The following is a 115,343-nucleotide window of genomic DNA, read 5'->3' as shown; positions in this document are numbered from 1 at the left end:
TGCTATTTATCACCCTCCTATGCGGATAATCAAACATTGCCTAGCTGGCTTTACGCATCGGTGTTAGTGACTGCAAAAGTACATATTATTAAAGATGAGCTAAAAAAAGATCTCGTAATGCGAACCCTTACTAGTCATTTTGAGAAAACATTTGAGCCTGAGTGGAAAATTGATGAAGTGCCTGAGCAGCATCGCAATACAATGTATCAACACCTGAGTTTTATAGAGCTTACGCCAATTCACTGGCAAGGTAACTTCAAACTCAGTCAAAATAAATCAGCCGCTATAAGAAATAAAATAAAACAAAGTCTGGTAGATGCCAATAAGGACTCAATAGCGGCCTTGTTTTAGGAATGAAAAAAGGCTCCTCGCAATGCTCAGAGCCTTTGGTTAACTTTGGGAATTAACTCGGTTCATTGATCAGATAAGATCAGTTTAGCGCCACTAACTGTGGCGCAATTGTTTGATAATCTACCGCCATGGCAATACTCAAAGCGGTAATATTAATAATTGAGAACGCAAACACTTGGCGTGCCCAACGGGTGGTGTCTATGTTGTAGCGATACCCTCTAAGTGCCATGAGTAACCACCAAAAACTGGTGATACAGGCAACGGCCATAAAGGCAGCACCGGTATAACCACTAATTGGCAATAACATCACTACTAAGGCATATACTGCAATATAAAGCACAATATGGCGCTTAGCTTTATTAACACCTTGCGCCACGGGTAATACTGGAATATTAGCGGCTTGGTAATCCTTAAAGCGAAAAATAGCAATCGCATATGAATGCGGCATTTGCCACAAACTAAACATCACCAGCAGTATTAATGCGCCTATATCGAACACACCCGTAACGGCGCAATAGCCAACAACAGGTGGAACTGCGCCCGACAGACTACCAATAAAGGTGCCGTAAACAGAGTTGCGTTTCATGTAGAGGCTATAAACCCCTACATAGATAACATAGCCAAAGGCGGCAAAAAATACCGCCGCTTGAGTGGTAAAGGCGATTAATAAGCCAAAGCCAATTAGCCCTAATAACACGCCATGGCTTAAAGCGGCTTTTGCAGACATTTCACCCGTTACAGTCACACGTGAGCGAGTGCGCGCCATGGCAACATCAATGTCTCTATCAATAACATTGTTTATGGCACATCCCGATGCAACAACAAGCGATAAACCAACCAAGGTAACCAACATTAACCATGGGTCTATATCACCGCGGGCGGCGAGTAAAAAACCACCGGCAACGCTGATCAAATTCCCCATAATAATACCTGGCTTAGTAACAGCTAAATAACGACGAAACATCTGAAACCTCTAGTACATCATCATTGCGTTTGATTCATAAATGATCCAAACAGACAGTCCAACCACCATGACGATGATCAACGCGCTAAACAAGAAGGTAAAGGTATTCGCTTTACCTTCATCAGTGGTGAAATTAAGGTGTAAAAAGTATTTTAAATGCACCCAAATTTGCACGATTGCTAGAGTAACGATACTCCAAAGTGTGGTGACCTTTGAAAAGTCGCCCTCCATCACCATCCAAAATGGAATGGCCGTTAAAATCACTGACAATACAAAGCCAATTAGGTATGTTTTAACACTACCGTGTGACTGATCATGATGTTGGCTTTGCATTTTCTCTAAAGCATGTGTTTCGCTATGGCTCATTACATTGCCCCCATTAAATAAACAACGGTAAATACACAAATCCACACAATATCTAAAAAGTGCCAAAATAAGCTTAAGCAACTTAAGCGCGTGACGGTTTGTTTACTTAAACCGCGCTTAATCACCTCAATCATCATTATGCTCATCCAGATAAGGCCTGCAGTTACATGTAAACCATGCAAGCCCACTAATGAGAAAAACGATGTTAAAAAAGCACTTTGCTGTGGGCCATTGCCATGAACAATTAAATGATGAAACTCATAAATTTCCATACCAATAAACACCGCGCCTAAACAAAAAGTGACCGCGAGCCAACCAAGCGTCAGCGCCTTTTTTTGCCCTTGAGCGGCAATCATGGCAAAACCAAAAGTAATACTACTTATAAGTAGCGCCGCAGTTTCTACGGCAACAAAATCAAGCTCAAAAATATCTTTGCCCGATACACCACCTGCAGTGTTCATATAAAGCACTGCGTAGGTTGCAAAAAATGAGGCAAATAAAAGGCAATCGGTCATTAAATAAAGCCAAAAACCAAAGATTGTATCGCCAGAGGTATCGTGATGTTCATGCGTATGACTTACGCTATGAGGCTCTAAATTTACATGGCCTTGAGTTGCAGATAACGTACTCATGCGCTTACCTCCTTCGTATTACTGGCAATATGCGCGCCTTCAATTTGTAATATTTCATCGTTTTGCACGTAGTAATCTACATCACTGGTGTAAGCACGGTTAATAAACAGCGCAATCGCGCCAATAAAACCAAGCCCTGCTAGCCACCAAATATGCCAGATCATGGCAAAACAAAACGCCGTTAAACTCGCAGCAATAAGCACACCCGAAGCGGTATTTTTTGGCATATGAATTGGGCTATAGCTAGATTTACCTTGATAAGCTAGGCCTTTTTCTTTCATATCAGTCCATGTATCAATATCATCAACATGCGGGATTTCAGCAAAGTTATAGTATTGCGGTGGTGATGACGTTGACCATTCAAGGGTGTGACCGTTCCAAGGATCGCCAGTGGTATCATCAAGCGCTTCGCGGTTTTTAAAGCTCACATAAAGCTGAATAACTTGGCAAATAATACCGAACATAATAATCACGGCGCCCACTGCAGCAATATAAAGCCAGATATTCCAATCAGGATTATTAGAGTGGTTTAAGCGACGCGTCATGCCTAAAAAGCCGAGTACGTACAATGGCATAAAGGCTACGAAGAAACCGATTAACCAACACCAAAATGACGCTTTACCCCAACGCTCATCAAGTTTAAAGCCCATTGCTTTTGGAAACCAAAAAACAAATCCGGCTAAGTAGCCAAATACTGCGCCACCAATGATGGTGTTATGGAAATGAGCGATTAAAAATAAGCTGTTATGCAATACATAATCGGCACCAGGGATTGCCAGTAATACCCCCGTCATACCACCAATACTAAAGGTAACCATAAAACCAAGCGTCCAAAGTACCGGTACAGTAATGCGCAAACGGCCACGGTAAATAGTAAACAACCAACTAAATAACTTAACCCCAGTAGGCACAGCTATGACCATGGTCATCACCCCAAAGAAGGCATTTACATTGGCGCTTGAGCCCATAGTAAAGAAGTGGTGTAACCATACAATAAAGCCAAGAATAGAAATGGCACCGCTGGCATATACCATCGATTTATAACCAAATAAACGTTTACCAGTGAAGGTCGACACTATTTCAGAAAAAATACCAAAAGCTGGTAATACTAAAATGTATACCTCTGGGTGACCCCATGCCCAAAACAGGTTGATATACATCATGGCGTTTCCGCCTGCTTCATTAGTGAAGAAGTGAAAATCTAAATAACGGTCTAGCGTTAGCATGGCCAGCACTGCGGTTAAAATTGGAAATGATGCCGCAATTAAGATATTTGCCCATGTACATGCCCATGTGAAAATTGGCATTTTCATCAGTGTCATACCAGGGGCACGCATTTTAAATACTGTCACTAGGAAGTTAACAGCGGTTAATAGCGTACCGAGCCCCGATATTTGCAAGGCCCAAATATAATAATCGACCCCCACCCCAGGGCTAAAGGTCAACTCCGACAGCGGTGGATAAGCAACCCAGCCTGTTTTAGCAAATTCACCAAATATAAGTGATAAATTTATTAAAATTGCGCCACTGGCAGTAAACCAAAAACTTAAATTATTTAAAAATGGAAAAGCCACATCGCGAGCACCAATTTGCAGTGGTACAACAATATTCATTAAACCAATCATAAATGGCATTGCCATAAAGATGATCATAATAACGCCATGGGCGGTGAATATTTGGTCGTAATGTTCTGGCGGCAGGTAACCTGGTGCACCACTGGTAGCAAGCGCTAACTGCGCACGCATCATAATGGCATCAGAAAAACCACGAAACAGCATGATTAGCGCTAATAAAATGTACATGACGCCTAAGCGTTTATGATCAACCGAGGTGATCCAGTCGCGCCAAAGCACACCCCATTTTTTATATTTTGTTATTAGTCCGGCTATAATAAGCCCGACAATAGCAATCACCGCCATGGTAACCATGATAATAGGTTCATGAAACGGAATTGCATCTATAGATAATTTACCTAAAAACGACATGATTATTCCTCGCCCTGGCCGTGTGATGATGGCATTGAATGATTACCCATTGCCTGATGCTCATTACTCATCTGCTGATGTTTACCCATCGAGTGATGTTTTTTGTTCATATCGCCATGCGCCTGCATGTATTTCATCACTATGGTATGAAATAAACCGTCATCAACCTTGCCATAATAAGCGACGGGATTGTTTTCACTCGCTTTGGCAAGCTCAACATAATTGGCATGAGTAAGGCTATTAGCGTTGGTTTTAACCTGCTCAACCCACTGGCTAAAGTCAGCTTTTGTTGGTGTTGCGATGGCATTAAATTTCATACCAGTAAAACCGGCGCCACTGTAATTAGCCGAAAAGCCTTTAAACGTGCCTGGCTCATTAGCGATTAAATGCAGCTTAGTTTCCATGCCCGCCATTGAGTAAATTTGACTACCTAACTGGGGAATGAAAAACGAGTTCATGGTACTTTCTGAGGTGATTTTGTATTCAACCGGAACATTAGCAGGAAATACCAATTCGTTTACCGTAGCAATACCTTGCTCAGGGTAAATAAATAACCACTTCCAATTAAGTGACACCACTTCAACAGTTAAGTGTTCACCTTTACCCTCTATCGGTTTATAAGGGTCAAGCTCTTGAGTTGACTGCCAGGTGATCACACCTAAAATAACAACAATAACAATAGGAACCGCCCATACAACAGCCTCAATCTTATTAGAGTGAGCCCATTTTGGTGCGTAAATTTCATGGTTTTGTGTGTCTCTGTATTTCCAAGCAAAATATAAAGTCATCACAATAACGGGGATCACAACTAACAACATAAGCACAGTGGCGATGATGATCAGATTTTTCTCATCAATACCTATCTGCCCTTTTGGGTCGAGTACCCCGCCATTACAGCCTGATAAAATCAGCGCCATACTAGCTAAAGCAATATTAAAAAGGTTACGAATTAACAAGGGACTATCCTAAAACCTAAAGAGTTTTTATTAGCTGCCAAAAATATTTAGCAACGATATTTGATAAAAACCCAAGTTAATTAAGATTGAATTACAAATAATGCAGAGCGAATGCAAGCATGAAGTATTGACTACTGGCTTAATAAAAAACACCTAGCAGAACCAACCCAGCTTTTTTAAACACATTAATATAACGCAATAAAAATTAACTTGGGTGAGGTGTGGTTGGCTGAGAGTGTGTAAAAACACTAAGCTACAATGAAAGTAATCGTTATTTACAGCAAGAATAAATAATTAGATACCACAGGTGTAACCTATACCCATAAAAATTAATGGGTAAACAGACAACCTGTAAAGCTAGGTGGAGCACGACAACCATGTGCAGCTTGCACGGGTTGATGAACTTTAGCCTCGCTAAAAGCAAAGGCTGCTTTACGGAGGATTATTCCAGCACGACGCGCTGGAAACATGTGGAACAATAGCCAACAAAGGCCAATAAGTAACTGACACGATAAGATAGGATGAGCTAAGAATTCAGCAATAGTCAGTAATAATGGCTCTATAAAAAAGCCATCACTCACCAATGCTTCAAGCCTAAAGGCATCCTCAATAGCGCCACTAAGCAACATAACGGCATTAAAAACTAATAATGTTATAGCCACACTCACGCCTCTTTTCGCTTTATTAAAGCGCTCATGCAACACTGACTTACCTAAGGTAAGCAAAGCGCTGGTATGAAACAAAGAAAATGAGTTCAAAAACATTAACCTATTAAAATGACTAATAACAAAATTTGGCATACACCGTGGCAACAAAAACAGGTTGCAGCCGTAAAGCCTTATACAGTGACATGAAATACAGTCTCAACGCATTAGCACTATTTGGCTAAGCTAGTTTTGATCCGCATCAATAGAACTTTCAAAACTTACTGAAAGTTCGGGCATGAGTATAACAAAGAGAGTTTTCTGTTCAAGATAAAAACACGATTATTTTATCAGCTGGTGATTTATTTATGGCGATATAAATAAAAAACCTCCCGTAGTGAGCTACGAGAGGTTTTTTGTTTAAACAGAAATAAATCTATTTAAAGAATTTGGTTTTCTTTCCATACTTGCTCTTTGGCTAGACGCTTTTTGCGTTTATCACATGGATCATCGCAATCACACGCTTTATCAATACCTACAGAGCCTAGGCCTCCGCAGCTACTCGCCATCGATTTTCTTTGAACTATCATGCCTATCGCCATCGCAGCGACAATTAAAATAAGTAAGCCAAAGGTTAGAAAAAAAAGTGACATTGCTTAGCCCCTATTGTTCAGCAATAAAATGAGCTCAAATAGCGTATTTGAGCTCCGTATATTATATACCCTCATGCTAAGGATATAAACCTAAAGACTATAAATAAGGCTTAAACGCAGGACTTGAATAAGTGACTAAACCATCAGGCGATTTAGCAATTAAATACACTGGTAAATCATGCTGCTGCGCATAACGTTGTGCTTTTTCCATTCCCATAACCGTTAAAGCAGTCGCTAAACCGTCGGCCGTCATAGCGCTAGGGTGTAAAACTGTAACAGAAACTAAGTCATGCTTAATTGGCATCCCTGTCATAGGATCAATAAGGTGAGTATAGGTTTCGCCATCCATTGTATAAAAGATTCGATAATCACCTGAGGTGGCAATACCGTTATTGCCTGGTGCAAGTACACGGTGTACTTTTCGCTCACCTGGGTTTGCATCAGGTTGTTCAATTGCTATTCGCCATGCTTGATTGTCTGGTTTTGTACCAGCAATACGTAACTCCCCGCCAATCTCAACCATGTAATCTGTAATGCCTTTGCTTTGTAATAGCTCAGCCACTTTATCAATACCATATCCTTTTGCTGTAGCTGAAAACGACAACTCTAAATCAGCCATCGTTTTTGCTAAGCCTTGCTCGTTAAGGACCAACTTATCTATACCAATGTTATTGATCATATTTGCCAGAGCTTCATTCGTTGGGCGCTTTGTTGGTTTTTTATCTGGGCCAAACCCCCATAAATCTATCAACGGCCCCATAGTCACATCTAGGGTCTTAGTTGAATTACCTATACGCATAGATTCACTAATAACTGCCCTGAAGTCATCACTGATTGGCATTACTTCGTTGGCATCTAAACGGTTAAAGGTGTTTATTTCAGAATCTTCGATATAGGTCGACATAGACTGGTTGATATCAACTAAAACCGCATCGATTTCTGCTTGTACTGCTTGAGGGTCAACTTGCTCAGCGTAAAACTTAATGTGGTAAGTTGTACCCATCGTTTTACCTTCTAAGTAGGTTTCCTCTGGGACTGATTTTCCACATCCAGATAATAGTAAAGTCAGCGTGATTATAAATAAGGCGATTATGCCCTGGGGAGTATTTACTTTGTTCATAACAACCCTACTTAATAGGTTAAAAATTAATATAAAAAAGCCTCGTCACATAAAATGCGACGAGGCTGGTATTTTAACTAAATTTAATCAGTTTGGGTATTAGCCACCGAAATCATCTAGTAAGATGTTTTCTTCTTCAACACCTAAGTCTTTAAGCATAGTGATAACAGCCGCATTCATCATTGGAGGACCACACATGTAGAACTCACAATCTTCAGGCGCTTCGTGATCTTTAAGATAGTTCTCAAATAACACGTTATGGATAAAGCCTGTGTAGCCTTCCCAGTTATCTTCTGGTTGCGGATCTGAAAGCGCTGTGTGCCAAACGAAGTTTTCGTTTTGCTCAGCTAGGCCGTCAAAATCTTCAACATAGAACATTTCACGTTTAGAACGTGCACCATACCAGAAACTAATTTTACGTTTAGAGTTTAAACGCTTAAGTTGGTCAAAGATATGTGAACGCATTGGTGCCATACCTGCACCACCACCTACGAATACCATTTCAGCGTCTGTGTCTTTAGCGAAGAACTCACCAAATGGACCAGAAATAGTTACTTTATCGCCTTCTTTAAGTGACCAAATGTACGAAGACATTTTACCACATGGTAGGCTTAGGTTTCTTGGCGGCGGCGTAGCGATACGCACGTTAAGCATGATGATGCCTTCTTCTTCTGGATAGTTAGCCATTGAGTAAGCACGAATTGTTTCTTCGTCTACTTTTGACTCCAGATCGAAGAAACCAAAATGGTTCCAATCGCCACGATACTCTTCAGGAATATCGAAATCTGCATATTTAACATGGTGAGCTGGCGCTTCGATCTGGATGTAACCACCCGCACGGAACGGCACTGACTCGCCATCAGGAATTTGTAGCTTAAGTTCTTTAATGAACGTCGCTTTGTTATCGTTAGAGATAACTTCACAATCCCATTTTTTAACACCGAAAATTGACTCTTCAAGTTCAATTTCCATGTCGTTTTTAACATTAACCTGACACGCTAGGCGACAACCTTCACGTGCTTCACCTTTAGAGATGTGGTCAAGTTCAGTTGGCAGAATATCACCGCCGCCTTCTTTAATGTGTACGCGACACTGGCCACAAGAGCCACCGCCACCACATGCAGAAGATACGAAAATACCTGACTCAGATAGTGCACCTAATAGCTTACTACCTGCTGATGTTTTAATGGCTTTGTCTGCATCGCCATTAATGCCGATGATGATATCACCGCTTGCAACTAGCTTAGATTTAGCACCAATGATGATTAAAACTAGTATTACAACGATAGCGATAAAAACACCAACGCCTAAGAAAATATCCATGATTGACCTCGCTATTATTACAGTGAAATACCAGAGAATGACATAAAGCCAAGACCCATCAAGCCAACAGTGATGAAGGTAATACCTAAACCACGTAAACCATCTGGTACGTCTGAATACTTCATTTTCTCACGGATACCTGCAAGTAATGTAATTGCAAGCGCCCAACCCACACCAGCGCCAATACCATAAACAACAGACTCGCCGAAGTTATAGTTACGCTCAACCATGAAGGCTACCGCACCAAAAATTGCACAGTTAACTGTGATTAGTGGTAAGAAAATACCTAATGCGTTGTAAAGCGGTGGGAAGAACTTATCTAATGCCATTTCAAGAATTTGCACTAGTGCTGCAATAACACCAATGAAAGTTAAGAAACGTAAAAAGCTAAGATCTGCTTCTGGGTAACCAAGCCACTCTAGTGAACCTGGTGCTAATACCGCATGGTAAACCAAGTTGTTAACCGGTACTGAAATACCTAATACAACAATAACCGCTACACCTAGGCCAATTGATGTAGTTACTTTTTTAGACACGGCTAAGAAAGTACACATACCTAGGAAGAATGCTAACGCTAAGTTTTCAATAAAAACGGCTTTTACAAATAAACTAATATAATGTTCCACTTATCGCCCCTTACGCTTTAGCTTCTACTTGGTCTTTCTTATAAGTACGAAGTACCCAAATGAATAAACCAATGATGAAGAATGCACTCGGTGGTAAGATCAATAGACCCATAGGTTGGTACCAACCACCATTTTGTACTAATGGAATAATATCAACACCGAATAGTGAACCTTTACCGAATAACTCACGAATAAAGCCAACAGTAAGTAACACTACAGAGTAACCTAAGCCATTACCAATACCATCAAGGAAAGACATTAATGGCGGCGACTTCATTGCATAAGCTTCAGCACGACCCATTACGATACAGTTAGTAATGATTAGACCAACGAATACTGATAACTCTTTTGCCGTAGCGTAAGAGAAAGCTTGTAGTACTTGGTCAACCACGATTACTAATGATGCAATAATCGTCATCTGTACGATGATACGTACTGATGATGGGATATGGTTACGAATAGTCGAGATAAAAAGGCTAGAGAATGCAGTTACCAAGGTCAATGCAATTGACATGATTAATGCATTTTTTAAGCTAGACGTTACCGCTAGCGCAGAACAAATACCAAGTACTTGTAATGCGATTGGGTTGTTAGCGAAAACTGGACCAAATAGGACCGCCTTCATTTCTTTAGTATCAGCCATTAGTTCAATGCTCCTTTACGTACTTTCGCAAGGAAAGGGCCAAAGCCATTTTCGCCAGTCCAAAAATCAACTGCATGGTCAACACCATTAGACGTTAATGTAGCACCTGAAAGACCATCGATCTTATGCTCATCACCGGCTGCAGTCCCTTTAACGATTTGGATTGGTAACTCTTTACCTTCCCACGTTGCAGTCCACTGTGGGTTTTGAATTTCACCACCTAGACCAGGTGTTTCGTTATGTTTGTAGAAAATGATGTCTTTAATAGTTTCACCATCGCTTTCAAGCGAGATAAAACCGTACATTAAACCCCATAAACCATAACCCTGAATAGGAAGGATGATTGCATCAGTAGAGCCATCGTCTTTTTTAGAGATATAAACAGGCGCACGCTTGGTAATACGTTGAATACCGGCGATGTCTTTAATACCATTCTCTTTTAAAGATTTACTTAAATCAGCATCGTATTTGCTTTTTTCAAAGTCAAAATCTTCTACCGGCTCAGCAAACTCACCACTTTGCATATCAACAAAGCGAGTTTCGATTTTAGCATCAAACGTTTCGGCAACGTTATCAACTTTGCCAATACCAGCAGCAGCTAAGATATTGCTTTGAATATCTTTTGCTTTATTTGCTTTTTGCAGAGGGCGTAGTTGTACAGATGTTAGCGATACAATAACTGCACACACTAAACATAATGAGACAACAACAGCTAGCGTTTTGCCAATTGATTCGTTATTACTAGACATTACGTGCCAACCTCCGCTTGATATTAGCTTGCACTACAAAGTGATCGAATAAAGGTGCAAACAAGTTAGCAAATAAGATTGCTAGCATGATGCCCTCTGGGTATGCAGGGTTAACAACACGGATCATGATAACCATAAAGCCAATAAGCACACCGTATGCTAATTTACCTTTATCAGTAAATGCAGCAGATACAGGGTCAGTTGCCATAAAGAACATACCGAATGCAAAACCACCCAATACCATGTGCCAGTACCAAGGCATAGCAAACATCGCATTGGTTTCAGAACCAATGGTGTTCAGTATTGATGAGGTTACTACCATACCTAGGAATACACCTAGCACGATACGCCAAGACGCTATGCGCACGTAGATTAGGAATAAACCACCAATAAGTACAGCTAGTGTAGACGTTTCGCCCATAGAACCTTGAATGAATCCGTAAAACGCATTCCACCAAAGCTCAATATCAGTCGCGTAATTTAACGTACCAGCAAACGCTTGACCAAGCATAGTCGCGCCAGAGAATGAATCTACGGCAGTCCATACTGTGTCACCTGAAATTTGTGCAGGGTATGCGAAGAATAAAAACGCACGACCAGCAAGCGCAGGGTTTAAGAAGTTACGGCCTGTACCACCAAATATTTCTTTTGCGATAACTACACCAAAAGTAATACCTAGCGCAACTTGCCATAAAGGAATCGTTGCAGGCAGAATTAATGCGAACAATACAGAAGTTACGAAGAAACCTTCATTAACTTCATGCTTACGCACAGAAGCAAATAACACTTCCCAGAAACCACCAACAATAAAGGTAGTTGCATAAATAGGTAGGAAGAAACAGGCTCCGTAGAACATTTTCGCCCCCCAGCCTGCATCAACGGTTAATTCACCGCCAAGTAACTGGAATAAACCTACTTGCCAAATATTCGCTAGCTCAAAGCCATTACCAAGTGCAATTGCAGCTTGATGGCCAATATTGAACATACCAAAGAACATGGCAGGGAACGTCGCCATCCACACTAAAATCATCATGCGTTTTAGGTCGATGTTATCACGAACGTGAGTTGAACCTTTATTTACGTAACCTGGCGTGTAAAAAATAGTCGCAGCAGCTTCATACAGCGCGTACCATTTCTCATGCTTACCACCTGGTTCAAAATGTGGTTCGATATCTTCTAAGAAAGTTTTTAAGCCCATTTTAGCCTTCCTTCTCGATCGTAGTTAAGCAATCGCGTAGGGCAGCGCCGTACTCGTATTTGCCAGGACAAACGAAGGTGCATAACGCTAAATCTTCTTCATCTAATTCAAGCGCACCTAATGAAATTGCACTGTCTAAATCACGAGACAATAAGTCACGTAATAAAAGCGTTGGCAAAATATCAAGTGGCATAACACGCTCATAGCTTCCAAGTGGAACCATGGCACGTTTTGAACCGCCCGTAGACGTTGTCATTTTAAATAAACGACTCGGTGTAAGGTGAGACAAGAATGTACGCGTTACAGAGAATTTATCACTACCTGGTGCAATCCAGCCAAACAATTCTTTTTCGCGACCTTCAAGTAATACAGATACTTGAACGTGGTAACGGCCTAAGAATGCATGAACACCAGACGACGTAGCACCTGCAAGTACAGAACCAGAAATAACACGGTTATCACCGTCTTCTAATTCACCTGCTACTAAGTCATCTAATGAAGCACCTAATTGTGTTTTCACTAAACGAGGATTCTTAACACGCGGACCTGCAAGCGAAATCACACGGTCTGTGTAAATTTCACCAGTAAGGAAAAGGTGACCATACGCAATAACGTCTTGGTAACCAATGTGCCAAACTTGCTTACTAGCAGATACTGGGTCAAGGTGATGGATATGTGTGCCAACAAGGCCAGCTGGGTGCACGCCACCAAACTCATGTACTTCTACTTGAGCAATAGGTGAACTAGGAACTTGACTGCCTGCTTGCTTACAAACAAATACTTTGCCATCGGTTAAACGTGACACAACAGCCAAACCTGCTTCAAACGCTTTCGCATTTTCAGCAATAACTACTGCAGGATCTGCAGCAAGTGGATTGGTATCGATAGCTGTCACAAAAATAGAGCTAGGATTTGCATCCAACGCCGCTATTTTACTAAATGGGCGAGCACGAAGTGCTGTCCATTGACCCGATTGAACTAGTACTTCTTTAGCTTTTTCACGGTCTAAGCTGTTAAGCTCAGTTTCCGAGAAAGAACCAAAGGTGATTTGCTCACTGCCGTTTACTTCAATAACAACAGATTGCAGAACACGTTTAGCACCGCGATTAATTTCTTTTACTGTACCAGAAGCTGGTGCAGTAAATAATACGCCTGGGTTCTTTTTATCTTCAAAAAGTACCTGGCCTTTTTTGACTTGGTCATCCACACGAACATGCATGGTTGGACGCATACCGATAAACTCTTCACCTAGCACAGCTACACGTTTGACGGCAGAACCATCATGAATAACTTGCTGAGGTGCGCCCTCTAAGGGTAAATCCAGACCTTTTTTTATATTGATCATACGCACTTGCACTACATTAACGGAAAGAAACTGAAAAATCGTACCAACCACGCCGCTATTTGTATTATTGCAAGCTATAAAATGACTCGCTATAGATACCAAACAAGCAGCGCAGTAAAACTCCTCACATATTGCTTTGATTTTAACATTATTGTGACTGACTATGCGAGTGTATTTATGAAAATTATACGAGAGAAACGTTTATTTAGTTTTGTAATTCATAATTAATAAAATACAAGCTAGACCAAAGTGGTAAATAAACCAACAAATAGCAAAATTTTTTTCAAATCAAGGCTAAAAAACAAAAAAGTCGCACTAGGCGACTTTTTCAAAATTGGATTACTAGCGACAGATTAATCAATCATATTTGCAATTGGCGCAACAGGATTAACATCTTGCTCATAATCAACCGTATCAATGCCAAAACCAAACAGGCGTAAAAACTCATTATGGTAGCCCACGTAATCCGTTAACTCATCAATTGAACTTGTGTCTACACTATCCCAAATAGTTTGAACACGTGCTTGAACGTCATCTTCCAGCTCTTTGTAGTTTTGGAATAAATGTCCGCCCTCATCAAAACGTGGTGAATCACCGTATAGGTTTTCATTAAATAACGCATGAATTTGCTCAATTGTGCCCTCGTAAGTGCCATCAGCCTTCATCACTTTAAATAGTGCCGAAATGTAAAGCGGCATTATTGGGATTGCCGAGCTTGCTTGGGTAACAACCGCATTAAGTGAAGAAACGTAAGCTTCGCCATTTAAATCTTGGGTAGCGGCTTTAATAGCTGCAGTGGCACGGTCTAGATCTTCTTTTGCCTTACCTATGGTTGCATGTCCATATATTGGCCAAGTTAGTTCTTTACCAATGTATGTGTAAGCCGTTGTTTTAAAGTTATCTGCTAGTACATCAGCGTCTTTAAGGGCGTCAATCCACATTTCCCAGTCTTCGCCACCCATTACTTTAATGGTGTTGTCGATATCGTCTTGGTTTGCTGCTTCAACAGTTACTTCATCAATTTCACGCTTTGACGTATTTAAGTTTTTAGTCGTTACCGCATTACCAATTGGCTTAAGTGTTGAAGAAAACACTTCCCCTGTATTTGGATCAGTACGACGAGGTGATGCTAAGCTGTAAATAATACAGTCAACTTTACCTAATTCGGCTTTAATGGTGTCGATTGTTTTTTGTTTGATTTCGTTAGAAAACGCATCACCATTAATATTTTTAGACCATAAGCCTTCAGCTTCAGCGGCTGCTTGAAATGCCGCCGTGTTGTACCAACCCGCAGAGCCTGTTTTACGTTCAGTGCCTTCTTTTTCAAAGAACACACCCAATGTTTTAGCGCCACCACCAAATGCAGCGGTAATGCGAGATGCAAGGCCATAACCTGTAGACGCACCAATAACTAATACATTTTTAGGCGCATTTTTTAATGCTCCTTGCTGCTTAACATAATTAATTTGTTCTTGAACATGCTCTGCACAGCCAACTGGGTGTGCATTGGTGCAGATAAATCCGCGAATTTTAGGCTTAATGACCATTGATCATCCTATATCTTTTACAATAAAAATTAGCGCTAGTTTAAAGGCTAAAACAAAAAAAACTGATCTGATCAGTTACTCACTGCTCAAACCAATCCACTATTACCTGTTATCCAACTTTTGAGCCGCCCATGCAATTAGGTGACTGCGGCGCTTCGCCGTCGTGCTCTGTAAATTCCTCAGGAGTGTAAGTGTGCATAGCAAGCGCATGAATATGATTTGCCAGCTCATCTTTTAAAATTTCATTAATTTCACGATGACGCTGCAATAATCGCTTACCAGCGAATTCTTCACTGACTACAATCACTTTAAAGTGAGATTCAGTCCCCGCACTGTGCATATGGCTTTCGTTAATAACATTTAAATGCTTACACGCAATAGCATTTGCTAGCTTGTCACGTATTTGTTGTTGCATTGACATAAAAACCACCCTCAAAATTCAGTTATATGGTTACTATAACAACTGCGGCTACACCATGGCTAATGCTATTTAACTGAAACTATTATTAATATAGCGAAACGTTAAACTTATCCGCGGGTGTTTAAGTGTTGTTTGTTTTGGTAGCGCATGCTGGTAATTTTGTTGGCTCTGTCCGCTCATTATTAAACAACTACCACTTTGTAATTTAATGTTAGTAATGCTGTTGCTTACTTTGTGTTTAAGTTTAAATAACCGTTCTGCACCAAGCGACACACACGCTATGGTAGGCTCAGGCCCTAGCTCAGCCTCGTCATCGCTATGCCAACCCATACAATCGTGGCCATCCCGATAATAATTAACCAAAATTGAGTTAAATGGTTGCTGTAGGTGATTTTCTAAACGTGTTCGCATGGCAAGTAATACGTCTGGCCAAGGCTCTAAGTCGAGTTTATGCCCAGAATAACCGTACTCAAGATTTTCTTCGCTGATAAAACATTGTAGCCTAGGTATTGGCCCCGTTTTACCAAACACTGTAATGTTTGGCTGTTGCCAATTTAGGTTTTGCTGCAAATAATAAAATAAATCGAGGCTTTTTTGTGCGCTAAGTACCTTACTTTGATAAGAAAAGCCATTTGGTAACAGTTGGGGGTTGGCGTTTGGCGGTTGCATGTTAGAATTTACCTATCATTTGATTACCGATCATTAAACTATTATGACTACGCAAGCTACGCTCGGCGATAACACTTTTACTCTTGAACGCTTTCCTTTGGATCAAAAAAACCGCAGCTTACAAGCGTGGGATTCAGCAGACGAATACCTTATTGACTATGTTAATGAACACTACCCTGATTGTCGCTCGTTACTGATCTTAAACGACAGCTTTGGTGCACTTAGCTGTTACTTTAGCAAGCAACAATTAACAGTTTGTTCAGTAAACGACTCATATATTAGCCATCAGGCGGCTGCTTATAACTTAGCGGAAAACAAAATCGCGACGACGGCGTTTAGCCAGCTTGATAGTTTATCGGCTCTGCCTGAGCAATTAGACCTAGTGTTGGTAAAAGTACCACGCACGTTGGCTTTTTTACAATATCAGCTATCTGAATTAAGCGAGGTGCTCGCGCCAGATACGCCAGTTATTGGTGCTGCAAAAACTAAAGACGTGCATAACTCTACTATTAAAGCATTTGAAAACTTTATTGGTGAGACGAAAACAAGTCTTGCAGTAAAAAAATCACGTTTAATTATTAGCCAAGCTGCTGGCGGTTATAAAGGCGCAGATTTCCCAGTCAGCTGGCCACTTGAAGGCACTGATTTTACAATAAGTAATCATGCCAATGTGTTTTCGCGTGATTCACTTGATATTGGCGCACGTTTCTTTTTCAATTACTTGCCGCAAACAAATAAAGCAAAAAATATTATTGATTTAGGCTGTGGTAATGGCGTGGTTGGCTTAATGACATTAGCGCGCTGTCCTAATGCTCATATTAGCTTTGTTGATGAGTCGTATATGGCGGTTGAATCAGCTCGACTCAACATTGAATTAAACATGGAAGACAAGTTTGAACAATGTACTTTTATAGAGAATGATTGTTTAACTGACTTTGAACGTGAAAGTGCCGATATTGTATTGTGTAATCCGCCATTTCACCAAGCACAAGCGGTTACCGACCACATCGCGTGGCAAATGTTCAAGCAAGCAAAAGACACATTAAAGGAAGGTGGCGAGCTGCGTATTATTGGTAATCGTCATTTAGATTACCACGACAAACTAAACCGTATGTTTGGTAACTGTACTTTATTGGGCTCTAATAAAAAGTTTGTGGTACTCAGCGCAACTAAAAATAGTGGGACGTTATAAATGAAACTCATAAAGATATTATTGAGCTGTTGTACTTTAGTGGTTTTTTCGGGATGTGCGAGCCAGCCTAACCAACTGATCCTCAATCCTGTTTATAAAAGTGGACAAATAAGCTCAATCAATAACAGCTTAAACACCAGCGTGATTGATTTACGTGGTGACAGTGCAACCTTAAAGCTTATTGAATCAAGCAAAACAAAAACCATTGCCAGCACGGGTATTACTGAGTCAGTTAAAAGTGCATTAGACAGTGCGCTTAGTCGCAATGGCGCTAGCATTTCTAATTTAGCGCAATTGCGTTTTGAGTTAGATATTCACGCACTGCAAGCTGTGGTTACAGAAAAGCTAATGAGCCATACCAGTGATGCCAAGATTGAATTTGAAGTACGAGTGATTCGCCCTACCAGTAATTTCAGTAAGCGTTATAGCGGTAATGCTAATTTATCTGGACCACTTGGTCATGATAGGGCAAAAATTGAAGGTCAGCTCAATAAGTTGACTGAGCAGTTAATTACCCGCATTGTATCTGACCCTGAATTAATTGCATTTTTAGAAGGTTAATAATGAAGCAACTTTTTTTAATCTGCGTAAGCTTATTTTTTAGCGTAAATAGTTTAGCGGCTCAAGAAGGCCGCTTTGTGCAAAAAGATAATATTTTCCCTCGAGTAGAAATTGTGACATCGTTGGGCAGTATTGTGGTTGAGCTAGACCGCTCAAGAGCCCCTATTACGGTTAATAACTTTTTGACTTACGTGTCTGATAAAAGCTATCAAGGCAGTGTGTTTCATCGTGTAGAACGCGATGTAGAAAATGATCGTGATTTTGTAATTCAAGGCGGTGGTTATGATAAAGATTACGATGGCCTGCATGAAAACGACCCTATTTTTAATGAAAGCGGTAACGGCTTAACTAACGATATGTATAGCATTGCTATGGCCTATCAAGATCGAGAACCACACTCAGGAACGCGTCAGTTCTTTTTTAACATGGATGACAATGACCATTTAAATCCAGGGCGAGATTGGGGATTTGCAGTGTTTGGCAGTGTTATGGAAGGTTATGAGACGCTCGATAAAATCATGGCTGTAAAAACGGGTTTTAATGACAAAATTGGCTACAACTTTGTCCCTGAAAAACCGGTTGTTATATTAAATATCAAGGTGCTTGAGCAAGTCCCTTTATAACTTTTTATCAGAGCAGCTTTGGCTGCTCTTTCTATGAGCCAATGAGCCCCTATGAATAGCACACTTTCTGTTCGCGAATACTTTTCTTATTTTAAAGATAAACGTTTAATTAATGTTTTTATATTTGGAATGAGCAGTGGTTTTCCGTGGGTGTTAATTGGCTCGGTAATGTCGGCTTGGCTTAAAGATGAAGGTTTGAGTCGCAGCATGATAGGCTTATTTGGCATTGTGTTTGGTGCCTATAGTATCAATTTTTTATGGTCGCCTTTAATAGATCGCACTAAACTGCCCTTTTTGTACAACTGGCTTGGTCAGCGTCGTAGTTGGATCCTGTTTTGCCAAAGCTTTATTTTACTTGGCACGTTACTACTTGCAGGGCTTGATCTAAAAGCAAACCTAGCGATTGCCGCCGCACTTTGCTTGCTGATCGCCATAGCCTCTGCAACGCAAGATATTGCTATAGATGCTTTTCGAATAGACACTCTTAGTGAAAATGAATCTCACAAAGCCACCGCAGCCGCCGCAATGGCTACATCGGGTTGGTGGACAGGTTATGCTTTATTAGGGGCTGTGCCCTTTTACATGGCAGATATGCCAAACATAGACTGGCCACAGGTCTATTATTTTTTATCAGCGATTATGCTGTTATTAATTAGCTGTGTGTTTTGGGCTAAAGAACCAAAATCAAACCGCGAAGCCGTTCATGCCGAGCTAGAACGTGTTTACCTTGAAAAGCTTGCGGCAAGCAAACAAACACCACTAACGAAAATACTCGCATGGCTGGGTGTCACCGTGGTTGACCCATTTAAAACCTTTTTTGCTAAAAATGGGGTTAAAACCGCTTTAGCACTGCTGGCATTTATTTTCTTATTTAAAATTGGTGAAGCATTTTTAGCACGAATGTCGATTGTATTTTATAAAGAAGTGGGCTTTAGTAATACCCAAATAGCAAATTACTCCAAGCTGGGCACGGGTTTAATCACCATTGTATTTGCCTTTTTGGGCAGTATTTTTAACCACAAATATGGCATAGTAAAAGGCTTATTTATTAGTGGCGTAGCCATGGCTGCATCTAACTTAATGTTTTCTTGGATTGCCTTAGCAGGGCCACAAGAACACTTATATGCAATGGCGATTGTAGTTGATGGTTTTACCCAAGCTTGGTCTTTAGTGGCGATGGTTGCTTTTATATCTATGCTGTGTGACAGAGCATTTAGCGCCACCCATTATGCGCTATTAGCATCATTGGGCAATTTAGGACGTACGTTATTATCGAGTTATAGTGGCGTAGTTATCGATGATTGGCTAATGGGGAATTGGTCATTATTTTTTGTTTTAACAGCACTTATGGTTTTACCTTCATTAATATTTTTATATCTAATTAGGCACAAACTATATGCATTAGAGCAAAATTATCATAGTAGGTAACACCTAATGCATCCCTGCATTAGTATTGGCTGTAGACGTTAGATTTAACTTTACGATTACAGCCTAACAGCGTTAGTCAGCTTTAATTAAGCTTAATGCTTCATACGGGTCGACTTCTAATGCATTACAGTAGCGAACAAACTCAATCACATCTAAGCGACGCTCTTGATTTTCAATTTTGCCAATAAAAGAATGTGGCGTACCCAAAATTTGCGCTAGGCTGCGCATTGTGTAGCCTTTTTCATGGCGCTTAGTTTTAAGCCACTTTGTTAACTTTGCATTTTCTTCCGAAGATACGGTTTTACCCATCATATACAACTCCTACTCGTTGTTTAACTGTACATATTACCAAGTGCTCATTGTGATCAACACTATAAACTCACTGCCACTAACTAAGGCGCAGTGTAAACGCTTACAATTCAATCAACAAAAACACTCAAATATGTACTAACTCTTTATTATTGTGAAAAATGAAACCTTGCCCGTTTCATTCTTGGATACATTATATACCATTCACCGTTGATCTGAATGATTAATTGGTAATTCTACGATTAAAGTTTAACAACAAATATTTACTAAGTCTGAATAAGGTTAAATATTTTATAACTTTTTTGTTTCATTTAAATATAAGCTGTTTATTATTAAGGTCTATTGACCCTAGCTTATAGAGATCAAATCATGTTTAGACTACTCTTTTTACTACCTATTATTTTGTGCTTAGGTTGGTACTTTTTTTTACGCCATTATGCTATTCCATTAAAGCAGGGTAAAAAAGGCTTTATCTATATTTTAGCTTTCTCTGCGTTTGTGCTTGGCTTTTTTGTGTTAATGATGCAAATAACAGAGTACAGCCCAACTGAGTTATGATTTTTTAAGCACATAAAAAAACCGCTGATTAAGCGGTTTTTTTGGATAACGATATTTTTATACGCTAAAACTAGCACCACAGCCACACGTTGTTGTGGCATTAGGGTTAGAGACAAAAAAGCGTGCCCCCTCTAATCCTTCGGTGTAGTCAACTTCGCCATCAACTAAATACTGGATACTCATAGGGTCAATGACTAAGGTAACCCCATTTTTAACAATTTCTAAATCGCCAGGATTCGCTTTTTCATCAAAAGTAAAGCCGTATTGAAAACCTGAACACCCACCGCCTGTGACATAAACACGCAGTTTTAGATCTGGGTTTTCTTCTTCGTCGATTAACTGTTTAACACGCACAGCGGCTGCGTCGCTAAACTTAATGGGTAATTCTTCAGACATCTTATAACCCTCAATACCTTAATACTAATGCGCGAGATTATCTAATACCTGAGTATTTTAATCAAGTATAGTTAATCCATGCTTCCACGCCCCAATGATAACATGGCTTGTTTAGCTCACTCTGTGAATAGGTGCAGATTAAATTAAATTTAAATTAATCTGTTGTTAAAAATCTCAAGGACTTCCCTAGACTATTTTGATAAACTTGACGCCTAAAAATGCTACGGGGAAATAAAGCATGTGGCTTGAGCGACTGAGACGTCGATTAGCAAAACCAAAAACATCCGTACAATTATGCTTATTAGGCGTAAGTGCCGGATTAATTGCTGCATTTTTTATTATACTGTTTCGTTTAACCATTTTATTTTTTCAAAGTTTATTTCTAGAAACCCCTGACGATTTTACCACCCTTCCCACTTTAGAACGGGTATTAATGCCTTTAGTTGCAGCGTTATTAATAGCTACATTTGCGGCTTTCACTGGCTTTAAACATTACCGCTTAGGTATTCCTTTTGTAATACACAGAATTAAGCGCCATTACGGGCAAATGCCACTGTATAACACGGTTAATCAGTTTGTTGGTGGTGCACTGGCGCTGATCAGCGGTTTCTCTGTTGGCCGCGAAGGCCCATCAGTTCACATGGGGGCTGCCGGGGCGAGCATATTAGCAAATAAATTACACTTACCTCACAACGCTATGCGTACCCTCAGTGGATGTGGCGTTGCTGCGGGAATTGCTGCGTCGTTCAATACCCCGCTTGCTGCGGTTATTTTTGTAATGGAAGTGGTGCTCAGAGAATACAAAGTGCATATTTTTGTGCCGATAATGCTCGCAGCCGTTACCGGTGCATTAGCCACTCAATTTGTATTTGGTGAAGGCTCAGAACTTGCGCTAATAAGCATTGCCCCCTTAAGTGGGTGGCATTACCCCTATTTAATTTTGTGCGGCATGGGGCTGGGCGCGGTGGCTTATGCTTTTAATCAAAATTTAATGCTGATTATTAAAACCTTTAAACCACTAAGTATGTTTCCTCGTTTAATAATTGCAGGGTGTATTGCCAGCTTAATTGCCTATGCAGTTCCACAAGCTATGGGCTCAGGGATGAGTGCGATAACCATTGCTGTAGAGTCACCTGAAAACATGCAACTACTTACCACTATTTTAATTGCTAAGTTATTAGCCACCTTGTTTGCTATTGGCTTAGGTATTCCTGGTGGGTTAATTGGTCCGGTTATTGGACTTGGCGTTTTAACCGGCACTTTAATGGCATTTTTTGCCCAGTTTATTAGCCCAGGAACTGACATAGCCGGTACTTATGGGGTGCTTGGCATGGCAGGCTTACTAGCTGCCACATTGCACTCTCCCTTAGCGGCACTAACTACCGTGATGGAGCTGACCTCTTCACCGGAAATTATTGTACCGGCGATGATCGTCATTACCACCGCCTACGTTACAGCTTTGCAGGTATTTGGTAACCGCTCTATATTTTTACAGCAATTAGACTTTCAGGGATTACCTTACCACGTATCTCCCGCCACTGAAGCCCTACAAAAAGTAGGGGTGATGGATGATATGGATGAAGACTTTAAACTGCTCTACTCCGATGATAAAGAGCAAATAAAAAACAGTCTAGATGCCATGGACAGCCAAACACCATTAATTGTATTTGATGAAGAAAATGGTTATCGCCTAGCTGAATATGACTTGAGTTTAATGTCTGATCAGGCGGTCAATATAAAGTACATTAGCTTACAAGGTATCAGCAGCCAAGCCACTCTTGCAGATGCCTTTGAAATTTTAAATGATAAACGCAGTGGTGCACTTTATGTGTATAACTTATTAGATAATCAACAAATTATGGGATTACTACGGTGGGATCAAATCCATCATATTCTAACCATACGTAACAGTTTACTTTAACAATAATGAGAACAGTATGAGCGCATTATTAATTTACAAAACCTTGCACGTATTTTTTATGATTGCTTGGTTTGCCGGTATTTTTTACCTACCTCGACTTTTTGTTTATCACGCTATGAGTGAAGAAAAATCGTGTAACTCAATGCTAAAAGTAATGGAACGTCGGCTGCTTTATTTTGTTACCCCCTTTGCTGTGCTTACCGCAGTGTTTGGCGTATTAACTATTGTTGAATACGGCCGCGAATGGTTTCGTTACAGTATGTGGCTGCATTATAAACTAGTGCTGGTAATCATTTTATATATTTATCATGGCTACTGTTTCAAATTATTAGCTGATTTTAAACACGATAGAAATACAAAAAGCGATCGGTTTTACCGAATTTTCAACGAGCTACCTGTTTTAGCGTTACTCGTTATAGTTGCTTTAGCCATTATTAAGCCAAGCTTTTAAATACAGGATTATAAATTACACTGCCAAGTCGCAAACTAAGTTTGTATAATACGCGCGATTGCGTGCTCCTTTATGGATTATCGCGCCTTTTTGAATAACTAGGAATAACCCCATGTTCAGTTTCCAAGGTGAAAATATACTCTCTGTTAATCAACTCGATCGAGACTGTATTGAACGCATATTTGCTGTAGCAAAAAAAATGGAGCCATACGCAAAAAAACAAAAGCGTACCAATGTGCTTGAAGGCGCTATTTTAGCGAATCTATTTTTTGAACCTAGTACGCGTACTCGTGTTAGTTTTGGTACTGCGTTTAACTTACTCGGTGGACTGGTTCGTGAAACCACCGGTATGCAAAGCTCTGCGCTTGCTAAGGGCGAGTCTCTATATGATACCGCACGTGTTATTTCAGCCTATGCTGATGCGGTTGCAATGCGCCATCCAGACTCAGGCTCGGTAGCTGAATTTGCAACAGGTTGCAGCGTACCAGTAATAAATGGTGGCGATGGACCCAATGAGCACCCTACTCAAGCGCTGCTTGATTTATTAACTATTGAGCGAGAGCTTAACCGCTTCGATCAAAATATTGATGGTATGCACATTGCGCTAGTCGGCGATTTAAAATATGGCCGAACCGTTCACTCGCTATCAAAGCTACTATGTCATTACAAAAACATTCGCTTTTCAATGGTTGCCCCTAATGGCTTGCAAATGCCTGACTCAATTTTATCTGTCGTTGAAAATGCAGGACATAAAATTGAACTGGTTGATAAAATGGAAGGTAACTTAGCGGCCGATATTGTTTATCAAACACGTATCCAAGAAGAGCGTTTTCCGTCTCAAGAGGAAGCTAATAAATACCGTGGTGGATTTAGAATTAGCCAGTCTATTTACAATTCCCATTGCAAACCGAACTCGGTGTTAATGCACCCGCTTCCTCGCGATAGCCGTTTAGAGGCAAACGAACTTGATAACGACTTAAATGCTAACGACAATCTAGCAATATTCCGCCAAGTACAAAATGGCGTACTTATTCGTATGGCGCTGTTTGCTTTAACCCTCGGCGTAGAAAACAAAGTCGAGCAGTATGAAGTAGACGTTCCTTGGTTTAGCCGCAAACGCGATAGCTAAGCTTTTAATTTTAAAGTGATAAAACAATAGGATTTTTCATGACAATTAGCCAAGACTTATTTAAACGAGCTCAAGACTCTATTCCTGGTGGCGTAAATTCACCAGTGCGTGCTTTTAATGGTGTAGGTGGTACTCCGCTGTTTATTACTAAAGCACAGGGCGCGTTTACATTTGATGCTGATGGCAACCGTTACATTGATTATGTGGGCTCTTGGGGCCCAATGATTATGGGCCACAATCACCCTGAAATAAAACAAGCAGTGCATGATGCGGTAGAAAATGGTTTAAGCTACGGTGCACCTACCGAAGCTGAAATTTTAATGGCTGAAAAAGTTAAAGAGCTAGTCCCATCTATCGAAAAAGTACGTATGGTAAGCTCAGGTACTGAAGCAACAATGAGTGCAATTCGCTTAGCTCGTGGTTTTACTGGTCGTGACAAAATTTTAAAGTTTGAGGGTTGTTACCACGGCCATGCAGATTCACTGCTAGTAAAAGCCGGCTCTGGTGCATTAACTATGGGTGTACCTAACTCTCCAGGCATTCCTGAAGATTTAGCTAAGCACACCCTTACGGTTTCGTTTAACAATATTGAAGAAGTGAAAGCAATTTTTGCTAAATACGCCGATGAAATCGCGTGTATTATTGTTGAGCCAGTTGCAGGTAACATGAACTGTATCCCACCAGTACCTGGCTTTTTAGAAGGACTGCGTGAAGTCTGTGATCAGTACCAATCTGTGCTTATTTTTGACGAAGTAATGACAGGTTTTCGTGTAGCCCTTGGTGGCGCTCAAGCGTATTACAACATCAAGCCAGACCTAACCTGTTTAGGTAAAGTAATTGGTGGTGGCATGCCAGTTGGCGCATTTGGTGGTAAAACAGAGATTATGGATTACATAGCCCCTGTAGGCCCTGTTTATCAAGCAGGTACACTGTCAGGAAATCCAATTGCGATGGCTGCAGGTTTAAAATCACTTGAGTTACTTAGTGCACCTGGCGTTCACGAAAAACTAGAAGCCATTAGTAAAGCGATTTGTGAAGGCTTTGAAGCCGCAGCTAAAAAAGTAGGTATTGCCTTAACTACTAACTACGCTGGCGGCATGTATGGCTTTTTCTTTAATGATGCAGAAAAAGTAACTACTTACCAACAAGCTACTGAATGTGATTTAGAGCGCTTTAAAAAGTTCTTCCACTTAATGCTTGAAGAAGGTGTTTATTTAGCGCCTTCAGCGTTTGAAGCTGGTTTTGTTTGTGCTGCGCATACAGAGCAAGAAGTTCAGGCAACGATTGAAGCGGCAGAGCGCGCTTTTGCTAAACTATAACGTTTAGCTCATAAGATCGCTTACCCATAAAAAAAGCCCTTTCGGGCTTTTTTTGTTTTTATTACTTAGCGAATACATTGGGGCCTTGGTTTAAACTCACTGGCCCTAAGCGGTAATTGAATCACTTTGCCACACCCTGGTGGTGCTTGCTTCCCGGTTTGCTCGTTTACAAATGCCCACCGAATTGAAGGTGGACGGGTATCGGCAATTGCTTGCGGGTTTAAGGGTTTTAAATAACGAATATAGGTTTCAAGCGCGCCGACACTGCCGGTTAAGCCAGTACTTTTATTATCATCACGACCTAACCATGCAACCGTCACTGTATTTTGATCAAATCCAGCAAACCAGCTGTCGCGTAATTCGTTACTAGTACCTGTTTTACCTGCGAGCTGAATCAACGGAAAATGTAAATTTAAGCGTTTAGCGGTGCCATCTTTAGTTACTCGCTTCATAGCGTATTTGGTCATGTACATGGCATCTTTATCAAAGCGTTGTTCGTTACTCACTTTATGCTTATAAAGTACTTTACCAACAGAGTCGGTTAATGCCGAGATAGACGTCAGCTCCCTGTATTCGCCATCAGCAGCAATAGTGGTATAAAGCTGGGCCACTTCAAAACTCGACATTTCAATAGCCCCTAATAGCAGCGACGGGTATTCATTAATATGGCCTTTAGCACCTAGTCCTCTGAGTGTATTAGCAACTTTATCAACCCCAACATCAAGCCCTAAGTTAACTGCCGGAATATTAATGCTGTGGCTGAATGCTTTATAAAGAGGCACGGCGCCTCGGTATTGATGATCAAAGTTTTCTGGCTGCCATACTTTTCCCTCTTCGTTGGTGACTTGCACGGGTGAATCATCAAGCAATGTCGCTAAATTATAATGAGGAAGCTGCAGTGCACTTAAATACACTGCCGGTTTAACTAATGAGCCAATATTGCGCTTGGTATCAAGCACCCGGTTAAACCCTGAGTAACGCACATCGCGCCCAGACACTAACGCTGATACACCAGCTTTTTCAACATTAACGGAGATCATCGCCGCTTCTAATTCTTTGGTATTTGGACGTCTTTCCAAATAAGGTAAACTGGCCTGAATCGACTCTTCCATTGCTGTTTGCTTTTGCAAATCGAAGTAGGTAAATACGCGCACCCCTGCATCTAATACTTCTTGATCAGGTAGCAGTTGTTTCAACTCGCGATTAACCAACTCTAAGTAACCTGGGTAAGACTTTTGTAAGCTGGCTTTCATTGGCGCAATATCAATGGCGCGCTTTAACGAGGCTCGATACTCTTTAGTGGAAATAAGTTTATTATCGACCATTAAACGCAGCACTAAGTCACGACGTTCCATAGCACGTTCTTTATAACGTCTAGGGTTATAATAAGAAGGGCCTTTAACCATGGCCACCAGCAGGGCAATTTGATCGTACTCAAGTTCATCAACGGGTTTTGCAAAGTAAAACTCAGCCGCTAATCCCATACCATGCACACCTTGGTTATAAGACTGACCTAGGTAGACTTCGTTTAAATAGGCTTCGAGAATCTGATCTTTTGAATAACGATAATCAAGAATAAGCGCAATAAAAGCTTCATTGATTTTACGTACTAATGAACGTTCACGGGTAAGGTAAATATTTTTAGCTAGCTGTTGTGTCAGTGTGCTGCCCCCTTGCACGGTTCTTCCTGCGCGAATATTGGTATATAAAGCCCGTAAAATAGAAAATACCGATACCCCGTGGTGATCATAAAAATCGCGGTCTTCGACCACTAACAAAGCATTCTTAAGCATGTCTGGAAATTTATCTAATGGCACAAATTCGCGGTCTTGTTTTGAGTCATTACCTATACGGGCTATTTGTACAGGCTCTAATCTGGCAGTGTTTAAGCGACGACCGAATTTATCTTTAATACTTGCAACCTTTTCCCCAGAGAAACGTAGTTCAATTACGTGAGCATTTTCTAAACCATCATAAAACTCAAAATCACGACGAAAAATCTTAATACGATTAGCTGTTTTAATATATTGCCCTGTGCGGCTTAAGCGATTAACTGCCGTGTAATTTAAACGTTTAAGCTCCCATAAAACTTCTTGCTCAGATAAAAACTGCCCAGGAAAAAAAGTCATTGAACGCGCATACACTTGGGCTGGAAGTTGCCATTTATTGCCTTCAAATTGGCGGGTGATTTTTGCATCAAGATAAATAAAGTAAAGTGCTACAGCGATGAAAGTCGCCAGACTCAGTTTCCAAAAAATAGAAAACAAAGTTTTTAAAAATGGCCGTTTAGCCGAACTTGCGGTTTTTTTTGCAGCACTTTTTCGCGCTGATGTTTTAGATGACTTAGTAGTGCGCTTAGTCGAGGGTTTACTGGTCGGTGTTTTCTTTTTTTCAGCCATTTAAGTGTAATACATTCCAAAGGTTGATTTAACGCGAGGAGCTTATCACATTACTCTAACACCTGAAAAATTAACCCTTCCTGAAATCAAAAAAGCCCTAACTGAGTAGGGCTTTGATTGAACACACAATACTTTTAATTACTTCTTACTGAAACAAATTCTGGGTAAGCATCAATACCACAATCATGTTGATCCATACCGTTTAGCTCTTCCTCTTCGGTAACACGAATACCCATGGTTTGTTTTAAGACTGCCCAAACAATGAATGAAGCGATAAACACAAAGCCAATGATACATAGTAAACCAATTAACTGTGCCACAAGGTTAGCCTCGGCATTAGTAACCGGCACTAATACCACACCTAATATGCCACAAACACCATGCACAGAGATGGCACCTACAGGGTCGTCAATTTTCACTTTATCAAGTGCCACAATGCTTAGTACAACCAAAGATCCACCTAGTAGGCCATATAAACACGCCATTAATGGTGATGGTGATAATGGATCTGCAGTAATAACCACTAAGCCTGCAAGTGCGCCATTAAGTACCATGGTTAAATCTGCCTTACCCCATAATAACTTACATAAGAACAAGGCTGATATTGCACCCATAGCAGCAGCAGCATTGGTGTTAAGTAGTATTTGACCTACTGCAGTTGCATTTTCTTTATCTGAAATTAATAACTGTGATCCACCGTTAAAGCCAAACCAACCCATCCATAAAATAAATGTACCCAATGTAGCAAGTGGCAAGTTTGAACCTGGAATTGGGTAAATTTCACCATTTTTACCATATTTACCTTTACGTGCACCCAATAGAATTACACCCGCAAGCGCTGCAGCTGCACCGGTTGCATGGACAATGGCAGAACCTGCAAAATCAACAAAGCCTAATTCAGATAGGAAGCCGCCACCCCATGTCCAGTAACCTTCAATTGGGTAAATTAATCCTGTTAGTACTACTGTAAACACTAAGAAAGCCCATAACTTCATACGCTCCGCTACGGCGCCAGATACAATAGACATAGCCGTTGCAACAAATACTACCTGGAAGAAAAAATCAGACTCTAGTGAATGATCGGCGTCTGCCGCTTGACTACCTATTAGGCCACCAAATGAAGGAATTATTCCGCCTTCAACGTTGTCTACATACATAATGTTGTAACCGACCAACAAAAACATAGTACAAGCGATAGAATAAAGTGCGATATTTTTAGTTAGAATTTCTGTGGTATTTTTTGAGCGCACTAAACCTGCTTCTAACATTGCAAAACCAGCTGCCATCCACATAACTAAGATGCCAGAGATTAAAAAGTAAAACGTATCGAGCGAAAACTTCAGCTCTATAATTGTATTTTCCATGTTGCCCCCTTAAATAGCATCATCATCAAGTTCGCCAGTACGAATACGGACAATTTGATCTAAGTCGTAAACAAAAATTTTGCCGTCACCAATTTTGCCCGTTCCAGCAACTTTGGTAATGGTTTCTACAACGCGTTGGCAATTTTCACTACGAGTGGCAATTTCAAGTTTAATTTTAGGTATAAAGTCAACTTGGTACTCTGCACCACGGTATAACTCTGTATGACCTCTTTGACGTCCAAATCCCTTAACGTCAACCACGGTCATTCCTTCGATGCCTAAATCAGCGAGTGCTTCACGCACATCATCTAGTTTGAATGGCTTTATTATTGCACTGATCATTTTCACAAAGGCCCCCTTAGGACACTAGCTTGTTATTGTATTTGCTCTATGCAATCCAACCTTTGTGCCACCTTTAAATTACAAATAAAAACAGAGGGTTATTAAATTAAATAATATAAAAAACAAAAAAGCGCACCATTTAGGTGCGCTTTTTTTAAGCAAAATACAGAATTGGTGCGAGTCGATAAATACGCAAATAATCGTCTTTAACTAACCGTTACACTCTCGCCAAATACACATTGATAATGTATTTAAGATTAAAGTTACTCTGTCGCATCGAAAGACAAAGCCGGTTTTTTAGCATCACTTAGCCATATTGACTCCATAGTTTGCACCACTCGAAAGTGAAACTCTTCATGGGTGAAGGGTTTAGTTAAAAAGTCATTCGCACCTGATTTAATAAATCGTGCAGCAATGCCATAACTATATACATCAGCTAAACCAATAATGGCCAATTGCTCACGGCTTTTAATATTACGAATAGCTCTAATTAATTCAAAACCATTCATACCTGATAAGTTATGGTCAGTGATCACTAAGTTGATAGCCTGATCATGCTCAAGTATATGAAGAGCTTGCGTACTATTATCAACAGTAATGACGTCAAACAATTGTTTTTCGAGCATTTGCTTAACCAAGCTACTGCTCAATAAGGAATTATCTACAACCAGCGCTTTGCGCCCCTGGTTACGCAATAACTGTGCTACAAATTTTATGGCGTAAAGATAAGAGTCGCGATTATCTTTAATGACGTAATCGATAATACCTAATTCCAGCATTTTTAAACGTGTGTGTTCATCTGTTTGCGTTGTCATCACCAACGTAGGGATACCTTGCGACAGTGTAAAGCGAGTTATATCAGTATCGATTTGACCACCAACAGATAAATCAACTAACGCGAGCGAATAACTAGTTTGATTTAGTAACTTTTTACATTGAGTAAGTGACTGAGCGAAATCAACCCGCACATCAAGATAATGAGCAGCAATATGTTTGAGTACCTGTTGTACCCTTATATTATCTTCAACAATTAAAACCCGTTGCATAAACTCCCTTTCATTTACGTTCACCCTTTATGGTAATAAACCTAAAAATAAATCACTCTCAAGCATCCATTTAAAAACAATTAAAGCGACCAACAACCTAAAAAACTTAATTAATAATTAAATTTTTTAATCGCCTTAAACTTACACTATGGCATACACATCAAGTATATTTCGCCTGTTTGCTATGTTGAGATTAATCTTAATTACATAAACTCAACGATTATTATCGGCAGCTAGTCTCAATACTTTTGTTTTTTACTCAAATATCGCTATAACTGCAGTACATAAAATAAAAAGGGTTAGTTATGAAATTTAGTCGAAGTCTATTTTTACCCATTGCCGCAATTGCACTTACATTTACGAGTGCAACGTTTGCCGATAATCAACGCCGTATTGATATCGACAGTAAAGTAGTTACTCAGCACAAAGCAAAAATAAATAACGAACGATTTTCTTATACGGTAGCAACAGGCACACAGCCAGTATGGGATAACAAGGGTGATGCCATTGCAACCCTTCAATACACTTACTACACCCGCGATAAAGTAGATGATAGAACAAAGCGTCCATTACTTATTTCATTTAATGGTGGCCCTGGTTCAGCATCAGTTTGGATGCATTTAGCTTACACCGGCCCTCGTGTTTTAAAAATTGACGACGAAGGCTACCCAATTCAACCTTATGGTGTAAAAGATAACCCTTATTCGGTTTTAGATGTAGCGGATATCGTTTATGTAAATCCTGTAAATACAGGTTATTCACGTGTTGTAGAAGATAAAGACGGTAACCTTTTACCCAAAGATAAACAAAAAGAGCTATTTTTTGGCGTTAATGCCGATATAAAGTACCTCGCAGAATGGCTTAATACTTTTGTATCTCGCAATGAACGTTGGCGCTCTCCAAAGTTTTTAATTGGTGAAAGCTATGGTACTACTCGTGTATCGGGTTTAGCGCATGAGCTGCAAAATAGTCAGTGGATGTACATTAACGGTGTTGTACTCGTATCTCCTACCGATATCGGTATTAAACGCGACGGACCAGTAAAAGCAGCTAATCGCCTACCTTACTTTGCAGCTACTGCATGGTACCACAAAGCATTAAACGCTGATTTACAAGCAAAAGATTTAGACGAGCTATTACCGGAAGTTGAACAGTTTACCGTTAATGAGCTTATTCCTGCGCTTGCAAAAGGCGGCTTTATTGCGCCTGACGAAAAACGTCGTATTATTAAAAAAATGGCTGAATATGCGGGTTTATCTGAAACATTTGTTAGTCAAAACAATTTAGATATTCCAACACAGTTTTTTTGGAAAGAGTTATTGCGTGAACGCGGACAAATGGTTGGTCGACTGGATTCGCGCTATTTAGGCATAGATAAACGCGATGCCGGTGAGTCACCAGATTACTGGGCAGAGCTTACATCATGGCTGCACTCTTTCACTCCTGCAATTAACTATTATCTTCGTGAAGAGCTTAATTACAAAACCGATATCAAATATAACTTATTTGGTAACGTTCACCCATGGGATAGAAGCGGAAATAATACCGGTGAAAATTTACGCTTAGCCATGGCTCAAAACCCTTATTTAAATGTAATGGTTCAGGCGGGCTACTTTGACGGTGCAACCAATTACTTTGATGCCAAATATACTATGTGGCAATTAGATCCAAGTGGTAAAATGCAAGATAGGTTAAGCTTTAAAGGCTACCGCAGTGGCCATATGATGTATCTACGCCACGCAGATTTAGAAAGCTCTAATAACGATTTACGCGAGTTTATAAATCAGTCTTTACCCAAAGACGGTGAATCCGCTAAATACTAATTAGCTTTTACCCACTAAAAAGTGACCTCTTAGGTCACTTTTTTGCTTATAACTGCGGCAATTCGCCATGTGTGCAATCCCCAGTACGAATGACGGTTGACTTCGCTGTGTACTGCTTAGTAGCAAGTGTTTCAGCTAAATTGATTAGCGTCTTAAGGGTGCTTTTTAAAGCGACCCGATTATTTAACCATGTAGGTATCTTGCCGCCTGGTAACGCATACACTTGATAACTAATGTGTAAATTTTCCGCCTGCTGAGTTAGCAACCACGTTGCATTTAAGGTGCTTATTCTTATTACCCCTTTAGTTTTAGGTAAAAAATCTGGGCGCGCGTGAATACTAAGCTGCGTTTGCAACGAACTTACCCTTGTATAGCACGAATAAGTAATCACATCTCTATTGCTAACAGGCCACGGGCTATCAATATAACTGTAAACTAAGTTTTCTGAAGGGCTTAAACTTTTGAGTAACGTGACCTTAGTAATGTTTTCTATCCAGCTAGGGGCTGTATCGGTATCACTAAGTAAAGCAACTAAATCCTCTGCGGTGACATTGTTAACCACCGTTTCAGCTTTCATTTTTAAGGTATCGTCAGTTAAACGCTGAAAATAAACACTTACCCCTTGTTTACTTTCGTAAAGTTGCCAAGATGGCTGTGAACACACATTGGTAGCAAAACACAAAAGTGAAAAAATCATGCACTTTTGCAGCAAAGTCCGGCTACAAAAGTGCTTAGCCATTAAAGCCAATAAGGTTCTGTATCAAATGAGGCGTGTCGACTTTGCTCCATGGCACTGACTAAAAAGTCAGATTTTTGCTCTAACCATAGTTGTATTTTTGCCAATTGAGCATCCTCTTGCCCGCCACATAGCTGTTTTAAATAATCAAGCGTGCTTAACTCATACATCCCATGAGAAATATCCAACCAAGGAAGCCTAAACTCTAATCGCTCATCTTTATTAAACAGTGCCCCTAAACAGTTACCACTGAGTAAACTATTTTCTAATTGAGTGCGGAAGTTTAAGTAATCATTGCCTGCTAAGCTTTGCTCTTTAGGCAGTAAGCGATGTAAGTTTTTCCAATCTTTATCAAATAGGCGGTGAGCAATATCTACGATAGGTTGCTCTGCATTTTGAAGCTCTGCTTGGCTCCAATCTTTACGCCACTGCTTGTTTATTAACCATGTGGTTAAGCTCAGCAATAAACGGTTGTAGCGTGCACTATGAAAAAGCGAAAAAATATCGTCAATGCTCGGCTGTAACTCTTTTAAATCGTTAATAACTTGCGTTAACGCTGGGGCGCTATTTATTTTTTTATAAAAAGCATGGCGCTTAGAGGTATAAGTTTTTAACTGAATTGCATTTTCAACCCATGCTAACTCACTTAATAGCCACTTGAGTTCTGTTCTGAGTTGCTCGGTACTTTCTTTACTAACAATATCGTCAAACAACCAAAAGTTGTGTCTAATTAAACTAATGCCGTCGGTTACACGTTTTAATGTTTTTAAACTTGGCTTATCGAAATAGCATTGCTCGTGTTTTTGCACAAAGCGAATACCAAACCCCATAGCTTCAATAAGGGCTTGCTCTTGAGTGGCTTGCTTATTAAGTTTCACAAAGCCGATTGATTTACTTGGTTGAAGCGGCGTGTCATCCGCAAGGCGGTAGCCTCTTGCTGCTTTTGAATAGAGCCCTAAACGAATGCTGTTTTGGCTCACTAATATATCTGCAAAAGCAAATAGCTCCTCACGACTACCTTCAACCAGCTCGATTTCAAGCTCGCTGATGATTTCTACCTTACCTGACGCAGCAATTTCACCTTTATCTAATACCACTTCAATTTTGGCACCATTTGGGGTTTCTATTAACCACGTACGGCGAATAAAATTAGTACTAAAAATAGGGAATAGATTTTGTGATATGGCATCAATTTGCATACCGTGAGGCCAAATTGATGAATCAAACGCCATTAGATTTGGCCGGTTTGTTTCTATTGGAAGATTGTACTCTGGGCGCTGATGTAAGCCCCCTACCACTTCTCCAGCTAGCTTAATTGTTTGCTCACAGCGCTCGTCTGTACAACGCGTTCTAAAGCCAATATCGAGTGCTCTTAACTCTCTGCTTGGTGTATCATAATAAGCATTTTGCAAACTTTTAGAAGGTTTGTTTGTGACTGTTTTTGCAAATTGAGTAATTAGTGAGGGGATCAGTGGAATGACGTCATCTGATACCAAAAATTTCAGTTCTATCTCAGTATCCATTAGGCTTGCGGATTACCCTTAAAATTAATAAGTGCTCAAAATAAACAAAGCAGCCCTATATTGCAAATTTTTTAGTCATAAACACACAAGCAAAATGCTCTGGTTACAATATCTGTCTTGCTATTAAACTATTAAATCCATACTATCTATATACTTATGCGAAATAAAAAATCACGTTCACAACGGACACTGCTAGATTAACAAGGTAGATAAATGCTAAAACACTGTTTACTATGGCTGCTTTTAACAGCCGCCCCGTTTATGAGCCAAGCAGAGGAAGCTCAATCAACGTCGCCGACTAATGCTAAAACAGCTTATATAATCGATAATTTGTATACTTTCATGCGCTCAGGTGCCAGTAAAGACTATCGTTTACTTGGTTCAATAGATGCAGGTACGCAACTCACTTTATTATCTGATGAACAAAATGGTTTTATAAAAGTTAAAGATGATAAAGATCGTGAAGGCTGGGTAGAAGCTAAATTCATTAGTGAATCAGCTGGTTTAAAACAACAATACCAAGCCCTCAATAATGAAATAAGCACTATGCAAAATAGACTTCGTCAAGCGCAAGTTGAGTTACCTGAGCTGCAAGAGCAAAACGCACAGTTAACCGAACAAAACGCGCAACTATTAGCACAAATTAGTCAGTTACAAGGTGAGCTTTCTCAAGAACAACAGCTAAAACAAGCAACCAGTGCTAAAGAAAAACGCCAGTTACTTACTTACGGTGGAGCCATTGCATTTTTAGGTTTGTTCTTAGGAATTATCTTAACTATCGTGTTATCACGCAGAAAACGCTATGAAGGTTGGGCATAAGCTTAACTTAATACAGCAGGCATAAAAAAAGCATCATATGATGCTTTTTTTATGCCTGCTGTGTTTTTTCTTAAAAGAATATCTACGTTATATATCTAAACGAAGCCCAGGGTCTTGTTTGATTTTTTCTATTACCATGTAAGTGTGGTGTGTGCCCACTCCCGGAATATCAACCAAATCACCTAATACTTCTCTGTATTCATCCATGTTGGAAACGCGAATTTTTAATAAATAGTCATAACCACCCGCTACCATATCACACTCAACAACCTGCTTAATTTTAAGAATGTGTTCACGAAATACTTTAAATACGGCTGTATTTGAAGTAACTAATGATACCTGCACATGGGCCACTAGGCTTTGATTAAGTTTTTCCTCACTTAATTTAGCGAAATACCCCTCAATATAGCCCTCTTGCTCTAAACGTTTAACCCTATCTAAACAGGGACTGGGGCTTAAATTCACCTGCTTTGCGAGGTTAACATTTGAAATTCTACCATTGCGCTGCAAAACGTCTAAAATTGATATATCGATACGATCAAGCAGGCGTAATCTATTCGGATTAGTCATATCAGTATTTTATATGGATAAGTTAATAATATGCCCTGTAAATTATCGTAAAACGGCGAAATTAACCAGCATATTCTGCTGGATTTTAATTAGAATGCACGCTTTACACCAACAACATTTAGCGGTAATTAACAATTATCCTAAGTCTTAACACTCCTGAGGGTTGCTTATGTTATTCAATGGCGATTTAACAACGACTTGTCCGATCAGACAAAAGATCCGTGACTTTTACCGTATTGATGAAAATGCGGTTATTGATCACATTTTACCACTTGCAGAAGTCGGTGTTAAAGCACGAAGCCGTGCATGGGAAAGAGCTCGCCAAATAGTATTAAACATTCGTAAAGACCAAGATGGTCAAAGCGGTGTTGATGCGCTATTAAATGAATTTTCACTATCGAGTGAAGAGGGTGTGGTATTAATGTGTTTAGCCGAAGCATTGCTTCGTGTTCCTGATAAAGCAACTCAAGAAACATTAATACGTGATAAATTAGCAAATGGCGATTGGAGCTCTCACTTAGGCAGTAGTGATTCTTTATTCGTTAATGCTTCGTCTTGGGGATTATTAGTAACCGGTAAAATGGTTAACTATAACGACAAAACGAAAGAGCAACAATTTGGTATGCTCAAAAAAACCATTGGTCGTTTAGGCGAGCCTGTTATTCGTAAGTCTGTGAACTTTGCCATGAAAATTATGGGTAAACAGTTCGTAATGGGCCGCACTATTGACGAGGCCATTGAACGTGCAGCCGATACAGAGAAAAAAGGCTATGTATATTCTTACGATATGCTAGGCGAAGGCGCTCGCACAATGAAAGATGCTAAGCGCTACTTCGACAGCTACATGAATGCAATTCATTCTATTGGTAAAGCAGCAAATGGCCGTGGTCCAATAAAAAGCCCGGGCATTTCTGTAAAGTTATCAGCTATTCATCCGCGTTATGAATTTACTCATAAAGAACGCGTGATGGAAGAAATCGTTCCAAAACTAAAAGAACTTGCACTTGCCGCTAAAAAATACGACATCGGGTTTACTGTTGATGCTGAAGAAGCTGACCGTTTAGATATTTCTCTTGATGTTATTGAAGCGGTATTTAGCGATGAAGACCTTGGCGATTGGCAAGGTTTTGGTTTAGCGGTTCAGGCGTATCAAAAACGCGCTATTTTTGTTATTGAATGGCTAACAGACCTAGCAACCCGTGTGGGTCGTAAAATGATGGTGCGTTTAGTAAAAGGCGCATACTGGGATACCGAAATCAAAACCACGCAACAAGATGGTTTAGACTTCTTCCCGGTATTTACCCGTAAAGCAACCACAGATGTGTCATACAAAGCATGTGCGATTAAAATGCTTGAAGCACGAGATGTGCTTTACCCGCAATTTGCAACACACAACGCCTATACTGCAGCGACTATTTTAGAAGTAGCGAAAGGTGATAACCAAGGTTTTGAATTCCAACGTCTGCACGGTATGGGTGAATCTTTATTTGACCAAATCGTTAATGAAGAAAAAATCCAGTGTCGTGTATACGCACCAGTAGGCCAGCACGAAGACCTACTTGCTTACCTTGTTCGTCGTTTACTAGAAAATGGTGCTAACTCATCTTTTGTAAATGCCATTGTAGATACCACTCAACCGGTTGAAGCATTATTACCAGATCCTGTTGAAACACTGCAAGGATTACGTAATAAGTACAACACGCAAATAAAAATGCCAATTGATTTATACGGCGAAGAACGTGCCAACTCAAAAGGTATGGATTTAACTGATATTAACGTGATCACCCCGTTTAAAGAAAATTTAGACACTTGGTTTGAAGAGCACTTAATTGAAGAAAGCCAAGTACCCGAAGGCGCGCTGGCAGTTAAAAATCCAGCAAACCATAAAGAAATTATTGGCCACGTAAAATTACAAAATAGCGATGAAATGAAAGTGTTGCTAGCCAATGCTGAAACCGCTTTTGAATCATGGTCACAAACACCAGTAAAAGAGCGTGCTAATCTATTGCGTCGCGTTGCTGATATTTTAGAGCGTCATCATGATGAGCTTGTTGCTATCTGTATTAAAGAAGCTGGTAAAGTGGCACAAGATGGTATTGATGAAGTACGCGAAGCGGTTGATTTTTGTCGTTACTACGCAGCCCGTGCTGAAGAGCTTGCTCAAGATGAGCGCTTTGAAGCTCGTGGTGTGATTTTATGTATTAGCCCATGGAACTTCCCACTCGCTATTTTCTTAGGTCAAGTTGCAGCTGCTATCGTTACGGGTAACACAGTAATTGCAAAACCTGCAGAACAGACGAGCTTAATTGCTCTACGCGCTATTGAATTAATGCTTTCTGTTGGTTTACCTGAGCACGTTGTACAGCCTGTGGTTGCTCGCGGTAGCGAAGTAGGTAAAACCATTGTGCCAGATGAGCGCATTCAAGCAGTTATGTTTACAGGTTCAACTGAAACGGGCACACTTATCTCGCAAACATTAGCGGCACGTAACGATATCCAGGTGCCTTTAATTGCAGAAACTGGCGGCCAAAACTGTATGATTGTTGACTCAACAGCGCTTCCTGAACAAGTAGTTGATGATGTGATCAGTTCTGGCTTCCAAAGTGCAGGTCAACGTTGTTCAGCATTACGTGTGCTCTTTATTCAAGAAGATGTTGCCGATGGCATTATCGACATGCTCAAGGGCGCGCTTGCTGAATTACACATTGGCGACCCATCATTACTCTCTACAGACGTAGGCCCTGTAATTGATGAAAAAGCGCTGAAAACACTCAACGACCATGTTGAATACCTAAAGGGTAATGCAACACTTCACTATGAGTGTAAAATTCCTGATAACAGCGAAAACGGTGCGTTTTTCTTTGCCCCACGTTTATACGAAATCAAAGACTTATCGGTATTAAAGCGTGAAGTATTTGGCCCGTGTGTACACGTGATCCGCTTTAAAGCAAGTGAGCTTGATAGTGTTGTCGACCAAATTAACAACACCGGTTACGGCTTAACAATGGGTATTCATTCTCGTATTGAAGAGCGCTGTGAACACTTAGCTAAAATGTCGCGCGCAGGTAATGTTTACGTAAACCGTAATATGATTGGTGCGATTGTTGGCGTGCAACCCTTTGGCGGCCGTGGACTATCAGGTACTGGCCCTAAAGCCGGTGGACCAAACTACCTACAACGCTTAATCAAAGAAAAAGCATCACCAGATAACGTACAAATGACTAACCTAACGCCAGACGAGCTTGATTTACACCACTACAGTGGCGCAAATGAGCAAGTAGAAAAGCTAATGGTTAACTCTATGCGCGATGAAAAAATTTGGCGTGCAACACCACTGAATGACCGTGTTTCTGCGGTGCGTCAGTTATTAGCGAAAGTAGCAACCGTTGAAATTATTGATGACCTTGCAGACGATTTAGCGTTAACACTTGCCGATGCACGTGCTCAGTTAAACCGCTTAGAAAAGCACATGCGTAAATATACAACATTGCCAGGGCCAACGGGTGAATCGAATACACTTCACCTTGAAGCACGCGGCTGTGTAGTATGTTACGCAGATAAGAGCACCTCATTTAACTTTTGGGCACTATCGATTATTACCGCGCTTGCTGCTGGTAACACGGTAATAACAGTAGCATCTGAAATATTTTATGATGAAGCGGTTGCTTTTAGAGATAAGTTTATTGCAACCGGCGTTGCAGAAGGTGTTTTCCAAGTAGCTAAACCAAATCAGTTACAAGCGATATTAGCGCATCCTCACCTAGCCGGAGCGGTAGTTGCTGCACGTTCTTCTCGCTTAGGCTACTTCAGCCAACAGCTTGCACAACGTAAAGGCGCTATACTGCCAGTGATCAGCTCTGAGTATTACGACACGCTAATTAAGCGCTTAATTACTGAAAAAACAATCAGTATAGACACGACGGCATCAGGCGGTAACACCTCCTTGATGACCCTTGTTGAAGATGATGAATAGAAAATAATCATTATTTAATTAAAAAGGCATCAAATTGATGCCTTTTTTATTTCTAAATGTGAATTTATTTGTTACTTTCTCTAATCATACTTGTTAATAAGAGTTCACTTTGAAAACCATTCCAACTTCACAGCTTAAGCCTGGTATGTTTGTACAAAAAGTTGTTAAACAAACTGGTAGCATTAGAATAAAAAACCAAGGCTGGGTTAAAACTCAAAGTGGAATTGATAAATTAATAAAATCAGGAATTTTAGAGGTTGAAATCGACCCTGATAAAATGCTCGCCTCTGAAGAACCTGAAACACAAACAACCTTACCTACTCAGCACGAAGTCAAAAAACGCGATCCTTGGTTAATTACCCACAGTGCTGAGCAAGAAATGAGTAAAGCTAAAAAGCTTTACGATGAAGCAAAAAACCTGCAAACCAAAGCGTTTGGCGATATAGAGTCTGGCCGCACTGTTGATGTTGCGCCTTTTAAAGAACTGGCTAGTGGGTTTATTGACTCCGTATTTAGAAATCAAGATGCGCTGGCGTGCATCACGCAAATGCGCCAAAAAGATGCCTACCTGTTAGAGCACTCGATAAATGTGTCTATTTTGATGAGTATTTTTGCTAAACATCTCGGTATTGAAAAACCGATCATTGAAGAACTGGCCACCGGCGCCCTTTTGCATGATATGGGAAAAATAAAAATCCCTGATGCTATTCTCAACAAACCAGGCCGCTACAGTGACGAAGAATTCAAAGTGATGCAAAATCATGCGCTCTTTAGCAAAGAAATACTAGAAGACGCAGGATTAACGGGAATTGCCGTAGATATTGCTGGTATGCATCACGAGCGCTTAGATGGCAAAGGCTACCCCTTTGGTAAAAAAGGCGATGAAATAAGCCAGTACGTCCGCATGGCGTCTATTGTTGATGTTTATGATGCATTAACTGCTGAACGGGTTTATAAAGCAGGCATGGAGCCAATTAGAGCATTTAAAATTTTAAAGCAAGGCTGCCCAGATAGCTTTGATGGGGTGCTACTTAATAAGTTTATTCAGTGCATTGGTATTCACCCTGTGGGCACACTAGTAAAACTTTCTAGCCAAAAGGTGGGACTCGTTACTCAAAGCAATCCAGCAACACCATTAAAGCCAGTAGTAAAAACGTTTTTTAATGCAAAACATGGGCGTTACACTGAAGTTCAAGACGTTGACTTATCAAATAAAAGAACGCAGGACACGCTTGAGTCAGCAATAAAACCTAAAGAGTATAATATAGATTTAGAAGGCTTTTATAAGCACTCTATCTTTAGTTAGTTGGCCACTATTGTGGCCAATCTTGCAGGGCTTTTAAGCTAAATTCATAACCATCAAAATCAAGTACGCTCTGATCTGGCGCTATTTCTAACACCTTCAACGCACCAATAGACTCCCCTTCATATAGCTCTCTGCCATTGAGCTTTATCCAGCGTTTATCCGCCGCTGAAGAATAAATGTGCGCCTGATATTTAATGCTTGGTAACATACTTTGTAAGCCATCAGGAAGTAGCTCAACAGGCTGTACTCGTGATGAAAGGCGAGAGCCTTGAGTTACTTCATAGTCAGCTGTTGTTTCTGTGCTATTAACGGCTTGCGCAAACGCATTTCTCAGCGTGTCGGGAACCGTATCGAGTTCATCATTTAACTCTGGCTGCGCAGGCACATTTTGGTTAAGTGGCTTACCTAACACCTTGTATTTACTCAACTCATCTGCAGTGATTGTTCTTTTCGCCGGTTGAGTTGGTACACTTTGCGGTTGGCTGCTCGGTGATTGAAAACTAGATGAAGCGTTATTCTGCGTCGAGAAATTTTGCGTTTGCCCTTGAGACGCTTGATTAACGCTCATAGGTAAATATTGTCCTTGTGGCGTCAGCAACATTTGCTGCACACCCGTTGGGGTTTGTACATAAACCAACTGCCCTGCCAGCGGCACAGAATTGTTAGGCACAGCTGTTACAATGGGCACTTGAGGGGTTGTTACTGTTTGAGCAACCGTTCTTTGTACCTCTTCTGCGCTTGTTGGTTTTTCTACAACCCCTGACTCTTTTTGACTAAGGTCATTTTGAACAGGCTCATTTTTAACGGTTACATTTTCTTGTTGCGCCCACTTGCCGACAAAGAAGCCACTGGCCAATATACCCGTTGCCAGTAAACTTCCTGCGAGTAGAAAACTAATTCGACGATAGGTCATCAACTGGCGTTGTTGTTTTAATTGTTGCGCTTGCAAGTCATATTGCTCAGCGCTCATGGTATCGTGCTTTGATTGCTTTAACGCATCTAATAAATAAGACATGAATCACCTAACTAAAAAATAAAAGACAGGCCAATTCCTGCACCAAAAAGCATTAACGCAGCAGCGCTATAAGGCCAAATCGAACCTGCTTTACTCACCTTCTTATTTGTAACAATAAAGTCGATAGGTAAAGATTCACTCGCCGCTTGCTTAACAATATCACTGCCAACAATTTCTTGTTGTTTCGAAAATGCCCCTACTAATGCGCGTTCACATACCAGATTCATTAATCGTGGCACACCGCCTGTGAGCTGATGCACCATTTGCATTGCTTCCATTGAAAATATTTTCTTGTCACAACCTGCAATATGCAGCCGATGTTGAATATAAGCAATGGTTTGCCCTGGTGTTAGTGCTAACAAGTGATATCTGGCAGTAATACGCTGTGCCAGTTGCCTTAACTCATTTCGCTTTAGAAGTACCTGTAACTCAGGCTGCCCTACTAATACTATTTGTAATAACTTTTTATGATCCGTTTCAATATTGGTTAATAAGCGAAGTTGTTCTAGCACATCAGGGGCAAGTAACTGTGCTTCATCAATAATCAAAATAGTATGCCCCCCCGCTTTATTATTAAACTCAAGATGCTTTTTGATGACATCCGTTAGACTTTTCAGCGTTGCATTTTTGGCGTCGTACGTTATTTGTAATTCATCGCAAATACTGGCTAACAGTTCAAGCTCTGATAACGCAGGATTATGGATCATGGCTACTTGGGTATTTTCAGGCAGTCGCTCTAACATACTACGTGTTATTGTGGTTTTACCCGTACCCACTTCACCTGTTAACAGCACAAAGCCGCCGTCTTCACCTAACCCATAGGTAAGGTGTGCTAATGCTTCTTTGTGGCGTTCACTTAAAAATAAGTAGTGGGGATTAGGCGAAATTGAGAATGGCTTTTCTTGTAAACCAAAATAGCTTAAATACACCTTTATAGTCCTTGGTCGTTAATTCACGGCCTATAATGGCAAAAAAATAGCCTGGGTGACAACTACAACCAGGCTTTATTATTAAAATAGTGTAAATAAAAAGGCTAACCGTAAATAAAAGCGCATTTTTAGATTCGCTAATACATTAATTAACTACTTTTCATAACGTACTAGGCGTAAATATACGTTACTTGTTTTAGCATGTAAGCTATTTAAACCACTGGAAAATTGATAAACCCATGCCGAATTTATATTGCTAATACCCGAGGTATTAGACCAATAATTTTGCGACTGCGTTGCTAAAAAAATACCCGCATTAATACTTGGATCGGTACAGCGGTGATCAACTATACTGGCTAACTCTTTAATACTTGGTACTTGCCAGTCGTTATAATCTGCTGTGCTGTCGTTAACTGCGCCTTTAAGTGAAGCTTGCCAATTTAATGGTTGAGTATCACCATCGCAGCTAGTTGTTTCGCTATTATAAACTTGACCATAATTACAGCGCTGCCACATTAGCCCTGTTTTAATATCTGACACAGTGCCATCAATATTAATCACAAATCGGTCGGTATCATCGCTAGTCGCTACCTCTTCATAACACTGCTGCGCTGCAAGTGACTGGCTCAATCCCAAGGCTAATAACATAGAGACTTTAATTAATTTCATAATAATCACCTTAACGATTTCTAACTAAGCGCACGTAAGCGGTATTATCTTTTGGATAGGCTAAATCGTTGCCATCCATCATATCGATAGTGTAAGCCTGAGATAAACTGGCACCATCAACCGCGGTCTGTGAGGTCCAGTAGCGTAAATGCCCGACACTGTTAGTCGATGGTGTATTAGGAAAAAATGCAGTATCTATCAATACATTTTGCCCTTGTTTACCGTAGTCGATTAAACCTAACAGCTCAGTATAAGTGGGTAAACGCCAATTACTGCCGCCACAAAAATCAAGCGCGTTAACCTCATCAATATAGGTTTGTAATCCACAATCAGTATCGCTCGGGCACGTAGTATTAGCACTACCCGTTACATCGCCACTATTGACAGTCCCTTGCCAAATATAGCGGTTTTGTCCATCACGCAGTGAGGTATTTGGTAACACACCGGAATAAGGACTTTTCACTTCCCAAACAAGGCCGGTAGTATTATCGCGAATACAGCTAAAGTTCGACGCATCATCAAGAAGCTCATCGGCAAACTCATTAAGTTTTGTGTAATCAAAAGCCAAATTCCCTTTACCCACTTTACCTAAACGATTGGCAAAACTATCACGCCCAAGATCAGCATCTTGAGCTGGAAACTCATCATTATTACAATTAATACGTTGAGTATTATTATAACACTCACCTACTCCGGTATCGTTTATTAACCCAAGCGCTTTAGGTGTTACATCAATAAATACGGTATCTGTGTCGGTGCGCCCTTTTAAGTCCATAACTTGTACTTCAAAGCTAAGGGTTGCATTTAAATCAATATCAGAGGCAAAAAAGCTGGCAGTACATGACTGTGGTTCAAGAAGAGCTTCGGTATTTCCGGTAAGTTGTTGCCACTTACATTGATAAGTCTGAGTTGCCGCTTCGCTTGCAGTGGCATCTAAAATAACTTTATCGAACTCTTCTACAGTTTGGTCTGCACCCGCATCGGCAATAATCACTTGGGCTGTTTTATTAAGGGTCATATCAAATTGTGATGCAGATACTCCGCCCTCATCATCAGTTACGGTGAGTTGCCATTTTAAGTTGGTGTTATTTTCTAATAATGGATGAGGAAAACTAAGCGTTGGATTGGTATAGCTATCAATTGTTAAATCGGGCCCAGATAATAATTGCCACAAGTAACTACTAATTTCGCCATTTTCATCGGGGTCTGCGGAGGTTAAACCACTAAGGGTTACAGTATCTTTATAAACTGAGGGTAAGTTTGCAGGAGCAACTTGAGTAACAACAGCAAGAGGAAGCTGATTATTAGAGGCAATGAAAACACTCAAGTCGTCATTCACTAAACTACCATCTGGCGTTTGATAGCTTACTCTTAAGACCAATTCACTTTCAGATTTTACATCCGGTGCAGTGATGGTTTGTTCAGCCCCTTCAAGCGGAAACACATCTATAACAGGACCGCTTACACGCTGCCAAGTAAAAGTACCATCTGCAGGAGAGCCTTTTGCAGAAATAGTAAACTCTGATTTTTCTACAACTTGGAGATCGTTACCTGCAAATACTGACGTTTTAATATCACTGTTATCAGCACCGCCTCCCCCTCCACATGCAGCCAAAAGCAAGCATGCCATAAGTGGTATTAACGAAATTGCTTTCATACTAAGCACCTTTGTGTCTTATAATTATCTAATAAGACTGTGAAGCAAAAAAAGTGCCATTATGAGTTATAAATAGCTATCTTGATGAATACGAACAAATAATTTAGTGCCAACTTTACTGTAATCTACTTTATATTCGCGGCCATCTAAGGATTGAATAAACAACAACTGTTTTTCCTCGCTAAATACATCTGGACTTGCGATATAAACCATATCTAAGTAGCGCTCTTTTGCATCACGGCGGTTTTTTGGCAGCTCTTCTTTAAATGGTTCTAGACCATTCGCTGTTACTTTAATTCGAGGATGTTCCTCACCATTAACAATCACTAAATCTAGTTTTCTATCTTTATGAATTATGGTGTTTCGACCACTTTTAATAAAAGATCTGTCTTGGCTCATAGTTATTCCTAATCCCGCAGTGAGTGCTTATATTATTATTCACACTGCGACTTGATAAACTGAGAGGGATCACGCTTCCATTTATTTAAATTTGCGCAAAATTCCCAAATATCACTTTCTATTACACTGGCAGGTAACAGTAAGTCATACCCTGTTAAAAGCTGAAGATGCTTAGCCCTATTAGCAAACATCGCTATAAGCCCATTATAGTCAATTCCTTTTTTTGACCTAAATTTATTATCTTCAACTAACCATTCTGATGGGCAATGCCCATTTTTGCAATTTTTTTGAACAACTTGCATAAATAAGTGCCGCTGTTCTATTAGTAATTTACCCGCAATTCTTGGTGCTAAAGCAGCTAAAAATGTATCTATATCATTTAACTTAATACCAATCGCGTTAAGCTCAAGATGATCGATACCGTTATCAACTTTAGGAATACCGCAATGGTGGAGATTTTCTTGGTGTAAATCCCATTGCCCGTACTTATGTTGATATGTTAATTGCTGCTCAGTTAAAATAATACTATAAAAAGGTTCTTGTGTTTTAAAAAATCCAATTAAAATTGCTGCAATACATAAACTTACTAAAAAAATTTCAATAATACTGATTTCACCTGGACGCAATAAATTAAATAGCATGATGAAGATTAAACCAATGCTACCTACGACCAGTATTTCAATCCCATTTTTAGCGCCTTGCGCTCGGTATTTAAGTGTGTGTTTTTTTATATTAGCCATACTGAAAAAACGCCATATAAAATATAAACATAATAATAGCCCACAATACTAACTTTCTCAGTGTTAAACAGCGTTTGCATGATGTTTTGAAGTTCATCAATTAACTCCTATTATTACTGTTAAATATGCGCAATGACTAAGTATCAGTTATTTTTACGCCTAACGCACAAATTAATGAGATACATAACCGCCTTTTTTTGTCCTGATTTCGTACAATACTTATAATCTATTTTCAGGTATGAAAACAATGCACTCTAAACAATCCGGCAAAGCCCTATTTCCATTTATTATTTCGGTACTAATAATTTTTAGCGTTTATTTATATTTGCCCGCATCACAGGGCGAGCAAGCTGATTACTCGGCAATGACAACACAAGTCTCTGCGCACACTGTCGAGTCGCAAGAAAATGCCATTATGATTGAAGCCATTGGCAGTGCCCGTGCTAATCAGGCTATTTACATTAAAAGCGCACAAAACGATTATGTCACCAGCATTTACTTTGAAGACGGCGACTTGGTCAGCAAAGGACAAAAATTAGTGCAACTGCAAAACCAACAAGAACAATTTGCAGTAAAAGAACTTAGCATTAATTTACAAGAAGAAAAACGCCAATTAGCTAGGCTTACCGAACTTTCTCGCTCACAAGCGACTGCCAAGTCGTTACTTGAAGAACAGCTAGCCCGTGTTGATGCCAGCGAAGCTCAACTTGAAAGTGCCAAAACTAAACTCAATGAAATGGCTATTACCGCGCCTTTTTCTGGGTTACTGGGTAAACGCGAAATATCGGTAGGCGCTTATATTAGTAACAGTACGATAATTACAACCTTAGATGATATCAGTATCATAAAAGTTGATTTTAAAGTGCCTGAAAAGTATTTAGCTCAACTGAAAAATGGAATGACGGTTCGCACTCAAAACGATGCTTACCCTGATCAAACCTTCACCGGTAAAGTAACCCATATAAGCTCACGTATTGATTCAATCACTCGCAGTGTAGAAGTAACAGCTAGTTTTGCTAATAAATCGGGTTTACTTCGCCCTGGTATGCTACTTAAAACTGCACTAGAGCTAAGCAGCAATCAAGCGCTCATGGTGCCTGAAAAAGCAATTATTCCTCTGCAAGATAAACACTATGTTTTTCAAATTGAAGATGGCATAGCTAATCGCATAGAGGTACATATTGCAAGTAGAAATAATGGCTGGGTTGCAATAGACAAGGGGTTAAAGAACGGCGAGCAGATTGTTACCGAGGGAATAATCAAAATCCGCTCTGGTAGCAAAGTAAGCGTTAAGGGGTAACACGTGAAAATTACCGATACTAGCGTCAAACGCCCCGTTTTTGCGATTGTTATTAACTTACTGTTACTCACTTTTGGCTTAGTTGCTTTTAGTATGCTGCCTTTGCGTGAGTATCCAGATATTGAAACACCGATTGTAAATATTAGTACTGAATATACCGGTGCATCTGCTGAAATTATTGAAACAAAAATAACCCAAGTTATCGAAAACCGTATTTCGGGGATTGAGGGTATTAAAAGTATTAACTCATCGAGTCGTAATGGCCGCTCAAACATTACCATTGAGTTTAATATTAACCGCGACATAGACGATGCCTCTAACGATGTACGTGAACGTGTTGCACGGGCATTAGACAGCCTACCAGAGCAAGTACGCCCTCCTGAAGTATCAAAATCAAATAGTGACGAAAGCCCTATCGCGTGGTTTGTACTTAACAGTGAAACCATGGATTCATTGCAGCTTTCTGATTATGCACAGCGTTTTATTGTCGACCGTTTGGCCGTTGTTGATGGTGTATCAAATGTGCGTATTGGGGGAGAGCGAAAGTATGCTATGAAAGTATGGCTTAACCGCCAAGCGATGGCAGCTCGTGGCATTACCTCTAGTGATATAGAGCAAACACTTCGCAGTGAAAATGTAGAGCTTCCGGCGGGTGAAATTGAATCGGTAGACCGTGATTTTACTGTGCGCACTGCACGCAGCTATAAAAACCAACGTGATTTTCAAAACCTTGTCATTAAGCGAGGTGAAGATGGTTATTTAGTACGTCTAGGCGAAGTGGCTGACGTAAAATTAGAAGCCGCCGATGATGAAAGCTTATTTCGCGGAAATGGCCGTAATATGATTGGTATGGGTATTGTTAAACAAGCCAAAGCAAATACCCTTACAGTAGTTGATAACGCCCGCAGTGAACTAGAAAAAATAAAACGTAATTTACCTGAAGGCACTACTATAGAAGACAGTTACGACTCTTCAGTATTTATCAAAGAATCAATTAATGAGGTTTATAAAACTTTAGCAATTTCTATGGGGTTAGTAGTGCTTATTATCTTTATATTTTTAGGTAATATTCGCGCCACACTTATTCCTGCGGTCACCGTACCGGTCGCCTTAGTCGGTAGTTTTATGTTTTTATTAGCAATGGGTTATTCAATTAACTTATTAACTCTACTGGCACTGGTATTAGCAATAGGCTTAGTGGTAGATGATGCCATTGTAATGTTAGAGAATATTCACCGCCGCATAGAGCTTGGGGAGCCGCCTTTGTTAGCAGCTTATCGCGGCGCCCGTGAGGTAGGCTTTGCAATTATAGCCACCACCTTAGTGCTTATATCGGTGTTTGTGCCATTGGTGTTTATGGAAGGACGAATAGGCGCACTATTTACAGAATTTGCAATGGCGGTGAGTGCAGCCGTGTTCTTCTCCAGTATTACTGCATTAACACTCTCTCCGGCATTGTGTTCAAAGGTGTTAAAAGCTTCTGAAAAAGAAAGTAAGTTTAGCCAAGTAATGGATCGCTTTTTTACTAAATTAGAAAATGGATACCGTAACGCTTTAGCGTCAAACATGACTCGTAAATGGGGCTTAATGCTGAGCTTAGTTTTGGCTGGGTTTGTTAGTTATTCACTATTTTTACAAATACCGTCTGAACTTACCCCTAAAGAAGACCGTGGTACCTTTTTTGTACTTATGAATGGCCCTGAAGGCGCTAGCTATGAGAATAATGCCGCTAATATGGCAAAGATAGAAGAGCGCTTAATGCCTTACTCTGAATCTGGCGAACTAAGCCGAGTTTTAGTGCGAGTTCCAGGCTGGGGTGGCAGTGGTGGTGTAGCCATTGTTGGTATGGCGGATTGGGATAAACGCAAACGTTCAACCTGGGAAGTCATGGATGAAATAAGCGGTAAAATGCAAGAGGTCACCGATGTACGTGCTTTTGCAATTATGCGCCGTGGTATTGGCGGTGGTGGTTCATCGCGACCGATAGAGTTTGTTTTACAAGGTAATGATTATGCTCAGCTAGCTGATTGGCGCGATAGAATTATTAAACGTGCAGAGAAAAACCCTGGGTTAGTGCGCATTGATCATGATTATAAAGAAACCTTCCCACAATTTTTAGTCAGTATTGATAAAAATAAAGCCGCTGATTTAGGCGTATCAGTCTCAGATGTGGGACGTACACTTGAAACCATGCTTGGCCAACGCCGTGTAACCACTTTTATTGACCGCGGTGAAGAGTACGATGTAATTTTAAAGGGAACTAAAGAAGACTTTGCAAACCCTACTGATATTTCAAATATTTACCTTAAATCTCGCAGCAATGAATTGGTGCCACTCGACAGCCTTATAAGCTTGAAAGAAGAAGCCACCGCCTCGCGTTTAAACCGCTATAACCGTATGCGTGCAATTACTCTAAGTGCCAACTTAGCTGATGGCTATACGCTAGAACAAGCACTAAACTTTTTAAACAATATTGCCGCAGAAGAAAATGACATTGATGGCGCCATTGATTACAAAGGTGAGTCACAATTGTTTTATGAAGGTGCCTCAGCCATGACCTACGTGTTTGTGCTGGCATTGACCGTAACCTTTTTAGTACTCGCTGCTCAGTTTGAAAGCTTTATGCATCCGCTTGTTATTATGCTCACCGTTCCACTTGGGCTAATGGGTGCTATGTTTGGCCTGTGGAGTATGGGCTTAACACTCAATATATACAGCCAAATTGGTATTGTGATGCTCATCGGGTTAAGCGCTAAAAACGGTATTCTGATTGTTGAATTTACCAATCAGTTACGTGATAAAGGGTTGGAATTTAGTGAAGCTATTTTACAAGCCGCTACCCAGCGTTTACGTCCTATTATAATGACCTCCCTAACCACAGTTATGAGCGCGGTACCTTTGGTACTCGCCTCAGGGCCTGGCTCGGAAAGTAGAATGGTAATTGGTGTGGTGGTATTTACCGGCGTAACGGTTGCCACCATACTGACTCTGTTTGTTGTACCAGCCGCTTATTATGCCTTGGCACGTAACACGCAATCACCAGAGTTTTTACAGCAAAAGCTAGATAAACAAGCAGCTGAAAAACCACTTAAAGAGATCTAAGTCACTCTGAGCGTCGTAATTAGCAGTTACGGCGCTATTTTGGTGCATATAACCATATAATTGAGGAAGTACTTATGAGTTCGACCACACAGGTAGCAACACTCGGCGGCGGCTGTTTTTGGTGTATTGACGCAGCATTTAGGCGTGTTAGAGGGGTACTCAGTGTATGTTCTGGTTACACAGGCGGGCACACTGATAACCCAACCTACAAAGCCATTTGCACAGGCAATAGCGGACATGCCGAAGTGGTTAACGTTGAATTTGATTCAAGTGTAATAAGCTTTGAAACCCTACTCGCAATGTTTTTTACTTTGCATGATGCTACCCAGTTAAACCGCCAAGGTAACGATATAGGCACTCAATACCGCAGCGTTGTGTATTACCATGATCAGCAACAACAATTGCAAACACAGGCCGTTATTGCAGGGCTGCAAACTCATGTTAGCGAGCCTATAGTAACAGAGGTAAGCCCAGCAACCACTTTTTACCCTGCTGAAAGTTTTCACCAAGACTACTACAATGAAAACCCAGAACAAGGCTACTGTAGTATTTTAATTGCACCTAAATTGCACAAGTTTGAAACCGAATTTAGCGAGTTTTTATCTGAGTAAAAACACATTAAAGCTCTAACCAAATAGCCCAGCAATTTGCTGGGCTATTTCTTTTTCGGCAACTAAAAGTGACAATTAAAACTGGTAATTTGCCCCCACAAAGAAAGTTCTTCCTGCGCTGTTATAACCTAATAGCTCACCACTGGCAGCAAACCCTGTTGCCGCAGTAAAATATTCCTTATCAGTAATGTTTTCTATTCGAGCAGCTAACGACAAATTATCGAGCAACTGGTAATTGGCTGCTAAATTAAATACCGTATAGCCAGCGAGTTCAGAATCATAATACGCAATTGATGGACGCGATGAGCGATACTGCATATCTAAACTGGCATCAAAATCGCCCCATGATTTGGCGAGTTGATAATTAAACGATTCTGAAGGTCTGCGTGGTAAATCCGTATTCGTCTTTTCATCTGTAGCGTCTAAAAAGCTAAAATTAACAGAGTGTTCAAAGCCTAACACGGAAAACTCAGCCGACATTTCCAGCCCCTGCATAGATACTTTATCTATGTTAGTTGCAATATATTTACCTGAGTCCGCATCATAATTATTACTAATTAAATTATTGATACGGTTATCGAAAAGAGCAATATCATAACGCCCCCATTGAGTTTCTAGGGTAACACCAAACTCATTGTTTAAGGCTTCCTCAGGCTTAATATTATTATTTGGCAGGTAGTATGGGCTGTTAGTCACAAACGCATTAATTAAAGACGGCGCCCTAAATGCGGTGCCATGATTTAAACGTACCGTTACATACTGATTCGCTTTATATCCAAGTCCAGTACTGTAAGTATTTGCGCGGCCATGGAAGTCATAATCATCGGTTCTGATAACCGCATTTGCTAACCATTGTTCATGACTATAAAACGCGCCTATAAACAATGCGTTATTATCGCGTTTTTCTTCTGATGACGTTGCTGAAGAGTTTGATAAATCCTCAGACAAGTAATTAAAACCACCTGATAAATCAAGCTCTTTCGTTAGGCTATAAAGCCCTCGGTATTCAAACTCAACACGCTCTGTGCTATACACTTGCTGAACATCGGTGCCAGTTTGAGTATTTTCTTCTTGCGATACACTCAATGAAGTACTTTGGGTATATACTTCTGAGGCTTTTTTCCAGCCTAGCTTAGCGGTATAGTTTTCAAAATCGTAGGCATCGTTACCCCATGCGTTATCATACTGCGCTTCACCTTCACTGTACTGAGACTGTAAGCTCAACTCACCTAGTTCAGCCAGTTCATACGCTAAATTAAAGCCAATGTTTTTATTTTTGTAGCCATCATCATCGTGATCTTTGGTATATTCAGCCACAGGATCTTTGCCAGTAACATCAAAACCATCTGTCTCTTCATAGCCTAGATTATAATTAAAGCTAAGCGCCTCTTTTGCAAGCCCACCAGCAAGCTGATAATTACTGTAACTATGACTGCCCAAATTAGCCGAAAGCGTATTATTTGAGGCTTTACGGGTAATGATATTAATTACTCCGGCTACCGCATCAGAGCCATAAATAGCTGCTCTGGCACCTTTAATAACTTCAACACGCTCGATACTATTAACTGGAATATTAGTTAGCGATACACTACCTGAGCTTGCATCGCTCACTCTTACGCCATCAACCAATACTAAGGCATATTTAGCGCTAGCACCGCGAACAAATATATCTGCTTTTTGACCTAATCCGCCGTTACGGACAATATCAATACCAGCTATGGTATTTAATATTGCAGGTAAGTCTCGGTAATTCGCTTTTTCAATATCAGCGCGGTCGATAACTGCCACACTTGCTAATACATCATTTATAGGTTGTTCAAATTTATTTGCAGTAACGGTTATTCTTTCAATGGTTTGTTCTGCAGATGCAGAAAAAGACAGTGCCGCCGAAATAGCCACACCCAATGCAGTTTTATTTATCATGATGTTCCCTATCTCTGCCCACCGCAAAGATGTTAGTAAGTAAGATTACATCAAGGCCGGTCTCCGGACTCAGTTACCATAATAAAATACAGCATAACTTTACCGTTGCGGGGGCAGTGTTGGGATTGACTTCATCAATGAAAACGCACCAACTTCCCGATTATCCTACTAAAAAAATCACACCTTTGAAGTGTTTAGCAAGCACCTTGAAAATAGGCTGCTATTGTTATCTGTTTACTTAAAAATGTCAACGGACGTCTAAACATCTACAATTTGATTTTTGGGGTTCGGGGTTCGGGGTTCGGGGTTCGGGGTTCGGGGTTCGGGGTTCGGGGTTCGGGGTTCGGGGTTCGGGGTTCGGTAATTATCATAGATTCAAAAATAAAAAAGCCAAACAATATAGCGTGTTTGGCTAAATACATGTTGCTTTGAACTAAGCGCCTATAGTGCCTAGCTCGAAACAATAAATTAATCGCGGAAGTTTTTAAACTGAAATGGCTGACCTAAATCGGCAGTGCGTACAACTTGCATAGCAGCTTGTAAGTCATCACGCTTTTTACCCGTTACGCGTACTTCTTCGCCTTGAATAGCCGCTTGCACTTTTACTTTAGAATCTTTAATGGCTTTTACTACTTTTTTAGCCATATCTTTTTCGATACCCTGCTTTAGTGCAACGTTACGAAAAACATTTTTGCCTGCGCGAGAAATATCTTGTAGTTCTAGGCTCGCAACGTCCATTCCACGCTTAGAAACTTTCCCAGCTAAAATATCAAACAACTGCATAACCTGAGCATCTGCTTCAGCTTTTAATTTAATTGTTTTATCGTTTAATTCAATTGAGGCATCGACCCCTCTAAAATCAAATCGTGTCTCTAATTCACGATTGGCATTATCAACCGCGTTTTGTGCTTCGTTCATTTCTACTTCAGATACAATATCAAATGAAGGCATGATGTTCTCCTAACTAGCTAATCTTAATTTTATGCGGCAATTATAACGTTAAAATGATAAACCTTTACATTTTTCTGCATCTTGTTCAGGTGCGATACTAATTTAGTTTGATATACTGAGGCTTCTTTTTTATACGATTTTAGGATTCTTCGTGACGAGGCGTGTTTACCAAGCTATTTTTTTAATTAGTATTGTCGCATTTACCTTCTTATTTGCTAAAGAGGTAAAAGGGGCTGCAAACTTATTTCCGCATGTAGATAAAGTGGCGCATTTTGGTATTTTCTTTTTACTTGCCATTATAATGGATAAAGCCTTTAAACTGCCTTTATATGCACAAATATTGCTGTTAGCCGGCTATGGTGCCGCAATAGAAATTATGCAAGATAGCCTCCCTTACAGACAAGCATCACTGGCCGATTTTGTTGCCGACTTTATTGGTGCGGCGAGCTACTTTTTAGCTAAAGCCCTATTAACACTACGTAAAAAGAAGCGTTATGGCTAACATACTTGTTGTTGGTGATGGTGCTATTGGCTTGTTATTTAGCTATTTCTTAGCGAAACATCACACTGTTAATATTCTTACTAAAAAAGGCACCCTTAACACTCGCTTTTATAGCCGTGGTGATGCCCCTTCAGAAAAAATTAACGCTACTTTCATCTCACAACAGCAATTAGCCCAAGCTCCCGAGTTTGACATTGTTTTATTCACAGTTAAAGCGTTTGCAGTGCAACAAGCCTATGCCCAAGTAAAGCCTTATCTTGGTAATAATACCCATATTGTACTGAGTCATAATGGCATGGGTAATGTTGAACAATTAAATGCACAGTTAACAAAGCAGCAGTCGTTGTACTTTTTAACCACTAGCATGGCTGGGTTCAAATCAAACCCTAATATTGTGCAGCATACCGGAAACGGGCAAAGTGTATTAGGGGGCTGTAATCAACTAGCTATGCAAAATATTCAACAGCTTAGTGTACAATTACACACTATTCCGCAATTAATTGTCAGCAACAATATTGAGCAACTGCGGTTTGAAAAGCTACTGGTTAATATTGCTATAAACCCATTAACCGCTCTGTACAATATAAAAAACGGCCAGTTGCGTGCGCCACAGTTCAATAGCTCAATTATTAATTTATTAACTGAAGCGTGCCACACTGCGACCGCGCTTAAACTTAATATTAAGCTTATTGATGCCCTCGAGCGCGCCTATAAGGTGATGAGTTTAACCGCAGAGAATTACTCATCTATGCATCAAGACGTTTTGCATAATAGGCAAACTGAGATCATGGCAATTTGTGGTTATATTAGTGAACAAGGCAAGCAACATAATATTGCGACCCCGTATAACGACGCTTTACTCGCTGAAATTTTGGCAAAAAAAAGCGCGGAATAAATCCGCGCTTTTAAAATATTTAGCCATTAACGACGATAGACTTTTACAGTGGTAAAGCCTTCTTCGTGAAGAATAAGCGCTTGTAACTGGCTCATTACCCCTTTTTGGCAATATAAGTAATAGTCTTTGCCTTTAGGTAAATCACCAAACTTAGTTGCTAAACGGAAAAACGGTAAATGAATAACTTCAATACCATCAATTTCAAGCGGAGCGGCATCTTCTTCCTCAGGTGAGCGAATATCAACAACAACCGCTCCCTCTGGTAACTCTGTAACTGACTCAGCCTCTTTAAGCTCTTGCTTAGCTTCAACATCGATATCGCGCACATCCATAACACGGGCGTTATCAATAACGGTATCTAATACGTCAAAATCAAACTTCTCTTCTTCTGCTTTAATGACTTCAATTTTGGCTTTAACCGTCGGCTTTTTAGAGATCACACCACAGTATTCAGGCATCGTTTCTGCCATTTCTGCAGTGCCTATTTGGCGCGCTATATTAATGATCTCTTGCTTATCATGTTGGATAAGAGGGCGTAAAATCAGCGTTTCGGTTACACGGTCAATAACACTTAAGTTAGCTAAGGTTTGGCTAGACACCTGACCTATACTTTCACCCGTTACCAAAGCTTGAATATTTAGTTTTTCAGCAACGGCACTACCCGCTCGCATCATCATACGTTTAAGCACAACACCCATTTGGCTGTTCTCAACGTTTTCTAAAATTTCAGCAACAACCGGTTCAAAATCAACAGTAATAAACTTAACTTTATGTGTAGAGCTGTATTGTTTCCATAGATAGTAGCTCGCTTGCTTAACCCCAATTTCATGGGCAGCACCACCTAAGTTAAAGAATAAAAAGTGTGTACGAGCGCCTTTACGGATCATCTGATAACTGGCAACGCCAGAATCAAATCCACCAGACATAAGCGATAATACATCGTCTTGTGTTGGCAGTGGAAAGCCCGCCATTCCTAAATGGGTTTGCGTCACTATGTAGGCTTTTTCGTCTTTAATTTCTAAACGAATTGTTACCTCAGGACGGCTTAGCTTTACTCGAGCTCCTTCAACATGTTGATTAAGCCCGCCACCAACGTAGCGCTCTAATTCAGTTGAAGTAAAATCATGTTGACCTATGCGCTTAGCACGTACACAAAAGGTTTTACCAATAATAGTGTGGCCAACTAACGCAATGGTTTTTTGATAGATGTCATCAAGGGTTTTAAAGTCTGTTTCGGTCACTTCAATAAACTGTACGATGCCAGGAATGCGCTGCAAGCTATCAATAAAATCAAGGCGAGTTTGAGCATCATCTAGTTTTGTAACAACTGAAATATTATCCCAGTTATTACGTACTTGTACTTTTTCGTCAACACGACGCAATACAATTTTAATGTTATTTTCTAACACTTTGGTAAAGCGTTTACGGACTGAACGGCTTTTGATGGCTATTTCAGGGTGAAGTTTGACGATAAATTTAAGCATAGTTCAACTCTTAGACTGCGGGAATTCGCGCACCCAGGCATTGGGCGCGGCGAATTATAGCAAAAAATTTAACGCCTAGGAACTAACCAACTCAACAGGCTTAAGGATTCTGGGGGGCAGCATTTGCTAAAAGTGCGTACTTGTCTCTTAACTGATTAATTTTATTTGCGCTTTTTTCTGTACTGTAAGCCTTAAATAAAGTCAGTACTTTTACAATGCCAGGGTAAATATCTTGTTCAACCAGCACACCACTTAGTCTTCTTGCTTTCATATAGGGTGTCCAAAAGCTAACCGTTAATTTTAGCGTATGAGCAAGTTCAATGGCATCTTGTTCATCAATGGCAATAATTTCACTATCCCGCAAGGCCAAAATGATGTTACGTACCTGCTCAAGTAATTCCTGCTGAAAATCAATGTAACCCTGTTTTAAATGGCTATCGCGAGCAAGAATATCGCCAAGGTTGTCGTAAAAAAAATGATAGCGCCACATTAATTCAAATAGCGAATCTAAATAAGGGCCAAGATGCTCAAAAGCATCGTCGCCTTTATCAACTGGCTTAAAGTGAGTACTTAAATGATCACGATAAAGTGCAAATATATGGCGAATAATGTCTTCTTTATTTTTAAAGTGGTAGTAAAGATTACCCGGACTCATGCCTAAACTCGATGCAATATGATTAGTTGATATTGCTCTTTCACCATGTTCATTAAACAATGAAATACTGGTTTGAATTATTTTATCCTTGGTATTCATATACTCATTACTCAATTTTCGAAAATACGATGCTGCATTAAAACAATCCACTAGTATAAACAAATAGTCAGCGTTAAAACAATCAAGGCATGAAGTTCTTCACAATTTACTTACAAGGCTGCTTTGCACACTAAACACTGCTACACTACGGCTAAAAATAATAACACAGTAAATATTATGAAAGTGACCGCAATCTACCCAGGCACATTTGACCCTCTTACCAACGGCCACACTGATTTAATTCAGCGTGCGGCTAAAATGTTCGATACCGTTATTGTTGCTATTGCTCATAACCCGAGTAAAAAACCGTGTTTTACTTTAGAAGAACGCGTTGATTTAGCAAATGAAATTTTAAGCCATTTAGATAATGTAAAAGTGATTGGCTTTTCAGGACTGCTGGCTGATCTCGCTCGTGACCATAACGCAAATGTATTGATTAGAGGTATAAGAGCGGTTTCTGATTTTGATTATGAATTTCAGCTCGCAAATATGAACCGCCGTTTAAACCCTGATTTAGAAAGTGTATTTTTAACACCTGCTGAGCGTAACACCTTTATATCATCAACGCTCGTAAAAGAAGTTGCACGCCATAACGGGGATGTGAGTGAGTTTGTTGATAGCATAGTAATGAAAGCATTGCAGTCGAGGCTAGGGAAAACCAAGCATTAATAATTTTTTCAGAAAGTAGCGTATAAATGAGACGCTACTTTTAGACTCCTAAAATAAAACGGCCTTTAAATTTCTTCCCTAACCAGAGTATTTTTAATACGTCTTTATTTATGATTAAAACTACCGCCATAACACAATCACTGACAACTTGACCTATTGCATAAAGCGCCCAAAACCACCAGTAATCGGTATTATCCTGCATGCTGACATCGTAATGCATACCTAAAAACATGAGTGCATTAAAGCTAAGCCCTACAATAAGGTAATAAAAAGCAACAGGAATAATTTTGCCCTTAATAAAGTATCCCCAAATAACTAGCAAAACAATAGTCACTATATCAAACATAAACATTTTAAGATGAGGTGTCTCTGTAGTTGGATCAATAAACATGCTTGAAGTGTAAGATAGCATCATAATAAAAGAGAGAAGCAAAAGGTTTTTATTGCGATTGTTTATACTTGTCGATAGGTTATACAAAAAAGAGATTACAAATAACCAAGTTATAAAAATCGACATATAATCAAAAATCGCGACTAACTGCCAAAGAAAATCAGCCATTAATAATAGCCTTATTAATACTAATTTTTACAAGCCAATTTTTAAATTTCACTACTCTCAAAAAGTCTTTATTGATAAAGAAAATGGCTATCATCATAAAATCCATAAGATTAATTCCCAAAGAATAAAATGACCAGAACCACCATGGTGAGCTGTTACTAAAAACAAATACATCCAGATGCATGCCAAAAAATAACAGTGAGTTTATGCTTAGCCCTAATAATAGATAAGAAGATATAATGTTTTTATTTAAGAAGTTACTTACAACCAAAATAGCCAAAATAGTCATTAGATCAAAAAGTAATAGTTGCATGTAAGAAATGTTTTGAATATCAATAAACAAGCTGGAAGAATATGAAACTGACATTATCAGTGACAGCCATAAGGCCTCTTTTTTGGGTTTATTTATACTCGTTACTAATGAGTATAAAAAAGCCATTAAAAAGCCCCACTGAACAAATGCGCCGAGGTAAAGAGATACATATGGGTTGAGCAAAAAATTATCCATTTGAAGGATTATTTCGAATAGCTAAATTAAGTTGCTTTTTTACCTGTCGTTTTTTTAAGATATTTGTATTTATTACCAAAGAAATAATCATTAATACATCAATAAAATTTACTCCTAAAGAGTAAACACTCCAAAGCCACCATTCATCAATATTATCACGTACAAATAGGTCATAATAAATGAAAAATGTTAGCAGACTATTTATTAGTAAGCCTGGGATAATATAATAGCTAGCGAGGGGAGCTTTAAGGCAGAAATTCAATAAAATGAGAATAATAGAAATGGTTATATAATCGAAGAGGATCCAATCTAAATATACATTTTCTAATATCGGAAAAAAATCACTACAAAAGTAAGAGGAAAACATAATAGCGGCTAAGTATGTTAACGACTTGTCTGCCTTATTTATACTCGAAACAAGTGAGTATAAAAACGCCATTAAAAAACCCCATTGAGTGAAGGCACTTACGTAATCAACCATGCTGTAATCGATATACAACTTAGTTACAATCCCTTGCTATTTTTGGTCTTTGAAATGATGGTAGTATTTTCTTTTTGAACTTATGTAATCCCAAGAAATCTCTATCAACAATTAATACAACTATCATAATGAAGTCTACAAGATTAACTGTATATGTATAAGCATCCCACAAAAACCATGGTTCTTTGTTTTTTAATATATAGATATCTAGATACATGCAAAGAAAAAGGATTGAATTTATTGATAGACCAATAATTAAATATATAAAAGATGGGGTTGTTTTCTTTATAATTTTATACATGCATGCGAGAGCGATGATCGTGACAATATCATACATGGCCCAATCAAGATAAATTGAATCTTTCATCGATAGCCACGTATAAAAATAATCAGAAAGGGTATAAGATACCATCATGACAAATGAACTGAGTAAGAGAGTTGTTCCCCTTTTTACATCTAATGAATATACAAATACATTAAAAAAGAAAGTCATTAGAAATCCCCACATCGTAAAAGCAGACAGTGAGAACAACCCAAAAAGCTCAGTTAAAATCATTTAAAACCTTTATAATTATTTAGGTTTCCATGTTGGTATAACAGTACCACCACCTCGCTGTAAATCCGCAGTAGCAGCCGTCATCGCCTCTTTAGAAAAGCTTACTGTATCAGATTGTAGGGTTTTAGGGCTAGCAGTTTGTTCCATTGCAGGCTTTAATTGTTGCGTTTTATTGTATGCTTGCATTTGTACTTGGCTATTAGCTGAAATTTGCATGTAATTAATCCTTTTGAGTATTAAATTTATTATTGGCGCAAATTTAAATCACACCACCTTAAGCAGTACTAAGTAACTGCTGTAACGTACTGCATATGTTAGTTAATTGACTAATGAACACGTTACACAAAAATAAAGCAAACAACATGCCAACCTTAACTTTTCAACGTAAAGATTTAAAAATCATTTTATTTTACTCAAAAAAAAACGCATCGGGGTCACCGTGCGTTTTTTATCCTAGGGATTGCTCAAGCCACGTTTTTACAGGGGATCTCCATGCTATTACTTGGCTTTAACATATATTCCATTGCGACTTCATCACAGTTTTCTTTGCGTAAACATAGCTCGCAATCTTTCATTACTTTTTCAGGTAGGCTCTCTTTATTACAGAAACTAAACCGCTGATTTTCGAAAAAGTCAGGTACACGAGTCAGAACAATGACACGCTTGAGTGCCAACTTTTTGGCTTTCACTAATAAGTGTTCAACCAGTTCTCGTCCCTGCCCCGTTACTGCGCTTTTAGGATCAATGCCTAATGAACGTATTTCAGCTAACCCTGTGTCGTAAATATAAAGTGAAGCACAACCCGATACCTGACCGTCTATCTCGGTTACGGCAAACTCATTAATTGAGTGCACCATATCACTTTTAGCTCGCGGTAAATTTTCGCCGACTGTTGCCCAGTGCTGTACGAGTTTAGCAATTGCTTCTACGTCATCTAAGTTGGCATCACGAACCGTTATTTGCTGTTTTTTTTTCGCGTCTTTCACCGCTTTGCTTACTTGCTCTAATGATGTACCGCCAAGCGCTTGGCGCGCTTTTATACAGGCGTCAATTTCAAGTACCGGATACACGTCATCTTCAAACACGGGGTTTACTGATTTATACTGCTCTAGTGAAAGCTCCTCTAACGTTTTACCTTCACTAATAGCTAATTGCACCAACACCCCAACAATATGATGCCCTTCTCTGAACGGCACTCCTTTAGCGACTAAGTAATCAGCAAGTTCGGTTGCATTCGCGTGGCCACCTTTTGCCGCTGCAAGGGTTTTATCTGCTTTCACTTTTATACCTTTGATACACGCTTGTGCCATATGAATACACGCAAGCCATGTTGGCATGGCATCAAAAATGCCTTCTTTGTCTTCTTGCATGTCTTTATTGTAGGCAAGCGGTAGTGCTTTTAGAGTCATCATCATTGCGCTAAACGCACCAAACACCCGGCCAGTTTTACCGCGAATTAGCTCTAATGCATCTGGGTTTTTTTTCTGTGGCATTAAAGATGAACCCGAGGTCACATTATCGGCCAGTTCAATAAAGCCAGCTTCTCCCGAGTTATAAAAAATCAGGTCTTCAGACATCCGCGATAAGTGGATCATCGAAATAGACGCACAGCTTAATAGTTCAACAACAAAGTCACGATCAGATACACCATCTAAACTATTTTTAGTCGCGCCAGTAAATCCTAGCCCTTGTGCAAGTGCATGGCGATCAATCGGGTATGCAGTGCCCGCAAGTGCACCACTGCCGAGTGGGCAATAATTCATTCGTGCTTGGGCATCTTTTAGTCGGCTTTCATCACGCTCAAGCATTTCTACATAAGCCATACACCAATGACTAAATAACACCGGTTGTGCACGTTGTAAGTGGGTATAACCTGGTAATATTGTGCCAAGCTCACGTTCAGCTAAGCCAATAAACTCTGCTTTAAGTTGCGCAATCGCTTTTAAAATATGATCGGCGGTATCGCGGCACCAGAGTCTAAAGTCGGTAGCAACTTGGTCGTTACGGCTTCGGCCTGTGTGTAACTTTTTAGCTAAGTCACCTACTTTTTCAATTAGTGCAGCTTCAACATGCGAGTGAATATCCTCTGCACCTGAAGTGGCAACAGCGTGTGGATTTGCTTTTACTTCTTCAAATAACTCATAAAGTGCCGATACCAGCTTTTTGTGCTCATCACTAGATAACACATTCACTTGTTCTAGTGCGCCAGCCCATGCAACAGAGCCAATTATATCTTGCTCTGCTAATTGATAATCGAAGGGAAGTGAATCGTTAAACTGTTTAAACGCTTCATCTGGACCCGTAGAAAAACGTCCGCCCCATAATGCCATGAAATTTCTCCAAACCCGATAATAGCCCCTTAATTCCAAGGGGCATAAAAAATTACTTTTTAGCTAATGCTGAAATTCTGCTTGATAGCGAGAATAAACGAATAAAGCCTTCTGCGTGCGATTGGTCATAAACATCGTCTTCACCAAAGGTAGCAAAATCTTCGCTATATAAACTGTTAGGTGATTTTTTCTGAACCGCAGTGACTTGGCCTTTATAAAGCTTAAGTACCACTTCGCCCGTTGCTAATGTAGACAGCGCTTCTGCACCGGCTAAAATAGAATCTTTTAGCGGCGTAAACCAACGACCGTCGTAGACTAAGTGTGAAAATTCACCACCGAGTACTTCTTTCCATTTGCGGCTCGCTTTATCAAGTACTAACTCATCAATAGCTTGCAGCGCTGCCATGATCACAGTACCGCCTGGCGTTTCATAACAACCACGCGATTTCATGCCCACTAAACGGTTTTCTACAATATCGACACGGCCCACACCATGAGGTGATGCAATATCGTTTAATTTAACTAAACAATCATAAGGTTTAAGCTCTTCGCCATTTACAGCAACTACTTCACCTTCAACAACCGATAAAGTGACGTGTTCAGCTTTATCAGGTGCTTGCTCTGGTGAATTAGTCCAGGTCCATACTTGCTCACTTGGTTCACACCAAGGGTCTTCAAGTTCACCGCCTTCGTGAGAAATATGCCATGCGTTAGCATCACGACTGTAAATTTTAGTTGCTGACGCAGAACATGGAATGTCACGTTCAGCTAGGTAATCAAGCAATGATTCACGGCTTGATAAATCCCACTCACGCCATGGCGCAATCACTTTTAAATCAGGTGCGAGTGCGGCAAAACATGACTCAAAACGTACTTGGTCGTTACCTTTACCCGTACAGCCATGAGAAAGTGCATCGGCACCTACTTTACGTGCAATTTCAACTTGCGCTTTAGCAATGATTGGACGCGCCATAGAAGTACCAAGTAAATAAGTCCCTTCATATATAGAACCCGTTTTAAGCGTTGGGTAAATATAATCGCTTACCATCTCATCTTTTAAATCAACCACGTAACACTCAGATGCACCAGACGCTATAGCTTTAGCTTCTACGCCTTCAAGTTCTTCAGCTCCTTGGCCAACATCGGCAACAAAGGCAATAACTTCACAGCCGTAGTTCTCTTTTAACCATGGCACGATAGCCGATGTATCAAGACCACCTGAATAGGCTAAAACGACTTTTTTAATTGAACTCATAGGTGTTCCTTAACAAAATTTGGATTTAACAATGTAACTAATAGCGCATTTTGCGCATGCATGCGGTTTTCTGCTTGCTGTATAATTTTTGATGCAGGGCCATCCATTACCTCAGAAGTAATTTCAAACTCACGGTGTGCCGGTTGGCAATGTAATACCGTAGTTGCACCGGTTTTTTCTAACAATGCCTGGTTTAATTGATAAGGCATGTATTTTTCTTTTACTTGCTCAAGAGGAGTTGTATCCCCCATTGATACCCAGGTATCGGCGTAAACAACATTAGCGCCTACTGCAGCCTCAACCCTGTCACTTACCATTACAGAAGCGCCATTCATCGCTGCTATTTGCTCTGCTTTTTTAAGTACTTGCGAATCAGGTGAGCTGCCTTTTGGTGTTACAGCGACAAAGTCTGTTCCTAAAGTAGCGGCTAATAGCATTAATGAGTGCGTTACATTATTGCCCTCACCTAGGTAGGCAAGCTTTAACTGGCTAACATCACCATGTACTTCTTGTAGCGTTAAAAAATCAGCTAATGCTTGGCATGGGTGATATAAATCACACAAACTGTTAATCACAGGAACGGATGAATACTCACCGAGTGTCGTTAACGTACTGTGCTGATTAACCCGCGCAACAATCCCGTCTGCCCAAGTCGAAATATTTAAGGCAAAATCTTTTATTGATTCGCGGGCGCCCATTGCACCATTTTGTTGGTCAAGGTAAACCGCATGGCCCCCTAAACGGTTTATACCAATATCAAATGAAAGGCGAGTACGTAAACTTTGCTTTTCAAACAAAGTAACCACTGACTTACCAGCTAGCACTTGGCTATATTTACTTGGGCTTTCTTTAATATCTTGCGCTAACTTTAATAAATTTAGTGCGCCTTGTTGGTCTAATTCTAGACCCGTTAAAAAATCTTTAAACATGTTCAACCTATGGTGTTACTTTAGTTCCGACATGCTCGCCTTGCAGCAAAGCAGTTAAGTTTTCTGGCTTTTGCCAGCTGGAAATGTACACACCGCGTCGTAAATGTTGGGCAGCGTGAAGACTGGTCTTAACCTTGACCTCCATCCCGCCCAAAATTACTCCCTCTGCAATTAAAGTATCAATGTGTTTTGTGTCAAGTTGATGTAAAGGCTGCTTATTGGCATCAAGTACCGCCTCTACGTCCGTCATAAAAATAAGTTCTGCATTTAAATTATTTGCCATTGCGGCGGCTGCTTCATCGGCATTAACGTTGTATAACAAGCCCTGCTCATCAAAGCCGATAGAACTGATGATTGGTAACCGGCCAGCACTGAGTAAATCATTAATAATAGAATCAGCATTGTTGTGACATTGACCTACTTGACCCAATGCTTTTAATTTTTGCGAGGCGGTGATCCCTGCTTCATATAAACTTAACCCCACCGGCTTATGACCAACACTAATTGCTTGCGCCATGAGTTGTTTGTTTGCCGCACCCGCAAGGGCTCCAACAATATAAGGCATCTGTTCTTTAGGGCTAATACGTAAACCTTGGTGTTTAGCACTGGCAAAACCAGCCTCTTTTAACCAGCTATCAACTAATGAGCCACCACCATGCACAATCACAAACTGAGCATCATCTTGCTCGTTGAGTATTTCAAATAATGCTTTAGCGGCATTTTCAGTATTGAGTACTGCACCACCGAGTTTAATAACCCACGTTTTACTGCTCATCTAAACGCTCCTATTAGACCTGTAGTGTGGGGAAGCCCCATTGATAAATTAATACATTGCAAGGCCTGACCAGCTGCCCCTTTTAATAAGTTGTCAATTGCTGCCATTACTATTAACTGTGAGCCTTGCTGCTGCCACGCAATATCTACATAAGGTTGTTTGGCCACCCCTTTAATCGAAGGGATTTTGCTGCCAAGCAAACGAATTAATGGCTCATCAGCCAATACTTGATAAGCTTTAGCTACTTGCTCACTGGCCACACCTGGCTTTAATTGCACATAAATAGTTTCTAAAATACCGCGCGGGAAATTACCTAAATGAGGAGTAAATAACACCTCATGACCTAGGTGCTGTTGTATTTCAGGCCCGTGACGGTGATTAAACAAACCATAGGGTGCAAGTGATACCTCACAAAAATGCGTACCGATGCTGGCTTTTCGCCCTGCGCCAGTTACGCCAGAAACCGCATTAATAATAATTTTTTCATCACTCAACAAGCACGCTTGTTGAAGAGGCTTTAATGCATTTAATGCAGCCGTTGGATAGCAGCCAGCAACAGCAATTAACTGAGCATCAGTAATGGCTTTACTATTCCATTCAGCAAGACCATAAGCCGCTTGATTAAGTAGTTCTGGGTGTTGGTGTTCAAAACCATAATAAGTAACGTAATCATCATTGCTTGCAAGACGATAGCCACCGGAAAGGTCAAATACCTTTTTACCCATCGCTAAAAACTGAGGCGCTAAATCCACACTTACTTTATGATCGGTGCACAGACAAACGTAATCTGCTGAATGAGTGATATCAGCAAGTGCATGTTCATTTAGTGGCTGCAGAGGTAAATCAAGTAATCCTAAATGCTCAGGATACAATTCACTAAGCAATTTATGTTTATCTAAACTTTGCGCTGATACATAACAACCAGTTAGCGAAAGAGTTGGATGTTTTGCTACTAAGCTAGCCAGTTCTGCGCCGCTGTAACCGCTGGCACCTATAATTACTACGTTCATTATTTACTCTTTATCTAAAATTAGTGACCACATTCCATGTTGTTTGTTTACACTAGGGTATAACCCAGCCAAACAGATTAAATTTATGAGTGATAACTATCGTCGTATTGTTTTCATGGCGTAACTTTAATATATTTATGCTTAAAAAGTGAATTGATATTCATCATAAATACTTTTATATTGTTATGCAATTAAAATGAATACTTATTTTGGAACTTTTTATGTCTCTGCCGTCATTTATTTCGATGTACCAGCAATTGATTGCTGCCCCCTCTATCAGTGCCATTGAAGATCATTTATGTATGAGTAATAAAAGTGTCATTGAATTGCTAGCGCAATGGTGTGAAAGCTTAGGTTTTACCTGTGAAATAATAGAATTAAAAGGCAACAAAGGTCGCTACAACTTATTAGCAAAACGCGGTCAAGGCGACGGCGGTTTAATGCTGGCAGGTCACACTGATACGGTGCCATTTGATGATAGTCGTTGGAATCACAACCCATTTAAATTAACTGAGCGAGATAACAAACTATTTGGCTTAGGTAGCATTGATATGAAAGGTTTTTTTGCTTTTGTACTGCAGGCTATTAGTGAGCTTGATGAAAAGCAACAAACACAACCAATTTTAATATTAGCCACCGCAGACGAAGAAACCACTATGGCTGGCGCACAACAAATCTGTAAGCACCCAAATTTAAAGCCAAGTCGCTGTATTATTGGTGAACCTACTGATATGACGCCAGTATTTACTCATAAAGGTCATATGAGTACAGCAATAAGAGTTGTCGGCCGTTCAGGACATAGCTCAGATCCCGAACGGGGTCTTAACGCCATCGAAGTGATGCATAAAGTGATTACAAAATTGCTAATCTTAAAAGAACAACTTAAGAATAAATATTCAATAAATCACTTTGAAATTCCTCACCCAACGCTCAATTTAGGTAATATTCATGGGGGCGATAATGCAAATCGGATTTGCGGTTGCTGTGAAATGCACATTGATATGCGCCCTCTTCCTGGCTTAAGTGTACAAGAGCTGCAAGCATTGCTGCTTGATGCAACCTACGATATAAATCAGCAATACCCTAATTCGGTCAGTGTGATTGATTTACATGAGCCAATTCCAGCATTTACAGGAAGCACAGACAGCGCGTTAGTTAAACTAGCCGAAAATATAGCAGGGCAAAAAGCGGTGGCTGTTAATTACTGTACTGAGGCACCATTTTTACAACAACTGGGTTGTGAAACCATCGTCATGGGACCGGGTTCAATTAACCAAGCGCATCAGCCCGATGAATATTTAGCGATGGAAAAAATAAAGCCTTCTCAACAAATTATCAGCAACCTCATAAAGGCGAGTTGCTTTTAATCAGTAACAAAAAAGACGCTATTAAGCGTCTTTTTTATAGCATTTATGGTTACATATATTTTCGTAAATACTTTTTAAATACAGGGTCGGTTTGAGCTAGTTCTTTCTGCTCTTCTAATATCTCTTTTAATATTGCACCTGATGTAAGCGGATTCGCAAGCACCACTCTAAATACTACGGTTGGTTGGTTATCATATTGAACTGGCGTTAAACGTGTACGCGATACAAACGAGCGACCTGATTCACGTTGACGTTTTTGCATGCTTGCAGTAAAACGATTAAGCGCGGCAAAGATATCTAAACGGGTTTGTGCGTCGGCCTGTGCTATCGCATTTTTAATTTGCTTAGGGACATAACGATAAGTTAGCAAACATAGCTCAGGTTCTGATATTAATTCAAAGTCTTCATCTGCTTTTATCAAATCAGCAAAGTAACGGGCTTTTTTAATACTGCGATCGATAAGCATTTCGTAGCCTTTACGACCAATAACACGTAAGCAAGCATGCACTAACATCGCCATACCAGGGCGGCTCCCCTCAAGGGTATGGCTGCCTAAATCTTTAGAGCCTTTACGTAAAATATATTCAGCATGATGCTCTATGGCATCAGTTGCAGCAGGGTCTTTAAACAGCACCAAACCTGCTCCCATCGGTACATACATTTGTTTATGCGCATCAATAGTGATTGAATCTGCATGCTCAATACCTTTTAAAAGGTGCCTATGGGTATTAGAGAGTAAAGTAGCTCCGCCCCACGCCGCATCAACATGAAAGTGGCAATTAATCTCTTGTGCTAAATTAGCCATGTCTTCAAGTGGATCGATATTACCAGTTTCAGTCGTTCCGGCTACACCAATAATTGCCATCACTTTAATGCCTTGCGCTTCAAGCTCTAGCGCTTTTTCTCGCATAGCATCTACATCAACTTTATTATCAGCCGATGTTTTAATACCAATTAAATTCTCACGGCCAATACCTAATAAATCAACCGATTTGCCTAACGAGTAGTGACCTCGTTCAGAGATTAAAACTGCCAGCCCTTTGTAACCATAATGAAGCATTCCCGCCACTAAACCCTGCGCAGCAATGCCTTTAAAGTTGCCATCTGTTTTTAATAAGCGGTTGCGGGCAATCCAAAGTGCTGTAATGTTAGCTACTGTGCCACCAGAGCAAAATGCTCCTAAAGAGGTTTTTGCACTGTGCATCCATTTAGAATAAAAGCCATCATTTTGTCCATAAGCTAAATGATGCATCATTCCTAAAACTTGACGCTCTAATGGGGTAAACGCTTTTGAGGTTTCTATTTTTACAAGGTTTTGATTTAGCCCGACCATTAATTTCGATAACGGCAGTAAAAAATGTGGCAGAGCAGATGTCATGTGACCAATAAAGCTTGGCGCTGCGGTATGTACAGAATGAGCAACCAGCTGTTCCATAATATCTTGGGCATAGCAAGACACAAACGTTGGCTCTTCAGGGATAGCCGCCGATTGAAAATCTTTTTCTATTTCATGTAATGGTTTTTCAATTGCCGCGATATTTTCGTTTAAGAAACCTGCTAAATTACTCGAAATTTCAAGCTCTATTTTGCTCAAAGTTGAGTCAGGGGCCTCTGGAACGGTAAATATCCGTTTGAGGCTTTCTTTAGAGGCGACGGCACAACGCTTTTGATCCATCTTCATACCTAGTGTGTGACTAAAACACCTGTTAGTTTGTAAAACACGCTAATTTAAGGTGTTTTTAAGCAACGGCATTTCTAAAAAATTGCGCTAACTTTACTGCAATATGACAAAAATGTCTCGTTTTAAGCCATAAAAGACAATACAAAATAGATAACATTTCACTATTTTTTATATTTAGTACAAAGGGTAATTAAAATATTGGGCATTTATAATTTTTAAGTATAATAAATCTAACAAAAAATAAGGATGTTACATGCTAAAAGGAAATCTAAAATTAACTCGGTTGGCGCTCGGTACCGTCTTTTTTTTAGTCAGCTTAATAATTTACAGTTACTACACCTACACTGCCATCAATAATGATGTTATACGCAGCATTGATAATCGTTTATTAAATGCAGCCACCAGCGTAAAGTACATTTTAGGTAGTGATTATCACGATAAAGTAGCGCAAGAAATTAGCTTTTCAAGCTATCAAAATAAAGCCGACCAGCTTTCGGCATTGGCCAATGATTTAAATATAGATTATTTATATTCAATGGTACTGATTGATGAGAATGTTTATTTTACTGCCTCTAGCTACACTCAAGATGATCAAAATAACGGTAAAGTTACTCAGTTTTTAGATCTTTATCCCGAAGCCACGCCAATAACTATGGCTGCATTTTTATCAACGGCCCCTATTTTTGAAACCTCAACAGCGCATCGCGGCCATTCTAAAACAGTATATATTCCTCATCTGGCAAAAAATGGCAGAACCTATATTACAGCTGCAGATATTAGCGTTGATAAAATTAGCAATGCGTTAAAAACAGACTTATATCAATCTATGTTTCATTTTTGCTGCGTAATTATTATTTTATTAATAGTTTATACTCTTTATTACTATGGAGTACGTCGTTCATTAATGAGCGACCATGCAAGCGGATTCGAAAATCATATTGCCTTAGAAAAACGGCTAAAAAAAAGCAATGAACATCATTTACAAATTGCGATTATTTTAGTGAACGAAATTGATAATATCAGCCGTTTTTTTGGCACAAAAACAGCCGATGAAGTGATGAAAAAACTGCTCACTCACTTTAAGCAGCAAGCCCGTTTGCACGCACGTATTTATCGTATTGCAACTAATAAACTCGCTATTTTGACTGATAAAGAAACTCCCTTTGATGAGCTATATAGCATCATACAATCGCATAATAAAAATATACCGTTTTTAAATCAGCCTTTTATTTATATTACACTTAACGCTGGTGTAGCTAGAGGCAATAAGTCATTACTGCTTAAGAATGCTCATATTGCGTTACTGCAATCTAAGCAGGGCGATCAGAGCATAGTTAACTACTGTGAGGCAATTAATGACGCTAAATCTCTATATTTATATAATGTTGAAATAGCAAAAGAAATTCGTGAAGCATTTGATGCTCATCGTGTTGTTCCTTACTTTCAGCCGGTTATAAATACTCATACCGATGAAGTTATTAGGTATGATTGCTCACCGAGAATAGTCACTTCACAAGGGGAGATTTTAACCCCTGATACCTTTGCAAATGCACTAAATAGACTGCGTATGAATGGCATGTTAACCCATGCCCTGTTTACTCAATGTGTTTCACGTTTTCGTAAATCAGCAATTTGTTGGGAGTTAACTCTGTGCGCTGAAAACATTGCAGATCCCACTATTTATGATCATATTGCGTATGAGCTTCATCGCTACCCTAATCCTGAAAACATTACTATTTCAATTTTAGAGTCGCAGGTTATTTCACATTACTATGAAATAAAGTCATTTATCGCAATGGTAAAAAGTAAGGGGGCAAAGGTGGTGATGCACTGCTGGGGTAATGAGTTTATTAATACTCTTAATACTTTAAAAGTGGAGGTTGATGGTATAAAACTCGATGGTGCAATCACAAAGCAGCTATTAAATGATGCAAATACGTCGCTATTTATATCCTACATCACTGATATAGCCCAGCAGCTTGAACTTGAATTTGTTGTTGAAGCGGTAGAAAGTAATACGGTTGCAGAGTTACTCAGCCAACTAAATGTGACGCTGATGCAAGGTAGTTTCCTTGGCAAACCAACGCCACATGTTACTGACTTTAAAAAAGCAATGAATTAGTTATTAATTTTAATGGCTAGTCGGTGGCTTTGCTGACCACTGGCCCAGTACTTACGCTCAAAAGGAGTAATTGCTTCGTCTGATTCAAACAGCGCGGTTTGACAAGGATACCCAGCTAACTCGAGCGCTCTGGCAAACTCTTTAACATAGATATCCCAGTTACTGCGCACTTCAAGCAAACCACCTAATTTAACAATAAAGGGGAAGATAGCCGCCCCATGCCAGCGCCGCTGAATGTGCTTAGACTTAGGCCACGGGTTTGGATATAGCAAATAGTGATGAGTAGGCCGCCAATTAGCAGCGACAGCTAAACGCCAAAAATCATTTAAGTCAGCTTGCACCAAAATGTATTGACCACTCTCAGTTTGTTTATACTCAACATCATGCTTATCAAGTCGGTGAGATGACTTATCAATGCCCACAACTAACGCATCAGGATGACGTTTCGCTAAATTAGCAGTGCTTTCGCCAACGCCACAACAGGAGTCTAAAATAAGCGGTCCATCAAAGGCTTGTACCTTAGCATTAACTTCATCAAATGCGGTTTGAGTATGCGCTGCAATTGGCTTTTTAAACTCGGCTTGTAAGTGTTTATTAACTATTTCATCAAGCTTTTCATGAAGTCCCGCTTGATTAGATACAATACTACGTGAATTTGCATCGCTCATTAGTGTCTTAACCCCACACCTTTTTTAATTAGCGTCAGTGCTAAAGTAAATAATACGCTGATAAACACCAACAACACCGCAATCGCAACTGTTAAATCAACATCAGAAACACCTAAAAATCCGTATCTGAATGCGTTAACCATATAAATGATCGGATTTATTTGCGATACCATCTGCCAAAAATCAGGCAGTAAAGTGATTGAGTAAAACACCCCGCCTAAATAAGTTAGAGGCGTTAAAATAAAGGTCGGAATAATACTTATGTCATCAAAGCTGTTTGCATAAATAGCGTTGATTAACCCGCCCAAGGCAAACACCGCCGAGGTAAGAATAACAGTGGCCATAATCACAAAAATATTATGTATTTGTATATCTACAAAAAATAAAGAAACGCACGTTACGATAAAGCCAACCATAATGCCACGGGTCATGCCTCCGCCCATATAACCCAACACAATGATGTAATTAGGCACAGGTGCAACCAATAACTCTTCAATACTTTTTTGAAACTTAGTTGAGTAAAAGCTTGAAGCTACATTCGAGTAAGAGTTTGTTATAACTGACATCATAATAAGGCCAGGAACAATAAACTCCATGTAACTAAAGCCGCCCATATCGCCAATACGCGAGCCTATTAAGTTCCCAAAAATAACAAAATATAAGCTCATAGTAATCGCTGGCGGCACTAAGGTTTGCACCCAAATACGCAAAAAGCGAATACACTCTTTAATCCAAATACTTTTTAAGGCTACGCCATATTTAAACATTTATTCGCCCCGCCCTTGCTCTAATAAACCTACAAATAATTCTTCTAATCGATTTGCTTTATTACGCATGCTTAGCACAGTATTACCTTGTTCGGTTAACGCACTAAATACAGCATTAAGCCCTTGTGATTTAGCCACTTCAACTTCAATGGTGTGCTCATCAGTCATGGTAAAATTATAACCTTCAAGCGTCACTGGATTGGTAGGCTGCTTTAAATCCAGTACAAAGGTTTCTTTGTCTAATTTAGCCAATAAAGCTTTTATAGTGGTGTTTTCAACTATGCGACCGGTATCAATAATAGCGATGTTTTTACACAGTAATTCGGCTTCTTCAAGGTAATGAGTGGTTAAAATAATGGTCACACCTTGTTCGTTGATTTGTCTTAAAAACTCCCACATTGAGCGGCGCAGCTCTATATCAACGCCCGCTGTTGGTTCGTCTAAAATAAGTAACTTTGGTTCATGCATTAAGGCGCGTGCAATCATCAAGCGACGCTTCATACCACCAGAAAGGGTACGCGCTTGCTTATCTTTTTTCTCAAGTAGCCCAAGTTGTGCTAAGTACTTGTCAGCACGTTTGTGCGCTTCGCCGCGCGGTACACCGTAGTAACCTGCTTGATTAACGAGTATTTGGCTTAGGGTTTCAAACTGGCTAAAGTTAAACTCTTGTGGCACTAAACCTAAGTTAGCTTTCGCTGCTTCTAGGTCGGTATCAATATCATGACCAAATACTTCAACTTTACCTTTGGTCTTATTAACCAAAGAAGATATCACCCCAATAGTGGTTGATTTGCCTGCCCCATTTGGACCAAGTAGTGCAAAAAAGTCACCTTCATGCACTTGTAAATCAATGCCTTTTACTGCCTCTACCCCATTTTTGTAAACCTTGGTAAGGCCTTCAATATTTAAAGCAATATTTTGCTTATTCATTTCTTACCCTCACCATAACCCCAGCGCTTTGTGAGATTATGTTCAATATTTAAATGATCTAAAATTCGCGCCACCATAAAATCAACTAAGTCTTCTATACTTTGTGGTTGATGATAAAACCCAGGAGCAGCGGGCATGATAGTGACCCCTAAACGCGACAATTTGAGCATATTTTCCAAGTGAATTTCGCTAAACGGGGTTTCGCGTGGCACTAAAATAAGTTGACCTCGCTCTTTTATCACCACATCGGCAGCGCGCTCTAATAAGTTATCTGATGCGCCGATTGCAATCGCAGACACTGACCCGGCACTACATGGACATACTATCATTTTTTTCGGTGCTGCTGAGCCCGAAGCCACCGGACTGAACCAGTTATCTTTGCCAAATACCTTTAATTGTTCAGGCTTGGCGTTAAATAATGCACTTAACTGCTCGGTAGCTTTATCTTCATTCCCTGATAGCTTTATATTGGACTCGGTATCAAAAACTACGCGCGCGGCACTTGAGATAAGCACATACACTTGAAATTGTTGTTCAAGTAACACTTCCAACAGCCTTAACCCATATGGTGCGCCTGATGCGCCACTAAATGCTAAGGTAATTGTATCTTTAAATTGCACATTATTCTCCGCTGTATTTATCGGTCAAACCATCAACAAGTTGCTGATGAAGACCATTAAAACCACCATTACTCATAATTAAAACATGTTGATTTGGCTCAACATTCTCAAGCACTGTATCAATAATAGCGGTTGTAGAATCAAAGCACTGCATACCCGCTTTGTCAGCTTGCTCTTTAAGTGACCAGTTTAAATTTTCTGGTTCAAATAACAGCACATCATCTGCATCGCGAAGTGAATCGAGAAGTGTAAATTGATGCACTCCCATTTTCATGGTGTTAGAGCGCGGCTCTAAAATCGCAATAATTTTTTCATCCCCCACTTTAGCACGCAGCCCCGCAAGTGTTGTTTGTATTGCCGTTGGGTGATGGGCAAAATCGTCATACACTTTAATATGATTAATATCTGCTTTAAGCTCCATTCGCCTTTTTGGGCTTATAAATTCACTCAAAGCTTCAATACTGTGTTCTATTGCAATTCCCACATGGCGTGCTGCTGCAATAGCCATCATGGCATTTTTAACGTTATGCTCACCAATCGCTTGCCAGCTAACAACGCCTTGTAACTGCCTATTTAGTAAAACATTAAATTGAGAACCATCGGCTTTGAGTAATTCATAACTCCAATCATCACCTAATGTTTCGCTCTCGCTCCACAACCCTTTTGCAATGACATCGCTCAGTGCTTCATCATTTTTTGGCCAAAGCACTTTGCCGCTTTGCGGTAGTGTACGTATCAAATGGTGAAATTGTTTTTTAATTGCGTTTAAATCTTCAAAAATATCAGCATGATCAAATTCAAGATTATTTAAAATAAGTGTTCGAGGTAAATAATGAACAAACTTACTGCGTTTATCAAAAAAGGCCGTGTCGTACTCATCGGCTTCTATAACAAAAAATGGCGTTTGCCCAACTCGCGCAGAAAGACCAAAGTTTTGTACAATTCCGCCAATTAAAAAGCCCGGTTTTAAACCCGCATATTCAAGTATCCACGCCAACATACTGGCGGTGGTTGTTTTACCATGAGTTCCTGCCACAGCCAGCACCCATGAATCTTGTAATAAGTTACGTTTTAGCCACTCAGGTCCTGAAGTATAAGGCAGGCTCTTATCGAGTACATATTCAACACACGGGTTACCACGGCTCATAGCATTACCAATAACAACCATGTCTGGAGCTGGCTCTAGTTGAGATACGTCATAGCCCTGTGTTAGTTCAATACCCAGTTCTTGTAACTGAGTACTCATTGGTGGGTAAACGTTTTGATCTGACCCAGTAACGTGGTGACCCAATGATTTAGCTATAGCGGCAATACCACCCATAAATGTGCCACAAATACCCAAAATATGTATATGCATTTACTATCCTTTCATCCTGCGCGGAGTTTGCTCTAGGGCAAAATTTAATGGCGCTATAATGCCAAAATTTAGCTTAAGTTACCATTAACCCTTGGCGCAAATAAAAAAGCCTCCCAAAGAGGGAGGCTTTCCTGAAGATTAATAGCTTATAGCATTAAAAAGAATATTAAACCGACACCTAATAATAAACGATAAATAACAAATGGTAGCATTCCCATTCGCTCAATTACTTTTAAAAACATAAAAATACAAGCATAAGCTGATAAAAACGACAGCACTACACCTAACAATAATGCCGTCCAATCTACGATATGATCGCCAAGGGCAAGCTCTGCAGTATAATAAAGACCCATCATAGAAATGATTGGAATAGCTAATAAAAACGAAAAGCGCGCTGCACTTTGTTTGTTCATACCTAACATTAAACCCGCTGTCATGGTAATACCTGAACGTGAAGTGCCAGGGATCATTGCAACGGCCTGTGCAAAGCCAATAATGAGGGCCGTTTTCCAGTTTAGCTGATAGATTGTTTTTATTTGCTTACCTTTGGCATCTGCGTACCAAAGCAATAGACCAAATACGATTGTTGTGGTCGCAATCACCCATGCACTGCGTAAATACAGTTCAACAAAATCTTTTAACAACAAGCCTAAAATAGCTGCTGGCACAGTACCTAAAATGATCCACCAACCTAGTTTGCTATCATCTGTTGTGCCCTGCACGCCAAACGATTTAAACCAAGCACCGAGTATATCGGCTACTTCTTTACGGAAATAAATAACAACCGCAATTAAAGTGCCTACGTGAACAGCAACATCGAACGCTAACCCTTGATCCTCCCAGCCTAAAATTTGTGATGGTAAAATTAAGTGTGCCGAACTCGATATAGGTAAAAACTCAGTAAATCCCTGAATTAGGGCTAAAACAATTATTTCTATAATACTCATGGGTTAGAAAACTCCACCTTCCATAGTTTTTGTTGAGGGTTGTTATATGCATTCCATATTTGGGCAATCGTTTGTTTTGCTACCGGATGATAAAAATCAGGGGCCACCTCAGCTAAAGGCTGTAAAACAAAGGCGTTTTTAGTAATTTCGTCACGCGGTAATTGTGCTGGGCTCTCGCAAATCACATCATCATAAAAGAGTAAGTCGAGATCCAAAGTACGTGGGCTAAATTTTTTATCATTTGCTTGGCGGCCATTGTCGCGTTCAATTTGTTTTAATAACGCGCACACATCAACCAGCGCCATGTTAGTGGTGGCGGCAAGCACTGAGTTATAAAAGTTATTACCGGCAAAACCCACAGCTTCACTTTCAAATACTGATGAGTGATGTGTGTTTTCAAAGTGCTGATTTAACGCCACTAGAGCACGCCGAATATGCTCAGCTTTATTAATGTTTGACCCTAGGCTAATAAATATCTGCGCCATTTAAGCCGTAGCCTTAATGCGCGTAATCTCTACACCCACTGTTTGCGCTTGTGGAACTGCAGCAGGCTTGCTAACTTTTATTGTTACTTGAGGAGTATCATATTCGGTTAAGATAATTTGCGCTAATTGCTCCACCAGCGTTTCTAAAAGCTCGACTGGTTTAGCAGTGCTGTGCTCGATAACTCGCTCACTCACCTTAGCGTAATCTAATGCTAAGTTAATATCGTCGTTTTGTGCTGCGGGCTTAATGTCGCTTAGCATCTCAATATCAAAGTACAGGCTTTGTTTACTTTTCTTTTCAAAATCATACACCCCGATAATCGTTTCGACATGCAATTGTGATATAAATACCTTGTCCATTGATACTCCAAATGACTGTAACAAGTCACTGAGTTAATTACATATTGTATCAATCAAATTAATACTGTATATACTTTAATCAGTGTTTAAATATACTAAAATTACTTCTACAATAGAATAGTTACAAAATTGCGAGTAATTTAAGAAGCCCGTAAATTTTGACGCCAATAATAGCTTAAAAGTAATGATTAAAAAATAAGGAAGCGCGTGTTAGTCATTTTAATGTTTGTATTAGCCTATTTGCTCGGCTCGATTTCATCGGCCATTTTAGTGTCGCGGCTATTCAAACTTCCCGATCCACGCACAAATGGCTCCAATAACCCAGGAGCAACCAATGTCTACCGTTTAGGCGGCGCTCTCCCCGCATGCTTAGTTTTAATATTTGATATTTTAAAGGGCACTATCCCTGTTTGGGGCGCTTACTTTTTAAAACTTGAGCCGCTAGAGCTTGGTTTAATTGCGGTTGCAGCATGTTTAGGGCACATGTACCCATTATTTTTTAGTTTTAAAGGGGGTAAAGCGGTCGCAACAGCATTTGGCTCGTTACTGCCGATAGGGCTCTCTTTAGGTGGGTTATTGATTGGTACTTGGCTGATTATTGTCGCGATTACCCGCTACTCATCCCTTGCAGCGTTAGTAGCTGTGACGCTAGCGCCTTTATATACATGGTGGATAAAGCCGCTATATACCTTACCCGTGACCTTTATTACGCTACTGATCATTATTAGGCATCGCACTAATATTGTGCGTCTATTTAAGGGTGAAGAACCAAAAGTAGGGACTAAACAAGCCCCTACAAATGATAAGAAGTAATAACTAACCTAGGTTCTGGTTAACTATATTGCTTCTAGGCTATCGATTGGCCAACGCGGTTTAGTTTTCATATCAAGCGAAGCAAACTGTCCCGCTTTTAAACGCTGCATACCAGCATAAGCAATCATTGCGCCATTGTCGGTACAAAACTCAGTGCGTGGGTAATACACTTCGCCCTTCATACCTTGCATCACACGCTCTAGTTGCAAACGTAGTTGCGTATTAGCACTTACACCACCGGCTATTACTAAACGTTTAATACCCGTTTGTTTTAGTGCTCGCTTACACTTAATCACTAAAGTATCTATAACAGCTGTTTGAAATGCATGGGCAATATCAGCTTTAGTTTGCTCGTCACTATCATTTTCACGAATAGCAATCGAAGCGGCGGTTTTTAGGCCACTAAAGCTAAAATCAAGACCAGGCTTATCAGTCATTGGGCGCGGAAAAACAAACCGTTTGGCAACACCTTGCTCAGCCATTTTAGCTAAACGAGGACCGCCAGGGTAATCAAGCCCAAGTAATTTAGCAGTTTTATCAAATGCTTCACCTGCAGCGTCATCTACCGACTCACCCAATACTTCGTATTGGCCAATGCCCGCAACCTTTACCATCATGGTATGACCGCCAGATACGAGTAAAGCAATAAATGGAAATTCGGGAACGTTTTCCTCAAGCATTGGCGCTAATAAATGCCCTTCCATGTGATGCACTGCCACCGCAGGAATATCCCAACCATACGCTAAAGAGCGACCAATTGAGGTACCTACTAACAAAGCCCCTACTAAACCTGGTCCTGCCGTGTAGGCAATACCGTCTAAATCTTCAGGTCCACAGCCAGCTTGTGCAAATGCCGCATCAATAAGCGGCAATGTTTTACGTACATGATCGCGAGATGCAAGCTCAGGTACCACACCACCGTAATCAGCATGTACTTTTACTTGGCTATATAATTGATGAGCCAGTAGCCCTTTTTCATCATCATAAATAGCAATACCAGTTTCATCGCATGATGATTCAATGCCTAAAATTCGCATTGTTAATTCTCCTGCCACCTAACAAGGTGTTTAAAACAAATAACTTAAAGTGCTAAACCAATGTTAGTTTGGCCATCAGCAAGGACATGCTTTTTCAATGCTTTTACATTTTCAGCAGTAATACGCCCCATAGCTTCTACAAAATCAATTAGTTCACCTAATACCTCTATTTCGTATTGCATTAGTGGGTGTTCACGCACTGCTTTATTATCAGCAACATCCCCTTCAACCGTCATTTGATACTCAATAAAGCGAGCCACAGTTGCCTGCGATATTTTACTCACATTAACAAATTCTTGCTCGTCTTGTGCTAAAAGGCCATGCATTAAGCTCAATAATGAGGTGGCAGCGTCAATGGCAGGGTAAGTGCCAAACATATCAAAATCAGCAAGTTCAGGTACATTAGGTTCAATTTTTTCGACTTGCTTTTCTAAATCAATCTTACTTTTAGGAAGCAGTATCTTTTCCCAACATACATTTAAAGCATTACGTAAAATAACCTCATCGCCAAAACCGGTAGCCTCACTAAATAGTCCATAATTAGGCAACATACGCTCTATTAACGCACTGGCCAATACCGCTTTTTGCAGGTAATTTAACTCTCTAATACGCTGAAAATTATTCGCTTTTGTCATTCTTTAAAGTCCCACATGACCAACAAAAATCAAATGTTGATCCATTATGCTCATTACAGTTAGGGCACACCCAATCTGGAGCGGATTGTTTTACTTGCTGATAGTTTACCAATATTTCGCGTGCATGGCGCTCTTTTATCGCATAAACCTGCACACTTACTTGTGTTTGCTCAAACGGGATCTCGCCCATTGCACCTTGCAGCATTTCGCCTTTAATTTGACACTCAATTCCCGCATTCAGAATCAATCCTTTTATTATATTGGCCTCTAAACTATTTTCTGCGTTATAAAGCGTAACCCAATCAAATGATGTTATATTTGAATCGCTATTATTAATATTTTGCAATATCCACCTCATTTACTTTATGTGTACAATTTGCCTGCGTAACCTAAAGCAAATAATATGATTTAAGGACACATTATGACGCTAACTACTCCAGGTTTACTTTTTCCAGCAATCTCGTTGTTGTTACTCGCCTATACAAACCGATTTTTAGTGCTAGCGCAACTAATACGAGAACTGAATGCACGTGAAGGGGAATCTATTCGTCCTGTCGTGGTGGCGCAAATAACCAACCTTAGAAAGCGAATAAAATTAATAAGAACCATGCAAGTATACGGAGTGGCTGCTTTTTTATTATGTACGCTATCTATGTTCGCATTATTTATAGAATTTAATACCATGGGCATTATTTTATTTGGTGTCAGTTTAAGTTGCTTAAGCTTATCTTTGCTTACTTCATTATTTGAAATTCACATCTCTTGTGATGCCATAGAAATTGAATTGCAAAACATTGAAAATAAGCCTTTAAGTAACCGAGTAAGTAAAAATTTTATTGAGCCCAACCCTAAAAGCAAAAACAGTAATTAACAAACCGAGACTTTAAGAAGCTGTTATAAAATTGCATAAACTTGGTCAATAATAAAACCCTACAGTTATTTAACATTACCCAAAGGTATAACAACTTTTAGCAACTATTCTCTTTAAATACGATGAAAAGAAAGTTAATCTAAGGAGGTGGTTAAAAACATTATTTCAACTGATCTGTAGGGATATAAAGTCAGTCTTTAATCTGCAATTCCCCTAGCTTACCTATAAAAAAGGACTATATAGTGAGATTTGAACAATTAGAACAGTTTGTAGCGCTTGGCCTACTTCGTCATTTTAGGCAAGCTGCAGAACAAACCCAAATTAGCACATCTGCGTTAACTCGTAGTATTCAAACTCTTGAAACAGAGCTTGGCTACGAACTTGTTACCCGCTCTACTCGCTCGGTTAAATTAACTCAAGCAGGCGAACTTTTCCTCGACTTTGCAAAAAATACCCTCAATGAGCTAGAGCAAATAAAACATCGCGCTTTTCAGTCAATTAATGGCACTGAAGAGAAAAAATTGGTTATTGGTTACACCACAACAACCAGCAGCATAGTACCAATTACCTGCGGTGAATTTTTAAGCCAATACCCGCATATTAAAATCGAAATGCAGCTACAAAACAAAACTGAGCTTCATAGAAAGTTACTTCAGGGTGAAATTGACATTAGTGTATGCTCGCAAATAGTCAATAGCATTGGTAGCGACATACAATTACCTGATCAGCTTATTTTATTTTGTTCAAAACAACATCCTTTAGCAAATAAAAGCGATATTAGTAAAAAAGAACTCGAAAGTTATCCAATGTTCAGTTGTTTTTCACAGTCAAAACAAGTGCAATCAATGCTTAATGAAGTAATAGACTCATTAAATAAAGTATCAACTATTAAAGTGGGCAGTATTGATCAGGTAATGGCCGGACTTGAAAAGTCAGACCATTTTGCCATTGCCGGTATTGAACATACCAGTTCTGTGGCAGAAAACCACAATCTAATTCAGCTTAAGACCAATAACGATATTAGCCATGAGCAACTTATTGTGCAAACCAGCCAACAAATAGAAGCAGGTGAGCATGTTGACCACTTACTCTCGCTAATAAATAAAGTCTCAAAAGCATAACATTACACCATGCGCTTTGGTGAACGCGATAAATTTGTAGCTTTAAAGTTTTTTTACATTAAACTAACGCTCCCTACTATTATGACTAGCGTTAATGAACAACTTTACAGCTTCTGGAATTTATCTAGAGCAGATTGAAACGCATGGTTATGCCATTATTGAAAACGCCATTGATAGTGACCTAATCTTTGATTTAATGGCAGATTGCTACAGAATAAATCCACACTTTAGCCTTGCTGGTATTGGTCGATTAAATAACTTGCAAATTGATAATACAGTTCGTAAAGACAAAACCTATTGGTTTGATGGCAGTTCAAATGCACAACTTGGCTACCAGCAAGTAATGGAAGCAGTTCGTAATACGCTTAATCGAACTTTCTTTATGGGTTTGTTTGATTATGAATGTCACTATGCAAAATATACGCAAGGTGATTTTTATAAAAAACATGTAGATGCATTTAAAGGTCGTTCAAACCGTGTTTTTACTACCGTATTATATTTGAACTCTCCAGAGGAAGGTGGAGAGCTAGTTATTTACAAGCCTAAAAGTAAAGACATAGAAATAGTAATAAAACCCACGGCAGGCACTTTGGTATTATTTGAAAGCGAACGCTTTGTACATGAAGTACTTCCTGCTGTTGATAACCGCTATTCGATTGCTGGTTGGTTCAGAAAAAACGCGTCAATTAGTGGCATTATCGACCCACCCCGTTAAGCAAAAACGGGGTAAGAAAATAATAAACCAATAAAAATAGCCAGTCCTACGTAATGGTTATTTAAAAATGCTTTAAAACAATTATCTCGCTGGCGTAAATGAATCAAACGCTGTTGATACACAAGTAACATTGCTGCAATAGCTAATCCCAACCAAAAACTAAATCCTATTTGATTCATCAACCCAATTAAAACCATCAACGCAAAAAAGCTAAAGTTAAGTAGCGCTATAATATGGCGGTCATAACTGGCGAATAAAATAGCGGTTGATTTTACTCCTATTTTTAAATCATCGTCTCTATCAACCATGGCGTACATAGTGTCGTAAGCCACCGTCCAGCAAATATTGGCAATAAATAGCAACCATGCTTGCACGGGTAAAGAGTTTATTGATGCCATAAAAGTCATTGGAATTGCCCAACCAAAAGCCGCGCCCAATACAACTTGAGGAAGTTGCGTGTAACGTTTCATAAAGGGATAACAAAACGCTAATCCAAGTGCACCAAACGATAACAAAATAGTATTGATATTAAGCAATAATACTAATATAAAAGCGATGACAACGAGTAATAAAAACAAACTAATTGCTTCGCCACTACTTACCGCTCCGGTCGCTAGCGGCCGCTGACAAGTACGCTTTACTGAGCCATCAATTTTTCTATCTGCAAAATCATTGATAACGCATCCTGCGCTTCGCATAACTATTACCCCAAGGGTAAACACAATGAAGTTCGTTAAGCTAGGCAGACCATCATTCGCTATCCATAGTGCCCAATAAGTTGGCCAAAGTAACAATAAAGTGCCTATGGGCTTATCAATTCGCATTAACTGGATGTAATGGGGAATATGATTAACAGACAAAGCGGCTAGTTTCATGAGTATAAGTAAGCTCCTGGTAAAAAAACCTCACAGACCAAAAATTGATAGTTATGTAAAGAAAATACGCTGCGCCTGCCCAGCAAAGAGCGATTCGGTAAATTAAGTTCGCTCACCAGTGATTGCAATGAGTGATTATCATCAAAGCGAGCAATTTCAATATCAGTGCGCCTTAACGCAGGATCTTGAAAGATAACATCACCTAACGGGCGTTCTCCCATATTGTGCAGCTGATTGTTTGTATTATTACTTGTTACTGGCAACCAACTTTGAGCATAAACAATCGGTTGTTCATCACACAACAGTAACACTTCACGGTTAAGTACTGTACTTACCTGCTTACTTAATAGCGTTTGCTGTGATTGAGAAAGGTCTACTTTTTGCTCACTCAACACTTTTACAGCAAAACGCTGAGACTGACTTTTTAATTTAGCCGTTAAAGAATGCGGTTCAAATAACCACTCTTTTTCAGCGTTAGATAAGCCAGTGACTTGAGCGGTACTCTGCCAATCAGCAGATAAAGAAAGAGGAAAAGTAATCACAATAACTCTACTTGAAAAAAATCAAAGAGATCATAACATTGCCAACGAATTTGAAAAAGCGCGATTTACTCAATACCAAGCACATCCTGTGTCATAAAAAGCTAATCAGCATTTGACTCTCGCTATTGCCTATCCCAAACTTGAATCCAGAGTACTTTTACAAACACAACAAATAACAGCATCTTGCTGTATCTTATTTACTAATAAGTATAAACTATTTGTAACCAGTTTACGGAAACGCTTTTGAAATGAAAAAAACAGTATTTACAGGCCTTTTTATTCTTTTAGTCAGCCTAACTAGCTTATCAGCACGTGCTGAGTCTACTGTGGGTTATTTTGGGTTTGAGCCAGACATTATTACCAATTACATTGGTCCATCAAGTAAAAAAATGGGTTACGTTCGCGTCACGGTAGATTTAATGCTAAACAAAACATCCGATATTGCCATTGTAGAACACCACACTCCGCTGTTACGTGATGCGCTAGTAGAGATATTATCAAAAGAGCCTGAAAACAAAATAAAGTCTTTAACAGGGCGTGAGCAAATTCGACTTAAAAGCGCAGAAAAACTAAAAAGCTTACTTAAGGAAGAAACAGGCCAAGAAATAATCCGAGACCTGTTATTTACTAAATATTTATATCATTAGGCGCTTTTTGTTTTAAAAAGCTGAGCGGTATAGGCAAAAGCCATACCGCTAACAAGCCCACCTAAGTGTGCCCAATTAGCCATTCCAACAAATAATACATCTGCAAAACCAAGTACTAACCATACCAGCATAAAACCAACAATTGCGGTTGTAACCAGTGCAGGCTGTTTAGGGTTAAGCGCGCTGTAAATCCAACAAAAGCCTAACAACCCATATACAACACCGCTAAGCCCACCAAAGTTAGGACCGACCATTAAGTACTGTGCCCAATTACTTATTAAAGCGGTAACTAAAAACAGCCCGATTAAACTCGACTTACCACATTGCTTTTCAATGTTGTCACCCAGTGATACCCACCAAATTAAGTTAAACACAATATGCATAGCGCTAAAATGCACAACAGCAGGTGTTAACCAGGTAAGTGGTGACGCAGGATTGAACTGCAACGCCATATAAATAGGCTCAAACGCACCAAATAAAAAGGCAATATAAACAACAATGCTGAGAATACTAACACCTTGATTAAGCCAGCTTAAGGCTTTAAAACGAGCGACTAAATTAAGTGACTGCCCTTGATACTTTAACGGTGACTGCGTAGTACCTACTTGCCATGATGCTTGTTGGTAACGCTCATGATTAGGGTTTTTAGCAAATTCGTTCCATAAAGGCTGCACTGCATGAAAGTCTTCAGGTGCCACACTAATAACAAGCGTATGGCCATCCTCAGTACGAATTTGCCCTGAAAGCCCTTGGCTTTTTAGGTAATCTATAAAGCCCTGTGCAGCGCGGGGATTAGTTAGACTGCCTAGCTCTATCATCGTGCTACTTTATCCTTGTAAGCGGCTTCCCACGCAGTAAAACCGCCATCCATGCTGTAAACATCTTCAAAGCCTTGCTCTACTAAGTAACTTGCTGCACCCTGTGAGCTCATGCCGTGATAACAAACAATAATAATCGGCTGGTCAAACTCTTTTTCCATCATAAATTGGGCGATATTTGCATTTGAAAGCGCTTCAGAGCCAGGAATGTGCCCTGTCTGATACGAATTAGGATCGCGAATATCAGCAATCACCACATCTTCTTTGTCTAGTAGTTCGAGGGTTTGTGCGATTGATATATGTTTAAATGCCATAGTACTCTCTTATAATTACAAAAAAGGCGACAAATGCCGCCTTTAATTCTCTTAACAGGGGATAATTAATCCCAGTTAAGAATTACTTTACCCGATTGGCCTGAAATCATCATATCAAAGCCAGCTTGGAAGTCATCAATTGAATACTGATGAGTAATAATTGGTTTTAAATCAAGCCCTGATTGAATCAAGCTAGCCATTTTATACCAAGTTTCAAACATCTCACGACCGTAAATACCTTTGATCACTAAGCCTTTAAAAATAACTTGATTCCAATCGACCGCCATATCTGAAGGTGGAATACCTAACATGGCAATTTTGCCGCCATGATTCATGTTATTTAGCATGGCATTAAATGCACTCGGAACACCTGACATCTCTAAGCCAATGTCAAAGCCTTCGGTCATACCTAGCTCTTTAGCTACATCTTCAAGCTTTTCATTCGCAACGTTTACAGCACGCGTTGCGCCCATTTTACGTGCTAAGTCTAGGCGGTATTCATTTACGTCGGTAATAACTACATGACGAGCACCTACATGTTTAGCTACTGCGGCTGCCATAATACCAATAGGGCCTGCACCGGTGATCAATACATCTTCACCCACCAAATCAAACGATAAAGCGGTATGTACAGCATTACCAAACGGGTCAAAAATAGAGGCCAGTTCATCGCTAATGTTATCTGGGATTTTAAACGCATTAAATGCTGGGATCACTAGGTACTCAGCAAATGCACCTTCGCGGTTAACACCTACACCGGTTGTATTACGGCATAAATGAACACGTCCAGCACGGCAGTTACGACAATGACCACAGGTTATATGACCTTCACCAGATACACGGTCGCCAACTTCGAAACCGCGAACTTCTTGGCCCATGTCAATTACTTCACCCACATACTCGTGGCCAACCACCATAGGTGTAGGAATAGTGTTTTGTGCCCACTCATCCCACTTATAAATATGAACATCGGTACCACAAATGGCTGTTTTACGAATCTTAATTAACAGATCGTTATGACCTACTTCAGGCTTTGGCGCATCTGTCATCCAAATGCCTGGCTCTGCTTTTAACTTTGATAATGCTTTCATAATCCACACTCAATTAAAAAATCGCGACTTTAGCCGCGATTTAACAAGAAAATTAAATAACACCAATCTCTTTACCAATACGGGTAAATGCTGCAATGGCTGTATCAAGCTGCTCCTTGCTGTGCGCTGCAGAAATTTGGGTACGAATACGCGCCTGACCTTTTGGTACAACAGGGAATGAAAAGCCAGTTACATAAATCCCTTCAGCCAATAGTTTATCAGCCATAAGTGACGCCACTTTTGCATCCCCTAGCATCACTGGAATAATCGCATGATCTTTACCTGCACAGGTAAAACCTGCCGTTTCCATTTGCTCACGGAAGTATTTAGCGTTTGACCATAGCTTAGCGCGAAGCTCACCGCCATTTTCAAGCATTTCTAACACTTTGATTGATGCCGTTACAATTGAAGGCGCTAATGAGTTTGAGAATAAGTATGGACGTGAACGTTGACGAAGCCACTCAACAATTTCTTTTTTACCTGAGGTATAACCACCAGAGGCTCCACCAAGCGCTTTGCCTAAGGTACCAGTAATAATATCAACACGGTCGAGTACATTACAGTACTCAGGTGTACCTTTACCGTTTTCGCCAACAAAACCAACGGCATGTGAATCATCAACCATAACGAGTGCGTCGTATTTGTCGGCTAAATCACACACTGCTTCTAAATTACAAATAACGCCATCCATTGAGAACACGCCATCAGTAGCAATTAGTTTAGTTTTAGCACCGGCTTCATCGGCTGCAATTAATTGCTTTTCTAAATCTGCCATATCGTTATTTGCATAACGGAAACGTTTTGCTTTACATAAACGCACGCCATCAATAATAGATGCATGGTTTAATGAATCAGAAATAATCGCATCGTCTGCACCTAAAATAGTTTCAAACAAGCCCGTATTCGCATCAAAGCATGATGAGTACAAAATGGTGTCTTCAGTTTCTAAAAATTGACTGATTTTTTTCTCAAGCGTTTTATGAATATCTTGGGTACCACAAATAAAACGCACTGAGGCAACACCAAAGCCATGGTCATCTAAGCCTTGTTGGGCAGCTGCAATTAGTTCTGGGCTGTTAGCTAAACCTAAGTAGTTGTTAGCACAAAAATTAATAACTTTATCGCCTGATGCCACTTCAATTTGAGCTTGCTGCTGTGAAGTGATAACACGTTCATTTTTGTACAAACCTTCAGCTTTAACGTCTTCAATTTGCTGTTGTAATTGGCTAAAAAAAGCAGATGCTCTCATCTGTGATCTCCATTTGGTTGAACGGGTTAAACAGCAGACGCGTTGCTGCTATTTATAATGGGGGTATTGTAAAAGTTTAAGCGCCAAATTGCACTGTTTGTCATTCGTCGCAAATTAGCTAATTGGCAGGAAAAGCTGCCAGTTTACAGGCATGAGATATATATTAAATGAGATCAGCAAGCAAAACAGGAAGTTCCTTGATTGAGTCACAAACATAGTCTGCAGATTTTGCGGCTTGCTCGTCAAACGTTTGCCCCGAACGAACTAGCACTTTAGTGCGTATATTGGCACTAATAGCAGCTTGCATATCACCTAATTTATCCCCTACCATGACACTCAGTGTAGGGTCTATATGATGATCTTTTATTCCTTGCAGCAACATCCCGGGGGCTGGTTTTCTGCAATCGCAATCTGTTAAATACGCTGGCAATGCATTTTTAGGATGATGTGGACAAAAATAAACATCAGTAATTTCAATTTGATGATGAGTAAACTGCGCTTTCATCCATGTGTTAAGGGCAAAAAAATCGGCTTCTGAGTAATAACCTCGACCAATACCTGATTGGTTAGTTACAACAATTATTTTATAGCCCGCGTCATAAAATGCTTTACACGTTGAAAACACACCATCTATAAATTCAAACTCTTCGCTTTTAAATACATAGCCATGGTCAACATTTACTACACCATCACGGTCTAAAAAAAGCGCCTTATTTATGTGTTTATCATTCATAATAACAACTCTTTTTTAATAACATGGTCAAACATTTCTTTTACTGCATCCGTGGTTATTTGACTCATTAAATCATCGCCTTTAACCCGAGTACCCCAAGGTAATTGCTCGGCGGTTTTACCTGTTTGCTTTAATAAGTTTTGGTGATAAACCTCAACCACGTAATCTTGGTATAAATAAGGCCCCGTTCGCGCTGGGTTTGAATGCGCATATAAGCCAATAACAGGCGTGCCCACAGTCACCGCCATATGAGCTGGGCCTGTATCGGGCGCAAGTACTAAGTCTGCACGCTTAAGTACGCACAATAATTCTTTGAGTTTTGTTTTACCCACCAAGTTCAGAATGGGTGAATCACTGTGTTTAATGATGTTATTTGCTAAATTAATTTCCAGTTCCGTCGGTCCACCAGTTAATACTATTTTAAACCCCTGTGTATGTGCATAATCCGCAAGCGCGGCATAGCGTTCGGCTAACCAGTTACGCTGTGCTTTACTTGCTGCTGGCGAAATAACGAATAGCTTATGTGATAAATAATCGTCACCTAACAGCTCATCAGCTTTAGCTTGATCTTTGTCGGTGTAGGGCATATTCCAAACAGGGACATAATCATCAACACCAATCGCTTGAGCAAAGCCTTTAAACCCCTCTAAAACATGTGCCTGAGATTGGGCTTTAATGCGTTTATTAATAAATAAACTATGCAGCTCTTTTGAGCGAGCCCAGTCAAAACCAATTTTAACTTTGGCAGGAATACAGCGAGCGACAAAACCAGCTCTTAAAGCCACTTGCATATTAAGTAGAACGTCAAAACACTGCCCTTTGAAGGTTTGCTTTAACTGTTTTAGTGCCGTTTTCCCTTGTTTTTTATCAAATACAACAAGCTCAACGCCTGGTAAGTCAGCTAACAACATCGCCTCGACCTTCCCTATCACCCAAGTGATCTTAGCATTTGGATGCGCTTTTTGAATTGCTTGTACCGCACTCACTGCATGGCATACATCACCAATAGCAGAAAGACGTAAAATACAAATTGAAGTGTAAGTAGGCGCTGAAGTCACACGTTTCCTTGGGAGTAAAATAATAAAACCCGATCTTAAATTATAATCGCGTCATTGCAAGTACTTATCCTTAGCCTGAAAACACGTTAATATATGCACATATTAAAGCGAATCCTATGAGCTATGTTTAATCAACACATCAAAAATAACCATGTCATTTTAAGCCACCCTCAATATAGCACCGAAATAGAGTTAGATTGGTTTGACCCCGATTTCTGGCAACAACAGCAAAAAATTGTCGGGGCTAAAAAAGGGCGTGCAACTGCTTGGTTTTTTAAACACGTAGATTTAACGGCTGTGTTACGCCATTATTGGCGTGGCGGCTTCATAGGCAAGCTACTTAGTGACCAATATTTATATTGGGGACTTGAGCATACCCGTGTTTATCAAGAATTTAGCTTAATGACGCAATTAATAGAGTTAGGTTTAAATGTACCAAAGCCCATTGCCGCTAAAGTGAGCCGACATGGTTTTATTTACCGAGGTGATATTATTACTGAAGCGGTAAGCGGCGCTAAAAGCGTATTAGATGTACTGATTGAGCGCCCCTTAAGTGATATTGAGATAAAAAAAATAGCACAAACCATTGCCCAGTTTCATAATAAAGGGGTGAATCACGCTGATTTAAATATTAATAATATTTTATTTGATGACTCTGGCGACGTTTATATCATCGACTTTGATCGTGGCGAAATAAAAACACCCGATATAAAATGGCAACAGAGCAACATGTCTCGCCTACAGCGCTCCTTTTTAAAAGAGCAAAGCCGCAACAGCCACTTTCATTGGCAGCAAAACGATTGGCAAACATTACATAATGACTATAACCAAGAGCTCGAATGCTAATATTCAGCGCGCCATTGCTAAATATTGGTCTGCTACAGCATCTGCAGAGACCTTTTTCAAAATAGTGGCCTTTTTCATATCGGGGCTATCAATTAAAACGTCTTCAATGGCCTTTGCTAATAAGTCACTTTGCTCTGTTGGTACCAGATATTTGCTTAATTCTTCGGTTAATATTTCATTGGGACCAAAATTACAATTAGTACTTACCACGGGTGTACCTATGGCTATAGCTTCAATTAATACGGTTGGTAGCCCTTCAAAGTCAGAACTTAATACAAGAGCTTTAGCCTGCTTAATCCAGTTATAAGGATTTTGTTCGAATCCAGGAACAATAAGTTGATTTTCGATTCCGTATTGTTTGGCTAACTTAAATGCTTTCTCTTTCTTATTACACAATAATACTAATTTATATTTTTTATCTAATTTAGCAAATGCAGCAAACAGAACATCATGACGTTTCTGTTTAGCAAATCGTCCAACATGAATAAGATAAGGAGAGGTCGGTATGTTGATATTTACCTCATTTGCTTGCTCATTCATAATTTTAAAATTAAAAGGATTGTAAATAGTTGTCATTGCGCTGGGGGTAATTAAAGGGCTCTGGCGTATTTCCTCTTCAACACCTTTTGAAACACAGATCAAAGACTTCCCATTTAAATTTTGTTTGCTTCTTTTAAGATATAAATAAGAAAATGGACCTAATTTTTTTTGCCTAGCAAGTTCAGCATTAACTGAGTTATGAACAACAAAATGGATATTTTCTATTTTACTTTTTGCTAATAAGTTATTACTACGATCTAAATTAGAAAGTACTAAATCAATAGAACCAAGTTGAAGTAACTTTTGCTCAAACCATGTCTCTAATACTTTAACATTCTTTTTTATCTGCCAAAATCGATCAACTTTTGTTGCTCGACCTGAAAATAAACTTTCAACAGATAAGGTGTTTGGAATGTCATATTCAATATTTTGCGCCAATGACAAAATAGTCACATTGTGGGCTTTTGATACCATTTCCTGCGCCAAAGTAAGCATTACTTTTTCAGCGCCACCACCAACGAGAGAGTCAATTACAATAACAATATTCATAGCTTACTTCCTATTAACAACGCTTGTACTCCTTTGGTTATAACATCAAAGCTATGCACATTTTCTAACGACTCGTATTGGCCTACTGTATTATTATAATTTGGTTCCAAAAGTAGCTCTTTTATTTTTTGGGTAATATCTAAAATATCAAGCTCAGCCTCTTTAACAACACCGGTGCTCGCACAACGAACAACTCGCTCATTTTGATCTTTTGAAATAGCACATGCTATCGTTGGCGTTTGTAAAGCAATGGCTTGAAGTAAAGTATCGCCCGCGCTTAATAATGCCACCTTAGCCTGACTTAGTAAGGCTAAAAATTCAGTCCCCTCTTGGCTTGGCAAACAAATTAACTCATCGCTTTTAGGTAACGACTTAGTGTAATTAGGACCAAACACCACAACCCCTTTTAAACCTGTTTCTTTCGCAATGTTCAGTCCTGCTTTATAGTAGATATCAGCACAGTTTTGGCCATTAAGGGTGTGCCCACCAGAGCCTGCGTTAACAATAAAGAATTCTTTCTCTTTCAATTGATAACGGGTTAGTGCATCGGATTTTTGTTGCGCTGATGCAAACACTGTAAATGGCCCAACATTAGCAGGATAGGCCAGAGACAACATGCTCAATTTTAGCTTTTCATACCACGAAAGAGGTTCAATACAGTAATCAGGCTGAACCACCCAATGAGTATCAATAAGGCCCGCTCTATTAAGCTTTAAACCTTTTGCTCGCTTTTTTGCATGCTGTGAAATAAAAACAACTTTAGCACCCACTTTTTTTGCAGCTTTCATTTGCTCAGCGCGTCCTGCACAATCAAATAGCACCGCATCTGGTTTGTATTGCTTAATAAACTGACATACGTGCGTATTTTCTTTTGTTGCCGATTGATTTAACAATAAGGTAGGGAATGGGCAGTTTTTAGCATAAGCCGTATGTTTATTTAAAATAAAATGAATATCTAACTGCTTGCCATACTCAGCCTTTAAGGTTTGAGCTAGCTGTAACGAGCGCATATATTCACCAATACCTTCTGGCGATGACACGGGAATAAATAAAAGTCGTTTGTTGCTCATTACTATCTCTATTTTTTCTTTGCTGCGAGTATATCAACGCCATCTTTTTAGCGATAGAGCCGCGGTGTTTTAATCTAATATATAGTAATATTTTTTTCTAATATCTCTTTAATGAGTTGATTTAATTACTGCAATAAAGGACGTAGATTGCTAAACTTGTTAGCAATTTCAATCATAAGGATCTGAGCTTTGCGAAACAAATTTTTTATACTTTCTTCGCTTTTTTGTGCCGTAACTACAACCGTAAATGCTGAACCTTGGGTAAAGCCTGATGATTATGCTCTTAGAGCAGATATACAACAGCTTGCCGATGCAGGTATAATTTTAGCGCCAGTAACAACGTACCCATTAATGTGGAAAAGCTTTATTAATGATGTAAACAATACTTCGTTAGAACAGTTATCTCCTCGCCTGCAGGATGCGTTATTACGTGTAAAACATCGTTATAAGTCAGAAAATAGCGGTTCGCATAGTGTACAGCTTTCGGCATTTGCCAGCTCAGATCCTCTTGTAGCCACTAGCTTTGGTGCCACCAATAGCCAAGAATCAGAGTTAACTGCTGCCTACGCTTATTTAGGACATAACTTTGCAGCTAAAATAGCGATTAATCATCGTAGTGATGGCAAAAACTGCTTAGTCGACGGTAAAACAACTGATGATATAGCTCAAAACGAGCAAGCACTAAAAGACTGCAATGATACCTCTCTAGATGACAGCTATTTAGCGTATCGTATGGGTAATTGGATTGTAAGAGCAGGTGCCGTTGAGCAATTTTGGGGGCCGGGTGTTGATAACAGCTTAATTATGTCTGGTAATGCAAAACCTTTACCTGCCATTAGTATTTCTCGTGAGCAAAGTAGTGCCTTTGAAACACCTTGGTTAAGTTGGATAGGTCAGTGGGGGTTTACTGCACAAATGGCTAAGCTGGAATCAACCCGCGTTATTCCTGATGCGTTATTGTGGAGCACTCGGGTTAACTTTCGCCCCGTTCAACAATTAGAAATAGCACTGAGCTGGTCAGCACAATGGGCTGGTAAGGGACAACCAAGCTCGGCTGGTGACTTTATTGATATGATTACCGGTGATACAAAATGTGTTGATGGCACTACTAATTGTGATAGCCAGTTAGAATCAAAAATAGGTAATCAATTAGCAGGTATTGATATTCGTTGGTCAGACACATTATTTAACCAACCTTATGCCGTTTATGCCAGCACGATTGGTGAAGATGCGAGCTCACAGTTTAAACCAGCTGATAGAGCGTACTTATTTGGCTTACAAACAACACATCGCGTTTACGAGCAGAATTTACTAGTCAACTTAGAATATATTGATACAGGTGTGTCTTGCTCTGCGGGGTCAACGACCGAAAACTGCTATTATGAGCACACTGATTACCAATCAGGGTATCGTTACTATGGTCGCCCTATCGGCTCTACCTATGATAATGATGCGCAATCGCTAGTGTTAACCGTACTTGGGCAACTCTCAAGCGGAACTGACTGGCAAGTAAAATTACGTGATGTAGACTACAACAGCGACAACCGTGATAGATACCCAAATAACCCAGACTTAGGTAACTCGATTACCAAAACAGCATTTAGCTCTAAACAGCTTGAAGTACGTTACAGAATGCTTGCCATGGGGGGGCGCTTAACCCTTGGCGGACTTGCCTCTAATAACGATGGAGCAGAAAACGATACGTCTGCATTTGCAAAGTTCGAATATAACTTTTAGTTTTGCAAGCATTAAAAAAGGGGATAAACCAAAGTTTATCCCCTTTTTTATTTCACTAACTAGCTAGCTTTTAATTTTGCTAATCACTTTTGATGTAGAGCAACCATCTAAAAACTCAAGAACTTCTACTTTTCCGCCATGACGCAACACGTGCTCAGCACCGGCAATTTGCTCAACAGTGTAATCACCACCTTTAACAAGAATATCTGGGCTAATTTGCTCAATTAGCTTTGCTGGTGTGTCATTTTCAGCCTCACTGCCAAACGGAATAACCCAATCAACTGAGGCTAATGCACTTAAAACCATAGCACGCTCATCTAATGGGTTAATTGGGCGCTCAGGGCCTTTTAAACGGGCAATGGATTCATCGTTATTTAAACCAACCACTAATCTATCACCACGCGCTTTAGCTTGCGCTAAATAGCGCACATGGCCTGCATGCAAAATATCAAAACAACCATTAGTAAATACAATGGTTTCTCCATTTTGCTTTGCAAATTCAATATGTTGTAATACATCATCAAATGGGGTTTGATAATGCTCGCCAGTGGCTTGTAAGTATTGGCCTAACTTGCGGCTCAACTCTTCAGGAGAAACCGTAGCCGCTCCCAATTTACTTACTGCAATACCGGCAGCTAAGTTTGCAATTTCGACTGCATCTTTGGCGGTCATACCCGCACCTAGCATTACAGCTAATGTAGCAATAACAGTATCGCCCGCACCGGTTACATCACTTACTTCGAGTTGTTGCGCTGCAAAGTCATGCTTTTGCGTTGCATCAATTAGCGACATACCTTGTTCTGAGCGTGTTAGTAGCATGGCGTTAATACCCGCATCACTAATCAGGGTACGCGCGCTGCTAGCAAGCAACTCTTCTGAACCAACCTGACCACCCGCTAATTTAAACTCATTTAAATTAGGGGTTATGTAATCAGCTCCACGGTACAACTCTAAATCAGATGATTTAGGGTCAACAAGCACGGTTTTACCTGCATCTTTAGCAACCGAAATCATTTTTTGGATTAGCGCGAGTGAGCCCTTGTTGTAATCAGAAAATACAATAAAGTCGTAATCACTCAGCACCAGCTCTAATCGATTTAATAACAACTGGCTATGAGACTCATTAAAAGCCTCTTCTAAATCTAAACGCACAACTTGTTGATGACGACTGATCACCCGCATTTTAGAAATAGTCGGCAAATCGCATACACTCACAAGCTGTGAATTTATTTTTTCACCCTCTAGAATGTTTTCTAAAATTTGTCCGCTTTCATCCTCGCCAATTAGGCCAAGTAAACCCACTTTGCCATCTAGTCGGGCTATATTTTTAGCCACATTGGCGGCACCACCGGCTTTGTCTTCAAATTTACTGACTTTTACAACGGGTACTGGTGCCTCCGGCGAAATGCGGCCAGAATCACCATACCAGTAGCGGTCGAGCATAACGTCACCAACCACTAAAATACGCGCTGCTGATAAGTTTTTTAATAGCGATAAATCCATTACTGCTGCTCCGCAACAACCATATCCATGGCTTCACACAGCCAATGGCCAATAAACATGTGCGCCTCTTGAATACGGGCTGTTTCATCATTTTTAATAATAATAGGTAACTTGGCGATGTCTTTTACTTTACCTCCATCGCGACCTGTAAATGCAACAGTGAATGCTCCTATTTTATTAGCGGCTTCTAACGCTAAATTAATATTATTACTGGTGCCCGATGTAGTTAAGCCAATTACGATATCTTCAGGTTTACATAGCGCCTGAACTTGGCGTTCAAATACTGTGTCAAAATGATAGTCATTACTGTGCGCTGTTAAAATAGAGGTGTCTGTGGTGAGAGCAATAGACGCTAACGGTCCTCGCTCTAACTTATAACGTACCACAAACTCTGCAGCCAAATGCTGAGCATCAGCCGCACTGCCGCCATTACCAAACCAAACAACCTTACCACCAGCCTGTAAAGCACTATGACATGCTTCTAACAACTGCATTACCTCTTGATGATACGCCTCCATGGTTTCGAACAATACTTGGTGACGATTTAAACTTTCTAGGTAGCTAGTTGCCACTGAATCTATAATTGACATGAGATATTCCTCTTGGAACTGAAATGGCAGGAAAAATTAATTTCATTATTCCATAATTTTATAGCCAAATCACCTCTATATAACTAAATTAAAGTACGGGTAGAAAGTTATTATTCAGATAAAGAAGGTTTTTATCGTTGTTACCTTTTTCAAGTTGCTATTTTATATTTGTGTATTTAGAAAAAAACGATTTCACGCTAAACTAGCGCCACTTTCATTTATACAAAGCAACAGTATGGCACGCATTTTTTATTCACTCGCATTAATTATTATTAGCCCACTGATTGTATTTTACTTATATGTACTAAGAGGTAAAAAAAACGCAGGATATCGCGCTCACTTTAAGGAACGTTTTGGCTTCATAAGCCGCGCTTTATTTTCAAACAACAAACCAGTTGTATTTCATTGTGCTTCTGTGGGCGAGGTGTTAGCTGCAACCCCTTTAATTAAAGCCCTACAACATCAGCAACCGCAGTTAAATATTTTAATTACCTGCAATACTCCAACAGGACGAGAGCAAGTTACCGTACAATTTAAACAAAGCGTTGCTGTTAGTTATTTACCCATTGATTTTCCTATGGCCACCACTCGCTTTTTAAAACGAGTAAAACCGCAATTACTCTGTATTTTAGAAACTGAACTATGGCCGAACTTAATGGCTAATGCGTACAAACAAAATATACCTGTATTGGTAGTTAACGCACGTCTATCTGAAAAGTCTCAGCAAGGCTACGAAAAAGTGGCCCAGCTAACTCGCAGTATCATGCAATCAATTACCGCACTTGCAAGTCATGACAAAGCTGATGCAAATCGCTTTATTGAATTAGGGCTACCTGCTAAAAAAAGCCATGTAACGGGATCAATAAAATTTGATATTACCCCAACCACTGCGCAACTCAATAAAGTCGCCTCTTTAAAGCAATATTATAAAAAAGCAGAACGCTTTATATGGGTCGCAGGTTCTACACACCCTATAGAGCATGAGTTTGTTTTAGCAGCCCACCAGCAACTACTAGAAACACACCCTGACGCTTTGCTGATCATTGCGCCACGTCACCCCGAACAATTTGATAAAGTTGCAGAGCTACTGACTCACTCGAATCTTAGCTTTAGTCGTCGCAGTCAAAAAAATTATAACAATGAACAAGTTGTGTTAGCCGACACATTAGGTGAATTACAATATCTATATGGTGCCGCTAATATTAGTTTTATTGGTGGCAGTTTAATTCGTCGTGGTGGCCATAACCCATTAGAGTCGGCAGCTTTTTCAGTGGGTGTACTTACCGGCCCTCATACCTACAACTTTGACCATGTTTACCCTGAACTTATTAAACTCAAAGGCGCCCATGTGGTTGAAAATACTGACGAACTGGTGCTTGCATTGCTTCGCTTGATTAAAAACACCAAAGCGTGTGATATTCTTGGCAGTAAAGCAGCTCAGTGCGTTGCTAAAAACCAAGGCGCTATTGCCAAAACGCTTGCCATTATAACTCCTTATTTAGAGCCAAAATCGTGACCAACTTAGCTATATCTCAAACCCGTGAATGGGTAAGCGCTGTGATTGTAAAATACAATTTTTGTCCATTTGCCCGTAAAGAAGTTGAAAATAACTGCATTCACTACACCATTAGTAACACCTCAAAAATTGATGATGCAGTTATGGATATGCTTGAACAATGTACCCAGCTTGACCGTGATCCTCAGCGTGAAACAACTTTGTTAATATTTGATAATGGCTTTACTGATTTTGAAGATTTTTTAGACCTTGTTGACTTAGCCAATGCGCTATTAGTTGCACAAGGTTTTGAGGGGAAGTACCAAATTGCAAACTTTCATCCTGACTATGTTTTTGCTGATAGTGATGAAGATGACGCTGCAAATTATACTAATCGCTCGCCTTTTCCTACTTTACACTTAATACGTGAAGCAAGTATGAGCGCGGCACTAGATGAATACAACGAGCCGGAGTCAATTCCTGAACACAATATCAACTTAGCTCGCCGTAAGGGAATTCACTTTTGGCAGCAGCTACTTAAAAATTGCAAAAAACCGAGCGCATAAGCTCGGTTTTTGGTTTTTAATAATGCGTAGAGTTATTTTTTCACCCACTCACCATTAACTTCAACGAAATGCCCTGCTTGGGTTTTTTCAATGGTTTTTGCCGCCGCTAGTGCTTCTACTTGAGCAAGTGACAAGTTGTTCTTTTTCGCAAGTTTTAAATATTGTGCTTTGCGCTTTGCGTTAATTTCATCAACAACCGCTTTAGCCTCTGCATTTTGTACAACCAAACCTAAATAACCTGAGCTATCTTCACCCACAAGCCCTTGGTTTTTAGCATCATCTAAACTGATTGCCCAAGCAGAAAATGACAATAAAGCGGCACTTAAAAGTGTGATCACGTTTAACTTTTTATTTTTTAATAAACTCATAATTGCTCCTTAGAATAACTCACTGTCATCGCTAAATAAGTCATCTAGCTCTTTATCAACTTTTACGCGAATTTCATGATCAACCTTCACATTTAAATTAATGGTGATAGGCTCTTTCGCTGCCACTTCAACGCGGTGCGTACATGCACTAAGCAACCCCAGTGCTGTAAGTATTATCAGCCATTTAGTCATTTTTAGTTCCTTTTGTTGAATACTCTTGTTCAACTTTTTGAGTAATTTCATCACTTAAGCGCAATGCTCTTAAGAGTGTAAAAACATTTTCTTCATGGTTGTAATTAAAGTTAACTTGCTGCGCCTGTTCCTTATTGTATCCCTTTAAGTTTACACCTAAATAAAGCCAACCGTCAGGCTTTAAGTCAACACTACTGTTTAAGCTCTGAATGTCTAAATCTTCCAACAAGCTTAAAATCGGGTCCAGTTCTTGTTGCTGAGCTTTAACTGCATCAAAAGCTGCATTGTCAGTAATAACTAGTTTACCTGTTCCTTTGTTAGATAATTCACCAGATTTTACCGAAATACCTTTTTGATCAAAGTAAACAGGTAAGCGGCCATTCACTCGACCAGTTAGTGTAATGCCTGATTTATCATCTAAGGTAATAAGTTTACTCGCATCAATATTTTCAAATGTGACCAAAGACTGCTGCGCTTTTTCCGTCACTTTGTAGCTATCCAAAGCAAAACGACCACCAAGTACATCAGCAGTTATTTTTTCAGCGCGAGCAATAGAGTTCTCAACACTAAAATTACCGACAATGTTACTCACAACAGCACCTGCTCGTAACTCATTTAATTCAAATGTAGTAGGAGCCACATTAAGCTGCCCTGAATCATAAGAACCCGTTAAGCGAGTGCTAAAATGCTTAGCTAAATAATCGTTGTATAAGCCACTTACCTGTTCGACTTGAAATGCAAAATCAGCCTGCTGTAAATTAACATCTCCGCGAACAACCCCATTAAAGCTACCATCGGTCAGCGTGGCTAATGGTTCAAACTGCTGTAAAACAGGGTTAAATTTAGTCACAGCTTGATCTGCAACTGTTATCTCAAATGGGTGTTCCACAGCAGATATGTGGTGACTGGCTACCAACTCAATACCATCAATAAATACATGATGTGAGGCTTGAAGCGCCCGACTTTGCAGGCATTTAGAGCTTATGCGAATATTACTTAGGTTTAAAAAGTCACTGTTAAGTTGGGTAAGTTTAGTTTCACTGTTTAAATCGACAAATAATTCGCCAACAGCCAAACTAGAAGATGCTGATAATTGATTATTTACACCACGCACTTGGTATTGCTCATAAGCCGCTGAGCGTAAATGGCTATCCAAGCTTGCGTTGATATTTTGTTTATCGTCAATCTCAGTCGTAAACTGTGCCTTATAGCCCTTTACTGTTAATTTATCAAAACTAAGCTCAGCAAAACCAATCTCGCTGGTTATTTTCGCATTTTTTTTATGTTGTAAAACATTCTCTATTTGAAATAGGCCAGTGCTTGCTACCTTTTTAGCTGATGCGGGTAAAAAACCAGGCAGCTCATCGACGTTTAATTGGTAGTTGCCATTCACAGCCAAGTTATTTAAAGCTGCATCTATTTCTATATGCTCAATGTCTTCACTGATAAACAATAACTTAATATTGCCTTTGGCATACTCTAACGGCTGCTGAATATTAATTGCTAGGTTTTTCAGGCTCAGCTTCGTTTCACTATTTTTAGTGTTTAATAGCATTGACGGTATAACAAGTTGTCCGTTTTCAAACTTTACCGTATCACTGAGCATCAATTGCCATTTTAACGGCAGTTGCTTGGCTACAAATTCACGCTGTGATTGATTGTTTATAAGCGCCAAACAATCACTATCAAACGTTACCAAGCTGGTTAATTGCTGTGTATTTAACAAGGCTTTTTTATCGTTAAAGTGATAGTAAATATTCATATCACCAAAAGCCTTTAGCGTTACTGGGCATTTACTAAATTGCTGTGTAAACTCAGCATCTATGTTTGATTTTATATCAACGGATAACCCATCAAAGGTGAACTCATGCCCACTGTTTAATGAAAGCGCGGGTATCGGCTTTATCTTTGTTAGTAATCCATCAACTAACTTAAAGTGACCAGTAATTTTATGATTGCTGACTGTTACCTCTGCGATTGCATCACCTGAAATCACAAATGTATTTAGCTTCTCTTCACCAATGCTAACTACCAGTTCATCATGAAGTTGTGGGTGGGTAATTAACAATCTTTTGATATCAATTTTCGGCCGCTCTTTGGGTAAACTAAGTGCCAGCTTTTTGAAGGAATTATTACTTGCTGAGACACTCTCGCTATCATTTAAACGAAGATTAGCGCGGCCAACAGTTATTTTTTTTGTATCAGCCACAATGCCACCAAGCTCAATTTTATGGCCTTGGTAAGTCAAACATAATCGGTTTACGTTTAAGCTAATATTTGAGTTTAGTGACCAATCTAAACAATGTAGTTCAACGCCAGATTGGCTCAAAGATGGCGCTATAGCCCATTGAGTTATAGGCATACGAAATACATAACCCAGTGTTAAAACACTCAGAAATAAAAACACGATTCCCCATGCGATGCGTTTGATCATACTATCCTTATTGAACCTTGAACCTTGAACCTTGAACCTTGAACAGTCTAAACAAAAAAGGCTGCACAAGGCAGCCTTTTTATCTTACATTTAGATCATGAATCCAGCGTGTATATTAACCTACATTTTTACGCGCATTTCTAAACATACGCATCCATGGGCTATCCTCGGCCCACTCATCTGGGTGCCAAGAGTTAGCAACCGCACGGAATACACGTTCAGGGTGTGGCATCATTACAGTTGCACGACCATCTGTTGATGTAATACCGGTGATCCCTTCAGGTGAACCATTCGGGTTTGCTGGGTACTGTGTTGTTGGGTTACCGTAGTTATCAACGAACTTAACTGCTACGGTGCCGCTTGCAAGTGCAGCCTTAGTTGCCGCATCATTTGCAAATTCTGCATGACCTTCACCATGTGAAACTGCAATTGGCATACGTGAACCTGCCATACCATTAAAGAACACCGATGGGTTTTCTTGAATTTCAACCAGACTAAAGCGTGCTTCAAAACGCTCTGACTTATTAGTTACAAAGCGCGGCCAATGTTCAGTTCCTGGAATCAACTCTTTTAATGTTGATAGCATCTGACAACCGTTACATACACCTAAGCTAAAGGTATCTTCACGATGGAAGAAGCTTTGGAACTGATCGCGTGCCATATCGTTAAACAATATTGACTTAGCCCAGCCTTCACCAGCACCTAATACGTCACCGTAAGAGAAGCCACCACACGCCACTAAACCTTTAAACTGTTCAAGCGTTAAACGACCTTCTAAAATATCACTCATGTGAACATCTACCGCAGCAAAACCAGCACGGTTAAACGCAGCAGCCATTTCTAGGTGCGAGTTAACCCCTTGCTCACGTAAAATAGCCATTTGTGGCTTAGCACCTGTCGCAATGTACGGTGCAGCTATATCTTCGTTTAAGTCAAAGTTAAGTTTAACGTTTAAGCCTGGGTCTTTTGCATCAAATTTAGCGTCAAACTCTTGCTGAGCACACTCAGGGTTATCACGACGCGCTTGCATCTGATAGGTTGTTTCGGCCCAAATTGTACGAAGCTCAGTACGAGTATGATTAAGTACTGTTTGCTCACCACGATTAAATACAATGTTATCGTCATTATTAAGCGAGCCAATCACATGGCTAATTGCGGCAACACCATGCTGCTCAAATACAGCTTTTACAGCATCTAAATCACTGTTTGCTACTTGAATTACAGCACCTAACTCTTCGTTATAAAGCGCTTCAATATCAGAGCCTGTCAAAGTCGCTAAATCTACGGTTACACCGGTATGTCCGGTAAACGCCATTTCAGCGATAGTAGTAAACAAGCCACCGTCTGAACGATCGTGATACGCAAGTAGCTTGCTATCAGCCACTAGCGCCTGCATAGCATTGTAAAAGCCTTTTAGTAACTCAGGGCTGTCTACATCTGGCGTAACATCACCAAGCTGCTTATAAACTTGTGCAAGGCTTGATGCGCCCAGTCGGTTTTTACCCGCACCTAAATCAACTAATATAAGCGATGTCTCGCCTTTATCAGTGCGCAGCTGTGGAGTGACGGTTTTACGTACATCATCAACGCGGCCAAACGCTGTAATAATCAGTGATAGAGGCGATGTTACTGATTGCTCAGTTGTATCATCTTCATTTTTCCATGTCGTTTTCATTGACATAGAATCTTTACCTACTGGGATTGTTAACCCAAGTGCTGGACATAACTCTTCACCTACGGCTTTTACCGCTTCATATAGACCTGCGTCTTCGCCAGGGTGACCCGCAGCCGCCATCCAGTTTGCAGATAACTTAATGTTTTCTAAGCCACCAATATTAGCACCAGCAATATTTGTAAGAGACTCGGCCACAGCCAAACGTGCTGAGGCGCCATAATTAAGTAATGCCGCTGGAGTACGTTCACCTAGTGACATAGCTTCACCGTGGTAGGTATCGTAAGTTGCTGCGGTAACTGCACAGTTAGCCACAGGCACTTGCCATGGGCCTACCATTTGATCGCGCGCTACTAAACCAGTTACAGAGCGATCGCCAATAGTAATGAGGAAAGTTTTTTCTGCAATGGTTGGTAAACGTAATAAACGCTGCGCTGCATCCGCAGGATTAATAGCATCCATATCAAGTGCAGTACCGACTACTTGCTGCGACGTAACATCACGATGCATTTTAGGTGCTTTACCTAATAATACATCCAATGGTAAATCTACAGGGCTGTTATCAAAATGACTATCTGCAACCGTTAAATGACGTTCTTCTGTCGCTTCACCAATAACTGCATATTGTGCGCGCTCACGCTTACAAATTGCTTCAAAGCGTGCAAAGTCTTCAACGCCCACAGCAAGCACATAGCGCTCCTGCGATTCATTACACCAAATTTCGTGTGGAGCCATGCCCGGCTCATCATTAGGGATATCGCGCAGCTGGAATTTACCACCACGGCCACCATCATCTACAAGCTCAGGGAATGCATTTGATAAACCACCAGCGCCCACATCATGTATAAACGCAATAGGATTTGCATCACCTAGCTGCCAACATTTGTCGATCACTTCTTGACAACGACGTTCCATTTCTGGGTTTTCACGTTGAACAGAAGCAAAATCTAAATCTTCGTTTGATTGACCCGATGCCATGCTAGATGCAGCACCACCGCCTAAACCAATGTTCATTGCAGGGCCGCCAAGCGCAATCAGTTTTGCGCCTACTGGAATATCGCCTTTTTGAACATGATCAGCACGAATATTACCTAAACCACCTGCGAGCATAATTGGCTTGTGGTAACCACGTACCTCTTCACCATTGTGACTCGTTACTTTTTCTTCGTAAGTACGGAAATAACCTAAAAGGTTAGGACGGCCAAACTCATTATTAAACGCAGCACCACCTAATGGGCCTTCAGTCATAATGTCTAGGGCATTAACAATACGGCCAGGCTTACCAAAATCACTCTCCCAAGGCTGTTCAAAACCTGGAATACGTAAATTAGATACAGTAAAACCTACCAAACCCGCTTTTGGTTTTGAACCACGGCCAGTTGCACCTTCATCGCGAATCTCACCGCCCGACCCTGTTGCCGCACCAGAAAAGGGCGCAATTGCCGTTGGGTGGTTATGGGTTTCAACCTTCATTAATATTTCAATGTCTTCTTGATGATACGCATATTCACCTTGCGCATTCGGGAAGAAGCGACCCGCCTTTGAGCCTTTCATTACGGCTGCATTATCTTTATAAGCAGACAATACATTTTCAGGATTATGCTCAAAGGTATTTTTAATCATTTTAAACAGCGACTTTGGCTGTTCAATACCATCGATAGTCCAATCAGCATTAAATATTTTATGACGACAATGCTCTGAGTTTGCTTGTGCAAACATGAATAATTCGATGTCGTTAGGATTGCGCCCTAACTTGATGAAGTTTTCTACTAAGTAGTCAATTTCATCATCAGCAAGTGCAAACCCTTGCTCTATATTGGCTACGGCTAATGCTTCACGGCCGCCACCTAAAATATCAACTGATGACATTTGGCGAGGTGCATCACTGCGAAATAACTGCGCTGCATCTTCTAATTTACTATGAGTAGCTTCGGTCATACGGTCATGAAGAAGCGCTGTAACCTGTGTAAGTTGCTCGGCGCTTAAATCACCTTCAACATAGTAAGCAATACCACGCTCAACTCGGTGAACTTGCTTGAGCCCACAGTTATGAGCGATATCAGTCGCTTTTGAAGCCCATGGCGAAATAGTACCAGGGCGAGGCGTTACTAATACCAACTGACCCGCTGGCGCATGCTCAGCAATTGTTGGTCCATAGGTTAATAACTTCTCAAGTTTGGTTTGCTCATCATTGTTTAATGGCGATGTTAAATCGGCAAAGTGAGCGTATTCGGCATATACATTGGTGACAGGAAGTTGCAATTGTTGGCAACGCGCTAAAATTTTATTAACTCTGAACTCTGAAAGTGCTGGTGCACCACGAAGGATCAACATAAGTAATTTCACCCGGGGTTAGGGATTGAACGATATTTTAGGCGCGTATTATAGTCCAAATTACTCTCAGATTTAACTCAAAAATGCGCTTTTCATTAAATTAACTTTTTCTTTTTGTTTACACCTATTTTTTACTGGCTGCGATCAAACGGTAAGTGACGTAATCAGTAAGTTTTGTTATAACAGGAGATACGATGCTAAAGAGGCGAATATGTTGAAGATAAAGCTAATAACAATCATTACGTTAGTCATCCTTTTGTGTGCCTGTAACACACAAGAGCAGTCAACACAGCTCGCCCAAATTAAATCAGAAAATAAAATTCGCGTTGGTACACTCGCCAGTGCAAGTAATTATTATCAAGCTGTTCAAGGTGAACAAGGGTTTGAATTTGAACTCTCTCAAGCATTCGCCGACTACCTTGGGGTAGAGCTTGAAATTGTGCCCTTTTTTAATTTATCCGATATGTTTGCGCGCTTAGATAGTGGCGATCTCGATTTAATTGCCTCTGGACTTACTTTTAATAAGGCGCGCGCCGAACGTTATCGCTATGGCCCAACTTACAGAACAATAAGTCAAAAATTAGTATTTAAGCAAGGTCGTGAACGGCCAAGAGATTTTGATGATTTAACTGGTAACTTCACCATTATTGCTAAAAGTAGTCACTCATTAACATTAGAAGAAATACAACAAAACAATCCTGGTTTAACTTGGAGTGAAACCGAAGAGTTTGATGAAGAAGAGTTATTACAAGCCGTTATTGATGGGGAAATAGATTACACCTTAGCAGACTCTCATACATTAGCGCTGTTTAGGCGCTATCACCCTAACTTGAGTATTGGCTTTTCAGTTACGCGTAATGATTCAATTGCATGGATACTAAGAAAGTCGAATGATGACTCATTGTACGCATTGCTAGTTCCTTTTTTTGGTGAGGCAAAACAAAACAATCAACTTTATGTACTTGAAGAAAAGTACTTTGGCCATGTACGTCAGTTTAATTATGTTAATACCTTAGCCTATATAGATGCAATAAAAGAAACACTACCTAAATATCAACCTTGGTTTGTGCAATATGCGGGTAGCCTTGATTGGCGCTTACTTGCTGCATTGAGTTATCAAGAGTCGATGTGGAACCCACGAGCTAAATCACCAACGGGTGTACGCGGTATTATGATGCTAACAAGGCGCACAGCAAAACAAGTCGGTGTTACTAACCGCTTAGAACCAGAACAAAACATACGTGGCGGTGCAAAATACTTAGCTAAATTAATCAAGCGTATACCTGATAGAATCCCGCAGCCTGATCGTACTTGGCTTGCACTTGCAGCTTATAATGTTGGTTGGGGGCACGTCAACGATGCCCGCATAATTACTGAGCAACAAGGCGCTAGCCCTGATAAATGGGCTGACGTTAAAAAGCGCTTACCATTGCTAGTAAAAAAACGTCACTACCGTAATACCCGCTATGGCTATGCTCGCGGTGATGTTGCAGTGACTTATGTTGATAATATTCGTCGCTATTACGATGCGCTTGTTTGGTTAGATGAAAATAATGCAATGGCAACTATACCGCCAACTTCCGAAACAGAAAAAGAAACAAAAGATAAAAGCATTAAACCAGGTGATGCAAATCAACGTATAAGTGATGGCGTAGAAAAAGAAAAATAAAAGCGCTGTGAAAATTTCGCGCTATATTAGCTACATGTTAGAAAAGCAAATAGTTGTTTACTTGCAATCAATTATTCAATAATCTGGCTCAATTGTATTAAAATCTGTGTCATCACCAAGCACATAAGGATAAGTAATGCTTAAACGTAGACGTACACATCAGCTTAAACGTTGTATAAAACACTCAACTGCCACTCGTCGTCGAGTGATGTTAAGAAACTTACATAAAAAGATAATTTGGCGCCGTCGTATGTTCGCTATGCAGCAAATGGCTGAATTAGACGCCTTAATAGCAGCTGCAGACTAATCGTTGTTAAGGTTGCGAGCGGCTAGCTTTGCGGCTTTAATTTGTGCTCGGCGACGTTTAAAAAAACTAGAAATAGTCTCAGCACATTGTGTCTCTAAAACCCCACCCGTTATTTCTACTTGATGGTTTAAACGAGGTTCTTGCAACAAGTTCATAATAGAACCAGCAGAACCCGTTTTAGCATCGGCTGCACCAAATACTAAACGTTTAATTCGGCTGTGCACCAACAGACCTGCACACATAGAGCAAGGCTCTAACGTGACATACAAAGTGCAGTCAATTAAGCGATAGTTGTTAAGCACTTTTCCGGCTTCTCTTACCGCTATCATCTCAGCGTGGGCAGATGGGTCATTATCGGTAATTGAGCGATTATAACCCGCGCTTATAAGCTGATTATTTTTGACAATAATGGCGCCTACCGGGATCTCATCGAATTGCTCTGCTTGTTTTGCATATACAAGGGCTTGTTCCATCCAATATTGGTCGTCAAATGGCTCTGTCATGATTATTACTTAACTATTTTTTATGCCGTAATTATATCAACTTAGCGTAAAAAAATGCGTAATTGATCACTTTATTGCAAAAATAAAACAAATTTAAGTGGTTTACCATGGCCCATAAGGCGGGATTTACGCTATAATCTCTCGCTTTTTTTATTTAGCTCACAACACGGGTAGCAAATGAAATTTCCTGGACGCCGCAGGCATAAACATTATTTTCCAGTGGAAGCCAAAGATCCACTGACCAATCAACTTAACGCCACAGAACGATTACACCGCAGCTATATTACGGGGATCGATCAAATCGTTGTTGATATAGAAGCTAAGGTTGACCAAGCTTTTCTCGATGAATTTCAATTGCGCCGAGGGATGTCGCAAGTTATAGATAATGACATCACTAATGCTTTATACGATCGCTTAAAACTAAACGATATGGTCGATTACGAATTCGCAGGAGGAACCGTTGGCAACACGATGCACAACTATTCCGTACTTGCTGATGATCGTTCGGTACTATTAGGCGTAATGAGCGAAAATATAAAAATAGGCAGTTATGCTTATCGATTTTTATGTAATAACTCAAGTCGTGTAGATTTAGACTACTTACAACCAGTCGATGGTCCTATTGGCCGTTGCTTTACCTTGATTGATGAAACAGGTGAGCGCACGTTTGCTATTAGTGCTGGCCTGATGAATTACCTAAAGCCAGAGTCAATTGATAAAGAGCTAATAGAAGGCTCATCAGCATTAGTCATCAGTGCTTATTTAATGCGTACTCAAGATGATGAAACCATGACCGAAGCGACCATGCAAGCAATCAAGTACGCTAACGATGCAAATGTACCGGTGGTATTAACTCTAGGAACTAAGTTTCTTATCGAGCAGGACCCGACATGGTGGGCTAACTTTGTAGAAAAGCATGTTGATATACTTGCTATGAACGAAGAAGAAGGCCAAGCAATTACTGGATATGAAGATCCACTTCTTGCTGCTGACAAAGCATTAGACTGGGTTGACTTAGTTATTTGTACAGCCGGTGAAAAAGGCTTATTTATGGCTGGCTTTGTTGATGACAGCTGCAAACGTGAAACAGAGTACCCATTATTACCGGGTGCTATACCAGATTTTAATCGTTATGAATTTTCACGTGCAATGCGTAAAATTGACTGTGAAAATCCTATAAAGGCATATAGCCATACTGCGCCGTTTATGGGTGGGCCTGACTCGATTAAAAATACCAATGGTGCCGGTGACTGTGCTTTAGCCGCGGTTTTACATGACTTATCAGCGAATGTTTATCATAAGTTGAATGTTGCTAATTCAGCAAAGCATCAGCAACAAGCCATTACCTACTCTTCGCTCGCACAAATTAGCAAATATGCTAACCGTGCAAGCTTTGAAGTACTTGTACAGCACTCTCCTCGCTTATCTCGTGGTTTGCCTGAGCGCGAAGATTGTTTAGAACAAGTGTATTGGGATCAATAAGATCCCATTACGCTAAACAAAGCTAAAATATAGATATATCAAGCTTTTTAGATAGCAGCTCTAATGCTGCTATTCCCGCCACTGAGTTACCAAAAGAGTTTAATCCTGGTGAATATACTGCCACTGTAAATCTATTCGGTAACACCGCTAATATTGTTCCTGAAACACCCGATTTACCTGGCATGCCAACACGATAACCAAAGTCACCTGCTGCGTCATATAAGCCACTGGTAAATAACAACGAATTTAGTTGCTTGTTTTGACGACTAGAAAGTACTCGTTTATTCGAGCTGTAATCTATCCCTTTATTGGCTAAAAAATTATACGCCTTGGCAAGTTCAATACAATTAAGTTCTATGGCACAAAAATTAAAATACGACCAAAGGACATCATCTACTTCATTCTCAAAGTTACCAAATGATTTCATTAAATGTGCCATTGCCGCATTTCTATGCCTAAACTCATACTCTGAGTTAGCCACTTGCTTGTCAATTACAATACTTCGATTACCTGATAAATCGCGAAATGTTTCAAGCATAGAGTGCATTGGAGCTGATAAACGACTATACAAAGCATCACAGGTAACAATCGCTCCCGCATTAATAAATGGGTTACGTGGAATCCCTTTTTCAAACTCAAGCTGTGTCAGAGAGTTAAACGCCGTACCAGAAGGCTCTTTGCCAACTCTATTCCATAATTCATCGCCATAGCGTTGCAACGCTAATGTCAGAGTCATTACTTTAGATACAGATTGAATTGTGAAACGTTGCTCACAATCACCGGCGCAGAAAATTTCTCCGTCCGTAGTATAAATAGCAATAGAGAACTGCTCAGGAGAAACCTCTGCCAATGCCGGTATATAATCGGCAACTTTACCCTGCGTTAGTAAAGGCTTAACCTCTTGAGTTATCTCATTTAACACTCGTTGGTAATCACTCGTTGGCAATCGACACCTCAATAATACGAAATCTAAAATCAAATTTTAACACGTCAGATCCATAACCGCATGGTAATGTTGAGCAAATAGGGGATTCGCTGATATCAATGAAAATATTTCACTACAAACTTCGAAACTATTACAGCATAAGTAAACCATAGTAAGGGCTTTAAGTTCCTACTTTTTTTACTTTAATCTGATGCCTTTAATTAGAGTCGGTGGGCTACTTCGTAGCGACAGCGCAGTAGAATGTCGCAGTGCCCACAGCGGTAAAAAGTCACATAGCAAATGCTACACTATCATTGTGTCGGGGCGGCCTTCCGCGGGGCTCGCCTTCGCGCTGTTTTGTTTGACTACTGAGTTTGGCATGGGCTCTTGGCTATTTACTAAACCCCAGACAGCAAAAAACCCGATACATTACTGTAACGGGTTTCTTTAATTGGATCTTGGTAATGTCATGGTGCCCACAGCGGTAGAAAATCACATAGCAAATGCTACCCTATTATTGTGTCGGGGCGGCCTTGTGCGGTGCTCGCCTTCGAGCTGTTTTGTTTGACTACTGAGTTTGGCATGGGCTCTTGGCTATTTACTAAACCCCAAACAACAAAAAACCCGTTACATTGCTGTAACGGGTTTCTTTAATTGGATCTTGGTAATGTCCTACTTTCACATAACAAATGCTACACTATCATCGGCGCTGTTTCGTTTCACTACTGAGTTCGGCATGGGGTCAGGTGGGTCCAAAACGCTATTGTCACCAAGAAAATTCTTTTCAATTTTCTTATTATTAATTTTTAAATTTAAAGTCTTTCGACTAAATTTGGAGCCTGGTAATGACCTACTTTCACATAACAAATGCTACACTATCATCGGCGCTGTTTCGTTTCACTACTGAGTTCGGCATGGGGTCAGGTGGGTCCAAAACGCTATTGTCACCAAGCAAATTTGGTGTCAGTCCGTATCGCTACGTACTAACTAAAATTTGGAATTTCTGATAATAAAAGTTTTCAGTAATCTACTTTAGTCTATTAACTTCTTCGCTTGTTTCACTATCACATAAAACGCGTTTGGCGTTGTATGGTTAAGCCTCACGGGTAATTAGTACAAGTTAGCTTAATGGCTCACACCACTTCCACATCTTGCCTATCAACGTTGTAGTCTTCAACGGCCCTTCAGAGACTTTAAAAGTCTAGTGAGAACTCATCTCGAGGCCTGCTTCGCGCTTAGATGCTTTCAGCGCTTATCAGTTCCGAACGTAGCTACCGGGCAATGCCATTGGCATGACAACCCGAACACCAGCGGTTCGTTCACTCCGGTCCTCTCGTACTAGGAGCAACCCCTCTCAATTCTCAAACGCCCACGGCAGATAGGGACCGAACTGTCTCACGACGTTCTAAACCCAGCTCGCGTACCACTTTAAATGGCGAACAGCCATACCCTTGGGACCGACTTCAGCCCCAGGATGTGATGAGCCGACATCGAGGTGCCAAACACCGCCGTCGATATGAACTCTTGGGCGGTATCAGCCTGTTATCCCCGGAGTACCTTTTATCCGTTGAGCGATGGCCCTTCCATTCAGAACCACCGGATCACTATGACCTACTTTCGTACCTGCTCGACGTGTCTGTCTCGCAGTTAAGCTGGCTTCTACCATTACACTAACCGTACGATGTCCGACCGTACTTAGCCAACCTTCGTGCTCCTCCGTTACTCTTTGGGAGGAGACCGCCCCAGTCAAACTACCCACCAGGCACTGTCCGTAACCCCGATTCAGGGGCCAACGTTAGAACATCAAAACTACAAGGGTGGTATTTCAAGGACGACTCCACAAAAACTAGCGTCTCTGCTTCTAAGTCTCCCACCTATCCTACACATGTAGGTTCAATGTTCAGTGCCAAGCTGTAGTAAAGGTTCACGGGGTCTTTCCGTCTAGCCGCGGGTACACAGCATCTTCACTGCGATTTCAATTTCACTGAGTCTCGGGTGGAGACAGCGTGGCCATGGTTACACCATTCGTGCAGGTCGGAACTTACCCGACAAGGAATTTCGCTACCTTAGGACCGTTATAGTTACGGCCGCCGTTTACCGGGGCTTCGATCAAGAGCTTCTCCGAAGATAACCCCATCAATTAACCTTCCGGCACCGGGCAGGTGTCACACCGTATACGTCATCTTGCGATTTTGCACAGTGCTGTGTTTTTAATAAACAGTCCCAGCCACCTGGTCACTGCGGCTCCAATCAGCTTAGAGAGCAAGTCTCATCACCAATCGGAGCGTACCTTCTCCCGAAGTTACGGTACGATTTTGCCTAGTTCCTTCACCCGAGTTCTCTCAAGCGCCTTAGTATTCTCTACCTGACCACCTGTGTCGGTTTGGGGTACGATTCGGTATAATCTGAAGCTTAGAGGCTTTTCCTGGAAGTATGGCATCAGCAACTTCATCACCGTGGTGACTCGTCTCGTGTCTCAGCCTAACAGCAACCCGGATTTACCTAAGTCGCTAGCCTACACACTTTCACATGGACTACCATCGCCATGCTTGCTTAGCCTGCTCCGTCCCCCCATCGCAATTATACCAAGTACGGAAATATTAATCCGTTTCCCATCGACTACGCCTTTCGGCCTCGCCTTAGGGGTCGACTTACCCTACCCTGATTAACATGGGATAGGAACCCTTGGTCTTCCGGCGTGCGGGTTTTTCACCCGCATTATCGTTACTCATGTCAGCATTCGCACTTCTGATAC

At 40.2% G+C, this 115,343-nt stretch carries 108 protein-coding genes, 3 rRNA genes and 1 riboswitch (1 of these 112 running past the window's edge); of the genes, 34 read left to right on the top strand and 77 right to left on the bottom strand.

Annotated features, from left to right (window positions below):
- A protein-coding gene (locus tag MTF66_RS16910) for an FMN-binding negative transcriptional regulator (RefSeq protein ID WP_138620825.1) crosses the window boundary here: on the top strand, nt 1-351 show its 3' portion. It extends 237 nt beyond the left edge of the window; the window shows 351 of its 588 coding nt (coding positions 238-588); its start codon lies off the left edge, out of view; the stop codon is at nt 349-351.
- 79 nt (nt 352-430) lie between these two features.
- On the opposite strand, the gene cyoE is transcribed toward MTF66_RS16910, so the two are convergent.
- The 17 genes from cyoE to MTF66_RS16825 form a co-directional block, all read right to left on the bottom strand.
- A complete protein-coding gene (gene cyoE, locus MTF66_RS16905) occupies nt 431-1,315 on the bottom strand; it encodes a heme o synthase (RefSeq protein ID WP_109875610.1) in 885 nt (294 codons plus the stop codon).
- 9 nt (nt 1,316-1,324) lie between these two features.
- Complete coding sequence (gene cyoD, locus MTF66_RS16900; RefSeq protein ID WP_036956792.1) at nt 1,325-1,681, bottom strand: cytochrome o ubiquinol oxidase subunit IV; 357 nt, start codon at nt 1,679-1,681, stop codon at nt 1,325-1,327.
- Entirely contained in the window at nt 1,681-2,313 is a 633-nt protein-coding gene (gene cyoC, locus MTF66_RS16895; protein WP_138620823.1) for a cytochrome o ubiquinol oxidase subunit III, read from the bottom strand. Before cyoC ends, cyoD begins: the two co-directional genes overlap by 1 nt.
- Nucleotides 2,310-4,298, bottom strand: coding sequence for a cytochrome o ubiquinol oxidase subunit I (gene cyoB / locus MTF66_RS16890; protein WP_008111914.1), 1,989 nt, complete (start codon nt 4,296-4,298; stop codon nt 2,310-2,312). The genes cyoC and cyoB overlap by 4 nt, the downstream gene beginning before the upstream one ends.
- A gap of 2 nt (nt 4,299-4,300) precedes the next feature.
- Nucleotides 4,301-5,254, bottom strand: coding sequence for a ubiquinol oxidase subunit II (cyoA, locus tag MTF66_RS16885; protein WP_076919993.1), 954 nt, complete (start codon nt 5,252-5,254; stop codon nt 4,301-4,303).
- A gap of 329 nt (nt 5,255-5,583) precedes the next feature.
- Nucleotides 5,584-6,012 carry a hypothetical protein gene (locus MTF66_RS16880; protein WP_138620821.1) on the bottom strand — a complete coding sequence of 143 codons (429 nt, stop codon included), beginning with the start codon at nt 6,010-6,012 and terminating at the stop codon, nt 5,584-5,586.
- 326 nt (nt 6,013-6,338) lie between these two features.
- Nucleotides 6,339-6,551: a (Na+)-NQR maturation NqrM gene (nqrM, locus tag MTF66_RS16875; RefSeq protein ID WP_010391098.1), complete on the bottom strand. Its 213-nt coding sequence runs from the start codon at nt 6,549-6,551 to the stop codon at nt 6,339-6,341.
- 97 nt (nt 6,552-6,648) lie between these two features.
- The gene (locus tag MTF66_RS16870; RefSeq protein ID WP_138605619.1) at nt 6,649-7,671 is read right to left on the bottom strand and encodes an FAD:protein FMN transferase; all 1,023 of its coding nucleotides are present in this window, start codon (nt 7,669-7,671) and stop codon (nt 6,649-6,651) included.
- 99 nt (nt 7,672-7,770) lie between these two features.
- On the bottom strand, nt 7,771-8,994 hold the full coding sequence (gene nqrF, locus MTF66_RS16865) for an NADH:ubiquinone reductase (Na(+)-transporting) subunit F (RefSeq protein ID WP_008111899.1): 1,224 nt from the start codon (nt 8,992-8,994) through the stop codon (nt 7,771-7,773).
- A gap of 17 nt (nt 8,995-9,011) precedes the next feature.
- On the bottom strand, nt 9,012-9,620 hold the full coding sequence (nqrE, locus tag MTF66_RS16860; RefSeq protein WP_006791490.1) for an NADH:ubiquinone reductase (Na(+)-transporting) subunit E: 609 nt from the start codon (nt 9,618-9,620) through the stop codon (nt 9,012-9,014).
- A 10-nt stretch (nt 9,621-9,630) separates the two neighbouring features.
- Nucleotides 9,631-10,263, bottom strand: coding sequence for an NADH:ubiquinone reductase (Na(+)-transporting) subunit D (locus tag MTF66_RS16855; protein WP_006791491.1), 633 nt, complete (start codon nt 10,261-10,263; stop codon nt 9,631-9,633).
- On the bottom strand, nt 10,263-11,012 hold the full coding sequence (locus MTF66_RS16850) for a Na(+)-translocating NADH-quinone reductase subunit C (protein WP_008111895.1): 750 nt from the start codon (nt 11,010-11,012) through the stop codon (nt 10,263-10,265). The genes MTF66_RS16855 and MTF66_RS16850 overlap by 1 nt, the downstream gene beginning before the upstream one ends.
- Nucleotides 11,005-12,210, bottom strand: coding sequence for an NADH:ubiquinone reductase (Na(+)-transporting) subunit B (locus tag MTF66_RS16845; RefSeq protein WP_138620819.1), 1,206 nt, complete (start codon nt 12,208-12,210; stop codon nt 11,005-11,007). The genes MTF66_RS16850 and MTF66_RS16845 overlap by 8 nt, the downstream gene beginning before the upstream one ends.
- Nucleotide 12,211: 1 nt before the next feature.
- Nucleotides 12,212-13,555 (bottom strand): Na(+)-translocating NADH-quinone reductase subunit A, encoded by a 1,344-nt coding sequence (locus MTF66_RS16840; RefSeq protein WP_054202028.1) that lies wholly within the window; start codon nt 13,553-13,555, stop codon nt 12,212-12,214.
- A gap of 353 nt (nt 13,556-13,908) precedes the next feature.
- Nucleotides 13,909-15,102 (bottom strand): enoyl-ACP reductase FabV, encoded by a 1,194-nt coding sequence (fabV, locus tag MTF66_RS16835; RefSeq protein WP_010391087.1) that lies wholly within the window; start codon nt 15,100-15,102, stop codon nt 13,909-13,911.
- Between the two features lie 109 nt (nt 15,103-15,211).
- Nucleotides 15,212-15,523: a BolA family transcriptional regulator gene (locus tag MTF66_RS16830; RefSeq protein WP_010391086.1), complete on the bottom strand. Its 312-nt coding sequence runs from the start codon at nt 15,521-15,523 to the stop codon at nt 15,212-15,214.
- Between the two features lie 69 nt (nt 15,524-15,592).
- A complete protein-coding gene (locus MTF66_RS16825) occupies nt 15,593-16,192 on the bottom strand; it encodes an alpha-ketoglutarate-dependent dioxygenase AlkB (RefSeq protein WP_138620817.1) in 600 nt (199 codons plus the stop codon).
- 43 nt (nt 16,193-16,235) lie between these two features.
- On the opposite strand from MTF66_RS16825, the gene MTF66_RS16820 reads away from it, so the two are divergent.
- From MTF66_RS16820 to MTF66_RS16805, 4 genes are read left to right on the top strand one after another with little or no spacing between them, the layout of a single operon-like run.
- Entirely contained in the window at nt 16,236-17,384 is a 1,149-nt protein-coding gene (locus MTF66_RS16820) for a methyltransferase (RefSeq protein ID WP_138620815.1), read from the top strand.
- Nucleotides 17,385-17,945: a YajG family lipoprotein gene (locus tag MTF66_RS16815; RefSeq protein WP_138620813.1), complete on the top strand. Its 561-nt coding sequence runs from the start codon at nt 17,385-17,387 to the stop codon at nt 17,943-17,945.
- Nucleotides 17,946-17,947: 2 nt separating this feature from the next.
- Entirely contained in the window at nt 17,948-18,568 is a 621-nt protein-coding gene (locus MTF66_RS16810; protein WP_008111880.1) for a peptidylprolyl isomerase, read from the top strand.
- A 51-nt stretch (nt 18,569-18,619) separates the two neighbouring features.
- Nucleotides 18,620-19,996 (top strand): MFS transporter, encoded by a 1,377-nt coding sequence (locus MTF66_RS16805; RefSeq protein WP_138620811.1) that lies wholly within the window; start codon nt 18,620-18,622, stop codon nt 19,994-19,996.
- A gap of 72 nt (nt 19,997-20,068) precedes the next feature.
- Here the strand turns inward: MTF66_RS16805 and MTF66_RS16800 are convergent, their stop codons facing one another.
- Complete coding sequence (locus MTF66_RS16800) at nt 20,069-20,308, bottom strand: helix-turn-helix domain-containing protein (RefSeq protein ID WP_008111877.1); 240 nt, start codon at nt 20,306-20,308, stop codon at nt 20,069-20,071.
- Nucleotides 20,309-20,674: 366 nt separating this feature from the next.
- Between MTF66_RS16800 and MTF66_RS16795 the strand changes: the two genes are divergently transcribed.
- Nucleotides 20,675-20,863: a hypothetical protein gene (locus MTF66_RS16795; protein WP_010391080.1), complete on the top strand. Its 189-nt coding sequence runs from the start codon at nt 20,675-20,677 to the stop codon at nt 20,861-20,863.
- Nucleotides 20,864-20,920: 57 nt separating this feature from the next.
- Here MTF66_RS16795 and erpA read toward each other — a convergent pair whose 3' ends face one another.
- Nucleotides 20,921-21,259: an iron-sulfur cluster insertion protein ErpA gene (gene erpA / locus MTF66_RS16790; RefSeq protein ID WP_002958911.1), complete on the bottom strand. Its 339-nt coding sequence runs from the start codon at nt 21,257-21,259 to the stop codon at nt 20,921-20,923.
- A 238-nt stretch (nt 21,260-21,497) separates the two neighbouring features.
- Between erpA and MTF66_RS16785 the strand changes: the two genes are divergently transcribed.
- The 4 genes from MTF66_RS16785 (at nt 21,498) to hemL (ending at nt 26,079) form a co-directional block, all read left to right on the top strand.
- Nucleotides 21,498-23,180 (top strand): chloride channel protein, encoded by a 1,683-nt coding sequence (locus MTF66_RS16785; protein WP_010391078.1) that lies wholly within the window; start codon nt 21,498-21,500, stop codon nt 23,178-23,180.
- A gap of 16 nt (nt 23,181-23,196) precedes the next feature.
- Nucleotides 23,197-23,631, top strand: coding sequence for a CopD family protein (locus MTF66_RS16780; RefSeq protein ID WP_010391077.1), 435 nt, complete (start codon nt 23,197-23,199; stop codon nt 23,629-23,631).
- A gap of 112 nt (nt 23,632-23,743) precedes the next feature.
- The gene (locus MTF66_RS16775) at nt 23,744-24,760 is read left to right on the top strand and encodes an aspartate carbamoyltransferase (protein WP_054202016.1); all 1,017 of its coding nucleotides are present in this window, start codon (nt 23,744-23,746) and stop codon (nt 24,758-24,760) included.
- A gap of 38 nt (nt 24,761-24,798) precedes the next feature.
- Entirely contained in the window at nt 24,799-26,079 is a 1,281-nt protein-coding gene (gene hemL, locus MTF66_RS16770) for a glutamate-1-semialdehyde 2,1-aminomutase (protein WP_138620809.1), read from the top strand.
- A 65-nt stretch (nt 26,080-26,144) separates the two neighbouring features.
- Here hemL and mrcB read toward each other — a convergent pair whose 3' ends face one another.
- The 4 genes from mrcB to MTF66_RS16750 form a co-directional block, all read right to left on the bottom strand.
- Entirely contained in the window at nt 26,145-28,478 is a 2,334-nt protein-coding gene (gene mrcB, locus MTF66_RS16765) for a penicillin-binding protein 1B (RefSeq protein WP_138620807.1), read from the bottom strand.
- 134 nt (nt 28,479-28,612) lie between these two features.
- On the bottom strand, nt 28,613-29,842 hold the full coding sequence (locus tag MTF66_RS16760; RefSeq protein ID WP_054202014.1) for an ammonium transporter: 1,230 nt from the start codon (nt 29,840-29,842) through the stop codon (nt 28,613-28,615).
- A 9-nt stretch (nt 29,843-29,851) separates the two neighbouring features.
- The gene (locus MTF66_RS16755; RefSeq protein WP_010391070.1) at nt 29,852-30,190 is read right to left on the bottom strand and encodes a P-II family nitrogen regulator; all 339 of its coding nucleotides are present in this window, start codon (nt 30,188-30,190) and stop codon (nt 29,852-29,854) included.
- Between the two features lie 257 nt (nt 30,191-30,447).
- On the bottom strand, nt 30,448-31,230 hold the full coding sequence (locus tag MTF66_RS16750; RefSeq protein WP_138620805.1) for a response regulator: 783 nt from the start codon (nt 31,228-31,230) through the stop codon (nt 30,448-30,450).
- Nucleotides 31,231-31,535: 305 nt separating this feature from the next.
- Here MTF66_RS16750 and MTF66_RS16745 point away from each other — a divergent pair, with 305 nt between their 5' ends.
- Nucleotides 31,536-33,053 (top strand): S10 family peptidase, encoded by a 1,518-nt coding sequence (locus tag MTF66_RS16745; protein ID WP_138569939.1) that lies wholly within the window; start codon nt 31,536-31,538, stop codon nt 33,051-33,053.
- A 46-nt stretch (nt 33,054-33,099) separates the two neighbouring features.
- Here MTF66_RS16745 and MTF66_RS16740 read toward each other — a convergent pair whose 3' ends face one another.
- Both MTF66_RS16740 and MTF66_RS16735 read right to left on the bottom strand, forming a co-directional pair.
- Complete coding sequence (locus tag MTF66_RS16740; RefSeq protein ID WP_138620803.1) at nt 33,100-33,792, bottom strand: START domain-containing protein; 693 nt, start codon at nt 33,790-33,792, stop codon at nt 33,100-33,102.
- Nucleotides 33,792-35,312, bottom strand: a complete 1,521-nt coding sequence (locus MTF66_RS16735; RefSeq protein WP_008111845.1) for a CYTH and CHAD domain-containing protein — start codon at nt 35,310-35,312, stop codon at nt 33,792-33,794. The genes MTF66_RS16740 and MTF66_RS16735 overlap by 1 nt, the downstream gene beginning before the upstream one ends.
- A gap of 213 nt (nt 35,313-35,525) precedes the next feature.
- Between MTF66_RS16735 and MTF66_RS16730 the strand changes: the two genes are divergently transcribed.
- Entirely contained in the window at nt 35,526-36,131 is a 606-nt protein-coding gene (locus MTF66_RS16730; protein ID WP_008111843.1) for a TIGR04211 family SH3 domain-containing protein, read from the top strand.
- An 87-nt stretch (nt 36,132-36,218) separates the two neighbouring features.
- Here MTF66_RS16730 and MTF66_RS16725 read toward each other — a convergent pair whose 3' ends face one another.
- Complete coding sequence (locus MTF66_RS16725; RefSeq protein WP_010391063.1) at nt 36,219-36,701, bottom strand: winged helix-turn-helix transcriptional regulator; 483 nt, start codon at nt 36,699-36,701, stop codon at nt 36,219-36,221.
- Between the two features lie 169 nt (nt 36,702-36,870).
- Here MTF66_RS16725 and putA point away from each other — a divergent pair, with 169 nt between their 5' ends.
- On the top strand, nt 36,871-40,674 hold the full coding sequence (gene putA, locus MTF66_RS16720; RefSeq protein ID WP_138620801.1) for a bifunctional proline dehydrogenase/L-glutamate gamma-semialdehyde dehydrogenase PutA: 3,804 nt from the start codon (nt 36,871-36,873) through the stop codon (nt 40,672-40,674).
- 109 nt (nt 40,675-40,783) lie between these two features.
- Nucleotides 40,784-41,980 (top strand): HD-GYP domain-containing protein, encoded by a 1,197-nt coding sequence (locus tag MTF66_RS16715; RefSeq protein ID WP_010391061.1) that lies wholly within the window; start codon nt 40,784-40,786, stop codon nt 41,978-41,980.
- 7 nt (nt 41,981-41,987) lie between these two features.
- Here MTF66_RS16715 and MTF66_RS16710 read toward each other — a convergent pair whose 3' ends face one another.
- From MTF66_RS16710 to MTF66_RS16685, 6 genes are all read right to left on the bottom strand, one after another.
- Nucleotides 41,988-42,995: a general secretion pathway protein GspB gene (locus MTF66_RS16710; protein WP_138620799.1), complete on the bottom strand. Its 1,008-nt coding sequence runs from the start codon at nt 42,993-42,995 to the stop codon at nt 41,988-41,990.
- Between the two features lie 11 nt (nt 42,996-43,006).
- Nucleotides 43,007-43,924 (bottom strand): ExeA family protein, encoded by a 918-nt coding sequence (locus MTF66_RS16705; protein WP_010391059.1) that lies wholly within the window; start codon nt 43,922-43,924, stop codon nt 43,007-43,009.
- Nucleotides 43,925-44,077: 153 nt separating this feature from the next.
- The gene (locus MTF66_RS16700; RefSeq protein WP_138620797.1) at nt 44,078-44,593 is read right to left on the bottom strand and encodes a DUF1566 domain-containing protein; all 516 of its coding nucleotides are present in this window, start codon (nt 44,591-44,593) and stop codon (nt 44,078-44,080) included.
- Between the two features lie 10 nt (nt 44,594-44,603).
- Nucleotides 44,604-46,250 (bottom strand): DUF1566 domain-containing protein, encoded by a 1,647-nt coding sequence (locus MTF66_RS16695; RefSeq protein ID WP_248527690.1) that lies wholly within the window; start codon nt 46,248-46,250, stop codon nt 44,604-44,606.
- A gap of 66 nt (nt 46,251-46,316) precedes the next feature.
- Entirely contained in the window at nt 46,317-46,649 is a 333-nt protein-coding gene (locus MTF66_RS16690; RefSeq protein WP_010391054.1) for a hypothetical protein, read from the bottom strand.
- A gap of 35 nt (nt 46,650-46,684) precedes the next feature.
- Nucleotides 46,685-47,389 (bottom strand): DUF2982 domain-containing protein, encoded by a 705-nt coding sequence (locus MTF66_RS16685; RefSeq protein ID WP_010391053.1) that lies wholly within the window; start codon nt 47,387-47,389, stop codon nt 46,685-46,687.
- A 247-nt stretch (nt 47,390-47,636) separates the two neighbouring features.
- Between MTF66_RS16685 and MTF66_RS16680 the strand changes: the two genes are divergently transcribed.
- The 3 genes from MTF66_RS16680 (at nt 47,637) to msrA (ending at nt 52,402) form a co-directional block, all read left to right on the top strand.
- Nucleotides 47,637-48,689, top strand: a complete 1,053-nt coding sequence (locus tag MTF66_RS16680) for an efflux RND transporter periplasmic adaptor subunit (protein ID WP_138620793.1) — start codon at nt 47,637-47,639, stop codon at nt 48,687-48,689.
- Between the two features lie 3 nt (nt 48,690-48,692).
- Entirely contained in the window at nt 48,693-51,791 is a 3,099-nt protein-coding gene (locus MTF66_RS16675) for an efflux RND transporter permease subunit (RefSeq protein ID WP_055011618.1), read from the top strand.
- 74 nt (nt 51,792-51,865) lie between these two features.
- A complete protein-coding gene (msrA, locus tag MTF66_RS16670) occupies nt 51,866-52,402 on the top strand; it encodes a peptide-methionine (S)-S-oxide reductase MsrA (protein ID WP_138620791.1) in 537 nt (178 codons plus the stop codon).
- A 75-nt stretch (nt 52,403-52,477) separates the two neighbouring features.
- On the opposite strand, the gene MTF66_RS16665 is transcribed toward msrA, so the two are convergent.
- Both MTF66_RS16665 and MTF66_RS16660 read right to left on the bottom strand, forming a co-directional pair.
- Nucleotides 52,478-54,325 (bottom strand): TonB-dependent receptor domain-containing protein, encoded by a 1,848-nt coding sequence (locus MTF66_RS16665; protein WP_138620789.1) that lies wholly within the window; start codon nt 54,323-54,325, stop codon nt 52,478-52,480.
- A 36-nt stretch (nt 54,326-54,361) separates the two neighbouring features.
- A riboswitch (cobalamin riboswitch) is annotated at nt 54,362-54,527 on the bottom strand.
- 266 nt (nt 54,528-54,793) lie between these two features.
- Nucleotides 54,794-55,276 (bottom strand): YajQ family cyclic di-GMP-binding protein, encoded by a 483-nt coding sequence (locus MTF66_RS16660; RefSeq protein ID WP_008466001.1) that lies wholly within the window; start codon nt 55,274-55,276, stop codon nt 54,794-54,796.
- Nucleotides 55,277-55,427: 151 nt separating this feature from the next.
- On the opposite strand from MTF66_RS16660, the gene MTF66_RS16655 reads away from it, so the two are divergent.
- Both MTF66_RS16655 and MTF66_RS16650 read left to right on the top strand, forming a co-directional pair.
- Nucleotides 55,428-55,778 carry a VanZ family protein gene (locus MTF66_RS16655; RefSeq protein ID WP_008113182.1) on the top strand — a complete coding sequence of 117 codons (351 nt, stop codon included), beginning with the start codon at nt 55,428-55,430 and terminating at the stop codon, nt 55,776-55,778.
- Nucleotides 55,771-56,673, top strand: coding sequence for a ketopantoate reductase family protein (locus MTF66_RS16650; protein ID WP_248527689.1), 903 nt, complete (start codon nt 55,771-55,773; stop codon nt 56,671-56,673). Before MTF66_RS16655 ends, MTF66_RS16650 begins: the two co-directional genes overlap by 8 nt.
- A 26-nt stretch (nt 56,674-56,699) precedes the next feature.
- On the opposite strand, the gene thiI is transcribed toward MTF66_RS16650, so the two are convergent.
- Nucleotides 56,700-58,157 carry a tRNA uracil 4-sulfurtransferase ThiI gene (thiI, locus tag MTF66_RS16645; RefSeq protein ID WP_075170684.1) on the bottom strand — a complete coding sequence of 486 codons (1,458 nt, stop codon included), beginning with the start codon at nt 58,155-58,157 and terminating at the stop codon, nt 56,700-56,702.
- Nucleotides 58,158-58,257: 100 nt separating this feature from the next.
- Entirely contained in the window at nt 58,258-58,911 is a 654-nt protein-coding gene (locus MTF66_RS16640; protein WP_010391043.1) for a TetR/AcrR family transcriptional regulator, read from the bottom strand.
- A gap of 177 nt (nt 58,912-59,088) precedes the next feature.
- Between MTF66_RS16640 and coaD the strand changes: the two genes are divergently transcribed.
- Nucleotides 59,089-59,580 carry a pantetheine-phosphate adenylyltransferase gene (coaD, locus tag MTF66_RS16635; RefSeq protein WP_010391041.1) on the top strand — a complete coding sequence of 164 codons (492 nt, stop codon included), beginning with the start codon at nt 59,089-59,091 and terminating at the stop codon, nt 59,578-59,580.
- A gap of 40 nt (nt 59,581-59,620) precedes the next feature.
- On the opposite strand, the gene MTF66_RS16630 is transcribed toward coaD, so the two are convergent.
- The 8 genes from MTF66_RS16630 to argC form a co-directional block, all read right to left on the bottom strand.
- Nucleotides 59,621-60,139 carry a hypothetical protein gene (locus MTF66_RS16630; protein ID WP_248527688.1) on the bottom strand — a complete coding sequence of 173 codons (519 nt, stop codon included), beginning with the start codon at nt 60,137-60,139 and terminating at the stop codon, nt 59,621-59,623.
- Nucleotides 60,132-60,647: a hypothetical protein gene (locus MTF66_RS16625; RefSeq protein WP_010391039.1), complete on the bottom strand. Its 516-nt coding sequence runs from the start codon at nt 60,645-60,647 to the stop codon at nt 60,132-60,134. Before MTF66_RS16625 ends, MTF66_RS16630 begins: the two co-directional genes overlap by 8 nt.
- 1,052 nt (nt 60,648-61,699) lie before the next feature.
- Entirely contained in the window at nt 61,700-61,900 is a 201-nt protein-coding gene (locus MTF66_RS16615; RefSeq protein ID WP_010391035.1) for a hypothetical protein, read from the bottom strand.
- A gap of 248 nt (nt 61,901-62,148) precedes the next feature.
- A complete protein-coding gene (gene argH / locus MTF66_RS16610; RefSeq protein ID WP_010391033.1) occupies nt 62,149-64,014 on the bottom strand; it encodes an argininosuccinate lyase in 1,866 nt (621 codons plus the stop codon).
- 52 nt (nt 64,015-64,066) lie between these two features.
- Nucleotides 64,067-65,269: an argininosuccinate synthase gene (locus tag MTF66_RS16605; RefSeq protein WP_076920188.1), complete on the bottom strand. Its 1,203-nt coding sequence runs from the start codon at nt 65,267-65,269 to the stop codon at nt 64,067-64,069.
- Nucleotides 65,266-66,198: an ornithine carbamoyltransferase gene (locus MTF66_RS16600; protein ID WP_010391031.1), complete on the bottom strand. Its 933-nt coding sequence runs from the start codon at nt 66,196-66,198 to the stop codon at nt 65,266-65,268. The genes MTF66_RS16605 and MTF66_RS16600 overlap by 4 nt, the downstream gene beginning before the upstream one ends.
- Nucleotides 66,199-66,205: 7 nt before the next feature.
- Nucleotides 66,206-66,973, bottom strand: a complete 768-nt coding sequence (gene argB, locus MTF66_RS16595; RefSeq protein ID WP_010391030.1) for an acetylglutamate kinase — start codon at nt 66,971-66,973, stop codon at nt 66,206-66,208.
- A complete protein-coding gene (argC, locus tag MTF66_RS16590; protein ID WP_109875637.1) occupies nt 66,970-67,983 on the bottom strand; it encodes an N-acetyl-gamma-glutamyl-phosphate reductase in 1,014 nt (337 codons plus the stop codon). The genes argB and argC overlap by 4 nt, the downstream gene beginning before the upstream one ends.
- Before the next feature lie 221 nt (nt 67,984-68,204).
- On the opposite strand from argC, the gene argE reads away from it, so the two are divergent.
- Complete coding sequence (gene argE / locus MTF66_RS16585; protein WP_248527686.1) at nt 68,205-69,350, top strand: acetylornithine deacetylase; 1,146 nt, start codon at nt 68,205-68,207, stop codon at nt 69,348-69,350.
- 49 nt (nt 69,351-69,399) lie between these two features.
- On the opposite strand, the gene panP is transcribed toward argE, so the two are convergent.
- Nucleotides 69,400-71,025, bottom strand: a complete 1,626-nt coding sequence (panP, locus tag MTF66_RS16580) for a pyridoxal-dependent aspartate 1-decarboxylase PanP (RefSeq protein ID WP_248527685.1) — start codon at nt 71,023-71,025, stop codon at nt 69,400-69,402.
- Between the two features lie 259 nt (nt 71,026-71,284).
- Here panP and MTF66_RS16575 point away from each other — a divergent pair, with 259 nt between their 5' ends.
- A complete protein-coding gene (locus MTF66_RS16575; RefSeq protein ID WP_248527684.1) occupies nt 71,285-73,153 on the top strand; it encodes a GGDEF domain-containing protein in 1,869 nt (622 codons plus the stop codon).
- Here the strand turns inward: MTF66_RS16575 and MTF66_RS16570 are convergent.
- The 8 genes from MTF66_RS16570 to folB form a co-directional block, all read right to left on the bottom strand.
- Nucleotides 73,150-73,821 (bottom strand): tRNA (guanosine(46)-N(7))-methyltransferase TrmB, encoded by a 672-nt coding sequence (locus MTF66_RS16570; protein WP_248527683.1) that lies wholly within the window; start codon nt 73,819-73,821, stop codon nt 73,150-73,152. The genes MTF66_RS16575 and MTF66_RS16570 overlap by 4 nt on opposite strands.
- A complete protein-coding gene (locus MTF66_RS16565; protein ID WP_036956753.1) occupies nt 73,821-74,588 on the bottom strand; it encodes an ABC transporter permease in 768 nt (255 codons plus the stop codon). The genes MTF66_RS16570 and MTF66_RS16565 overlap by 1 nt, the downstream gene beginning before the upstream one ends.
- Complete coding sequence (locus MTF66_RS16560; protein ID WP_198522353.1) at nt 74,589-75,518, bottom strand: ABC transporter ATP-binding protein; 930 nt, start codon at nt 75,516-75,518, stop codon at nt 74,589-74,591.
- Nucleotides 75,515-76,138, bottom strand: coding sequence for a flavin prenyltransferase UbiX (locus tag MTF66_RS16555; RefSeq protein WP_010391020.1), 624 nt, complete (start codon nt 76,136-76,138; stop codon nt 75,515-75,517). Before MTF66_RS16555 ends, MTF66_RS16560 begins: the two co-directional genes overlap by 4 nt.
- Before the next feature lies 1 nt (nt 76,139).
- Nucleotides 76,140-77,495, bottom strand: coding sequence for a UDP-N-acetylmuramate:L-alanyl-gamma-D-glutamyl-meso-diaminopimelate ligase (mpl, locus tag MTF66_RS16550; protein ID WP_248527682.1), 1,356 nt, complete (start codon nt 77,493-77,495; stop codon nt 76,140-76,142).
- A 146-nt stretch (nt 77,496-77,641) separates the two neighbouring features.
- Entirely contained in the window at nt 77,642-78,442 is an 801-nt protein-coding gene (locus tag MTF66_RS16545; RefSeq protein WP_010391016.1) for an undecaprenyl-diphosphate phosphatase, read from the bottom strand.
- Entirely contained in the window at nt 78,439-78,927 is a 489-nt protein-coding gene (folK, locus tag MTF66_RS16540) for a 2-amino-4-hydroxy-6-hydroxymethyldihydropteridine diphosphokinase (RefSeq protein ID WP_075170695.1), read from the bottom strand. Before folK ends, MTF66_RS16545 begins: the two co-directional genes overlap by 4 nt.
- Entirely contained in the window at nt 78,928-79,287 is a 360-nt protein-coding gene (gene folB, locus MTF66_RS16535) for a dihydroneopterin aldolase (protein ID WP_248527681.1), read from the bottom strand.
- Nucleotides 79,288-79,494: 207 nt separating this feature from the next.
- Here folB and plsY point away from each other — a divergent pair, with 207 nt between their 5' ends.
- A complete protein-coding gene (gene plsY / locus MTF66_RS16530) occupies nt 79,495-80,100 on the top strand; it encodes a glycerol-3-phosphate 1-O-acyltransferase PlsY (RefSeq protein WP_010391012.1) in 606 nt (201 codons plus the stop codon).
- 23 nt (nt 80,101-80,123) lie between these two features.
- Here plsY and tsaD read toward each other — a convergent pair whose 3' ends face one another.
- Genes tsaD through MTF66_RS16515 form a run of 3 tightly spaced genes read right to left on the bottom strand, consistent with a single transcriptional unit; the run spans nt 80,124 to nt 82,130 of the window.
- Nucleotides 80,124-81,137 (bottom strand): tRNA (adenosine(37)-N6)-threonylcarbamoyltransferase complex transferase subunit TsaD, encoded by a 1,014-nt coding sequence (gene tsaD / locus MTF66_RS16525; RefSeq protein WP_036979790.1) that lies wholly within the window; start codon nt 81,135-81,137, stop codon nt 80,124-80,126.
- 44 nt (nt 81,138-81,181) lie between these two features.
- Entirely contained in the window at nt 81,182-81,772 is a 591-nt protein-coding gene (locus MTF66_RS16520) for a YjaG family protein (RefSeq protein WP_008115608.1), read from the bottom strand.
- On the bottom strand, nt 81,756-82,130 hold the full coding sequence (locus MTF66_RS16515) for a DUF2007 domain-containing protein (RefSeq protein WP_372239236.1): 375 nt from the start codon (nt 82,128-82,130) through the stop codon (nt 81,756-81,758). The genes MTF66_RS16520 and MTF66_RS16515 overlap by 17 nt, the downstream gene beginning before the upstream one ends.
- Nucleotides 82,131-82,193: 63 nt before the next feature.
- On the opposite strand from MTF66_RS16515, the gene MTF66_RS16510 reads away from it, so the two are divergent.
- The 3 genes from MTF66_RS16510 to MTF66_RS16500 all read left to right on the top strand — a co-directional run bounded on the left by MTF66_RS16510 (nt 82,194) and on the right by MTF66_RS16500 (nt 84,479).
- Nucleotides 82,194-82,643, top strand: a complete 450-nt coding sequence (locus tag MTF66_RS16510) for a DUF2721 domain-containing protein (protein WP_248527680.1) — start codon at nt 82,194-82,196, stop codon at nt 82,641-82,643.
- Nucleotides 82,644-82,885: 242 nt separating this feature from the next.
- A complete protein-coding gene (locus MTF66_RS16505) occupies nt 82,886-83,764 on the top strand; it encodes a LysR family transcriptional regulator (protein ID WP_010391006.1) in 879 nt (292 codons plus the stop codon).
- Nucleotides 83,765-83,858: 94 nt separating this feature from the next.
- Nucleotides 83,859-84,479, top strand: coding sequence for a 2OG-Fe(II) oxygenase (locus MTF66_RS16500; RefSeq protein ID WP_054201981.1), 621 nt, complete (start codon nt 83,859-83,861; stop codon nt 84,477-84,479).
- Here the strand turns inward: MTF66_RS16500 and ubiA are convergent.
- Nucleotides 84,476-85,354: a 4-hydroxybenzoate octaprenyltransferase gene (gene ubiA / locus MTF66_RS16495; RefSeq protein ID WP_248527679.1), complete on the bottom strand. Its 879-nt coding sequence runs from the start codon at nt 85,352-85,354 to the stop codon at nt 84,476-84,478. The genes MTF66_RS16500 and ubiA overlap by 4 nt on opposite strands.
- Nucleotides 85,351-85,896 (bottom strand): chorismate lyase, encoded by a 546-nt coding sequence (locus tag MTF66_RS16490; RefSeq protein ID WP_109875649.1) that lies wholly within the window; start codon nt 85,894-85,896, stop codon nt 85,351-85,353. The genes ubiA and MTF66_RS16490 overlap by 4 nt, the downstream gene beginning before the upstream one ends.
- 248 nt (nt 85,897-86,144) lie before the next feature.
- Here MTF66_RS16490 and MTF66_RS16485 point away from each other — a divergent pair, with 248 nt between their 5' ends.
- The gene (locus MTF66_RS16485; protein ID WP_008115596.1) at nt 86,145-86,543 is read left to right on the top strand and encodes a flagellar basal body-associated protein FliL; all 399 of its coding nucleotides are present in this window, start codon (nt 86,145-86,147) and stop codon (nt 86,541-86,543) included.
- Here MTF66_RS16485 and glpG read toward each other — a convergent pair.
- The 6 genes from glpG to MTF66_RS16455 all read right to left on the bottom strand — a co-directional run bounded on the left by glpG (nt 86,540) and on the right by MTF66_RS16455 (nt 91,806).
- Nucleotides 86,540-87,361 (bottom strand): rhomboid family intramembrane serine protease GlpG, encoded by an 822-nt coding sequence (glpG, locus tag MTF66_RS16480; protein WP_055013172.1) that lies wholly within the window; start codon nt 87,359-87,361, stop codon nt 86,540-86,542. The genes MTF66_RS16485 and glpG overlap by 4 nt on opposite strands.
- Nucleotides 87,358-87,675 carry a thiosulfate sulfurtransferase GlpE gene (gene glpE, locus MTF66_RS16475; protein ID WP_010390998.1) on the bottom strand — a complete coding sequence of 106 codons (318 nt, stop codon included), beginning with the start codon at nt 87,673-87,675 and terminating at the stop codon, nt 87,358-87,360. Before glpE ends, glpG begins: the two co-directional genes overlap by 4 nt.
- 65 nt (nt 87,676-87,740) lie before the next feature.
- Nucleotides 87,741-88,766, bottom strand: a complete 1,026-nt coding sequence (gene tdh / locus MTF66_RS16470) for an L-threonine 3-dehydrogenase (protein WP_010390995.1) — start codon at nt 88,764-88,766, stop codon at nt 87,741-87,743.
- Between the two features lie 52 nt (nt 88,767-88,818).
- Complete coding sequence (locus tag MTF66_RS16465; protein WP_010390993.1) at nt 88,819-90,015, bottom strand: glycine C-acetyltransferase; 1,197 nt, start codon at nt 90,013-90,015, stop codon at nt 88,819-88,821.
- A gap of 163 nt (nt 90,016-90,178) precedes the next feature.
- Entirely contained in the window at nt 90,179-90,748 is a 570-nt protein-coding gene (gene gmhB, locus MTF66_RS16460; protein ID WP_138620759.1) for a D-glycero-beta-D-manno-heptose 1,7-bisphosphate 7-phosphatase, read from the bottom strand.
- Complete coding sequence (locus tag MTF66_RS16455; protein WP_138620757.1) at nt 90,745-91,806, bottom strand: glycosyltransferase family 9 protein; 1,062 nt, start codon at nt 91,804-91,806, stop codon at nt 90,745-90,747. The genes gmhB and MTF66_RS16455 overlap by 4 nt, the downstream gene beginning before the upstream one ends.
- 123 nt (nt 91,807-91,929) lie before the next feature.
- Here MTF66_RS16455 and MTF66_RS16450 point away from each other — a divergent pair, with 123 nt between their 5' ends.
- The gene (locus MTF66_RS16450; protein ID WP_138620755.1) at nt 91,930-92,652 is read left to right on the top strand and encodes a 3-deoxy-D-manno-octulosonic acid kinase; all 723 of its coding nucleotides are present in this window, start codon (nt 91,930-91,932) and stop codon (nt 92,650-92,652) included.
- A gap of 3 nt (nt 92,653-92,655) precedes the next feature.
- Here MTF66_RS16450 and MTF66_RS16445 read toward each other — a convergent pair whose 3' ends face one another.
- Both MTF66_RS16445 and MTF66_RS16440 read right to left on the bottom strand, forming a co-directional pair.
- On the bottom strand, nt 92,656-93,741 hold the full coding sequence (locus tag MTF66_RS16445; protein ID WP_010390986.1) for a glycosyltransferase: 1,086 nt from the start codon (nt 93,739-93,741) through the stop codon (nt 92,656-92,658).
- Nucleotides 93,738-94,811, bottom strand: coding sequence for a glycosyltransferase (locus MTF66_RS16440; RefSeq protein ID WP_138620753.1), 1,074 nt, complete (start codon nt 94,809-94,811; stop codon nt 93,738-93,740). The genes MTF66_RS16445 and MTF66_RS16440 overlap by 4 nt, the downstream gene beginning before the upstream one ends.
- Before the next feature lie 189 nt (nt 94,812-95,000).
- On the opposite strand from MTF66_RS16440, the gene MTF66_RS16435 reads away from it, so the two are divergent.
- A complete protein-coding gene (locus tag MTF66_RS16435) occupies nt 95,001-96,548 on the top strand; it encodes a capsule assembly Wzi family protein (RefSeq protein WP_138620752.1) in 1,548 nt (515 codons plus the stop codon).
- 63 nt (nt 96,549-96,611) lie between these two features.
- On the opposite strand, the gene hldE is transcribed toward MTF66_RS16435, so the two are convergent.
- Nucleotides 96,612-98,051 (bottom strand): bifunctional D-glycero-beta-D-manno-heptose-7-phosphate kinase/D-glycero-beta-D-manno-heptose 1-phosphate adenylyltransferase HldE, encoded by a 1,440-nt coding sequence (hldE, locus tag MTF66_RS16430; protein WP_010390981.1) that lies wholly within the window; start codon nt 98,049-98,051, stop codon nt 96,612-96,614.
- Nucleotides 98,051-98,641 (bottom strand): SIS domain-containing protein, encoded by a 591-nt coding sequence (locus MTF66_RS16425; protein ID WP_008115583.1) that lies wholly within the window; start codon nt 98,639-98,641, stop codon nt 98,051-98,053. Before MTF66_RS16425 ends, hldE begins: the two co-directional genes overlap by 1 nt.
- Before the next feature lie 235 nt (nt 98,642-98,876).
- Between MTF66_RS16425 and waaA the strand changes: the two genes are divergently transcribed.
- Nucleotides 98,877-100,157: a lipid IV(A) 3-deoxy-D-manno-octulosonic acid transferase gene (waaA, locus tag MTF66_RS16420; RefSeq protein ID WP_248527678.1), complete on the top strand. Its 1,281-nt coding sequence runs from the start codon at nt 98,877-98,879 to the stop codon at nt 100,155-100,157.
- Nucleotides 100,154-100,702, top strand: a complete 549-nt coding sequence (locus tag MTF66_RS16415; RefSeq protein WP_055013165.1) for a DUF1415 domain-containing protein — start codon at nt 100,154-100,156, stop codon at nt 100,700-100,702. The genes waaA and MTF66_RS16415 overlap by 4 nt, the downstream gene beginning before the upstream one ends.
- A 32-nt stretch (nt 100,703-100,734) precedes the next feature.
- On the opposite strand, the gene MTF66_RS16410 is transcribed toward MTF66_RS16415, so the two are convergent.
- The 4 genes from MTF66_RS16410 to purL all read right to left on the bottom strand — a co-directional run bounded on the left by MTF66_RS16410 (nt 100,735) and on the right by purL (nt 107,702).
- Nucleotides 100,735-101,070, bottom strand: coding sequence for a YdbL family protein (locus tag MTF66_RS16410; protein ID WP_008115577.1), 336 nt, complete (start codon nt 101,068-101,070; stop codon nt 100,735-100,737).
- A 9-nt stretch (nt 101,071-101,079) separates the two neighbouring features.
- Nucleotides 101,080-101,262: a YnbE family lipoprotein gene (locus MTF66_RS16405; protein WP_008115575.1), complete on the bottom strand. Its 183-nt coding sequence runs from the start codon at nt 101,260-101,262 to the stop codon at nt 101,080-101,082.
- Complete coding sequence (locus MTF66_RS16400) at nt 101,255-103,696, bottom strand: YdbH domain-containing protein (RefSeq protein ID WP_055013164.1); 2,442 nt, start codon at nt 103,694-103,696, stop codon at nt 101,255-101,257. Before MTF66_RS16400 ends, MTF66_RS16405 begins: the two co-directional genes overlap by 8 nt.
- Nucleotides 103,697-103,811: 115 nt before the next feature.
- Nucleotides 103,812-107,702, bottom strand: coding sequence for a phosphoribosylformylglycinamidine synthase (purL, locus tag MTF66_RS16395; protein WP_138623657.1), 3,891 nt, complete (start codon nt 107,700-107,702; stop codon nt 103,812-103,814).
- A 211-nt stretch (nt 107,703-107,913) separates the two neighbouring features.
- Here purL and mltF point away from each other — a divergent pair, with 211 nt between their 5' ends.
- A complete protein-coding gene (gene mltF / locus MTF66_RS16390) occupies nt 107,914-109,371 on the top strand; it encodes a membrane-bound lytic murein transglycosylase MltF (RefSeq protein WP_138623659.1) in 1,458 nt (485 codons plus the stop codon).
- A gap of 136 nt (nt 109,372-109,507) precedes the next feature.
- Nucleotides 109,508-109,678, top strand: coding sequence for a hypothetical protein (locus tag MTF66_RS16385; protein ID WP_008468235.1), 171 nt, complete (start codon nt 109,508-109,510; stop codon nt 109,676-109,678).
- Here MTF66_RS16385 and tadA read toward each other — a convergent pair.
- Nucleotides 109,675-110,181 (bottom strand): tRNA adenosine(34) deaminase TadA, encoded by a 507-nt coding sequence (gene tadA, locus MTF66_RS16380; RefSeq protein ID WP_138623661.1) that lies wholly within the window; start codon nt 110,179-110,181, stop codon nt 109,675-109,677. The genes MTF66_RS16385 and tadA overlap by 4 nt on opposite strands.
- A gap of 177 nt (nt 110,182-110,358) precedes the next feature.
- On the opposite strand from tadA, the gene MTF66_RS16375 reads away from it, so the two are divergent.
- Nucleotides 110,359-111,663 (top strand): inosine/guanosine kinase, encoded by a 1,305-nt coding sequence (locus MTF66_RS16375; RefSeq protein ID WP_138623663.1) that lies wholly within the window; start codon nt 110,359-110,361, stop codon nt 111,661-111,663.
- A gap of 22 nt (nt 111,664-111,685) precedes the next feature.
- Here MTF66_RS16375 and glsB read toward each other — a convergent pair whose 3' ends face one another.
- The 4 genes from glsB to MTF66_RS16355 all read right to left on the bottom strand — a co-directional run.
- On the bottom strand, nt 111,686-112,609 hold the full coding sequence (gene glsB, locus MTF66_RS16370) for a glutaminase B (protein WP_010390961.1): 924 nt from the start codon (nt 112,607-112,609) through the stop codon (nt 111,686-111,688).
- A 638-nt stretch (nt 112,610-113,247) separates the two neighbouring features.
- Nucleotides 113,248-113,362: ribosomal RNA gene (rrf, locus tag MTF66_RS16365) — 5S ribosomal RNA — on the bottom strand.
- A gap of 63 nt (nt 113,363-113,425) precedes the next feature.
- Nucleotides 113,426-113,540, bottom strand: a 5S ribosomal RNA gene (gene rrf, locus MTF66_RS16360).
- A 137-nt stretch (nt 113,541-113,677) separates the two neighbouring features.
- Nucleotides 113,678-115,343, bottom strand: a 23S ribosomal RNA gene (locus MTF66_RS16355); the annotation flags it as partial.

The sequence above is a fragment of the Pseudoalteromonas sp. 2CM39R genome (genome assembly GCF_023161845.1).
This window is presented reverse-complemented; position numbering and strand designations above follow the sequence as displayed.

Coding starts and splice junctions, on each gene's coding strand:
- MTF66_RS16785 (WP_010391078.1), top strand. CDS start 21,498: ATGTGGCTTGAGCGACTGAGACGTCGATTAGCAAAACCAAAAACATCC.
- cyoD (WP_036956792.1), bottom strand. CDS start 1,681: ATGAGCCATAGCGAAACACATGCTTTAGAGAAAATGCAAAGCCAACAT.
- putA (WP_138620801.1), top strand. CDS start 36,871: ATGTTATTCAATGGCGATTTAACAACGACTTGTCCGATCAGACAAAAG.
- tadA (WP_138623661.1), bottom strand. CDS start 110,181: ATGACAGAGCCATTTGACGACCAATATTGGATGGAACAAGCCCTTGTA.
- MTF66_RS16660 (WP_008466001.1), bottom strand. CDS start 55,276: ATGCCTTCATTTGATATTGTATCTGAAGTAGAAATGAACGAAGCACAA.
- MTF66_RS16445 (WP_010390986.1), bottom strand. CDS start 93,741: ATGAATATTGTTATTGTAATTGACTCTCTCGTTGGTGGTGGCGCTGAA.
- thiI (WP_075170684.1), bottom strand. CDS start 58,157: ATGCTTAAATTTATCGTCAAACTTCACCCTGAAATAGCCATCAAAAGC.
- MTF66_RS16735 (WP_008111845.1), bottom strand. CDS start 35,312: ATGGATACTGAGATAGAACTGAAATTTTTGGTATCAGATGACGTCATT.
- MTF66_RS16840 (WP_054202028.1), bottom strand. CDS start 13,555: ATGATCAATATAAAAAAAGGTCTGGATTTACCCTTAGAGGGCGCACCT.
- cyoC (WP_138620823.1), bottom strand. CDS start 2,313: ATGAGTACGTTATCTGCAACTCAAGGCCATGTAAATTTAGAGCCTCAT.
- MTF66_RS16690 (WP_010391054.1), bottom strand. CDS start 46,649: ATGAGCCAAGACAGATCTTTTATTAAAAGTGGTCGAAACACCATAATT.
- MTF66_RS16845 (WP_138620819.1), bottom strand. CDS start 12,210: ATGGGCTTAAAAACTTTCTTAGAAGATATCGAACCACATTTTGAACCA.
- MTF66_RS16680 (WP_138620793.1), top strand. CDS start 47,637: ATGCACTCTAAACAATCCGGCAAAGCCCTATTTCCATTTATTATTTCG.
- MTF66_RS16515 (WP_372239236.1), bottom strand. CDS start 82,130: ATGAGGTGGATATTGCAAAATATTAATAATAGCGATTCAAATATAACA.
- MTF66_RS16425 (WP_008115583.1), bottom strand. CDS start 98,641: ATGTCAATTATAGATTCAGTGGCAACTAGCTACCTAGAAAGTTTAAAT.
- MTF66_RS16700 (WP_138620797.1), bottom strand. CDS start 44,593: ATGAAATTAATTAAAGTCTCTATGTTATTAGCCTTGGGATTGAGCCAG.
- MTF66_RS16740 (WP_138620803.1), bottom strand. CDS start 33,792: ATGGCTAAGCACTTTTGTAGCCGGACTTTGCTGCAAAAGTGCATGATT.
- MTF66_RS16465 (WP_010390993.1), bottom strand. CDS start 90,015: ATGAGAGCATCTGCTTTTTTTAGCCAATTACAACAGCAAATTGAAGAC.
- mpl (WP_248527682.1), bottom strand. CDS start 77,495: ATGCATATACATATTTTGGGTATTTGTGGCACATTTATGGGTGGTATT.
- MTF66_RS16815 (WP_138620813.1), top strand. CDS start 17,385: ATGAAACTCATAAAGATATTATTGAGCTGTTGTACTTTAGTGGTTTTT.
- MTF66_RS16625 (WP_010391039.1), bottom strand. CDS start 60,647: ATGGATAATTTTTTGCTCAACCCATATGTATCTCTTTACCTCGGCGCA.
- msrA (WP_138620791.1), top strand. CDS start 51,866: ATGAGTTCGACCACACAGGTAGCAACACTCGGCGGCGGCTGTTTTTGG.
- MTF66_RS16520 (WP_008115608.1), bottom strand. CDS start 81,772: ATGACAAAAGCGAATAATTTTCAGCGTATTAGAGAGTTAAATTACCTG.
- MTF66_RS16510 (WP_248527680.1), top strand. CDS start 82,194: ATGACGCTAACTACTCCAGGTTTACTTTTTCCAGCAATCTCGTTGTTG.
- hemL (WP_138620809.1), top strand. CDS start 24,799: ATGACAATTAGCCAAGACTTATTTAAACGAGCTCAAGACTCTATTCCT.
- gmhB (WP_138620759.1), bottom strand. CDS start 90,748: ATGAATGATAAACACATAAATAAGGCGCTTTTTTTAGACCGTGATGGT.
- MTF66_RS16450 (WP_138620755.1), top strand. CDS start 91,930: ATGTTTAATCAACACATCAAAAATAACCATGTCATTTTAAGCCACCCT.
- MTF66_RS16570 (WP_248527683.1), bottom strand. CDS start 73,821: ATGAGCGATGCAAATTCACGTAGTATTGTATCTAATCAAGCGGGACTT.
- MTF66_RS16750 (WP_138620805.1), bottom strand. CDS start 31,230: ATGCAACGGGTTTTAATTGTTGAAGATAATATAAGGGTACAACAGGTA.
- MTF66_RS16855 (WP_006791491.1), bottom strand. CDS start 10,263: ATGGCTGATACTAAAGAAATGAAGGCGGTCCTATTTGGTCCAGTTTTC.
- MTF66_RS16605 (WP_076920188.1), bottom strand. CDS start 65,269: ATGAGTTCAATTAAAAAAGTCGTTTTAGCCTATTCAGGTGGTCTTGAT.
- MTF66_RS16665 (WP_138620789.1), bottom strand. CDS start 54,325: ATGATAAATAAAACTGCATTGGGTGTGGCTATTTCGGCGGCACTGTCT.
- MTF66_RS16545 (WP_010391016.1), bottom strand. CDS start 78,442: ATGAGTATTATAGAAATAATTGTTTTAGCCCTAATTCAGGGATTTACT.
- MTF66_RS16800 (WP_008111877.1), bottom strand. CDS start 20,308: ATGATGGGTAAAACCGTATCTTCGGAAGAAAATGCAAAGTTAACAAAG.
- folK (WP_075170695.1), bottom strand. CDS start 78,927: ATGGCGCAGATATTTATTAGCCTAGGGTCAAACATTAATAAAGCTGAG.
- MTF66_RS16830 (WP_010391086.1), bottom strand. CDS start 15,523: ATGTCAATGCAACAACAAATACGTGACAAGCTAGCAAATGCTATTGCG.
- argE (WP_248527686.1), top strand. CDS start 68,205: ATGTCTCTGCCGTCATTTATTTCGATGTACCAGCAATTGATTGCTGCC.
- MTF66_RS16805 (WP_138620811.1), top strand. CDS start 18,620: ATGAATAGCACACTTTCTGTTCGCGAATACTTTTCTTATTTTAAAGAT.
- purL (WP_138623657.1), bottom strand. CDS start 107,702: ATGTTGATCCTTCGTGGTGCACCAGCACTTTCAGAGTTCAGAGTTAAT.
- MTF66_RS16640 (WP_010391043.1), bottom strand. CDS start 58,911: ATGAATACCAAGGATAAAATAATTCAAACCAGTATTTCATTGTTTAAT.
- mltF (WP_138623659.1), top strand. CDS start 107,914: ATGTTGAAGATAAAGCTAATAACAATCATTACGTTAGTCATCCTTTTG.
- MTF66_RS16710 (WP_138620799.1), bottom strand. CDS start 42,995: ATGTCTTATTTATTAGATGCGTTAAAGCAATCAAAGCACGATACCATG.
- MTF66_RS16820 (WP_138620815.1), top strand. CDS start 16,236: ATGACTACGCAAGCTACGCTCGGCGATAACACTTTTACTCTTGAACGC.
- MTF66_RS16795 (WP_010391080.1), top strand. CDS start 20,675: ATGTTTAGACTACTCTTTTTACTACCTATTATTTTGTGCTTAGGTTGG.
- MTF66_RS16630 (WP_248527688.1), bottom strand. CDS start 60,139: ATGGCTGATTTTCTTTGGCAGTTAGTCGCGATTTTTGATTATATGTCG.
- nqrM (WP_010391098.1), bottom strand. CDS start 6,551: ATGTCACTTTTTTTTCTAACCTTTGGCTTACTTATTTTAATTGTCGCT.
- erpA (WP_002958911.1), bottom strand. CDS start 21,259: ATGTCTGAAGAATTACCCATTAAGTTTAGCGACGCAGCCGCTGTGCGT.
- MTF66_RS16485 (WP_008115596.1), top strand. CDS start 86,145: ATGAAAAAAACAGTATTTACAGGCCTTTTTATTCTTTTAGTCAGCCTA.
- folB (WP_248527681.1), bottom strand. CDS start 79,287: ATGGACAAGGTATTTATATCACAATTGCATGTCGAAACGATTATCGGG.
- hldE (WP_010390981.1), bottom strand. CDS start 98,051: ATGGATTTATCGCTATTAAAAAACTTATCAGCAGCGCGTATTTTAGTG.
- argH (WP_010391033.1), bottom strand. CDS start 64,014: ATGGCATTATGGGGCGGACGTTTTTCTACGGGTCCAGATGAAGCGTTT.
- MTF66_RS16695 (WP_248527690.1), bottom strand. CDS start 46,250: ATGAAAGCAATTTCGTTAATACCACTTATGGCATGCTTGCTTTTGGCT.
- MTF66_RS16565 (WP_036956753.1), bottom strand. CDS start 74,588: ATGTTTAAATATGGCGTAGCCTTAAAAAGTATTTGGATTAAAGAGTGT.
- mrcB (WP_138620807.1), bottom strand. CDS start 28,478: ATGGCTGAAAAAAAGAAAACACCGACCAGTAAACCCTCGACTAAGCGC.
- argC (WP_109875637.1), bottom strand. CDS start 67,983: ATGAACGTAGTAATTATAGGTGCCAGCGGTTACAGCGGCGCAGAACTG.
- fabV (WP_010391087.1), bottom strand. CDS start 15,102: ATGGTCATTAAGCCTAAAATTCGCGGATTTATCTGCACCAATGCACAC.
- MTF66_RS16810 (WP_008111880.1), top strand. CDS start 17,948: ATGAAGCAACTTTTTTTAATCTGCGTAAGCTTATTTTTTAGCGTAAAT.
- waaA (WP_248527678.1), top strand. CDS start 98,877: ATGGCACGCATTTTTTATTCACTCGCATTAATTATTATTAGCCCACTG.
- glpE (WP_010390998.1), bottom strand. CDS start 87,675: ATGGCATTTAAACATATATCAATCGCACAAACCCTCGAACTACTAGAC.
- MTF66_RS16560 (WP_198522353.1), bottom strand. CDS start 75,518: ATGAATAAGCAAAATATTGCTTTAAATATTGAAGGCCTTACCAAGGTT.
- MTF66_RS16685 (WP_010391053.1), bottom strand. CDS start 47,389: ATGGCTAATATAAAAAAACACACACTTAAATACCGAGCGCAAGGCGCT.
- MTF66_RS16405 (WP_008115575.1), bottom strand. CDS start 101,262: ATGACTAAATGGCTGATAATACTTACAGCACTGGGGTTGCTTAGTGCA.
- MTF66_RS16725 (WP_010391063.1), bottom strand. CDS start 36,701: ATGACTAATCCGAATAGATTACGCCTGCTTGATCGTATCGATATATCA.
- tdh (WP_010390995.1), bottom strand. CDS start 88,766: ATGAAAGCATTATCAAAGTTAAAAGCAGAGCCAGGCATTTGGATGACA.
- MTF66_RS16730 (WP_008111843.1), top strand. CDS start 35,526: ATGCTAAAACACTGTTTACTATGGCTGCTTTTAACAGCCGCCCCGTTT.
- MTF66_RS16500 (WP_054201981.1), top strand. CDS start 83,859: ATGAACAACTTTACAGCTTCTGGAATTTATCTAGAGCAGATTGAAACG.
- MTF66_RS16775 (WP_054202016.1), top strand. CDS start 23,744: ATGTTCAGTTTCCAAGGTGAAAATATACTCTCTGTTAATCAACTCGAT.
- tsaD (WP_036979790.1), bottom strand. CDS start 81,137: ATGCGAATTTTAGGCATTGAATCATCATGCGATGAAACTGGTATTGCT.
- MTF66_RS16650 (WP_248527689.1), top strand. CDS start 55,771: ATGGCTAACATACTTGTTGTTGGTGATGGTGCTATTGGCTTGTTATTT.
- MTF66_RS16410 (WP_008115577.1), bottom strand. CDS start 101,070: ATGAGTTTATTAAAAAATAAAAAGTTAAACGTGATCACACTTTTAAGT.
- MTF66_RS16400 (WP_055013164.1), bottom strand. CDS start 103,696: ATGATCAAACGCATCGCATGGGGAATCGTGTTTTTATTTCTGAGTGTT.
- cyoB (WP_008111914.1), bottom strand. CDS start 4,298: ATGTCGTTTTTAGGTAAATTATCTATAGATGCAATTCCGTTTCATGAA.
- coaD (WP_010391041.1), top strand. CDS start 59,089: ATGAAAGTGACCGCAATCTACCCAGGCACATTTGACCCTCTTACCAAC.
- MTF66_RS16375 (WP_138623663.1), top strand. CDS start 110,359: ATGAAATTTCCTGGACGCCGCAGGCATAAACATTATTTTCCAGTGGAA.
- MTF66_RS16760 (WP_054202014.1), bottom strand. CDS start 29,842: ATGGAAAATACAATTATAGAGCTGAAGTTTTCGCTCGATACGTTTTAC.
- cyoE (WP_109875610.1), bottom strand. CDS start 1,315: ATGTTTCGTCGTTATTTAGCTGTTACTAAGCCAGGTATTATTATGGGG.
- MTF66_RS16615 (WP_010391035.1), bottom strand. CDS start 61,900: ATGCAAATTTCAGCTAATAGCCAAGTACAAATGCAAGCATACAATAAA.
- MTF66_RS16575 (WP_248527684.1), top strand. CDS start 71,285: ATGCTAAAAGGAAATCTAAAATTAACTCGGTTGGCGCTCGGTACCGTC.
- argB (WP_010391030.1), bottom strand. CDS start 66,973: ATGAGCAGTAAAACGTGGGTTATTAAACTCGGTGGTGCAGTACTCAAT.
- MTF66_RS16780 (WP_010391077.1), top strand. CDS start 23,197: ATGAGCGCATTATTAATTTACAAAACCTTGCACGTATTTTTTATGATT.
- MTF66_RS16825 (WP_138620817.1), bottom strand. CDS start 16,192: ATGCAACCGCCAAACGCCAACCCCCAACTGTTACCAAATGGCTTTTCT.
- nqrF (WP_008111899.1), bottom strand. CDS start 8,994: ATGGATATTTTCTTAGGCGTTGGTGTTTTTATCGCTATCGTTGTAATA.
- MTF66_RS16850 (WP_008111895.1), bottom strand. CDS start 11,012: ATGTCTAGTAATAACGAATCAATTGGCAAAACGCTAGCTGTTGTTGTC.
- MTF66_RS16385 (WP_008468235.1), top strand. CDS start 109,508: ATGCTTAAACGTAGACGTACACATCAGCTTAAACGTTGTATAAAACAC.
- ubiA (WP_248527679.1), bottom strand. CDS start 85,354: ATGAAACTAGCCGCTTTGTCTGTTAATCATATTCCCCATTACATCCAG.
- MTF66_RS16600 (WP_010391031.1), bottom strand. CDS start 66,198: ATGTTTAAAGATTTTTTAACGGGTCTAGAATTAGACCAACAAGGCGCA.
- panP (WP_248527685.1), bottom strand. CDS start 71,025: ATGGATCAAAAGCGTTGTGCCGTCGCCTCTAAAGAAAGCCTCAAACGG.
- MTF66_RS16745 (WP_138569939.1), top strand. CDS start 31,536: ATGAAATTTAGTCGAAGTCTATTTTTACCCATTGCCGCAATTGCACTT.
- MTF66_RS16870 (WP_138605619.1), bottom strand. CDS start 7,671: ATGAACAAAGTAAATACTCCCCAGGGCATAATCGCCTTATTTATAATC.
- MTF66_RS16440 (WP_138620753.1), bottom strand. CDS start 94,811: ATGAGCAACAAACGACTTTTATTTATTCCCGTGTCATCGCCAGAAGGT.
- glpG (WP_055013172.1), bottom strand. CDS start 87,361: ATGATAGAGCTAGGCAGTCTAACTAATCCCCGCGCTGCACAGGGCTTT.